Genomic DNA, 94,940 nt, shown 5'->3' on the forward strand with positions numbered 1-94,940 from the left:
GGTAATTTCAATGGCATTATCTCCGCTATCCTTTTGGTAAACGGAACTTTTGAGCAAAACTCCTATTCCGCCGCCGGTTGGGTGCGCATCACCAAGAAATTGTTCGACAGTTATGAAGTAGAACCCAGCAGTACTTTGGTAAATAAAGCTTCACTTGATACCAGGAGAGATTGGAACTGTCCGGATTATATCTGGACAACCAATGCATCAGCCGGAACCAGGGTAAAAACAGATCGTTCTGCGCCATGGCAAATGAATACCGGTAAATTTAGAAGAGAATATGCACCGGCAGAAATGCGAAATACGGGCACCTATAATGCCAACTGGCCGGTAATTAGATATGCAGATGTGTTGTTGATCAAGGCAGAAGCAGAAAATCAGGTCAATGGTCCAAATGCTGCGGCTTACGATGCCATTAACCAGGTTCGCAAGCGGGGTTATGGCACCATGTATGGCAATATTGTTAAGAATATCATGGTAGTAAATGGAGGCTCGGGTTATTCAGCCGCCAATCCACCGGTGGTAACCATTAGTGGCGGCGGAGGTACAGGTGCAACGGCTACAGCCGTGGTTTCAACGGCAGGTGTAGTCACCGGAGTTAAATTAACCAGTCGCGGAAACTTAACCCTAGCTGGTCCTTATTATACTTCCGTGCCTACAGTCACTATTGCTGCACCAACCACAGGCGTAACGGCTACCGCCACCGCCACCATTACCAACGGATCAGAACATTTGTTGACCCAGGGATTGAGTAAAGCAGATTTTCAACTGGCACTACGTGATGAACGCATGCGTGAAATGTGTTTTGAAGCATCAAGAAAATATGATCTGGTGAGATGGGGGAATTTCGCTGGCGATTTACAAGCTTTCGGCAATTATGCAGTTGCCAATGGTGTGACTGCCGGAAACGGCAACATCAACGGGTATCAAGGTTTAATAACCGTAACACCCCGATATAGCCTGATGCCGAAACCAACATACGAATTGAATTTAAATAAAGCACTAAAGCAAAATCCAGGTTATTAATCAATAAAATATTAAGAAATGAAAAACTCATGTTATATCATCTTAATTGCCTGTACCTGTTTTTGGGCATGCAAAAAAGAGCTTACTACTGAAACACCAACGGTTGATATTGCCTTAACCAATGCCCGTTCTACCATTGGCGATACTTTAGTTTTTAAACTTGGCGATACCTGTAAATTCAACTTTAGCGGTTATGCCGATAATGTTGTTTTCTGGGGAGGAACACCTGGTAATAAATATGAATTTAAAACCCGTTCATCCGCATTTGGAACGCCAACCTTATCGTTTACCAGTACAGCACAATTTGGCGCCCAAAATAATACCTTGCAGGTTTTGGCCACCAATAAATTGCCAGCTAAAGATTCGGCAAGTGTGGTAAATGCAGCGTGGACAGATATTACACCCCGAACACCCATTGCTACAAGTGCCACAGCAGTGAACACCGGACAGGTAAATTTATCTGATCTGGTGAGCGGTGCCAACGACAGCTTGTTTATTGCCTTTAAATATACAGGCCTTACCGGGTCCACGCAAAGAACCTGGACCATCACCAATTTTTTTGTTAATAATGTGCTGAGCGATTATACCTATAACCTAAGCTCTTTAGCAGCAGACAACGCATTTTGGACCAGATTTGGAAATGTGTGGTCGCCTGCAAGTTCGAGATGGGTAGCCACTACAACCGCACTAACCATTGTTGGCGGTGCAGCAACTGCGCCTTCCAATACCAGCTGGATCATTAGTAAACCATTGTTTGTTGGAAGAATTGCTCCCGATGTTCCAACAGCAACGGTAAAAAATATTACAGCATCGGCATTGTCAACCTACAATTATAAATACGCTGCCGTGGGCAGATACAAAATCACTTTTGCAAGTTACAATACCACACCAAATGACAGCCAGTTGGTGTTGAAAGAATTTAATGTGAAGGTTATCCTTTAATTGAGCGTAAGCGCAGCTACCTATGATCAAATTTATTCAATTCCTATTATCGATTAAGCCAATATCGCGAAGGTGGAAGTTTTGTTCATTGCTTTTATTGATGATCAACTTTTCAGCTTTTGCGCAGAAAGAGCCCTTTTCAACGATAGAAAAGCGCATCAGCGCTGATTTGCAAACCGGAGTTAACGATGCTTTTCTGGCGAAAAGGATCACAAGGGATTTATCAAAACTAAAAGCCGATGGAAGCTGGACAGATATTAATTATGCCGACGTACAATACGATCCTTTGAAAAGAATTAAAGAAATGGCTACTGCTTATATCCGTCCATCAAACAAACTTTACGGAAACCAGGAAATTTATGTTGCGATCATTAAAGCTTTGACCAATTGGCTCGATAAAAATCCCAAAAATAAAAACTGGTGGTACAACGATATTTTTTATCCGCAGGCTATTGGGCAAACGTTAATTTTAATGCGTAATGCCAAAACGCCCTTACCGCTTGAGTTGGAAAAAGCTTTAATCCAAAGGATGATCCGCAAATTAAAAGTTGGCGATGGCGCAAATACTTCGGATGAGGCTTTGCATTATTTGTACCGTGCCTGTTTAACCCAAAATAAAAACACATTGGATTCAGCAGCAAAATATCTTTTTGAGCCTATCGCAGTTGAAGATGGAAAAGAAGGGGTACAGGTGGATGGAAGTTATTACCAGCATGGCAAACAGCAGGCCATTGCCAGTTACGGACGGGTGTTTGCCGGTAATTCGGTTAATGCAGCTTATTATTTGAATGACACGGAATATGCATTGCCAAAAGCCCAGCTCGATATTTTGGTGAGTTACCTGAAGAATACTTTCTTGAAGACCATTCGAGGCTCGTTTTACGATTTTAATGTGAGGGGCCGGGGAATTAGTCGGCCAGATTCGCTAAATGCCTTTGTATCTGGAATGGTTAATAAAATTAAAATGTTCGACAAGGAAAATTCAGCTTACTGGGAAGCATCAGCGTTGAGAACATCCCATCAAAAACCTGCAAATTATCAGATTAAGCCATCCCATACAGTTTATTGGAAAAGTGGTTATACGCTCCATGTTCAACCACAGTATTCTTTTAGCATACAAACAGCCTCAACAAGAACCCTACGTACGGAAAGAGGAAATAACGAAAATGTGCTTGGTAAATTCCTGTCAGATGGTGCCACCAATATTCAGCGAAGCGGATCGGAATACGCCAACATTATGCCCATTTGGGAATGGGATAAAATTCCCGGAACGACCAGCAGGGATTATGCGGATGATCAGGGCGCAATCATTAAAAAAGAATGGGGAATACCTGGAACAACGAAGTTTGCAGGTGGCGTGAGCGATGGTACTTATGGCGTTTCGGCTTACGATTTAGATTATGATAGTGTTCAGGCAAAAAAGGCCTGGTTTTTCTTCGGTAAAGAAATTGTATGCCTGGGTGCCGGAATCAGCAGTTCTTCATCGGAGAACATTACCACAACCATCAACCAGTCATGGCTGCGGGGGAAAGTCATCGAAGATAAAAAATACCTGCTCCACGATAGTATTGGCTACTTTTTTCCTGATGGAGGAGATATGAAAGTTACCCAACAGAACGAATCGGGAAACTGGTACCGCATCAATCAATTTCAAAGCAAAAACAAGGTTTCGGGCAAGGTTTTTAAAACCTGGTTTAGCCATGGAATAAAACCTCAGGATGCCCATTATGCTTACGTGGTCGTTCCCGGGGTTGGCGATGCCGCAATGAAAAACTATCGTCCGGATGCGATTAAAATCATTAAAAACACCAAAACAATTCAGGCGGTAATGCACAACGGTTTGGCTATACTGCAAATTGTTTTTTATGCAGCCGGAGAATTTAATGATGATGGATTAATGATAAAAGTAGATAAGCCTTGTATCGTATCTGTAAACGAATTACAAAGTTCAAAACCAGTGATTTATATCGCCGATCCTACACAAGAAAATTCAAATGTTCAGCTCGAAATTAAAACTCAAAAGCTAAAAGTTAATAAAAAAATAACCTGTAATCTTCCGGTTGGTGCCCTTGCAGGCTCAACCATTAAATACAATATTTCCAATTAAATAAACACATCTAAAATCATGAATAAAAACAGTTTAATCATCGCCTTACTGGTTCTTTTGAATGCCGTTTCTTTTGCCCAAAATAATGTGCGAAAGCCAATGGCTCAACTTATTAACGATGAATTTAAGTTTGCTGCCGATCAGTATCAGTTTCTGGCAAAAGGCATTCCCGCAGGTAAAACACCGCAAACCTATCAAAATGGAAAACATGTAAACTACGATATTCAATGGTGGTGCAGCGGTTTCTACTCGGGCAGCTTATGGTATATTTATGAGCAAACAAAAAGTGAAACGATAAAAAAAGAAGCGGAAGATGCCCTGAAAGTAATTGAGGCCAACCAAACTTTTACCGGTAACCACGACCTGGGTTTTATGATGTATTGCAGCTTTGGGAATGCTTACCGCTTAACCGGAAAGCCCGAATATAAATCAACCATTCAGCGTTCAGCACAATCGCTTTCTACCCGTTATCACGATAACGTAAAGGCCATTCAATCATGGAATAAAGGAAAATACTGGAATTATCCGGTAATAATCGATAACATGATGAACCTGGAAATGTTGAACTGGGCTACAGATAATGGCGGCGATAAAAAGTTTAAGGAAATTGCCATCATCCATTCCAATACGACTTTGAAAAATCACTTCCGCCCTGATTTTAGTTCTTTCCATGTGATTGATTATAATCCGGAAACGGGGGCGGTAAAGAGAAAGGCAACCTGGCAGGGTGCTGCAGATTGTTCTGCCTGGAGCCGCGGACAAGCATGGGCGTTGTATGGCTACACCATGATGTATCGCTTTACCAAAGATGAAAAATACCTGAAACAAGCGAAAGGAATAGCACATTTTATTTTAAATCATCCGAATTTGCCTGCTGATAAAATTCCTTTCTGGGATTTCGACGCACAAGGTGTTCCTTTTGCCAAACGCGATGCTTCTGCAGGTGCTATTATGGCCTCTGCTTTATTGGAGTTGGCACAATTTACAACTGATCAGGAAAAAGCAGAATTTAAATCTTCGGCAGAAACCATGATTTATTCACTGGCAAGTAATGCTTATCGTGCTAAGTTGGGCGAAAATGGTGGCTTTTTATTGATGCACAGTACAGGTGCTTATCCATTAAATAGTGAAATAGATGTACCTTTAGTTTATGCGGATTATTATTATTTGGAAGCTTTGGCAAGGTACAAAAAGTGGTATTTGTAAAAAGCCAATCAATTTATCACTAATGAAATTTAAACTTTCTTTGTTTGCATTATTCATCATTGCGACAACTACCCACGCACAAACCAGAAAAGCTACAACCGGCGCTCAAGACCGGGCTTTTTGGGTAAAAACACTTTACCGGATTTCTTATCCTGTGGTACACGAGTTGGCAAATGAAACTTTAAAGAAAAATATGCCTTTAGAGAAAGGTCCGGGGTATGGCCTGAACGTGACCAAAGTTACGTATTTGGAAGCTTTGGGCAGAACCATGGCAGGGTTGGCGCCCTGGCTGGCCTTGCCAGATGATGAATCTGCCGAGGGAAAGCTCCGCAAAACCATGCGTACGGAATTGCTTAAAGGACTAGCAAATTCTGTAAATCCTGAAAGCCCGGATTATATGAATTACCGTACCGAAGGACAGCCGATTGTTGATGCCGCTTATGTGGCGCATGCCTTTCTTCGGGCACCTAAAGCACTTTGGGAACCCTTGGATGAGCTGACTAAAAAACGGTTCATCGAAGAATTTAAAGCTTTACGTACCCGAAGTGGTGCTTATAATAACTGGCTTTTATTTGCCGGGTTAACCGAAGGATTTTTATTAAGCATTGGTGAGCAATATGATCCTGCCAGGGTTCAGTTTTCAATTAATAAAATGAAAGAATGGTACGTGGGCGATAGCTGGTACAGCGATGGCGATAAATTCAGCATGGATTATTACAACTCTTATGTGATTCATCCCATGTTGGTTGATCTTTTAAAAGTTTTGTTGGAAAAGAAAAAAGCTTCGCAGGCAGATTATGATATGGCCGTAAAAAGAATGGCCAGGCATTCGGAGTTTCTGGAAAGGTTAATTTCTCCAGAAGGAACTTATCCGGCCTTTGGCAGATCGATTACTTACAGGATGGCTGCTTTTCAGGCATTGGCGCAAACGGCTTTGATGGAAAAACTGCCGGAACAGGTGAGCCCTGCACAGGTACGCTGCGGCTTAACCAAAATTATGCACAATATGTTCGATGGTAATCAGAATTTCGATGATAAAGGCTGGTTGGTTTTAGGTTTTAACGGGCATCAGCCGATGATTGCAGACACTTATACCTCTACCGGAAGTTTATACCTCACTACATTAGGTTTTCTGGATTTGGGTTTGCCTGCCAATCACAAATTCTGGACCGATGCGCCCGCACCCTGGACAAGCGTAAAAGCCTGGAAAGGAGAGGCCGTAAAAAAAGATTATAAAGTTGAGTATTAATTCCAATAATAAGTATCGTATAAATATATTTGCGAACAAGAATTGATTTCCGATTCTAAATCTTATCTCAAACTTTAACCAATGAATAAATTCGAAAGCCGTTACGCTCAAAGCCCAAAAGAAGTTAAACAAATGGATACCGCCTCACTGCGGGAAAATTTTTTAATCGAAAACGTTTTTGAAGCGAACCAGGTAAACTTAACCTTGTCTCATTTTGATCGGTACATTGTTGGTGGCGCAATGCCAGTAAACGGAAAATTAGTTTTGCCTAATCCTGATGATTTGAAAGCCACATATTTCTTAGAAAGAAGAGAGTTGGGGATGATCAATGTTGGCGGAAAGGTTATTGTAACTGCTGACGGCGAAACATTCGAGTTAGAATACAAAGAAGCCTTATATATCGGCAAAGGTACAAAAGAGGTTACTTTTGAGTCTGCTGATGCAGCCCAGCCAGCAAAATTATATTTAAATTCTGCACCGGCACACCATAGCTATCCAACAAAAAAAGTAAGCAAAGCTGATGCTGAAATCGTAGAATTGGGTACACCTGAAACCGCTAATCATAGGGTTATTAACAAACTTTTGGTAAACAGTGTATTGCCGACTTGCCAGTTGCAAATGGGAATGACCGAGTTAAAATCGGGAAGTGTTTGGAATACCATGCCAGCGCATACTCATGATAGAAGAATGGAAGCTTATTTCTATTTTGAAGTTCCGCAGGGGCAAAGTGTTTGTCATTTTATGGGGCAGCCGCAAGAAACCCGCCACATTTGGATGCAAAACGATCAGGCGGTAATTTCACCAAACTGGTCTATCCATTCCGGAGCAGGAACAAGCAACTATACTTTCATTTGGGGTATGGCAGGGGAAAATTTGGATTACGGCGATATGGATCATTGTGCGATCACTGAGTTGAAATAAATCTTCATTCCTCAATAATTCAGGCGAATAAATTTAAAAGATTTCTCCGTTTTCAGTCGAAATAACGACTAATGATAAACAAATCTTAATCTCAATAAGAAAAGAAAAAATGTCAAACATATTTGATTTAGCAGGTAAAACTGCGTTGGTTACCGGTTGTAAAAGAGGGATTGGCAAGGCCATGGCTTTAGCATTAGCAGAGGCTGGTGCCGATATTATCGGCGTTTCTGCAAGCCTGGAACTTGAAGGAAGTTCCATTGAAAAAGAAGTGATTGCCTTAGGCAGAAAATTTTATGCTTATCAGTGCGATTTTGGTAAACGCGAAAGCACATTGGAATTTGCTGCAAAGGTAAAATTGGAGCATCCGGTGATTGATATTTTAGTAAATAACGCTGGTACCATTTTACGTAAGCCAATTGCAGAACATCCGGATGAGATGTGGGATGAAGTTATTGCCGTAAATCAATCGGCTCCGTTTATTCTCACGAGAGAAATTGGCCGGGATATGGTTGCGAGAGGCAGCGGTAAAATAATTTTTACAGCTTCGTTATTAACTTTTCAAGGTGGGATTACAGTTCCTGGTTACGCCGCCAGTAAAGGTGCCATTGGTTCTTTAACTAAGGCTTTTGCGAACGAATGGGCATCAAAAGGGGTAAATGTTAACGCCATTGCGCCTGGTTACATTGCAACAGATAATACAACCGCGTTAAGGGAAGATGCGGATAGAAGTACCTCAATTTTAGCCCGTATTCCTGCAGGAAGGTGGGGAACTCCCGAAGATTTTAAAGGACCAACTTTGTTTCTGGCGTCAGCTGCAAGTAACTACGTTCATGGCACAGTTTTAACCGTTGATGGCGGCTGGATGGGCAGGTAAAATTTTTGAATTGCTAAATTGCTAAATTGTTAAATTGTTGAATGTTCGATTGGTGGATTCACCTCTCGTTTTTGCGAAGGAGCATTTCGCGACTGTGGTAATCTTCTCTTCTAGGGCGTAAAACTACTTTTAGCTTTCACCTTTCAACTTTTGGGAATGAGATTGCCACAGCCAATGAAAATTTGGCTTCGCAATGACGGACTTTTTTAGGGTTTAACATTTTAAAAAAAAAAGACATTTGGCGTTTTACTCCAAATGTCTTTTCAAAATTGTTTTTCTATTGGGAAATCAGGTGAGGTCACCCAAAACCTGCCTTTAAAAAAGGTTATAAATTTCTTTAATATCTTTCAATATTGTTTCGAAATCGATTTTTAAATCAATTAATCTACCAGTATGAATATCAAAAACCCATCCCTGAACCGTTAATCCTCTGAGTGTGATCGCTTCTTGTACAGCGGCTGTTTTTAGTAAGTTCACGCATTGCTCCTGAACGTTCAATTCCACTAATCTGTTGTAACGAACACCTTCATCTTCTATCGCATTTAATTCATCTTTATGTGTACGGTACACATCGCGGATATTACGTAACCAAGGGTTTAAAATGCCCATGTCTGCTGGTTGCATGGCTGCTTTTACGCCACCGCAATTGTAGTGACCACAAACGATTATATGTTTAACTTTTAAATGGCGGACAGCATAGTTTAATACCGTCATTACGCTTAAATCAACGTTGTTAACCAAATTGGCAATATTTCTATGAATAAAGGCCTGCCCAGGCTGTATGCCCATTAAATCTTCAGCAGTAACACGACTATCTGAACATCCGATGTATAAAAACTCTGGAGTCTGACCTTTTGCTAATTCAGTAAAATAATCTGGATTATTTGCTAGTTTTCGGCCAATCCACTCTTCGTTATTTTTAAAAACTTCTTCTACATTCATGTGTATTATTTTAAAATTTATTTATGATATTAAATGTTCTAAATGTCAATCTGATATAAAACTAAAGAAAGATTTTCTGATTTCTAGAAGTTACACATCAGATATTGTTCCACTATTTATTAACAATTAACAGTTTTTAATACCATTACATTCCTCAAATATTTCTAGTTGAAATAATATTAATGGCTAATGATTTAACAATTTAACAAATTAAATGTTCACTCGTATTTTTCAGCTACCTTAAATTTTCTAAAATTCGTGACAACTTTTCGTCTGTATTCTTAGATTTTAACTGTTTCAAAGTTCTGTTAAAACTGCGTACTGAAATGCCTAAGTAGGCCGCCATATCTTCCTTTGAAATGGAGAAATGTTCATCAAATTGAAGCTGCAACAATTTTAATAAACCGTATTCCAACGTGTAAAGCTGCTGAAATGAAGCTCTTGAGCTCGTTTGGATAATCCTTGTAGAAAGTTCCTGTAACAAAATTTGGGTAAATTTCTGGTTATTTTCTGTTAGCGATAAGAATACATGCTCGGGGATAGCATACGCCGTAACTTCACTAATGGCTTCTACATTGCAAAGGCAATTAATTTTTTTAATGGCTTCCAGCTCTCCAACAACCTCACCTTTGCCCAAAAATTCAATAATAAAATCTTTGCCGTTTTCTTCCGAGATGAAACATTTGGTAATGCCATCTTTAACGATATAGATATTTTTGATCTTCTCACCTTGCGCTATAAACCTAAAGCCTGGCATAAACGTTTTGAGGCGAATGCCCGCATCTAAATTTTCCTTATAAAAACCTTCAATGAAGGATAGAAAGTTGAGGTTTGTTCTTAACATATTTCAATAGGGGGACAAATGTCCTTTCCGCTATCGCCGGAGAGGTTTACATTTGCATTACGAAATTACAGCATAACAATGAACAATCAAATTACCGTTATCGCTTTTGATGCTGATGATACACTTTGGGTTAATGAGCCTTACTTCCGCGAAACAGAAGAAAAATTCGCAGGCTTGCTGGAAGATTTTATGCCCCATCATAGCATTGTGGCAGAATTACTTAAAACAGAAATTGACAATTTGCCGCTTTATGGCTATGGCATAAAAGGTTTTATGCTGAGTATGATTGAAACGGTACTAAGAATTACCGAAGGGAGAGTTAACCCTGAGGTGATTAGCAGAGCAATTGAACTGGGGCAGGAAATGCTCAACAAGCCTATCGAATTATTGGAAGGCGTAGAAGAAGTGCTAAAGGCGCTTCACGGGAAATATAGGTTAGTGGTAGCAACTAAAGGCGATTTATTAGACCAGCAGCGAAAGTTAACCAAATCAGGTCTAGATCATTATTTCCACCATATTGAAATTATGAGTGATAAGCAGGAGCGGGATTACCAAAAGCTGATTAAACACCTTGATTGCAGGCCTGATGAATTTCTAATGTTGGGCAATTCGCTTAAATCGGATGTTTTGCCAGTATTGGCCATCGGTGGTCACGCGGTGCACATTCCATATCATACTACATGGGTGCATGAGCGTATAGATCATACCATTGAGCATCCAAATTTTTACCAGGTAGAAAATCTTGCCGATGTTTTGCCCAAACTAATTAAATGAGAGAAAAAATAGATATAAACACCTGGATCAGAAAAGATCATTTTGAATTTTTTAACACATTTGAAGAGCCCTTCTTCGGTGTTACTGTTGATGTAGATTGTACCGCAACTTATCAAGAAGCAAAAGAGAAAAGCCTTTCCTTTTTCTTGCTTTACCTACACAAATCGCTGCTTGCAGCAAATAGAACGGAGGCCTTTAAGTATCGGATTATAGACGGGGAAGTTTGGAAATACGATGTTGTAAATGCGGCTTCAACCATAAACCGCCCGAACGGAACTTTTGGCTTCGGGTACATGGATTTTTTTAAACAGTTTGAAGATTTCAAAATCGCTGCACTTGAAGAAATTGAAAAGGTTCAGCAAAGCACCGGATTAATTCCTTCTTCATCGGGAGAAAATGTTATCCATTATTCAGCGTTACCGTGGTTAAATTTTTCATCAATGTCTCATGCCAGGAAGTTTTCGTTTAATGATAGCTGTCCGAAAATTTCTTTCGGAAAGTGCCGGGATGAAAACGGAAGAAAAATTATGCCGGTTTCCATTCATGTGAACCACGCTTTAATGGATGGTTTGCATGTGGCTCAGTTTGTTGATGAATACCAGGCTTTGCTTAACCAGAAAGCTGAAAGTTAATATCAGCTTAATAGATGTTTAACACTTGAAAATTAATTTCGACCAATGTTTCTGGCCGTAGTTATCATCCCAATTTACATCCTCGCAATTATTTCCATGTGTTTCATGGATTCAATGTATAAAGCACTAATGTTTTTTCTGATGTTGCTTATCGCAACCTTTGTGCTTTTTTTGTTTATTAATTACCCGTTGCAATCGGCAATAGGTGTCATTTGTATCATGGCGTTATTTGCTTTTAAGCTGAAAGATTAATTTTCATTTGCTTTAGAAAAAGTATTTGCTATTTTTGCTCCACAATTAATCATTAACACTTTTTTGGGGGATTAGCTCATTTGGCTAGAGCGCTTCGCTGGCAGTGAAGAGGTGATCGGTTCGAATCCGATATTCTCCACCAAGCCTTATCAGAAATGATGAGGCTTTTTTAATTTTATCAATATTTACTACCACAATTGGTGTTTCTTCGAAAAATGCACCGCAATCTTCAGCTATATAAGTTTCGAAGCCTTTGCTCAATCTCCTACCGAATTTATCAATAGACTTTTATGATATCAAAATTGATATTTATCAAAGAAATGAAAAAAAAAATTATAAAAAAAATCATAACGTGCAGATTTTTAAGTACTTTTATGTCTATCCTTATTGTACATGAATTCTTTAACAAAAACGCTTGGCGATCACAATTGTCCGAGGTGCCGTAATTTTGAAACTTATCGTATCCCAAGAAGTTTCTTGTTCAAACATATTTTAATTTTTATTCCAGTAAAACGATATAAGTGTGATCGATGTTTAAACACATTTCATTTGTTAAATTAAGCGTTTTCGAAGTATCATCGCAAGCTATCTTAACTATGCCTATCTTCTGAAACTTTCCATACAATTTAAAATGTATGTTTATCTAAGGAAAGGATCAAGCGAAAGTTTGTGATTTCCGCTTCAGCTTATATTACCTCCCTTCCAAATTCGCCATTTCAGGATAAGATAAGAATTCTCAGCAACAAAGTCTTAATCGAACGCTTATCTTTTTCGTACGTTTCAAGTATGGAGCCAAAAGTTTACTGATGAATATGCTAATTTTTTAATGCACCTAACAGTACTTTGATTTTACCCTGCAATCCATCCCTTTAACAATAAATAATTTAATCCCGTTAAGCAGTGATTCTGTTTTTTCCTTAACGCACCCAGGGCAATAATAGATTACAACCTCAGGTTGTGCAGTTGTAAAGTAGATTGTAAACTAAATTATACATATAACCAAAACTTTTGTGTTATTTTGATGTTTAATCATTGTATATGAAAAACATCTATTTTATCGCTCTGCTCTCCATTTTTTCCGTGAACCATCTTTTGGCGCAGGAAAGTTTGCTCAACTCCGAAAAGATTGATGGAAATAATTTGATTGAACAACTGCACAACGACCGCTATCAATTTAACAAGAAACTGATAAAGCATAAAGGTAACTTAACCCAGTTGCCAGCATCGCAATCCATTTTAAGATCTGGCAAATATACCGTTACTTTTGCCGGACGCGATTATATAATCTATAACAAGCAGGTTGTAGAAATTAGCGGTATTAAACTTTCTAAAACTGCATTGGCGGCGATTACGAATAAGCTATCATTATTAGATCATCTTCAGAAAAATTGTTCTGAAACCGTAAATGCAGAATACAAAAAGAATAAAAGAAATCTACAGTATATTAAAAATATCGATAGGCAATATTTTTCTTGCCTGAAACAAATCTCGTCTATCACAGGTGATATTTCTCGGGAGGTGCGTAAGCCAAACGCCTCTGTAACCATCGAACTGGCGATGGATAAAGTAAATGTTCCTCAGATGTTTACTAATTCTTTAGTGAATCAGGAAGTATTGCTTGCCGAGATTAAATAGCATGATTAAAATCCATAGGCGATCAGCAACAGTTAATTAAACACTACACAATAGTTCTTAAAAAATAAACTGCCCGACAGGGCTTTTTTAATTTCAAAGCGTTATTTTTACGCCAATTATGGAAAACGACAAAAAAGAAATATTCGATAGCGTTGCACAACGTTTAAAAATTGAAGGTTTTAATGTAGTAAATCGCGATGAGACACGCCCATGGGGAGGTTTCTTTGTTATTGATGAGGCACAGGCTCAGCAATTTGCAGATACTTACTTTGACGGATTAGATGTAGAAAGTTTAAAAATTGGCGGTAAGTTAAGTCCGAAAATATTAATTGTAGCACCAAATACACGTTTGTCGTGGCAATATCACCACCGTAGAGCTGAAATTTGGCAGGTAGTAACAGGTACCGTAGGTATCAAAACCAGCGAAACTGATGAAGAAGGTGAAGTAAAAACCTATGCACCAAAAGATCAGATAAAATTGCAACAAGGCGAACGCCACCGTTTAATTGGTTTAGATGATTGGGGTGTGGTTGCTGAGATCTGGCAACATACTGATGCATCAAATCCATCCGATGAAAGCGATATCGTTCGCGTTCAAGACGATTTCGGTAGATAAAAATATTCTATAGAATCCTGTTCTGACTGTTCAGCGCAGGATTCTCATTTATTCCAACACTTCTGCTTCTGGTTTCCAGCCATTAGAAAAACTAAACGTTAAAAAAATACGTTTATAAAGTATACACACCATACATGATTATCTTCATTTTTTTTGTTTGCCATTGGTTTTTATCCCTATTTAGTCAAACTTTTTTTCTCCACCGTTATTCTTCCCATAAGATGTTTAAAATGGAGCCTTTTTGGGAAAAATTCTTTTATCTCGTTTTACTGATTTCTCAAGGTTCATCTTTTTTAAATCCAAGAGCGTACGCCATTTTACACCGCATGCACCATGCATATAGCGATACAGAGAAAGATCCCCATTCTCCACATTTTTTTAAGGATGTATTTGGGATGATGATCGCAACAAAAAATATGTACATGAATTACCTGCATTTCAAAATCCAACCGGAACCTGCATTCCAGGGCAATTATCCTGAGTGGCCGCTGATTGATCGAATTGGTGATTCATGGATTTGGAGAATTGGTTGTGGCTTATTTTACATCGGTTTTTACATCATGTTTGCCAACCATTGGTGGCTATACTTTTTATTGCCCATTCACTTTTTAATGGGGCCATTACATGGTGCTATTGTAAACTGGTGCGGGCATAAATATGGTTATTCAAATCACGACAATGATGATCATAGCAAAAATTCATTACCATGGGATTTCCTGTTGATGGGTGAGTTATTCCAAAACAATCATCATAAAAAACCAAATAGTCCGAACTTTGCGACTAAATGGTGGGAATTTGATCCAACTTATCCGGTAATGAAGGTTTTGCATTGGATGAAGATAATTAAGATTAGAAAGGTATAAATTTATTTGTAGAGTTAGTTTCTGCAATTTGCATTCCCCTCTTCTAGAGGGGTGCACGCAGGGTGGGGTGTTTTATTTGCTTGAAAAAAATCCATTGGCTGAAACCAACGGCAATGAACTCAAGGCAGATGATAGGCATTTGTTATTTATTTTTTTGCACTGTTTTCTGTAAATTAAACCCGACAGTAGCGAGCACGGAGTGTAACGAAGTAAAGCAGATGGCGGGACTTTCGGAACCGATATACGCAGAAACATGCTTTTCAAACCAAATAAAATCTAACCCTATGATTAACTTCCTCAAAATTATTTTCTCAGCATTGCTGGTTTTTATGTGCTATAAAGTTGTGGCAACATCACTAGAAAGCAACCTCTTTAACGAATGGGATTTTCTGGGTTCCATCCCATGGATGCGTGCCACGCTTTGGGATTTTTACGCTAACATCTTCATTATCACGCTATGGATGTTTTACAAAGAAAAAAGCATTATTCTTAAAATCTCTATTACAATTTTGTTCGTATGTTTAGGTAGTATAGCAACTTTAGCCTATGTTTTAGTTCACTTATTTAAGCTAAAAGATGGTGAAGGTGTTAAAGAATTACTTAGTAAAACTTAGGGCGTAAAGTTAATGGTGTGGGGTGTTTTACTAAGCTTTAGTTATACTTAACTATGGCTTAAAGCCTTAAAACCATTACTGAAAACTTATGCCTTTTCAAATAGGACACCTGCTTTTTATTGCCCTTATATGTTTAATTTCTTGCTGTGCCATTATGGCTTTGGTGTGGTTATGGGCTAAAAGAATTAAAAACGCCGGTGTTGTAGATGTTTTCTGGGCACTGAATTTCCCGGTAATTACAGTGATCACTTTCTTTTTAGCTGAAGGTTATGAAACCCGCAAAATTTTAATTTGTGCTATTTTTTTGATCGCAGAATTGAGACTGGGTATTCATTTGTGGCAACGCGTAATTGGTCATTTAAGTGAGGAAGAAGGAAGGTATCAACAACTGCGCAAAGAATGGGGCGATAAAGCCGATCGGAATTTCTTTGTTTTCTTTCAGTTTCAGGCCATTTCAAACGTGCTTCTGGCCATTCCGTTTTTTATTATAACCGCTAATCCATCGCCACAAATTTCTATTCTGGAATATATCGGCCTTGCAATTTGGCTTGTAGCTTTTGTTGGTGAAATGATAGCCGATAGGCAGCTTGCCGCATTTAAGAAAGACCCCAAAAACAAAGGCAAGGTTTGCGATACAGGTTTATGGTATTACAGTCGCCACCCCAATTATTTTTTCGAATGGTTAACCTGGATGGCTTATTTCATCTTCGCATTAGCATCGCCATGGGGCACCGTGGCCATCATCAGTCCGGCAATTATTTTATATCTATTAACCCAGGTTACAGGTGTTCCAAACAATGAAGAGCAAAATTTAAGGAGCAAACCCGAAGCCTATAAAAAATACCAACAAACAACTTCTGCCTTTTTTCCGTGGAGGAAAATTAGTTAAAGGTTGCATGTTGCGGGTTACAAGTCTAAAACTTCATAGCCTGATTTTGCACCCAAACCGGTAACTTTTAACTTATAATTAACAACTCAAATGTGGTACGATAAACTTTTAGAAAACGACAAACTTCCTGATACCGCACTGCGTATGGGGATTAGAAAACTTTGCAAACAACGTTTAGATGACGAAACTTTAGGCGATGAAGCTTTGCAGCAAGAGAAATTTATGGATTTGGTTGCCGAATTAAAGCAGTCGCCAATTGCGGTAAATACTGCCGAGGCCAATGAGCAGCATTATGAATTGCCTACACAGTTTTTTCAATATTGCCTTGGTAAAAATTTGAAATACAGTAGTGGTTATTGGAAACCGGGCGTAAAAGATATTGATACTTCGGAAGATGATATGCTTGCTTTAACCTGCGAACGGGCGGATTTGCAAAGTGGGCAAAATGTGCTTGAACTGGGCTGTGGCTGGGGTTCGCTATCACTGTATATGTCGGCAAAATTTCCAGAAAGTAATTTTACAGTGGTTTCTAATTCTGCAACACAGAAAATTTTTATCGATGAAACTGCAAAACAACGAGGTATTCAAAATTTAACAGTTTTAACTGCCGATATGAATACTTTTACCATCGCCGATACTTTTGACAGGATGGTTTCTGTTGAGATGTTCGAACACATGCGTAATTATAAATTTTTGCTGAACAAGGTTGCCGGTTTCTTAAAGCCAAACGGAAAATTGTTTGTGCACATTTTTACGCATAAAACGCTGGCTTATAAATTTGAGGTAATTGATGAAACGGATTGGATGAGTAAATACTTTTTTACAGGTGGCATTATGCCTTCCAATCATTTATTTTTCTATTTCAATGATGATTTAAAAATTGATAAACATTGGGTAGTAAACGGAACCAATTATGGCAAAACTTCCGAAGCCTGGCTGAGTAATATGGATAAGCATAAAAAGGAAATCATGCCAATTTTAGAAAACACATACGGTAAAGATCAGGCTGTAAAATGGTGGGTTTACTGGCGTTTATTTTACATGAGTTGCGCCGAGCTATTTAACTATAATAAAGGAAACGAGTGGATGGTTTGTCATTATTTGTTTGAGAAAACAGCCTAGGGGAAAGCTGAAAAAATAAAGCCAAATATTAATTTAAGAAAATGCAAAAATTAGCCATTATTGGCTCCGGAATAGCAGGGATGGGTTGTGCCCATAAGCTGCAGCATCAATACGATATCACAGTTTTTGAGCAAGGTGATTATATTGGCGGTCATACCAATACCATTACGCTCGAAGAAGATGGTAAACCCATTTATCTGGATACTGGTTTCATGGTTTTTAACTACCAAACTTATCCAAATCTAACGGAAATGTTTGCTGAAATTAACGCACCAGTTATCAAAACGGATATGTCTTTTAGTGTTCAGTTTCTGCCAAAAAAGTTAGAGTACAGTGGTTCAAGTTTAAACCATTTATTCGCACAGCGGAAGAATATTCTTAATATATCTTACCTGAAAATGCTGATGCAGATAAACCGCTTCAATAAACAAAGCATCGAAATTTTAGATCAACCAGCCTACCAGAACTATTCCATTGGTAGGTTTTTCAAAGAATTTGGTTATAGTGAAGATATGCTTTGGCAATATCTGATTCCCATGAGTGCAGCGGTTTGGAGTGCACCAATGGAACAGATTTTAGACTTCCCGGCGGTAAGTTTAATCCGCTTTTTTAAAAATCACGGCTTTTTAGGATTAGATACTCAGCACCAATGGTACACCTTGCAAAATGGAAGTCAGGCTTACCGCGAAAAATTGATTGCACCATTCCGCGATCGAATTAAGATCAACAATAAAATTGTTTCCGTAAAACGATTGGAGAATGGAAAGGTAGCGGTTGTAAATTCAACAAACGAACGTTTTGAATTTGATAAGGTCATTATGGCCTGCCATGCGGACCAGACTTTTGAAATTGTAAAAGATAAAACGCCTTTAGAAACCGAATTGCTATCGAAGTTTAAATACCAGCTTAATAAAGCAGTGGTGCATACCGATGAAGATCAAATGCCAAAAGCCAAACTGGCCTGGAGCAGTTGGAATTATCGTGTAGAAAAACAAGGCGATAAATTGTTGCCGAGTACCATTTATTGGATGAATAACTTACAGGGTGTTTCTAAAAAAACGAATTACTTTGTTTCAATTAATCCTACGGCCACTTTAAATCCGGAAAAAGTTATAAAAGAAATTGATTACCACCATCCTTTATTTGATGTGCCGGCTATGCAGGCGCAAGAGCGATTACATGAGTTGAATGAAGATGGTCCGATTTATTACTGCGGAAGTTATTTTAAATATGGTTTCCATGAAGATGCGTATAAAAGTGCAGTGGATCTATGTTTGAAGATGTAAGGTTTTTTATATCATTCTGATGGTTAATATTTCATAAAACTAAACATGAGTAACGTTTGAGGGCGGTCGTCATTGCGAGGGAGTATTTCACGACCGCTGCAATCTATTCTTTTACGAATGAGATTGCTTCTCCCGATGAAGAATCGGGATCGCAATGACGACAAAACAAAATTGATGTGGAAGCAAAGTGTCTGAAAGCGATTTAAGTGCTGCCTTGGTTACCAAATTAAGTGTGAGAAGATATCCTAGTGTCAGTAAATATAAGCTGGAGATTTTTTGCTGCGCTCAGAATGACAAGATGCCTGCTTCATTGCTGTCTAACTTCAGCTATCGGATAAATTTTTATTTTTTGTAAATTGAATTAAATGCCTTTAAAATCCAACATATACACCGCCAAAGTCATGCACCATCGGCTGGCACCCAAAAAACACTCTTTTTGGTACAATGTGTATATGTTTTATATCGATTTGGATGAGATTGATGTACTGGAAAAAAAACTTCGGTGGTTCAGCCGCAACAGATTTAACCTGTTTTCATTTCGCGATTCGGAACATTTACAATTGCCAAAAAATAATCCGGATTCAACGAAAACCACTCGCCAGCATCTGGAAACGTATTTAAAGGGTTATGGTGTCGACGTAACAAAACTGAAAATTAAGTTGCTAACCAACCTCAATGTTTTAGGTTATAATTTCAATCCGGTTTCGTTCTATTTCTGTTTCGATGAAAATGAAAATCCGGTGTGCTGCGTGGCAGAAATTAGCAATACCTACCGCGAAATGAAACTTTTTTTCTTTGGGAAAGACGAACTAGACGGTGATAGCTTCAAAAAAATCACAACAAAATATTTTTACGTTTCGCCATTTATTGATCACGATGATTCTTTTGATTTTAATCTGAAAATCCCCGGAGAAAAACTTGAGATTAAAATAGATGATATTGATAAAAGTGGTAATAAGTTTTTTATCAGTACTTTATTTGGCAACAGGAGAGACTTAACCAATGCCAGCTTATTAAAATATTTTTTTTCAATTCCCTTAATTCCATTGCAGGTAATGGGCATGATTCATTGGCAGGCATTTAAACTATGGATGAAAAAATTACCATTTCACCCAAAAGCTGAAAACCCTGAACTGCAACGTAACGTATATAAACCTTATAAACCACAAACAAAATAGATTTAGATTATGAGTACGCTTGCCGCCACCAAAACACATATTGGTTTTTTTGAAAAAGTGGTTTTAAATTCGCTTTCCAAAATGACCCTGGGTAAGTTGGAGCTTTCCTTGCCAAATGGCGAAACACTCACTTTTGGTAACCATGAAGACAAAATTTCTGCAAATATACAGGTGAATCATCCTGATTTCTTCAAATCAATAGCATTATATGGCGACATCGGCTTCGGGGAAGGCTATACTTTGGGGCTTTGGGATACCTCGAATATTACAAACGTAATTAAATGGGTGCTCTTGAATATTGAAAATGCACCTTCGGTTACAGGAAGCAAAGCAAAATCAATTGCGCTTAACCTTTTTAAAATAGTAAACAAGCTTACCCATGTTCGCAGGGCCAATACGCTTGCAGGTTCACAGAAAAATATTTCAGCACATTACGATCTGAATAACGATTTCTTTGCAACATTTTTAGATAAAACCATGACCTATTCTAGCGGCTATTTTTTAAATGATCAAGTCAGTTTAGAAGAATCGCAATATGCCAAATATGATCGCCTTGCAAAACAATTGAAGGTTAAACCTACTGATCATGTTTTGGAAATTGGTAGTGGTTGGGGTGGGAATGCTATTTTCCTGGCTAAAAATTATGGATGTAAGGTAACTTCAGTAACCATCTCAAAAGAACAGCAAAAACTTGCTGTACAAAGAGTGAAAGAAGAGGGACTTGAAGATCTGGTTTCAATCATCATTCAGGATTACCGCAAAATTGAGGGTACTTTTGATAAGATCGTTTCCATTGAAATGTTAGAAGCGGTTGGTCATCAATATTTGGAAACTTATTTCGAGAAATGCCAATCGTTGCTAAAAAAAGACGGTATTTTCGCTTTTCAGGTTATCACTTCTCCAGATAGCCGCTATGATAAATTAAGAAATGGGGTAGATTGGATTCAAAAACACATCTTTCCAGGCTCACTATTGCCATCCGTTTCGGCAATCAACAAAGCCATTAACCATACCGGCGATTTAACCATGGTCGATTTGAAAGATATGGGTTTAGATTATGCAAAAACACTCCATCTTTGGTATCTGGAATTTAACAAACATTTGGATCAAGTGAAGGATTTGGGTTTTGATGAAAATTTCATCCGCAAATGGAACTATTACTTAAACTATTGTGAAGCCGCTTTCGCCATGCGCAACATCAATGTGATGCAACTGGTTTATACGCGTCCGAATAATACATCGAGATAAATGAGATTTGATGATGCGTTAATTTGATGAGTGGGATGGAAATGTAATGAGGTAAGGTGTAAGATGGATGATGGAATCGCATCATTCATGAAAATATTGGAATGGATAATGAACGGAGGCTTTTTCAATTATCAATTATCAATTATCAATTACCAATTACCAATTATCAATTACCAATTTCCAGTTTTCAATTTTCAGCTTCGATTTCCAGTTACCAATTTCCAGTTTTCAATTTCCAATTTGCACTTACCAATTATCAAATTCCAATTTCCAATTACCAATTTTCAATTACCAGCTTCGATTTCCAATTTGCACTTACCAATTATCAAATTCCAATTTCCACTTACCACTTACCAATTACCAAATTCTAATTCCAGTTACCAATTTTCAATTTCCGGTTTTCAATTTCCAATTTGCATCTTCCATTTCCACCCGTCAATTTCCACCTAGTTTATCTATTTTTCGATCAGCTATCTTTTTTTACCGATAAATTTGCACCTTTGCCGACTAAATTAACGTAGTCGCGTAAAAAGTATTCTACTCTGTTGTAACAAATTGCACGTTGCGCCGACTAATATCAAATACTAACAAATTATCATGAAAAGAATTTTACTCTTAATCCTCTCCCTGGGAATTTTTATGAACGCACAGGCACAGTTTCCTGCCGGTGGTTTTGGTGGAGGTGCTAAGAAACCAACTGTTTTTGGCCGTATCACGGCTACCATTTTAGATTCAGTAACAAAACAGCCTATTGATTATGCAACAGTTTCGCTGATTAATGTAAAGGATAACAAATCGGTAAATGGTGGTGTAACTGATCCGAAAGGAAAACTATCATTACAAAACGTTGCTCCAGATGCTTATAAACTAATGATCGGTTTCATGGGTTATAAAACCAAGTCTGTTTTAGTTACTACAACGCCAGCCAAGCCTGATCAAAATTTAGGAACGATTTATATTTCTTCATCAGAAAATACACTTGCCGATGTTCAGGTTCAGGGAACAAAAGCCGTTATCGAAAATAAAATCGATAGAATGGTTTATAATGCAGAAGCCGATGGTACAAATGCCGGTGGCGATGCTACAGACGTAATGCGTAAAGTGCCTATGCTTTCTGTTGATGTTGATGGAAACGTTCAGTTAAGAGGTGGCGCAGTTCGTGTGTTAATTAATGGCAAACCATCTGGAACCATGGCAAGCAGTGTTTCTGACGCCTTGAAAATGATTCCCGCAGAGCAAATTAAAAGTGTGGAAGTAATCACCAGTCCATCAGCAAAATATGACGCAGAGGGTTCAGGCGGTATCATCAATATCATCACTAAAAAATCAAATGCGCAAGGGGTAAGTGGAACCGTAAACTTATCTGCGGGAACCCGCCAGAATAATGGTGCGTTTAACCTAACAGCAAAAACTGGTCGCTTAAGTGTAAATACAAGTTTAGGAGCCAACCTGGCGTATGCTCAGGATTCGAGGGTTTTATTTGAAAACAATACCCGTACTGATTCCATCGGCAAAACCAATATCACTAATATTTTTCAAGATGGTGTTTCGAAATGGAGCCGCAATGGCTATAACGGTAGTTTTGGCGCTGATTATGATTTTAATGCCTATAACAACTTAAGTTCGACCATTAAGTATAATAACTTCTCCAATGGTGGGCCTGGAAGTGCCAATTATAATTTAAATGGCGTACAGTTTAGAAACATCAGTTCAATGGATATGGGCTTCAACAACTTCGATTGGAATGTAGATTATAAACATACTACGAAAAAAGAAGGAGAAGAATTTACAGTTGCGGGTCAATTATCTTCAGGCAGAAATACTACCGAATTTGAAAACGAAATTATTGGCAGTAATTTCCCGGCTGTAAATAACGATAATACTGGTAAAAATAAAGAGTATACTATTCAAACGGATTATACTTATCCATTCACAAAATCAACTATTCTGGAAGTTGGAGCTAAAGGAATTTTCCGCGACATCAGCAGTGCGTTTTCAAATAATGCAAACCAAAATTTCGATTATAACCAGGATGTAGCCTCTGCGTACGGCGTAATTAGTTTTAAGCTAAGTAAAAAGGTCAACTTTAAAGGAGGACTGAGATCTGAATATACCAGTATCGGATTTAACAACGCACAGGGTGGTGTTCAGAAGAACGATTATTTCAACCTATTCCCAAGCGCCATCATTTCTCAAACCTTAAAAGGAAATGCAACTTTAAAACTGAGTTATAACCGTAGGGTGCAAAGACCAAGTTTGGCTTACCTAAACCCTTTCCGTAATGAAAGTGATCAGTTTAACATCAGACAAGGTGAGCCAACTTTAGATCCTGAATTGAGTGATAATTTCGAATTAGGTTACTCTACTTTTGTAAAGGGATCTGTAATTAACGCATCAGTTTTTTATCGCAGAACCGGCAATGTAATTGAAAATTCGATTCTATCTATAAGGGAAAATGGCTTTGATAAAACGTTAACAACCTACATTAACGTAGGTACAGCACAAACATATGGTGCAAACGTTTTTGCATCATACAACCCTAAACCAAAATGGACTTTGATGACCAACTTAGGTGTGAATACTTACGAAGTTAGCAATACGCAAACAGGTATAAGTACCGGAACATTTTTAAATTATAATATTTTTGGTCGTTCGGCTTATGGATTCGGTAAAGGCTATAACTTTGAATTGTTTGGTGTTGTCAATTCGCCAAGAAGAACCTATCAAGGTAAAACCGATGCCATGGTGTTCTACGGTGCATCATTCAAGAAAGATATTTTAAATAAAAAAGGTTCAATTGGTATCAACACCTTAAATCCTTTCACTCGCGATTTACATATCAGAACAGTAAACAATTCGGTAACAACTGTTGGTAATAAGGTGAGTACGCTTTATCAAAGTACCAATGTATATTATCCGTTACGTTCTTTTGGTGTGAACTTTAGCTATAGCTTTGGTAAATTGAAATTTACAGAGAAAAAGAAAATCAAAAATGATGACATCAAACAAGACCAGCAGCAAGGTGGTGGTGGAATGGGTGGTGTTCAGCAATAAAAACCCAAATCAAATATAAATTTAAGTCCTCGAATTAAAAATCGAGGACTTTTTTGTTTTAGTGTGTACAATATACACTTAGTTTGGCTTGTTTTTAATCTCGTACATGCGATTTTGTATTTTTTTATGCTTGTTTTTGCAGTTTATTTTAAGCTCTATGGCCTTGTTTCGCTAAAATATGGCCTTATTGTTCATTTGTTTAGCAATGCTAATGTTTTTGCTTAGGTTTCATGCGGTATTTTACTTTTAAAAATTATATATTGCATATAACTAACAAACATTAACCTAAACAATAGAGATATGAGAAAAATCTTTACTTCACTGCTTTTCATGTGTATGTTACTTGTCGGCATTTCTTCTTTTGCGCAAGTAAAAACCATCACAGGGAAAGTTACTTCTTCCGATGATAACGGACCACTACCTGGAGCAAGTATTAAAGTTAAAGGAACAAACACCGGAGCCTCGACGGACGGAAACGGAAATTTTACGATTCAGGTTTCTTCCTCAGACGCGGTTTTAGTAATTAGCTTAATTGGATACAAAACACAGGAGGTCACCGTAGGGAACCGAACCACCGTAAACCTGGCGCTTGCTTCAGATTCGCAACAACTTGAAGAGGTAACGGTTTCTACAGGATTAGGGATTACCCGCCAGGCGAAATCGCTGGGTTATGCTGCACAGCAGGTTAACAACAAAGATTTAAACTTTAACCACCAACCTAACTTAATTAATGCCTTGCAGGGAAAAGTTGCTGGTGCAACCATTTCCAGTATGGGTGGTGGCCCTGGTCAGGGTGCGAATATTCGAATCAGAGGTGTTAACTCCATCGATCCAAGTATTCCAAGCGATCCGCTTTATGTTATCGATGGTGTGCAGATTGATAATTCTACCTCTACGTTGGGCGCAAATCCAGGTGGTACTGCTTATGGTGCCAGAGGGGTAAGCAACAGAGCTTCTGATATTAACCCGGAGGATATTGAAACGATCAATATCCTGAAAGGTGGTGCGGCAACTGCTTTATATGGTTTAAGAGGTGTAAATGGCGTAGTGGTTATCACGACTAAACGAGGTGCAGCAGGCGCCTTGAGCATTAATTTAAACAGTAGTTATGGCTTTGATGAGGTGTTGAAAAAACCTGCTGTTCAAACTGAATATACACAGGGGGTTTTAGGCGTTTATGCCAATCCACCAAGCGGTATTGGACCAGCCTGGGGACCAACAATAGCTGAAGCAAAACTACTTGATCCAACACACCCAGATCAACTTTTTAACAACTATGACCGGGCATTTGGAACTGGTCAACAGATTAAAAATTCAGTTTCAGTAGCTGGCGGAAGCGAAACGGTAAAGTTTTTCTCTTCGGTATCGCAATTGTATCAAAAAGGGATGATGCCAAACACTGATTATAAAAACCTTTCAGGAAGGTTAAATACCGATATTACCATCAGCCCTAAATTTAAAGCTTCAGTAAATATGAACTTTAGCAACGCAGGTGGTTATACTTACAGTGCCGATAGGTTTGGTGAAGGTTTGGCATACTGGTCGCCTCGCTACGATGTTGCAGATTACATCAATGAGAATGGCACACAAAAGTATATTGGAACAAATAACCCAATTTGGGGTACCGAAACCAACCAATTGAAAAGTGATGTGAATCGTTTTATTGGCGGGGCAGCATTAACTTATGAGCCAACTAAATGGTTGAACTTTTCATACCGTTTTGGATTAGATACCTATAACGATAACCGTGTAAGAACTGCACCAGGCCCGATGGGTATTACCGGTGAACAGGTGTATGATAATGATCAGGGGTTCTATGGCGAGTATAACTCAAAAGTTAGAACACTAAATGGTACCTTCTTAGCAACCTTAACTTCAAAAATAACAAGTGATATTAATGGTACATTAAGATTGGGACAGGAGATGTATGATAGCCGGTTAAAAAATATCGGTAGTTTAGGAAGTCAGCTAAGCATTTACAACTTCTTCAACCTTGCAAATGCAAAAGTGATTAGCGTTTCGCAATCCATTACGCAAAAAAGATTAATAGGTTATTTCGGTGAGGCTACTTTCGATTATAAAAACTACTTATTTTTAACTTTAACGGGTAGGAATGATATCACCTCTACCTTGTCTAAGGAAAACAGATCGTTCTTTTATCCGTCAGCAAGTATTAGTTACGTATTTTCTGACCAATTTAAACTTCCTTCGGCAATTAGCCAGGCCAAGTTAAGATTATCTTATGCTAAACTTGGAAAAGATGCGCCAATTTATGCCGGTGCATCATCAGGTTTCGCTACATATGGTAGTTTACCAACAGGAACCACAGGTTTAACGCTTGCATCTAATCTTGGAAATCCAAGCCTTCGCCCTGAATTTACAAATACTTTCGAAACCGGCTTAGAGATGTCTTTTTTTAAAGGTCGTTTAGGATTTGATTTCACTTATTATTATTCGCTGAGTAAGGACCAAATTATTCAGGCACAAATTACCTCAGCAACAGGTTATGTAACCACATCAATCAACGCTGGTAATATTCGTAACAGAGGAGTTGAATTGGTGATTAATGGAAAGCCAATTGATGGAAAAGATTTCAAATGGGGTGTTAACTTAAATGTATCAGCAAATAGAAACAAAATCCTTTACTTACCAACCGATATTATTTATGGTGCGGCAAGGGGTTATGGAAATGCTGGTGTAACGATGAAGTTGGTTGAAGGACAAGCTTTTGGTAACATTTATGGTTCGTATTTTAACAGGTATTCAGGTGGGCAACCTCAAGATCCTAACTTCTTGGATAAAAATTTGCCTTTGCTTATTGGCGCTGATGGCTTCCCAATCATTTCTGGCGGTACACAAAGAATTTTAGGTAATTCACAACCAGATTATGTAATTGGTATGGGAAATAACTTTAGCTACAAAAGATTTAGTTTGAATGTATTGTTTGATGCCCGTTTAGGCTTCGAAAAATATAACTGGTTGGAAGATTTTTATTCTGCTTTTGGTTTGCCAGATTATACTGCCGACAGAAGATCATTCAGGACGTTTGAAGGTGTACTTGCAAACGGAACGCCAAACACAAAACAAGTTTGGTTAGGTCAGCGTTTTGGCCCTGATAATGTAGATTATGGCGAGGGTTATTACCGTAGATTTTACAGAAACGTTTCTGAGCCATTTGTAACAGATGCATCGTGGGTTCGCCTTCGTTCTGCGAGTTTAAGTTATGCTTTGCCAACAAATTGGTTACCTAAAAAAGCAATCAGGTCTGCCTCAGTTTCAGTAACTGGAAATAACCTTTGGTTATGGACCAAATATTACGGTGTAGATCCGGAGTCAAGTTCGTATGATGCAGGTAGTAACAACGATGGTTCTGCTGGATTTACCTATCCAACTGCCCGTACAATTATGTTTTCTCTAAATGTTGGTTTTTAATTTGATCATGATGAAAAAGATTTTAAAATACACAGTATTATCAGTTTTGACGGCAAGTATTGCACTTCAGGGCTGTAAAGACAGCTATTTTGATGATGTTGCTAAAAACCCTAACCAAGTAACTACGCCAACTTTAGCATCTCTGTTGGCTACATCAACCAGTAAAGCTGGGGTGAATAACTATAACGTTGCAAGTGCCATCGTTCCATATGTTCAGTATACCGCTAATCCGGCTGCTGCAGGTGCGGGTGATACTTATCAGTCGATAGATTTTAGTGGAACCTGGGATGCACTTTATTTTGCAATAGCGGATGCCAATGAAATGAAGAAAATGGCTGTTGCTCAGGGATCGAGTGAGTACAAGGGTGTTGCAGATGTACTTATAGCCTATAACCTGATTATGGTTAATGATATGTGGGGCAGTGCGCCATTTTCTCAAGCGTTCGACATCACAAACTTTTTTCCGAAATACGATTCAGCTCAGGAAATCTACAATCAAAGCATGGCTTTAGTAGATGAAGCTATTGTAGAGTTGGCTAAAACCAATGCTACTGTGAAATTAGCCGCAACCAGCGATTTGATTTACGGCACAACAGGTGCTAATGAACGGGCTAACTGGTTAAAGTTTGCCTATGCGTTAAAAGCCCGATTATTAAATAAAGTGAGTAAAACGAGCACTTATAATCCTACAGCAGTACTATCAGCAGTAGGAAGTTCATTTGCTTCAAATGCAGAAGATGCTCAAATGGCAACCTTCAGTGTTCGGAACTTTTGGGCCGGTGTTGCCATCAGTAATGCATCGCAATCTTTAGGTGGATGGTTATCAGAGCAATTAATTGACCACTTAAATGGTACTACTTACGGTTTGTTTGATCCGCGTATTGCAAAAATTACAGATAGGACGGTTAATAACGTTTATATCGGAACCGTAAATGGTGCCGGAAACAGATTGCCGGGAGCGAACACTGTAAAAGATGAATGTTATATTTCTGTAAACTCTCCTTGGACCAGTCCAACCTCTCCAATTTTTATTGCCACCTATGCAGAGATGAAATTTATTGAAGCTGAAGCTGCGTTCACAACTGATAAGACACGTTCTTATAACGCATACCTAGCAGCAATTTCGGCCAATATGGATAAATTCCAGGTTGCAGCAGCCGATAAGGCAACATATTTGGCAGATCCACGTGTGGCAGTTGGTGCGGCGGCATTAACTAAAGATTTGATTTTTAAAGAAAAATATGTAGCTACATACCTCAATCCGGAAGCCTGGAATGATGCCCGCCGTTACGATTATAAATATAAAGACTTCACACTACCGGTGAACGTAACCCTTCCTGATTTCATCAGAAGAAATGATTATCCTCAAGGTGAGCGTAGTAAAAATGGTGCTAACGTTCCTGCAGAAGTGCCTAGAACAACTAAGTTATGGTGGGATCAGTAACAATATTATTGAAAAACTAAGTTTGAAGCCCTAATCGAGTGTCGGTTAGGGCTTTTTTTGTAATTTATCGTTAAATATTCAACATGAAAAAATCTTTGCTTTTTCTCTTGCTGCTCCTTTCTTCGGTTCAGCTATTTGCTCAGTCTTTCACCCTCAAATCAGCGCTAAGTTATCCATTCCCCAATCAACTAACAGCATCAGTGCAAGGCAATAAAATTGCCTGGGCTGCTAATGAACAAGGTTTAAGAAATATTTACACCGCAGAAGCCCCAGCTTTTAAAGCGAAGAAGGTTACCGATTTTAAGGAAGATGATGGTCAGGAATTAACCAGCGTTTCCATTTCAGCAGATGGGAAATGGATTGTGTTTGTAAGAGGTGGTGATCATGGAGGTAGAGATGGCGGTCCGGTGAATGCCAATTCATCAACTACTGCACCAAAAGTTCAGGTGTTTTCCATTCCATTTACTGGCGGAAATTTAATTGCATTAGGTGAGGGCGATTATCCCGTGTTATCTCCGACAGGCAACGAAGTTCTATTTGTAACGGCAGGCCAAATAAAAACTGTCCCTGTAGATGGAGCTACAGCAGCAAAAAATCTTTTTTATGCCAAGGGTGTGAACTCGAGTTACAAATGGTCGCCGGATGGCAAACAAGTCGCATTTGTAAGCAACCGAACAGATCATTCCTTTATCGGCATCTACAATAAAGAGAAAACATCAATACAGTGGTTGCAGCCATCTTTTTCTAAAGATAATGCACCGGTTTGGTCTCCTGATGGTAAACATTTAGCCTTTGTCAGAACGCCTGGATCTGGCGGAGAAACGGATTCGGTTTTAGCTAAAAAACATCAACCCTGGGCAATATGGACAGTCAACGTAAACGATGGAACAGGGAAACAAATCTGGAAAGCACTAGAAACCATCATGGGGTCTTATCCATCTATTGAAGGTGGAGCAAACTTAAACTGGGCTGCAAATAAAATCATTTTTTGTTCTTATGAAGATGGATGGCCACATTTATATTCAATGAATCCCGATGGGACGAATAAAATTTTATTAACGCAAGGAAATTTCACTGTTGAAAATATAAAGCTGAGTAATGATAAAAAAACAGTTGTTTTCGCTGCAAATAAAATTGTAGATGTTCATGATCTGGACAGAAGGCACATCTATAAGGTAGCAGTTGACAAGGCTAATATCCAGCCACTTACTTCTGGAAAAGGTATCGAAACCTATCCTGTAATAGCGGGAGATAACCAAACCGTATTTTGCTTAAGCTCAACAGCTGAAAGACCGTTGCTACCCGCTATAATTGGCAATGATAAAAGCATAAAACTGATAGGTGAGGAACTTATACCTGCTGAGTTTCCGATAAAGGAAATGGTTGAACCCAAGCATGTTCGCTTTAATGCTCCGGATGGCAAACCGGTTTATGGGCAGTTATTTTCGCCTAAAAAAGCCGTTAAAAGCCATCCGGCAATCATATATGTTCATGGTGGGCCACAGAGACAAATGTATTTGGGCTGGAGTCCAATGGATTACTATTCTATTGATTATGCCTTAAATCAGTACCTGGCGAATCTTGGTTTTACTGTTTTATCTGTTAATTATCGTTTAGGTTTAGGTTATGGTTACGACTTCCATAAGCCTGCCAATGCCGGTGCTCAGGGTGCCTCAGAATACCAGGATATTAAAGCAGCTGGCGAATGGCTGGCCAAACAACCTAACATTGATGGGCAGCGAATAGGTATTTACGGAGGTTCTTATGGAGGATATTTAACGGCTTTGGCGTTGGGAAAAGATTCGAAGTTATTTGCTGCGGGTGTAGACATTCATGGCGTAAATAATCGATTCAGCAATAACGCAGCGGAAGGCAAAGCACCAGCTCCGGATGCAGATCTGGCAGCTAAACTAGCAACGCAATCTTCGCCTGTAACTTATATCAATACCTGGACCTCACCAACGTTAATTATTCATGCTGATGATGACCGCAATGTTGCTTTTTCTCAAAGCGTAGACCTTGCCAAACGTTTTGAAGATAAAAAGTTCGGATTTGAGTATCTGGTTATTCCTGACGATACACATCACTGGATGAAATTTTCGAACGGAGTAAGGGTGAGCGAAGCTACAGCCGATTTTTTAAAGCGCAAACTGATGGATAAGAAGTAATACTTTCGCCTGTTAATTTTTGATGATTCTTTTCAGAATCATCAAACTTAAGGCGTTAAAACCATAACCGCTGATATTGTTTTGCAGCATGACAACAGACTGATCATAAAATAGCGGCACAACGGGTGAATTGTCCATCACCAGCTGGTCCATTTTACGGTACAGTGCAAAACGTTTTTCAGCATCTGCTTCATAATAACTTTGTTCAAATAGCTGATCAAACTCTTTATTGTAAAAAGCGAAATAATTGGGGCCGAATGGCACCTTGTTTTTGGAATAAAACATCGAGAGAAAATTTTCGCCATCGGCATAGTCTGCAAGCCATGAACCACGAAAGAAGTTTACACTGTTTTTCGACATTAAATCCCGTAAACTGGAACTCGGACTCACATCAATTTTCACTTTTATACCAACATTGGTGAGTTCGCCTTGAATAAATTCGATTAAATCTTTATAGGTTGTGGTGGTATTTAGCGTTATTTCTGGCATTCCCTTTCCTTCAGGGAAACCAGCCTCCTTTAATAATCTGGCAGCCAAGGCAGGGTTGTACGTGTAACCCTTAACAGCCAGGCTATCAAAACCAGGCATGCCTTTGGGGATGAAACCAGAAGTGGCTGCGATGCCGATCCCGTTACGCAAATACCTGATCAGCTTATCACGATCAATGGCGTGATTAATCGCCTGTCTGATTTTTTTGATCTTCAGCGGTGAATTCTTCACCAGTGCCAAATTGGTATCCACTAAAATTCCAACATATTCTGTACACAAATAGGGGCTTTTGGTTAAACTAAACTTACCCTTGTATTTAGCACTCATATTTCCACTTTTGGTTAAGATATCATCGCGATAGCTGCCATCCACGTTGTAATAGAAATCCAGGTCTTTTTTTAAAAAACTCATAAAGCCACTTTGCTTATCGGTAATGAATGTTGCTTTAACGGCATCTAAATAAGGTAACTGCTTTCCTGACAGATCTTTTTCAAAATAGTGATCGTTTTTAAGCAGCACCAAAATTTCTCCTTCTTTCCAGTATTTGAATTTGAAGGGTCCTGTTCCAACCGGGTGACTTCTAAAATCTTTTCCATAATGTTCTACTACCTCTTTTGGTACAACCGAACAGTATTGAGTAGTGAGCAGGTTCATGAAAGGAGGGAAGGGGCGTTGCAATTTAATTTGAAAGGTAGTATCGTTTATGGCGATAAAGCTATGTTGATCTTTCACCTTGTCGCTAAAAATCCAGCCGCCTGACGAAGCCACTTTCGGATCAATTAATCTGTAAAATGAATAAGCAAAATCGCTGGCAATTACTTTTCTCCCCTTGCCGTTTTTGAAAATAGGATCATCCTGGAAATAAACATCATCACGAAGATTAAAAGTATAAATCAAAGCATCTTTGGAAACCGTCCAGCTTTTTGCGATGCATGGAACAGTTTGCAACGAAGAATCAATCTGAACCAGGCCATTAAAAATCTGGTTGGTCATCCAAATGGCGTTTTGGTTGCGGGCAAAGGCTGGATCTAACGAGGTTAATCCCTGATCCAGATTAATGTTGAAGACTTTTTTGTCGCTATGATCGTCATTTTGCTTACATGAAGCAAAGATTATACAACCAAAAATCCAAAATATATAATGAAATGAACCTCGCATGCGATCAGGAATGTTATTTTTGCACAAATTAATAAATTTAATGCAGATGTCTTTTTTAAACGATTTATTTATTGGCCTGGATGCCGCACAGCAAGAAGATTTACAAGAACGTTTAGATATTGTGGAGCACAAAATTAAGTTTATGGATAAAATGCCTGTTGCTTTGTTAGATGTAAACAACAATTCCAGTTATTTCCTGTCGGAAGAAATTGCTTTGGCTGGCGGCATGATAGCGTCAGACCTCATGAGTGCGATTTTTATCATTTACTATCAACCTGGCAAAACGCTTACTGATTTGATGCGGGAAGTTCCGTCAGTTTTAAGTGCCGATTGGCAGGCCGTAACAAATAATAGAATTATTTTATTAAACGATGATGTTGATCGTGAGCGAAATGCTGAAAATGCGGTTTCACTAATTGAAGATATGGCCGAGATGCTGCATCCGGGATCTTTTATTTTTGGGCATGAGGGTGATAAGTGGATTAGATTTGGCGCCTAAATTAAATGGATGTTGTGAGGCATTCCGAGACAGCATTATTTAATTTCCACAAAACGCAATCATAATTTATTAATCAGGTTTACAATGAAGAGGTTCTTCGCTATCGCAACGTTTCTTTTTACCTATTTATTTGCGCACTCGCAGGTTATACCAACATTAACTGCCGATGTTGCTGAAAAACTTTCAAAAATGCCGATAGGCTGTATTGGCCAGGAGTTTCCGAATAAAACTTCGCATGTAGCAAATACCGCGGTTGATGGAAGGTTGCTACCAAGTGAACTACATCCGGCATTTTTCGGATGTTTAGACTGGCACAGCTCGGTTCACGGGCATTGGATGCTGTTGCGCTTACTCAAAACGGTTCCGAATCTGAAGAATAAGGCTGAGATCATCGCTATTTTAAACAAAACTTTTACGCCTGAAAAAATGCAGGCAGAGGCCGAATACTTCACTAAGTATCAGGTAGCCAATACCTATGAGCGTACTTATGGCTGGGCCTGGTTGTTAAAGCTCGATCAGGAATTATATACCTGGGATAACCCAGATGCCAAGAAATGGTATACTGCATTGCAACCACTAACACAGCAGATACTTAAACTTTGGAAAGCTTATCTGCCTAAACAAACTTACCCAAATAGAACTGGCGTTCATCCAAACACTGCATTTGGGTTAGTGTTTGCATTAGATTGGGCAAGAACTTTTAAAGATTCGGCTTTCGAAAAACAAATTGACGATAGAGCAAAAGCCTTTTATTTAGATAATACTGCAACTCCGGCTTATCTGGAGCCAGACGGTTCAGACTTCTTTTCACCAAGTTTAGAAATTGCTGATCTAATGAGAAGGGTACTTCCAAATAAGGACTTTGTGACCTGGCTGAATAAATTTTACGAGAAAAGAAGCATTGAGCGCATTAGTGATTTGCCTGTCATCAGCGACATTAATGATTACCAGGGTGTTCATTTAGTGGGTTTATCTTTTACCCGGGCCTGGTGTATGAAGGGCATTGCTAAAAAACTGCCTAACAATCATAAATGGAAAAAACACTTCGAACTTACCGCCGATAAATTTTTAGCCAATGCACTACCATTGGTGTTTGCCGGTAATTATGGCGGCGACCATTGGCTGGCATCTTTCGCTGTTTATGCTTTAGAACAGTAGGGTGGAGATTAAAATACAATAGAATCGTATAGCGATGATGCACTCGTTAGAAAGGAGCGCAAGCGTATCTAACATCATTAAAAATCCTGAAATAATTCGGATGAGGGTTGGCCGGTAATCCGTGTAAATCTGCGTATTTTATCTGCGTCCATCTGCGGGAAAACTTAACAACTCTCCAAATCAAAAAAATCCTACAAATCCTGCTTAAAACTTGATAAACTTATCAATCTGCTCATCCGTAAACTTAAGGGTATCTTCTTTAAACAGATTTCCATTTTCATCCAGTTCTTGCTTAATGTTTGGTATGTGTAAACGCAAAGGCAAAACATGCAGGTGAACATAGTGGCAAACGCCTGTAAAGTGATCTACGCCACGGATGTTGCCATACTTGCCAGATGAAACGCCCACTAACGCCGCTTTTTTATCATAAAAGCTATCCGGATAATTACAGGCATCAACCAATACCTTTAAAACTCCAGGATAACTGCCATTATATTCTGGCATGATGAAAATAAATTTCTCGGTAGAAGAAATCAAATCCTGTATTTTTTGGAACGCCACCGAACGTTTACCATACATATCAGTATTTAAAACATCGGCAGGTAAATGTTCAAGGCTGAACAACTTAGCATCCGAGCCTTTTAGTTTAAGTTGTTGCTGGTAATATTTAGCAACTTTTAACGTATTGCTATTGGGTCTGTTGGTGGCTGCTATAATTGTAATCATGGATGAATTGTTAATAAGATGTTTAAAACGCGAATGTCCTTATTGCTAAAATTGCCATATAGTTTGTATCTTAGCTGATTGAGAAAAAGGGCGTAAACAACGCAAAAATAGAACTTTTTGCCGATTAAAAGGCATGATTTAGCAACGCCCGTATAAGCTTTAAGTAAATTTCGGATAGATAGATGAGCAAAATTATTGCATTAGCAAATCAAAAAGGTGGCGTTGGTAAAACAACATCATCTATAAACCTGGCTGCGAGTTTAGCCGTATTAGAATATAAAACGTTATTGGTAGATGCTGATCCTCAAGCAAATTCAACTTCAGGCATTGGTTTTGATCCCCGGAATATAAAAGACAGTATTTACGAATGTATCATCAACGATATTGATCCTTTACAGGCAATTCAGAAAACTGATACACCAAATTTAGATTTACTCCCTGCGCACATCGACCTAGTTGGTGCTGAAATCGAGATGATTAATCTGAACAACCGTGAATACAAAATGAAAGCGGTTTTAGAGAAAATCAAAGATCAGTATGATTTCATCATTATAGATTGCTCTCCTTCATTGGGTTTAATTACAATTAATGCTTTAACAGCTGCAGATTCGGTAATTATTCCGGTTCAATGTGAGTATTTCGCTCTGGAAGGTTTGGGTAAATTGCTTAATACAATTAAAATCGTTCAAAACCGTTTAAATCCTCAGTTGGAGATAGAAGGGATTTTATTAACCATGTACGATGTTCGTTTACGTTTATCTAACCAGGTGGTAGAAGAAGTACGAACGCACTTTCATGAACTGGTTTTCGATACCATCATTCAACGAAATACCCGCTTAAGTGAGGCACCAAGTTATGGTGTGTCAGTAATCATGCATGATGCAAACTGCAAAGGTGCCATTAACTACCTGAATCTTGCCCGCGAAATCGTGAAGAAAAACGGATTATTAAAGGAAGAAGAAAACATAAATACAGCAACTTTATAAATTATAGATGACATCTTTTCAGCGAAAAACAGGTTTAGGAAGAGGGTTAAGTGCGCTTTTAGATGATAGCGAATCTTCTCATCCGCCGAAACAGCAGGTGAATGACGTTAGCGAAACTGAGCAGATTGGCAACATCAGTCATGTAAGTTTAACCGAAGTTGAAACCAACCCTTACCAGCCACGTACCGAATTTGACCAGGTAGCATTAAACGAGCTTGCTGATTCCATAAAAGTTCAGGGCTTAATCCAACCGATAACGGTAAGAAAAATAGCCGCCAATAAATACCAGTTAATATCTGGCGAACGTAGATTCAGGGCTTCAAAACTCGCAGGGTTAACCCAGGTTCCTGCGTATATTCGTAGTGCAAACGACCAGCAAATGCTGGAAATGGCATTGATCGAAAATATCCAGAGAGAGAATTTAAATGCCATTGAGGTAGCTTTAAGTTTCCAGCGGATGATTGATGAAGTGGGTTTAAAGCAAGAGCAATTGGGCGAACGGGTAGGTAAAAACCGTACAACAGTTACCAATTATTTGCGTTTGTTAAAACTTCCACCTGCTATTCAGGCTTCCATTCGCGATCAGCGCATTTCGATGGGGCATGCCCGGGCATTAATCAATGTTGATGGTGTGGATAAACAATTATTTATCCACCAGGAAATTTTAGAAAAAGGTTTGTCTGTTCGTAAGGTAGAAGAACTCGTTCGCAATCTGCAACATGCGCCGCTGAAAGTAGAAGATCAGCCGAAAACAAAAGCTGTTTCTTTTCAATATCAAAAACTGCAGGATGATTTAGCTTCAAAATTTGCCACAAGGGTAAAACTGAAAGTAAGCCAGAATGGTAAAGGTGCAATCGAAATTCCTTTTATGAGCGATGATGATTTAAACAGGATTTTAGAATTATTGGACTGGTAATGCAACTTCATAGGCTTTTAATACTGGTTTCCTTATTTACTTTTTTTCTTGTAAACCAAGCTTCGGCTCAGGTAGAAGATACTGTATCAAAAGCTACTGACACGTTAAAGAGTCGGAACTACAGGCCTATGAAGGTTGATTCTCCAAAGGTAATGACCAGAAGAGATTCAATGAAGGCTAAATATGTTAATCCGGGCAAGGTTGCTGGAAGAAAAGCTGTTATTAAATCGCTCATCCTACCTGGTTTAGGGCAAATTTACAACATGCAGTTGCTAAATGATGGATCGAGGGCAGGCAAAAACCTCACCTTTCAACGCATTTACACCATAAGCAAAATCACCGCCATTTATGGTGGTTTTACAGCGCTAACCTTGTCATATCTGGAAAGTAGTAAACAGTATAATCTTTATCTCAAAGAGTTGCAGTATCGTGATCTTAATAAGGGTCAGCCAGATCCTGCCGGACCTTTTGGTACCCGTTTTTCTACCGCCGGAATTACAACCGGTAAAGACACTTACCGAAGAAATAAGCAAATTGTACTCTTCTCTTATGGCTTAGTTTACTTCGCCAATGTGGTTGATGCATACGTGGCTGCCCGTTTACATTTCTTCAATATTGATGATACCTTATCTTTTAAGGTGCTTCCAACAATGATCAACTCCAACAGCATGTATAGTTTTAATGCTACACCTGCAATAAAACTCTCCCTAACATTTTAAATTCCAAGTAATGAAAATAGCGCTTTTAGGTTATGGCAAAATGGGACAAATTATCGAAAAATTTGCCCTTGAACGTGGTCACGAAATCGTTTTAAAAATATCAATAGATAATCAGGAAGATTTAACCAGGCAAAATTTAAAATCAGCAGATGTAGCCATCGATTTTAGTACGCCAGATTCGGTTTTAAATAACATTAGTGCATGTTTTGATGCGAATGTTCCGGTTGTGGTAGGTACTACCGGCTGGTATGGAAAGCTTCAGGAGGTTAAAAATGATTGTAACACCAGTAACAATACGTTGTTGTATGGGTCTAATTTCAGTATCGGCGTTAATTTGTTTTTTAAATTGAATCAAACTTTAGCAAAGCTGATGAATAACTATCCGGCTTACGAAGTTCAGGTTGAGGAAATTCATCATACACAAAAGCTTGATGCGCCAAGTGGAACAGCCATTACTTTAGCTGAAGGAATTGTGGATAATCTGGAGCGGAAAGCAGAATGGTTAAATGAAGTAATTGGAACTGATGTGGAAGTTTTTCCGAAAGCGGAACAATTGCTGATCGAATCGCACCGTATTGAAAATATACCCGGAACGCATACGGTAATTTACAGCAGTGAGGTAGATGATATTGAGATCAAACATACTGCACATAGCCGGGCAGGTTTTGCTTTAGGTGCTGTGGTAGCGGCAGAATGGGTAAAGGATAAAAAAGGATTTTTCAGCATTACCGATATTTTTGAGTAGGAGCAAAGAGCAAGGAGCAAAGAGCAAGCATTAAAATTGAATAAAAGAATCAGATAACAGTTAACCAGTTTAAATAGCTGTTAACCAATAAAAAATAATATGAATTATAAATTCTGGCAACGAAAAAAGGATGCCACAAAAAAGAAAAAAACAAAGACAAGGGAATGGGTTGACGCCATTGTTTTCGCTGTTGTAGCAGCTACCATCATCCGTGTTTTTTTTATTGAGGCTTATACCATTCCGTCAGGATCAATGGAGCGCTCTTTATTAATTGGCGATTTTCTTTTCGTGAGTAAAGTAAACTATGGTGCCCGCATCCCGATGACACCTGTGGCATTTCCATTTGCGCACCACACCATGCCACTGACTACATCAACAAAAGCTTACTGGGATGGCGTTCAGTGGAAATATCGTCGCCTGCCGGGTTTATCGGAAATTAAGCGAAATGATGTAGTGGTGTTTAACTTTCCTGAAGGCGATACCGTAGCGGTAGAAAATCAATCAGATAGCTATTACAACATGGTCCGCAATATGGGGCGTGAACAGGTTCGAAGTAACTTTACCATTGTCGATCGTCCGGTTGATAAGCGTGAAAACTTCATTAAACGGTGTATCGCGATTCCTGGAGATGTAATCTCTATGAGCAATGGACTGGCCTCGGTAAATGGTAAACAAGAGCCTTTGAAAAATACCGGCATGATGCCTTATCGGATTGTTTTTAAAACAATGGATTTTAATTATGCCGTGTTGGATGAATTTAAACTTGAATTGGGTAACAGTCCGGCCATTGCAGATAAAACCTACATTGTAAATGCCTCGCCTGAAATTGCAGAAAAACTGAAAGCATTTGATTTTGTGAGCTCGGTAACCTTAAGTCCTGATGCCCCAGGTCCTGAACAAGGCGGTGTTTTCCCGCACGATCCAAATCGGGTTTGGAATCGGGATAACTTTGGACCGATTAAAGTTCCTTCGAAAGGATGGACAGTAAAAATCGATAGCACTACAATGCCGCTTTATTACAGAGCAATCAGAACGTATGAAGGCAACAAGGTGGAGAAAAAAGATGGTGTGTGGTTCATCAATGATAAAATTGCAACCAACTATACATTTAAAATGGATTACTATTGGATGATGGGTGATAACCGCCACAATTCTGCCGATTCCCGCTACTGGGGATTTGTTCCGGAAGACCACATCGTAGGTAAAGCATTATTCATCTGGATGAGTATTGATAGTGATGCCTCGTTCTTCAGTAAAATACGTTGGAGCAGGCTATTCAAAGGAATTGATTAGTTTAACGACATAAATCCAAACAAAAAAAGGCTTAAAGAAATTTAAGCCTTTTTTTGTTTGGAAAAATACTTTTAAAAAAAATTATTAAGTTAGCTTATGTTTTAAATTTATTTATTAAGTTTGTTTATAAACCAAATAATCATGTCTATCATTATTGAGAAAGGTCAGCGCTTAAGGGCCGACATTATAAAGCATCTCTATTATAAAAAGGCTTTATCGCTAACCGATTTGAGTAAGCTTACTAAAAAAAGTTTGCCACTGGTTACCTCGATAGTGAATGGTTTAATTGCTGAAGGTTATATTCTTGAACAGGGTTTGGCGCCCTCAACGGGTGGCAGAAGGCCATCTATGTATTTGCTCAATGCCGATCATCAAAAATATATCGTTGCAGTAGCGATGGATCAGCTCATTACCAGGCTAACGATCTATAACCTTTCCAGAAATGCGGTAATTCCAATGCAATACCTGGAGTTTGACATGTCGGATGAGAACAGTGATGTTTCAGCACTGATCAATTTCATTAACAAAAGTATTGACGAATCAGGCATTAACAGAAAAAATATTGTAGGGGTTGGAATTGGTATGCCGGGTTTTGTTAACGCAGAATTAGGGGTAAACTTATCTTACCTACCCGTTAAACAAGGCGATACACTCCGCGAATACTTAAGCAAAAAAATAAAACTGCCCGTATTTATTGATAATGACTCGAGTTTGATTGCCTTGGCTGAATTAAATTTTGGAGAAGCGATTGATCTGAAGGATGCCATGGTAGTAAATATTGGCTGGGGTACAGGTTTGGGCATGATTATGAACGGCAAACTCTATCGCGGAAGCAGCGGGTATGCGGGTGAGTTTAGCCACATTCCTTTGTCAGACAGCAATAACCTGTGTTCATGCGGCCGGCGGGGTTGCCTTGAAGTAGATACATCTTTGCTGGTGATGGCAGAGAAGGCTGAGAAAGCACTCGCAGAAGGTAGTGAATCGAACATGAAGGAGCTTTTCAAAGATAAAAGCAAACATCCCAGAGATCATTTTTTGGATGCTGTGATTGCACAAGACCCTCTGGCCATTTCTATTTTGTCAAAAGCAGGTTTTCAGCTTGGCAAAGGCTTAGCTACATTAATTCATATTCTAAATCCTGAATGTATTGTGTTGAGTGGGAGAGGTGCCAAAGCTGGTCAAATGCTTTTGCCATCCATTCAGCAAGCCATTAATCAATTTTGTATTCCCCGTATTGCAGGGCAAACCACTATCAAATTATCTACGCTAACTGATGAAGCTGAATTGCTAGCTGCTGCCAGTTTAATTGTAGAAAACAGTCAATTCGAATAAGCATAAATTATTTAATTATGGATATATAAAAACCGAAACCAAATCCCTAAAACAACTAATCAAAACCCTAACTAAAAAAATATGAAAAGAGTGTACTTAAGGTGCTTGAGTATATTGTTGTTAACCATGTTAACAATAACATCCTACGCACAAAAAACAATCACCGGAACGGTGAGAGATGCATCTGGACCGCTTCCAGGTGTGAGCGTTTCCATCAAGGGAACAACAAAAGTTACCCAAACAGATGGAAGTGGAAAATTTTCTATTGCCGTATCTCCAAAAGAAACCCTGGTTTTTTCAGCAATTGGCTATTTAAGGCAGGAAGTTGCTTACAATGATCAAGCTACAGTTAGCATAACGCTAAAGGAAAGCACTAACCAGTTAGATGAGGTTAGTGTAGTAACAACTGCCTTAGGCATCAAAAGACAAGAAAAATCTTTAGGTTATGCAGTTAGTACTGTTACAGCGAAGCAGCTAACAGAGGCTGGTAATACAAATTTTGCATCAGCATTATATGGAAAGGCAGCAGGTGTGAAAATTACGACGGCGCCTGGTGGTGCAAGTAGTGCGGTGAACGTTCAGATTCGTGGTATTAATTCCATTAATTATAATCAGCAACCTTTATATGTTGTTGATGGTGTAATGATTAGAAATGATGGACAAAACGGTGCTGCAGGAGCTAATAATAATAACTATTGGGATGATCAGCGTGTTCGTGGAAATGGTATTTTAGATATTAACCCAGCAGATATTGAAAGTTTAACGGTATTAAAAGGCGCTAGTGCATCTGCTTTATATGGATCTGATGCAGCCAGTGGTGTGATCGTTATTACAACTAAAAAAGGCTCAAAAAGTCGTGGTTTAGGTATCGATTTTAATTATCAGGGATCGATTGATCAAGTTGCTTTCCTACCTAATTTTCAGAATACTTACGGTCCAGGATACGATAGAGAAACTAACGTAGCTAATGGTGCTACAGAAGAAGGTTGGATTGCTGATCCATTATCGCCAACTGGCTTAAGACCATATTTTAGGGCTTACGCCAATTTTGGCCCTAAAATGGAAGGCCAGCAAGTAAGATGGTGGGATGGTTCCATTCGCCCTTATTCACCTCAACCTAACAATTACCGCGATGTTTACCAGGATGGATATACCTCAAATGCGAATATTGCCATATCAAACCAAACTGATGCATTAAATTATCGCTTTTCTGCAACAAGGTTAGATTATAAAGGTACACAGCCTGGTAATACGGGTTCTAAAAACACCTTCAACTTAAACTCTACAATAAAAATAGCTCCAAAAGTTTCTGCTGATGTTATCGTAAGCTACGTTAACACGAAAACGATAAACAGACCATACCAGTTGGGTCAGGTTTTAGGTTCTTTCGCCGGTTTTTTTAGTCGTGCAGAAGATATGAGTTTGATGAAAGAAAAATACCAAACAAGTAACGGTTACAAATATTCTACTTTTGATCAAACTGCACGCCCTGAACCATTTGTTTATAATATCAGAGCAACAAATTTATTGGATTTTTACTGGCAACAATTAAAAAATAATTATCAGGAGAACGAAAATAGGTTATTATCCAGTTTCACGTTAAATTATGATTTTGCCAAGAACCTGAAATTTAGAGGTCGTATTGGTAATGACTACACAAGCATAAAAGCTGAGAACAGACAGTTTACTGAAATTCCTAGTGCATTAAATGGTAACACCAGTACAGGCTCTTACACTACTAATCAGGGGCAATATGCTATATTGTATGGCGATGCATTGGTAACTTATTCTAATAAAATAGGTGAAGATTTCGGGTTATCTCTAAGTGGAGGTTATCAGGGAAGAAAGGAAACATTTAAAGATTTAAGATCAAACACCAGAGATGGATTAGTTTCTGAAAATTTCTTTGCATTATCCAACTCATTTAATGTCGCAGAAACAGCAGAAACAAGAAAAGAACAGCTAAAATATGCTTATCTGGGCATCGCAAACTTTAGCTATAAAGATTTTCTGTTTTTAGAGGCCACTGGTAGGAGAGAATATGTTTCTACATTACCTCCTCAAAACAATCAATATTCTTATTTCTCTGTAAATACAGGTTTTGTATTTAGCGATATTGTTAAGTTGCCATCATTCTGGGATTATGGTAAATTAAGAGCATCATATGGCGTTGTGGGAAATGCTCCCCCAATTTATGAAGCTAACATTGCCTATACTCAAAACTCGCTTCAAAGTGTAAATGGTTCAGTTCCATCCATTATTACAGCCAGATCTTTTGGTAACTTAAATTTATTACCAGAGAAAAAACATGAAGCAGAATTTGGTTTAGAAACACGTTTCTTAAAGGGTAGATTAGGTTTTGATGTTAGTTATTATGATAACAAAATCAAAAACCAGATTTTACCGCTTGATGTAACTTCAACGAATGGCGCACAAAGTCAAATCATAAATGTGGGTGAAATTGGAAACAGAGGTTTTGAGGTGGCATTAAATGCTACTCCAATTGCTGGTAAATTTAGATGGGATACCCGTTTAAACTTCTCTACCAATAAATCTAAAGTTAACTCATTAAAAGATTCCAATTCAGAAATTAACTTTTATAGCTCAGATCAGGCTACTGCCAAAATTGTAGCAAAAGCAGGTGAAGAACTGGGTAACATCTACATTCGCCCAAGAAAAACTGATGCTAATGGAAATTATTTAATTAATGATGATGGTTTCTATGTAATGGATAATTCAGTGTATGTTAAAGCTGGAAATATTATGCCAAAAGCTGTCGGTGGTTTTTCTAACACATTAAGCTATAGTAATTTTGCCTTAGATTTCACTATTGATTATCGTTTTGGAGGCAAAATGATTGCTCCAAACTTAAAATACATGCGTGGCGCAGGTATGCTTGAAAATTCAATGGAATTTAGAGATGCTGAAAATGGTGGGTTGACCTACACAAGCAATGGTAAAACCTACAATGATGGGGTATTATTGCAAGGCGTTAATCAAACAACAGGCTTGCCAAATACCAAAATACTTTCTGCTGCTGACTACTATATCACCACTTATAACTGGGGTGAAGGTTCCTTAACTGAAGCAGAAATTTTCAACAATAACTACATTAAAATGAGAGAGATCACCCTGAGCTACAAAATACCTGCAACCTTTACTAAAAAGATAGGTATCACAAACCTTAGGTTTTCACTAATTGGACGTAACTTATTTTACATTCACCGTACCTTAAAAGATTTAGACCCTGAGGCACCTCTGGGAAATAAATGGTGGTCTCAAGGGGTCGATGTAGGTTCTACAGCAGCTTCAAGAAACTTTGGTTTCTCACTTAACGCTAATTTTTAACCAACGAATCAATAAAAATTATGAAAAAGTTATTTATAAAAGCAAGCTTTCTTTTAATTGCAATATCGACTGTAGTTGGTTGTAAAAAAGAACTTGATGAAAAATTTAATAATCCGGAAAAAGTTTTAGATCCCAGCTTAAATGGATTATTCACTGGTATGCTCAATAACGACCGTGTTGCGGCAAAGTATTGGAATGTACGTACGTTTTTAACTCAAATGCCTGGTGTTTATGCACAAACAAGCTACATCGCAAATGGCAATACCATTTATCAGCAAAGTGATGGCTATTCTCAACAATATTGGGATGATTTTTACAGCACTGGTGGAAATGGTAGTGGTGTATTGGCTCAATACAGAACGATGGAAGTTAAATATCAATCCTTATCGGCTGCTGAACAAGCCAATCAGAAAGCGATTATGCAAGCTGCCAAAGTTGTTTTGATTGAACAGGCGGCAAAAATGGTAGATTTATGGGGTGATATTCCATTTTCTGCAGCAGGTAGCTTAAACTTAAGCAGTACAATCAGTAATCCGAAATACGATGAGCAGAAGGCATTGTATACTTCTTTTATTGCCGATTTGGAGGCTTTGGCAACTTACTTCAACACCAATACTACAACATCAGCTTTTTCAAAATCTGACATTCTGTTAAAGGGAAGTATGAATATGTGGGCTCGCTATGCAAATTCATTGCGCCTACGTTTATTAATGCGTATTTCCAGAACGGATGAAGCAACCGCCAGAACAGCAGTTTTAGCTATGCTTGGCAATCAGTCAACCACGCCGTTAATAGATGGCGATAACACATCCGAATACAACCCTGCAACATCAGATGTTTTGTTGCAAACGCTAACAAACAGCACAAGTGATTTAAGAGATGCCTTTTTCGAAGGAAGCTGGTATGCCACAGATTATGCATTAAATACTTTGATGTTACCAGCCAATGATCCAAGGATTCCGGTTATTTATGATAAATTTGGTAGAATAGTGAAGGTCAACAATAGGGATGTGTTTGTTCAAAATGCAAACTATAGAGCAATGCCGATCACATTTACAACGGCTCAGCAAGAATCTAGCTTTGCGGACTACTCTGTATTGGATTCAGCAACATTTTTGTTTAACCAAAAGTTACCAGGCATATTAATCACCTCATCAGAAGTTAACTTTCTAAAAGCAGAAGCTTTTGAAAGATGGGGAAATACTGCTTCTGCAAAAACAGCATATGATAAGGCTTTAAGGCAATCAGTTACTTTCTATCATTACCTTAATAATTTAAATCAGGGAGGTGGTTACCGAAATGTAACAGCACCTTCTGCATCAGTTGTAGATGCATGGGTAAACTCCTCTACAGCGACTTATACAGGATCTTCTGCTGCTAAACTCACCTTGATTTACAACCAAAAGTGGCTTCATTACGGAGTTTTACAATCAACAGAAGCTTGGTCTGAGTATAGAAGAACGGGTTTCCCTCTTTTAACTTTTCCAACAGCAGGAAAGTTATCAGGTTTTGATACCCCGCCAACAAGATTGGTTTATCCTGCGAAGGAAAAAACACTCAATAGTGAAAACTATCAGGCCGTTGTAAGTAAAGACACCAGAAAAACAAAAATCTTTTGGATGCCTTAGTTGAATAATTCATTTAATCCCAGTCATTTGGCTGGGATTTTTATATTTTAAGATGTATAGAAAATTAATTATTGTTTCTGCGTTAGTATGTTGCTCTGTGTTTTCTTTTGCGCAAGAACGCAACGATATCATGCAGCAATCTGCAACATATGAATGGCCAAAAGATCAACTGGTTAAAGAAAAACTAGATCAATGGCAGGACAAGAAGTTTGGAATGATCATTCACTGGGGTTTATATGCCGTACCAGGAATTATCGAATCATGGTCAATCTGTTCAGAAGACTGGATTGAACGAGACTCTACGGTTTCTTATGAAAACTATAAAAAGTGGTATTGGGATTTCAGCAAACAATTCAATCCAACAAAATTTAATCCGGAGCAATGGTCGGCGGCAGGCAAGAAGGCAGGAATGAAATACCTCGTTTTTACCACGAAACACCACGACGGATTTGCCATGTTTGATACCAAACAAAGTGATTTTAGCATCGCCAAAGGTCCTTTTGCCAGTAACCCTAAAGCTGATGTTGCCAAATATGTTTTTGATGCTTTTAGAAAAGATGGTTTCATGATTGGAGCCTACTTTTCTAAACCCGATTGGCACTCACAATATTACTGGTGGCAAAAATACGCCACGGCAGATCGCAACAACAATTACGATATCCGGAAATATCCATGGCGCTGGAATAAATTTAAAGATTTTACCTTTAACCAGATCAGTGAACTTATGAATAACTACGGAAGTGTAGATATTTTATGGCTGGATGGTGGCTGGGTTCGTCCGTTAGAAACGGTAAACGAAGAAGTGCTTTCATGGGGCGCCAATATTCCGAAATGGAGCCAGGATATTGATATGCCGAAGATTGCAACAATGGCCAGAAAAGCACAACCCGGCTTATTAATGGTTGATCGGACAGTTCATGGCCCCTTTGAAAATTATCAAACACCCGAGCAAAGAATTCCGGAAAAGCAATTAGATTATCCATGGGAAAGCTGTATGACATTGGGTGGCGCATGGGGTTTTGTTCCCAAAGATCAATATAAATCATCAACCGAAGTAGTACATAAGCTGGTGGAGATTGTGGCCAAAGGCGGAAGTTTACTGCTTGGCGTTGGGCCGAAACCAGATGGAACCTTACCCGAGCCAGTTACCCATCAACTCCATGAAATCGGAAATTGGACGTCGAAAAACGGCAGAGCCATTTACGGTACCCGCATTACAAAGAATTACCATGATGGACAAACCTGGTTTACCCAAAGCAAGGATGCTAAAAAAATCTTCGCCATCTATTGTTTAAAACCAGGCGAAGCTGTCCCAGCGGTGCTGAGATGGAAGGGTAATGTGCCTAAAAAAGGGAGTGATCTTACATTCGTATCGACAGGCAAAAAAGTTAAATGGCAGAATATAAACGGCGAAATCATGGTTTCACTTCCGAAGGTTGAACAAACAGCGGCTTTAGCTTTCGAATTTACGCCTCAATAAATCCACTGAAAAATGAAAATAAAAAACATCATGCTTTCTGTTGGATTAGTCTTTTTCACCGTACTGGGTCAATCTGCTTCCGCTCAAAACAAAACAAAATTCATTTACAAAGATGCGAAGGCGAGTGTTGATGAGCGTGTAAAAGATTTGCTGGCGAGGATGACTCCTGAAGAAAAATTCTGGCAATTGTTTATGATTCCCGGAGATTTGGACGGTGTAGACAAAAAACGCTATCAAAATGGAATATTTGGCTTGCAGGTAAGTGCTGTAGCACAAGGTGGTGGTGGCGCTAACCAGATGTTAAGTTACAACACTACTGAAAATGCCTTTACACTCGCTAAAAAAATAAATGCCATTCAAAAATATTTTATTAACGAAACCCGCTTGGGTATTCCAATTATTGCTTTCGATGAAGCACTTCACGGTTTGGTTCGCCAGGGTGCAACCGCTTTTCCGCAGGCAATTGGTTTGGCGGCAAGTTTCGATACGGCAAATATGGCAAACGTAGCTGGTGCAATTGCCAAAGAAACTAAACTTCGCGGCATCAGAGATATTTTAACGCCGGTAGTTAATATCGCGTCAGATGTACGCTGGGGAAGGACCGAAGAAACTTATGGAGAAGATCCTTTTCTTTCTTCGCAAATGGGACTTGCCTTTGTCAGTGCATTTGAAAAACAAAATATCGTAACCACACCCAAACATTTTATAGCCAATTTTGGAGATGGTGGCCGTGATAGTTATCCGATTCATTTCAATGAAAGGTTAATGGAGGAGATTTATTTTCCACCATTTGAAACGGCTATTAAGCAAGGTAAAAGCCGATCATTAATGACTGCTTACAATTCAGTTGACGGTATTCCGGCTACATCCAACTATCAACTGCTTACTCAAAAGTTAAAAAAAGATTGGGGTTTCAGCGGTTTTGTAATTTCCGATGCCGGAGCTGTTGGCGGGGCAAGCGTGTTACATCATACCGCAACCGGATATTCGCAATCTACAGTGCAAGCAATGGAAGGCGGACTCGATGTGATTTTTCAGACTGAATTTGATCATTATAAATTGTTTATTCCACCTTTTTTAGATGGTTCGATTTCGCAACAGCGCATAGACGATGCCGTTTCAAGGGTGCTCAGGGCAAAGTTTGAACTGGGTTTATTCGAAAATCCTTATGTGTCGGAAAAGGACGCACAAAAGGCAGTTACAGACAAAAGCCATAAAATCATCGCCAAACAAACAGCACAGAAATCTTTTGTGCTACTTAAAAACAATTCATCCGTTTTGCCATTAAAAAACGTGAAAAACATTCTCGTTTTGGGTGAAGATGCCATCGATGCCCGTCTTGGTGGTTACAGCGGTTCTGGAAATGGAAAGGTGAATATTTTAGATGGCATAAAGAAACTGGTAGGAGCAAGCGCAAAGGTGGACTATGCAAAAGGCAGTAGCCGCGATCCACAATGGTATAAACCCATCCCGAAAGATTATTTGAGAACAGATACTTCAAGCGGATTAAAGGGAGAATATTTTAATAATTTAAATTTATCCGGCGTTCCTGCTGTCACAAGAATAGATGCGCAAATCAATTTCATGTGGACACTTTATGCTCCGGATCGAAAACTGACAAAAGATAATTATGCGGTTCGCTGGACTGGTAAATTAGTTGCTCCGAAAGCAGGAGAATTTAAGGTTGGTCTGGAAGGAAATGATGGCTTTCGTTTATTTATCAATGATCAACTGCTCATCGATCAGTGGGAAAAAACATCCTATCACACCCGATTGATTCCATTCAAATTCGAAAAAGGGATAGAATATAACATCCGGGTAGAATTTCAGGAGACAAAGGGCAATGCCTACATCAAATTAATTTCCAATTTCGATGTGGAGGACCGTAAGGAGGAAGAACTCGCTGAAGCAGTTTTATTGGCAAAACAGGCTGATGTGGTGATCATTGCTGCTGGGATTAAGGAAGGGGAGTTTCAGGATCGGGCCATGCTGAGTCTGCCAGGCAATCAGGAAAAACTAATTACCGAAATGGCTAAAACCGGCAAACCAGTGGTGGTTTTATTGGTGGGTGGAAGTGCCATCACCATGAATAACTGGATGGATCAGGTTCCGGCGATTTTAAATGTTTGGTATCCTGGTGAAGAAGGTGGAAACGCAGTAGCCGAAACGCTTTTTGGCATTCATAATCCTGCCGGAAGATTACCTATTACGTATCCAGTTCATGAATCGCAGTTGCCATTGGTGTATAACCACAAGCCAACGGGCAGGGGAGACGACTATAATAATTTGAGTGGTGAGCCATTATTTCCGTTTGGCTATGGCCTGAGTTATACCAGGTTTGAATACAGTGATCTCACCTTAAGTAAAAAAGAAATGAATGCGGATGAGAAAATCACTGCAACATTTAAACTAAAAAATGCTGGTGCACTGGCGGGAGAAGAAGTTGTTCAGCTATACATCAGAGATATGCTGGCAACGGTTGCCAGACCGGTTTTAGAACTTAAAGGATTTAAACGCATTTCGCTTAAGCCGGGTGAAACCAAAGAAATTAGTTTTGAAATAACACCTGATATGCTGAAAATGCTCAACGCTGAAATGAAAACGGTGATTGAGCCAGGCGATTTTAGAATCATGATCGGGGCTTCCAGTAAAGCCTTGTGGCTCAAAGAAACGCTTCGGGTGCGTTAAGATTTTGCCTTTTTATGGTAGGTTAACCATATGTACTTAGTTAGTTATCGCCGTGAGTGCTGGTTACACTCGCGGCTTTTTATTGTTAACTGAGTTTCTGAATGCCCAGTTTCGCCGCCAGTTCGTTTAAATCGTTCACCACCACATCGATTAAAGGGATTCCGCTTACTTTTCTTTCCTGCTCAAACTCATGCTCAGGTTCACCCGGGATCACTACTTTTTTATCAGGATCAATAGTTTTGGCATTTTTAAAACGTTCTACCCAATTATCGAGGTGGTTTTTAAAGTCTGCCGCAGGGCGGAAACCATCCACACGCATGGCACCTAAAAAATGACCTAAACCTTCGCCGACTGGATTTGCAGAAGGCTCTAGGAAAGCCACAAATGGCGGAACCCAGGGTCCGTAATTCGCACCGGATAATACAGCAGATAAAATATCGACTGTAGCACTCAATCCGTAACCTTTATGGCTGCCATGATCTTTGTCGCTACCGAGCGGTAAAAGTGAACCTCCGCTTTTTAGTTCGTTTGGATCAATTGAATTTTCGCCGTTTTTATCCTGAACCCAACCATCAGGAATGGGTTTATTGGCCCTTTGCGCAATCTCCAGTTTTCCATTGGCAGCGGCAGAAGTTGCCATGTCTACAATAACAGGTGGATATTTACCGGCCGGAAAAGCATAACACATCGGGTTTGTACCCAACAAACGTTCGTTCGCATAGGTAGGGGCAACCAGCGGACTAGCATTGGTCATGCTGATCCCAATCATATCTTTTTCAACCGCCATTAAAGCGTGATAACCTGCAATGCCGAAATGGTTTGAGTTTTTAACAGAAACCCAACCACTGCCATATTTTTCTGCTTTTTCAATGGCCACCTGCATGGCAAAGGGTGCAACAACCAACCCTAAACCTGCATCACCATCAATGGTTGCGGTAGTAGGCGTTTCATGTACGATTTTAATGTTTGGCGTGGCATTAATTCTGTTTTTCTCCCACAACCGAACATAACCACTCAACCGGGCAACACCATGCGAATCTATTCCACGTAAATCAGAACGAACCAATACATCTGTCGCCAGTGTAGCATGCTCATCAGAACAGCCCATTTCTTTAAAAACGTTGTAGGTAAAATTCCGAAGGTGTGATTCGGTAAAAGTAATGAAGTTCATATTGTTGATTTTGATTAAGGAATAAAGAACAAAGATTAAAGACTTCTTGCTTACACCAATGTCCTTTCATCGTTGAACTATTTTTATTTTTATATTCTTTATTCCTTGCGCTTTGTTCTTTGCTCTTTGTTCCTTGCTCTTTGTTCCTTGCGCTTTGTTCCTTGCTCCTTGCTCCTTGCTCTTTGTTCCTCGCTATTTGTTCCTTGCTCTTTGTTCTTGCTCTTTGCTCCTTGTTCCTTGCTCTTTACTCCTTAAGGCAAAAGCAACGTAAAATCGCCGCCCAAAGGTTCAAAATTTTCGATGCATGAGGAAAGAAAATCTTCACCATAGTTTACATACATGGGAGCCAGGTTCATGGTTCTTTCTTGCATGGTTCCATTCGGAAAAAGTCGCTTTTTTACATTTTCTATTTGAATCAAAGCCATTTCATGCTTGCGCTTTTCAGCCCTGAATAATTTCTTTTCCAAATTTTCAATTAAACGGTTGGTTTTTTGTTTTGCAGTATCGGTAGAAACTGAAAGTGTTTTATCAATTTTATAAGCGTTTAACTTAATCTGATCGAAAATGCTGTTGATTGCTCGGCTTTCATCGGCTAAACTGAGCTGCGCTGTAGAATTTTTCCTTACCCACAGATTTTTCAATTCTTCGGTAGGTAAGAAAACATCTTCCAGTGAAAATCCCAGATTGTACAAATTTTCCGCACTGCGTTTATCAATTAGTAATGCAGAATTACGCAACAACAACACCGGAAAATCAACTTTATAGAAATCGAAGTTTGCTTTTAGTTGCATCCAATAAGCCACTTCAGCACCTCCGCCAATGTAGGCAATATTCGGTAAAATCACTTCCTGATACATGGGGCGCATCACCACATTCGGACTAAATCGCTCCGGGTTTGATTCAATTTCAGCTTTCAATTCATCTTCCGTAAAACTGATGTCTGTATGATTCACCAGGTACTTACCTTTTTCGAAAACCAAACGTTCCCGCAAATCATCTTTCAGGTAAAAGAAATTGATATCCCGCCCATTTACCTGGGTTTTAAAACCTAAATCTTGTAGTTTTTTTGAGCTTTCTTCAATATTTTTTGAGCTGTTGTGTTCAATAACATCAGCGGTGATAATGTTAGCAAACAGTTTTTTTAAAGCTGGTTCATCAGCATTAACGATAACCAGGCCATATTTCTCAAAAAGTTTATTTACCAGATAGCGGGTGGCATCGGCTAAATTATCATGTTCGAGGTAAGCTTTTTCTACCAGTTTAGCGATGTGTTTGCCATTTTTTGAAATGCCCAGATAACCTTTGTAAGCCGTAACTGCCGCAGCAACGGTTTTAGTGCTTAATCTGCCTGTAGCGCCGTTGGTGGTTTGTATCCAGCTGATGTTCTTTTCATCTACACTCACATGATTGATTTCATCAAAATCATGATCTTCGGTAGCCATCCAATATACTGGCACAAAATTTTTATCCGGATGCGCCATTTTCAATTCAATAGCTAAATTGATGGCGGTTACAATTTTGTAAATAAAATAGAGCGGGCCTGTAAAAAGATTTAACTGGTGGCCAGTGGTTACCGTAAAGGTATTTTCTAATGCTAAAAGCTCTATGTTTTTGGTTACCGATTTATTGGTTTGAATGTGCTGATATTGCTGTTTAAGCACTTCAACCAGGATGTTTCTGTCTCCTAAGAAATTCCGTTTTTCAATGGCTTCGGCTAAACCTTTCCTGTCAGGGCGATAACTGTAAAAAGCCTTAAGCGCTTCTTCGTTATTGATATAATCCAAAACCAGTTTCGAAAATGAACCGGTTTCCTGATAGGAGATATATTTTGCCTGCATAATTAGCGAAAGTACTGCAAATTAAGAATATTCATCATGCTGAATTACTATTTTACAATTGTTAAATAATTATAGATTACTTTCAACAGCACCCACTTTTTCCCTGTGCAAATCAACCGGGCCATCTAAAAGCACTGCGATAACGGTTAACTCTTTGTCTAATTTATCCTTTGGAATATCGATGTACACAATTCCAGGAACCTTACTCCAGTACAATTTATTATAAACTTCATGGTTAAGCATGGTACCTTCGCCAACCACTCTTATTCTGCTGATGTTGTTTTTTAACCCTTTGATCGCAATTGGTCCGGTAGGTGTACCTTCTACAAAAAGATACAAAGTTTGCTTGTCTGCAGATAGCGCCGTGTTTCCAATATAATGGCCGGCAGGAATTCCTGCGGTAGTTTTGTGTAAAGCTTCTGCATGTTTAACCACCCAGGTATTGATGCTGTTCTTTGCATTTTTTACGCCTGATTTAAAACCTAAACCATCTGCCGCAAGGTTAGTATCATCAAAAATATTTAGCCCGCTATTGATATCACTGGCAAGGGTTCGCAAGTTTACATTAGAAAAATCCATTGCATGGGTGACTTCAAATAAGGTCTGCAAAGAAAGTGGCTGCTGCTTTTTCTGTGAAAACGTAATTTCTTGGTTGAAGGAAACTTTTAATACGGTAACATCCTGATCAAAATCATTTTCCTGAACATCAAAAATGTAATCCGTATCGTTAAATTTCGTGAATTTTACTTCAGATTTACTGCCCACAATTTCTACCTTTTTTATTGTTGATTTAATGCCTTTAAGCAAGATACCTTTCGTGGTTTTGAAATCAAGATAAATGTAGAGTTGTGTTTTATCTTTTGATAAGGCTGTTTTTGCATCTACATGTTCATCTGGAATTCCGGCTTGTGTTTCGTAAATGGCTTCGCTGTGTTTGTTTGTCCATCGGCCTAAATCTTTTAAAATTTTAACTTGTTCTGGAGCAATGGTTCCATCGGCTTTTGGGCCAATATCCAGCAATAAATTTCCACCCATGCTGATACAATCCACCAGGGTTCTGATAATCATGTTTGATGATTTGTAGTGCTTGTCGTATGGCTGATAACCCCATGAATCATTCATGGTATAACAAAGTTCCCAATATTTTGCCGAAGGTTTTATTACAGGAACGCCTTGCTCTGGTGTTTCATAATCACCATGTTGGTCTAATCTAGAATTGATGATGATGTTCGGGTTTTTTGCCTTTAACAAACGATGAACCTTGTCACTTTGCCATGCTTCCGGTGTATGTTCCCAATCGCCATCAAACCAAAGTAAATCAGGATTATATTTTGTAGAAAGTTCCTTTAATTGCGATTGATAGTAATTGACAAAAGTATCCCACCTTTTAGCTTCCTTGTTAATGTCGTATCGTTTTCGCTCCCGGGTAAAGATATCGTAATCTGGGTAACTCCAGTCTGGAAGTGAAAAATACAACCCTGTTTTTAATCCTGATTTTTGGAGCTCACTAACAAATGGCGTAATTAAATCTCTCTTTGCAGCACTGTGATTTAAGGTTGTGGTTGCGTTTACGGCTTTACTGTTCCAAAGTGCAACACCGTCATGGTGTTTGGTGGTAATTACGGCATATTTAGCACCACTTTCTTTTATTAAATTTACCCATTCCTGCGGATGATAATTTTCGGCACCAAATCCACCTAATTGTTTCATGTAGGCATCGTGGTTGATGTAATTGTTAAAAAATGACCACGATTCTGAAATACCATTTACAGAATAAATGCCCCAATGGATGAAAATCCCCAGTTTTGCGTTTGAAAACCATTCCATTTTACGTTCCTGATCCGTACGCTCCTGAGCTAAAAGATTTGTAGTTAGAAAAAGTGATAATGCAAAAATGCATTTTAGGATACGCATATATTTCTGTTGATAATTAATTAAAGATAACCGTTAATTTTGAAATATAAATAATGTTTACTCGGTTTGCATGAATCAACTTTATAGGCTTTTTTTTGAGAAAAATGCCCTAAATGTTAGCGCAGTTTAGGGATATTGATACGAAGAATAGTTTAGGTTATTCAAGTATTTATAGCTTGAAATATTTAGTCAGGTTTCTTTGCAGCTGCAATCAGATCAACATCAACAAGTTCCAAAGATTTTACCATATCCTTAACCGTGTCTTTATACTTTATGAAGTGGGCTGTATTAATATGCGCCTGGTAAGCAGCAGTATCAGCATAAATTTCGAGTATGGTAATGTGCGATGGGTTTCTTTTGTCTGAAACGGCGTAATAAGTTAATACACCTGCTTCAAGTCGGATTGCAGTAGTCATTTGTTCTTTTAGAGCACTGTTATATTTATCCAGTTGCAATGGGTCTACTGTAATTTTGGCCAATCGAACCATTTGTTTTTTTTCTTGCGACATTGCATTTTGGTTTAATGAAAAGGTTACTAAAGCCAAAATAAATGCAAACTTCAATAAACCAGATTGAGTTAGTGTTATTTTATAAATCGTTTGAAAGATCTTCATAGGTTAAGGTTCTTGTAAATTATCGATATGATTAAGTCATTGTAATATTAAGATTTTTAAATCAAGTCAGAAAAACCTAAGCAAAAAAAAACCGGTCTTGAATAAACAAGACCGGTGTAAAATATTTGGTTTATTGATTTACCATTTTTTTCTGCGTTCGCCACTTCCACCTTCTCTGCTTCCACCTTCTCTACGTCCGCTTCCACCTTTTTCATCACGGCTGCGTCCAGAGAAATCTCTGAAACCACCACCAGCGTTTCCGCCTTCACGGCTACCGCCTTCGCGTCGTCCGCTACCGCCAGATGATCTTCTGTCGCCGCCACGGAAACCACCGCCACCGCCGCCTCTGCGTTCACCGCCGAAACCACCGCTACGTCTTTCTCCGCCACCGCGTCTTTCGCCAGCACCTTCACCACGACCACCATCTCCACTCTTTTCAATACGAACCTGACGGCCATTGAATTCTACAGATTTAAATCCTTCGAAAACTTTATCAGCCACATCATCTTCTACTTCAAAGAAAGAGAAAACACCTTTTAAATCGATTTTACCAACGCTTTTGCCAGCAATTTTTCCGTTGTTACAGATAAATGATAACATATCGCCACGGGTAAACTCATCTACCGAACCTAAGTTGATAAACAAACGGGTGTAACCTTCGCTACCGCGTCCGCGTCTTTCACCACGCTCACCTCTTTCGCCACGGTCATCTCCAACAGCTGCATTTAAATCAGGTGCTTTAGAATAGTAATCTAAGAAACGGTTAAACTCTAATGAAGCGAAACGTTTAATCACGTCTTCTTTAGTTAAATCAGCAAATTCATCCATAATACGAGGAATGTACTGATCAATTTGTTCATTGTTAACTTCTACATTATGTACTTTGTGTACCAACGAGAATAATTGTTTCTCACAAACATCAAAACCTGTAGGAAGCTCAGCTTTGGTAAATTGTTTACCAATAATACGCTCCAACTGACGGATTTTACCCAGTTCTTTAGAGTTGATGATACAGATTGAAATACCAGTTTTACCTGCACGACCAGTACGGCCAGAACGGTGGGTATAACTTTCAATTTCATCAGGTAAAGAATAGTTGATTACGTGAGTTACGTTATTTACATCAATACCACGGGCAGCAACATCAGTAGCAATTAACAACTGCATGTTACGCTCACGGAAACGCTGCATTACCTTATCACGTTGTTGTTGCGATAAATCGCCGTGTAAAGCATCAGCATTGTAACCATCTTTAATTAAGTGCTCGGCAACATCTTGTGTATCCAATTTGGTTTTACAAAATACTACGGCAAAAATTTCAGGGTTAAAATCTACAATACGTTTTAAGGCAGCGTATTTATCACGGGCACGAACAATGTAATATTCGTGTTCGATGTTTACGTTACCCGTATTTTTTGTGCCCATGGTTAATTCAACAGGCTCATGCATGTATTTTTTAGCAATACGGCGAACTTCTGCCGGCATGGTTGCCGAGAATAACCAGGTTTTTTTGTCATCAGGAGTAGTTGATAAAATATCGTTGATGTCATCCTGGAAACCCATGTTTAACATCTCGTCTGCTTCATCAAGCACTACATATTTAACGTTTGAAAAATCAATGGCTTTACGGCCAATGATATCCAACATACGGCCGGGCGTGGCCACTACGATTTGAACGCCTTGGCGTATTTCGCGTAGTTGTTGCATAATGTTCGCACCACCGTAAACGGCAACAACGTGGGCATTAGCAACGTTTTTAGAAAAGTTTTTAAGGTCGTTAGCGATTTGCAAGCATAACTCACGGGTAGGGCATAAAATTAATGCCTGTGGTTTATTAACTTTAAAATCGATTAGTTCTAACAGCGGCAAACCAAATGCGGCTGTTTTTCCTGTTCCTGTTTGGGCCAAACCAACAAAATCATTAGTGCCTTCTAACAGTACAGGAATACTTTGCTCCTGAATAGGCGTTGGAGTTTCAAATCCAAGCTCTTTTACGGCATTAACGACGTCATCACTTATCCCCAATAATTGAAATGGGTTTGTCATTCGTCTTTTATTTTTAATTGAGCCGCAAAGGTACGGTTAATAATTGGTATTTTACTGGTAAACAAGTAAATAGTTTTTTAAGCTAAATATTTGAAAATAAGGAAGAAACGTATGTTGTAAAATGGATGATGGAAAATGGATGATGTATTGACCCTCTGTTGGGTGAAATTCTTAACTGCCTGTTAAAACATTTTTGATTTTTGTAAAGCAAAACCAGTGCTACGAGGTTTCAGGCAGCCCCGCTTTGCACTGCAATCTTTTTGTCTTCTTTGTCCGTTATTTCGAACGCATGTGAGAAAACTTTTTCAAGTCGCTCTTCACTCAACATGAAGCATCAAAAAGTATTTCCGTTTCAATCGGGTTTGGTTTACTTAGAGCATTAGCCTTTTTGTAAATTTCTTTAGCATGGTGAAAAAAATAATGAGCAGGTAGAATTACAAATCCTTTGAAAGGAGCGCCATAAGGCAAATGCCGAACATTGAGACTCTAATTAATTATTATCAAGACTTGAATAAGCTTGGTGTTAAACCAATCGCTCCAATTTTCCTTTTCGTTTCACAATGTTTTTATAATCCCATTGAATGGTTTTCGATTTTTGAAGCCAGCGATTTAAATCACCTGTATTAATTTCTGAAATGTCGATATAGAAAACTGACGCATCCTTAAATTTTGCGCCTTTCACATTCAATTTTTCTTCTTCAAAATCGGCACCGCTCCAAAACATTAACCTAATGCCTTTTTTTTGTTTGCTGTAGCCAACAATTGGGTTTTCATTTAAAAACCAAACAGGATGTGCATGCCAGATTTTACTTTCGGCTTCGCTCAGGCTATTGTCGATGGTGATTGCGAGCAGTTCGCAAATTTCTTGATCTGTTTTGTTTTGTATATCGTTATAATTTGCTATATCGGCATTCATGCTCACTAAATTACAAAATTAAGCAGCAAATTAATGTGTCTTAAGCATGGTTATTTTGGTTTTAAATTCCCTTGTTACCGGCTTAAAATAACTTAGGTTTCCAGGAGGTAAATAAGGCCAAATACTAAAAAATTACCTCAATCGTTCAGCCGAGCGGATTAATCTTTCATCGTTATTGATGCCGAAAATTGCAAGCACTAAAAATAAGATTGCCAGCGCAGGGAGGTAAGCGCCAATGCCGAAAGATGCACCTTCGATACCACCGGGAAGTTGTTTAAGATAAACACTACACCAAACGGCAAAACCAATAATTGCAATGATAGTAAAAATGATCACTTTCTTTTGCAGGCTTCTTTTTCTGAAATTGAAAATATTTACGAAGCAAATTACGATGATCAGTATTGCAGTGGATAACATTGGAATATTAGTTTTTACCAAGAAACCATCACCGCTTAAAGATTGCTGCATTCCTTTAATATAAATTGCGGAATCTTGACCGCCAATGTTTGTTGCAATGGGTAAAAACAACATTAAAATCAAAACAACGGTTGCCAGTAAAAGCCACACCGTTTGTATTCTTTGTATCATGAATTAAGTATTTGCAACAAATTTATACTTTTTATTAATATCACAAAGGAGTAAGTACGGCGGAGCAAAATGTCTGATGTATAAAATCTTTATTTCATGTGCTTTTATCCTTGCTCCTTATAACGTACTTTTGCATCGCTTTGAATAAAAAAAGGTATTTCATACAAATTGCTTATGATGGCAGCTTATACCACGGCTGGCAAATTCAACCCAATGCCATCACCGTTCAGGAGTTGTTAGATCAAGCAATGTCTACTTTTTATCGTCAGCCGATAGAAACTTTAGGTTGTGGCCGTACAGATTCCGGTGTGCATGCTACGGAGTTTTATGCACATTTTGATGTAGAAAATCTGGAAGAATCGAAGGTGTTGCAGGCAGTTGCTGGAATCAACGCCATGTTGCCCTACCAAATCGCTGCAAAGAGGATCATTCCTGTTCACGAAGAAGCCCATGCCCGGTTTGATGCCACGGCAAGAGCTTACAAATATTACCTCCATTTCGAAAAAGATCCTTTTAAATTAAACCGATCCTGGCTGGTTAAAGATAAGCTGGATGTAAATTTAATGAATCAGGCGGCTGCTTTGCTATTAGATTATACTGATTTTTCTTGCTTCAGTAAATCAAATACACAAACCTTTACCAATAACTGTAAAATTGTAAAAGCTGTTTTTGAGGAAAAAGATGGTGGTTTGGTATTCACCATTGAAGCCGATCGATTTTTACGTAACATGGTCAGGGCAATTATGGGCACTTTGGTTAGGGTAGGCAAATATGAAATTAACCTGGAAGAATTTAAAGCCGTTATTGAAAGTAAAAACCGAAGCAAAGCCGGGCAATCGGTACCTGCCTGTGGTTTGTATTTAGTGAAAGTAGAATACCCGTATATACAATGATTGAATTATTGAATCAGTGAATTATAGAATGAGTGGATGATTGAATTTTTACATCATGTAGAAATTCAATCATTCAAAAATCACTCATTCAAAATTAAAAAACAATGGCAGTAACAGGCGAAGTATATAACACAGGATTGCTGAAACGTATTTTTCAATACGTAAAGCCGTATCGTGCTGTTTTTGTTTGGTCGGTTATTTTGACCATTCTGCTTGCGGCAATTTCTCCGGTTCGTCCTTTCCTTATTAAATATACACTCGATCATTATATCTTACTGGGTAACTATTCAGGTTTGGTAAAGATGACCATGCTGATGATTTTTATGTTGATTTTGCAAACGCTGATTCAATATAATCACACCTTATTAACCAATACATTAGGGCAATCGGTCATCCGCGATTTAAGAATCAAAGTTTTTAACCATATTACCAGTTTACGTTTAAAGTATTTTGATAAAACCCCAATTGGCCAGTTAATTACCCGCACCGTTTCTGATTTAGAAACCATTGCTGATATTTTTTCTGAAGGGTTAATTTCGATGATTGGCGATTCGCTGCAGGTGGTAGTGATTGTGGGCGTAATGCTCTACACCGATTGGGAGCTGAGTTTGGTAGTGCTTTTGCCAATTCCATTATTAATTATCGCAACGCGAAAGTTTCAGAAAGCCATTAAAGTTGCATTCCAGGAAATCAGAAACGAAGTTTCTAACCTCAATACTTTTTTACAAGAGCATATCACCGGGGTTTCTATCGTTCAGTATTTTGCCAGAGAACGGCAGGAATACAAAAAGTTTTACGCCATTAATAAACGCTACCGCGATGCGAATATCCGTTCCAACTGGTATTATTCCATATTTTTTCCTGTTGTTGAGTTAATTTCGGCCATGTCTTTAGGTTTGTTGGTATGGTACGGTGCAAAAAGTATCCTAGAGAAACCATTGGATGTTACGCCCGGAACCATCACACAATTTATCATGTATCTGGGGATGGTTTTTACGCCAATCCGCCAGCTGGCTGATAAATTTAATACGCTGCAAATGGGTATGGTTGGTGCAGAACGGGTATTTAAAGTATTGGATACGGATGAGGTTACGGTAAATGCCGGAACGGAAAAGCCGGCCAAACTTGATGGAAACATTAAATTTGAAAAGGTTTGGTTTGCTTACAACAACGAAAACTACGTGTTAAAAGATTTGTCGTTCGATGTTAAGGCAGGAGAAACAGTGGCCTTGGTTGGAGCAACTGGTGCCGGGAAATCATCAACCATTAATATTCTGAATCGCTTTTATGAGGTGAAAAAAGGTGAAATCACCGTTGATGGAATTCGTATCGAAGATTTTGACCTCGACTATTTAAGAAGCAACATTGCAACAGTCCTTCAAGATGTATTTCTTTTTTCAGACACGATTCTAAATAACATCACTTTAAATAATGCAGATATTACTATCGAAGAAGTGGTTAATGCGGCGAAAAAAGTTGGTGCACACGAATTTATCGAACGCTTGCCTGGCGGATATCAATATAATGTGATGGAAAGAGGCGCAACGCTTTCTGCCGGACAAGCGCAGCTGATTTCTTTTATTCGTGCCCTGGTTCACAACCCTGCTATTTTGGTTTTAGATGAGGCGACTTCATCCGTTGATACTGAAACCGAATTGTTAATTCAAAAAGCCATTGATAATTTAATGGATGGCCGAACTTCGATTGTAATTGCACACCGTTTATCAACCATTCAAAAGGCAAATCAGATTATTGTATTGGATAAAGGTGAAATCAAGGAAAAAGGAACGCATCAACAATTACTGAAGCTAAATGGTTATTACAAAAAGCTTTACGATCTTCAGTTCTCATCAGGAGGAATAGCAAAAAGTTCTTAAAAATGATTATGTTTGGTTTTCCTAAACAAACCTGATCATTGAACGCCTCGAGAAATAGTGAGCACGATAGAGTACTTTTTGACTTATTAAAGCAAGGAGATGAGGCCGCATTTGGTGAAATTTATAAACTTTATTGGCTAGAACTTTACAACGCAGCTTACAAACGTTTACCCGAAAAGGAAAAATGTCAGGACGTCATTCAAAACGTTTTCACCGATCTTTGGAACAGGAAAACGGAGCTTGATTTAGAAAAACCACTCGCTTATTTACACACGGCCGTTCGCTTTCAAGTGCTGAAACACATTGCCAGGACACCAAAAAACAGCTTTTTTGCCTCTTCATTTGAGGATCAGCTAATTTCCCCGCTTCAGGCGGATGGAGCTTTACTCGATCGCGAAGCCAAAAGTGTATTGGAATTATTTATAAAAGCGTTACCCGAAAAACGAAGAAAAATTTTTTTACTGCACTATTTTGAAGGCTTATCCACAGCAAAAATTTCAGTTCAGCTTAATGTTTCTCAAAAAACGGTTCAAAACCAGCTAACCACTGCCACCCATGCCTTAAGGTTTCGCCTAACTCATCTTTTTTTATTCTTCTTGGTGATTTACATTGCTATTTTTAGGTAATTGCTAATCTTGAAATAGATTTCCATAAAATTTTCAAAATTATTTTGGGATATTTTTAAGTTTCTGGTACATGTATATATAAACACCAGAACTATGGGTCAATTTTCTCCTCAAAAAGATCTACAAATTATTCTTAAACGCTATTTGGCTGGCCATGCATCAGCCGAGGAAATACGTTTCATAGAGGAATATTATAAACTTTTGGGTGAAAAAGCGGATGAAATTAGTGAAGCCGATCAAAACACTGATCTCGAATTGCAAACTTTTAAAGCTATACAGGCTGAACTTACTGCTCAAAAAAGGCCACGCATCATCTCTTTCGATAAATATGCATCCGCCGCAGCAATATTAATTTTAATATCCGCCGGCTGGTATTTTTTCTTAAATAAGAAGGTTACTAAGGCAACAATTCCTTTAGCAAAAGTTAAAAATCTGGATGTTTTGCCAGGTACCAATAAAGCCACTTTAACATTGGCCAATGGATCACAGATTGTTCTGGATGATCAAACACCTGAAAACATCAGCGATACGCATGGTGTAAAAATTTCAAAAACCAAAGATGGTCAGCTGGTTTATACAGTTGTCAACCAGGGAGAGCTATCAAATGCTGCAGCTTACAATACCATACACACGCCGAAAGGCGGGCAATACCAGGTTATTCTGCCTGATGGATCTAAAGTTTGGTTAAATGCAGCTTCATCTTTAAAATATCCTGAAGTGTTTTCGGGTAAGCAACGCTCTGTTACGCTTACTGGCGAAGGTTATTTTGAGGTGGCGAAAGATAAATCAAAACCATTTTATGTACAAACCCAATATCAAAAAATCGAAGTATTGGGCACTCACTTTAATATCAATGCTTACATGGATGATCATACCATCAAAACTACTTTGTTAGAAGGTCTGGTGAAGGTGAGTAATCTGAAATCTTCCAAAATTTTAAAGCCAGGTGAACAAGCCATTGCTGGTTTGGAGAATAACGCATTGATCAATATATCATCGGATGTAGATACAAACGACGAAACCGCCTGGAAAAATGGTCTTTTTCAGTTTAATGATGCTGAGCTAAAAAATATCCTGAACCAACTGGAAAGGTGGTACAATATCAACATCGACTATTCTACGGTTCCCAATAAAAGATACAATGGTATGGTACCCAGAAAATCGAAATTATCTGAAGTGTTAAAAATGCTCGAGAAAACAGGCAATATCAAATTTGAACTTTTAGAAGGTCGGCAGTTAAAAGTAATTTCTGATCATAAATAAAAAATAATCGGCTTAACCGCCACCAAACAATAACTAATCAATTAACCTTAAACCCAACTGAATGTATGAATCTTTACACTCGAGGTAGTCAACCCATGGCCGAAAAACCAAAGGGCTTTACTACAAATTACTTAAACCAACAATTTATTAGGGCTATGAAAATTTTTATTTTTCTAATGACTGTTTTATGCATTCAGGTAAGTGCTGCTGCATTTTCTCAACGCATCAATATTAGCCAAAAAAATGTGCCACTGGTGCGTGTTTTAAAAGAAATCAAACGCCAAACGGGCTATTTCTTTTTGTATGATACCGATTTGGTTCAGCAAAAATCAAGGCCAGTAACCATCGATTTAAAAAATGCAGCGATTAATGATGTATTAACCCAGGCTTTAAAATCGCAGCCTTTTGGTTGGGAGATTAAAGAGAATACCATTTTAATTTTCCCAAAAGCAAATAGCGATGAAGCGGCAAAAGCCATTGATGTAACAGGTAAAATTGTTGATGAAAATGGAAATCCAATGCCGGGTGCTTCAGTACGTGTTAAGGGGCAGTCTGCAATTTCTGTAACCGATGCCAATGGAAATTTTATCATCAGAAATGTAGATGAAAATGCAACTTTAGTGATTTCTTATATCGGTTATACAGATAGGGAAGTAGCTGCAAAAGCACAATTGGGTTCGTTGAAGCTAACACCATCTGCCGGAACGCTAAGCGATGTAGTGGTAACAGGTTATACTAATTACACCAAAACACAATCTGCCGCGGCGAGTTCTTTAGTTAGCGCTGAAAAAATTAATACCGTTCCGGGCTTAACTGTTGATCAGATTTTACAAGGTCGCGTTCCGGGTATGAGCGTTATTTCTACTTCGGGACAGCCAGGCCAAAGTGCAGCAGTGGTAATTCGTGGTATTGGCAGTGTAAATGGTTCATCTACGCCACTGTTTGTTTTAGATGGTGTGCCAATTGAAGCAGGTTATTTTCAAACCATCAACCCTGACGACATTGAATCTGCAACGGTTTTGAAAGATGCATCAGCAAAAGCATTGTATGGTTCAAGAGGATCAAATGGTGTAATTGTGCTGACTACCAAAAAAGGTAAGGCCGGTAAAATTGCAGTAAATTACACTTCACAATATGGTTTTTCTAACCTAAGCAGACCAAATTTCGAAATGATGAACACTTCACAGCGTTTGCAGTTCGAAGAAGAAATTGGAGCAAGTTTTGGCCGTAACATTGGGCCAGGATGGACGTATTCTCCAAAAAACCCAACCTATGCAGCAGGAACGGCAGCATCTCGTGCCCGTGCTGATTATATTATCGACAGTTTAAAACAAATAAATACCGATTGGAGAGATATTTTCTTCCAACGCGGTAAATTCCAGGAACAGCAAGTGAGCATTAGTGGTGGAAATGAGAAATTACGTTTTTATAACTCATTGAACTATTATAGCCAGGAAGGTGTTGCAAAACGTACAGGATTAGACCGCTACTCATTGAGAAGTAATCTAGATTTCAATGATGGTAAATTCAGCGGTAGCACAAATTTATCCATCGGTTATTCGCAATCTAGTTTTACTGAAGGTGAGGGTGGTACGGGAGCAGGTACAGCTATGGCTTCTGTTTATTACGCATTGCCTTACGAAAATCCATATGCTTTTGATGGCACTTTGGTGCATCCGGGAAACAGATCTCAATATTTTATTTTAGATCAGCGTGAAGGTAGTCAGGCTTTAGAACGTTTGCTAAATTCATCAGATAAAACAGAACAGTTTAAATCAATCATCAGCACTAATTTTGCTTACCAGATTTTGCCAGAATTAAAGATTACAACCAGGGCAGGTATTGATTATCGTCAATCTACCGACCAGCAATTCGTTAATCCTGATTCTTATTATGGATCAAGAAGTGTGGCCAATACTTTAGGTGGCAAAGGACGTTTAACGGATGCAAGCAGAAGAAATTTCAATATCATTTCAACTACAGGTCTAACTTATGCGAAGAAGTTTAACGATGTGCATGATTTTGAGGCTTCTGCTTTCTATGAGTACGTTTACAACAATTACAACTCATTTGGTTTTAGCGCTTACGGCATCGATGGTCGTTTACCAGAAACACCAGCAGGTGCAACAAATGGTAGTGCAACATTTTTACCGAGCACCACTGGTGGCAAAACTAAAAATGCTTTGGCATCTATCATGGGTGTAGCCAGATATACTTATAACGATAAATATACCTTAACAGGAAGTTACCGTTACGATGGATCGACCAGAGTAGCACCAGAAAACAAATGGCATGGTTTCTATTCATTTGGTGCAAACTGGAATGTTAGAGGCGAAGAGTTCTTAAAGAACAATGAGTTGATTAACGATTTACGTTTAAGAGCAAGTTATGGTATTACGGCAAGTCCTTTCGGTGGCGATTTCTTGTATCTACCAACTTACGCCGTAAACACATCTTACGGCGGTGCGGCAGCATTAAGGGCAACTACGCCAGGGAATGATGCTTTCGACTGGGAATACGTAAAGGAATTTAATACTGGTTTTGATTTAGCAATGCTAAAAAACAGATTACGTGTAACGGTTGATTACTACAATAGAAAAACAACCAACATGTTCATCAATCAGCCGCTTTCGGCAACTTCTGGCTTTAGTGAGCTAAACTTAAGTGCCGGTGTAATGCAAAACAGAGGGGTTGAGTTTGATGTAAGTGGAGACGTGATCAAAAACCAGGATTTCATCTGGACGATTGGCGTAAATGCTGGTTACAACAAAAACAAAATTTTGCATGTTACTGATTTAGTAGATTCATATCCTGATGGTGATACCAGAATTTTGAAAGTTGGTTTGCCTTACGGAACTTATTATGCTCCAGATTGGGCAGGTGTTAATCCGCAAACAGGCGAGCCGCAGTATTACAACCTTGATGGTTCGATCACCACAGCTTACAATGTAAACACGCAAAGTAACACCAACAGTGGCAGTTTATACCCAACATTTACAGGAGGATTTAACACCTCATTAAGTTATAAAGGCATTACTGCATCTGCGTTATTTTCATTCGTATCTAACGTAACGCGTTGGAACAACGAAGATTTTTATAACGAAAATCAACGTTATGCAACCAGTAACCAAACTGTTAGAATGTTGGAAAACAGATGGCAGGTTCCTGGTGATACAGGAAATGATGCCATTTTACAAAAATTCGATCTTCCAAGAAACTTTACTTCAAAAGATATTCAGGATGCATCGTTTTTGAGGTTGAGAAATGTGAACATAGGTTATGCTTTACCAAAAAGTTTACTGGAGAAAACAAAAATCATTAAAGGTGTTAAAATCTTCGTTCAAGGTCAGAACCTATTTACCTGGACAAAATGGAGAGGTTTAGATCCGGAAAATAATGCAGTTTATGGCCGTTTCCAATATCCTAATACCAGAACTTATACAGCAGGCTTAAACGTTAACTTTTAATATTTACAGCAATGATTAATAAAATATATCAAAAATACGCACTTATATTTTCGTTGTTAGTTTTAACATCGTCTTGTGCAAAGTTGGATTTGGTTCCAACTGATACCATATCACCGGATAAAGCATACAGAAACATCAGTGATATCAATTTAGGTGTTTTGGGTGCTTATGCGCTTTTAGATGGTGGTACCATTGGCGTGGTTTCAACCGTTTCTGATGAGGCAACGTTCCCAACAGAAAATACGGTTGGAAATAGCGATGCTTTCAGATGGTTATACAATGCAGGAAGTGGCTCGGTCACTTCGCAATATTATACTTTTTATGTAGCAATAGACCGGATCAACAGAACATTGGCAGGTTTGGATGCACTGACTTTGACAGGAGCTGATGCCACAACAGGTTCTCGTTACCGTGGAGAATTATTGGCTTTACGTGCTTATTTTCATTTTGAACTTTTACGTAATTACGCATCTGCTTATCAAACGGGTGCCCTGGGTGTTCCTTACATGAAAGCCTCGGCAATTATTTATCCTGCAAGAGATAATTTCGAAGTGGTTGTGGCCAATGCAAAAGCAGATTTAGTGGCCGCCAAACCATTAATTCCGACAACCTTTACAGATAAGACCCGCATCACCAAAGCAGCTGTTTCTGCCATTCAGGCGAGGTTGGCTTTGTATGAAAAAAACTGGAGCGAAGCCATCACTTATGCGAATGAGGCAATTGCAGCTTTTCCACTGGCTACAAAAGCACAGTTTCCAGGAATTTGGACGGATGCAAATGATAGCGAGGTAATCTGGAAAGCAAAACGCGTTGGAACGACAGATTCACGTTTGGGCGATTTCTATTTCCGCCAAACCGGAGGAATTGTTTTATATGCGCCAGCCTTTAAATTAATCAATACCTTTGATAAGGTGAACGATTTGCGTTATACCGCATACATCAGATTTGATGCTACAAGAACCGGAACCAGATCTCAATATTTGGTGAATAAATACATTGGAGGAACTTCAACTGCACCTGGTTTAACTGATATTAAATTATTCCGTACCGGAGAAATGTATCTGATTAAAGCAGAAGCTGAAGCAGAATCTACCGGCGACGCGGCAGGTGATTTAAATGTTTTACGTAATGCCCGCATCAACGGTTATGTGAATGCTACATTCGCTGATAAACCAACTTTAATTGCGGCTATCTTAGAAGAGCGTTATAAAGAACTGGCTTTCGAAGGTCATCGCTTTTTCGATTTGAAAAGAAGAAGTTTACCTGTGGTGAGGTTAGCTGCTGATGCTGCAAATGCCTCTGGAGCGATCACTTTGCCAATTACTCAGGCACAGTATGCATTCCCAATTCCTGCAGCGGAAATTTCTGTAAATAAACAGACCGTTCAAAACCCTGGTTACTAGGCTAGTTATAATTAATTATTCTGAGCCTTGTCACGTTGAGCCTGTCGAAACGCAAAAAGATAATCTTTTAGCCTTCGACAGGCTCAGGTCGACAAAATAAATGATACAGTCTTTTAAATGTTAATGATGAAACAATCCTTATTTATCTTTTTGATGGCCATCTGTTTTTCAGTAATGGGCTGCGGAAAAACCACAGAAACCCCAAGTACGCCCTCAACAGGCGGCGGTACAGCAACACCAATTGCTAAACGCCGGCCAGCGTCTATTGGCATCGTTGGCGATAGCACCAACGTGGTAAAATCTACCACCGGTGGAATGGTTTTAATGGGCGGTGGAGCTGATGTTGATGCTGCTTTTAAATGGATGATTGAAAGAAGTGGAGGAGGTGATGTAGTTGTGTTACGTGCGACAGGAACCGATGCTTACAATCCATATATCAATGCTTTGGGCTCAGTAAATTCAGTAGAAACATTGTTAATCAATACCAAAGAACTGGCGAACAATGATACGGTGGCTTACATCATCCGCAATGCAGAAATGGTTTTTATTGCTGGAGGCGATCAGTCTGATTACATGCGAAACTGGAAAGGAACCAAAACCGAGCAAGCACTAAATTATTTGTTAAATGATAAAAAGGCGCCGGTTGGCGGAACCAGTGCCGGTTGTGCCATTCTCGGTGGTTTTTATTACAGTGGAGAAACGGGTGGCGTTACTTCTGCACAGGCTTTGGCAAATCCTTATGACGCCAACGTTACCCTTTATAATAACGACTTTCTAAAAGCACCGTATTTGCAAAATGTAATTACCGATCAGCATTATTTAACCCGCGATCGTGAAGGGAGATCTGTCATCTTTTTAGGGAGAATAAACAAAGACTGGAAAACACCGGCTAAATGCATTGCGGCCGATGAGCGTACTGCGGTTTGTATTGATAAAGATGGAATGGCTAAAGTTTTTGGAGATTATTCGGTGACCAGGCCATACAGCTACGCTTATTTTATCTCTTCTGAGTCAGGCAAACAACCCGAACAAATGGAAGCTTTTAAAAAGGCAATCTGGAACAATAGCGAGAAAGCATTATCCGTTTATGAAATTGCGGCCTCGGTTAATGGTGGCGGAAACTTTAATGTTGCTAACTTTAAGGCTAATGAAGCTACAGGTGGCAAATGGTACTGGTGGTGGATTGATAACGGCGTGTTAAATAAAAAAGATCAATAGATAAAAATGAGAGCATTAAAATTATTTGCAGTATTACTATTCGCTGTGTTGGCATTGAATGTTTCGGCACAGCAGAAAAAATATGTAATGGTTATTCACGGCGGTGCCGGAACCATTTTAAAGAAAAACATGACACCTGAAAAAGAGGCTGCTTATGTAGCGGCTTTAACACAGGCATTGCAGGCCGGTTATGCTAAAATCAAAGCTGGGAAATCCAGTTTAGATGCGGTGGAAGCCACCATTCATGTTTTAGAAAACGATCCGCATTTTAATGCAGGCAAAGGTGCGGTGTTTACGCATGATGGTAAAAACGAACTTGATGCCGCGATTATGGATGGAAAAACGCTGATGGCGGGAGCAGTTGCCGGTGTAACTACAGTGAAAAATCCAATTTCTGCAGCAAGAGCGGTGATGGAAAAATCTGAACATGTGATGATGGTGGGCGCCGGGGCTGATCAGTTTGCAAAAGAAGCAGGTTTAGAAATCGTTGATCCAAAATATTACTGGACCAAAGAACGCTGGGAGGGTTTGCAACAAGCCATTAAGGAAGATTCTACCAAAGCGGTTTTAGATCACGGGAGTAAAAAATCGGAATTATTAGGCACTAAAAATCACGATTATAAATTCGGAACCGTAGGTTGCGTGGCTTTGGATAAAGCTGGAAACCTTGCCGCAGGAACTTCAACAGGTGGGATGACCAATAAAAAATACGGTCGCGTAGGTGATGCGCCAATTATAGGTTCTGGAACTTACTGCAACAATGAAACAGCAGGTATTTCTTGCACGGGCTGGGGCGAATTTTATATCCGTAATGTGGTGGCAAAAACCATTTCCGATTTAATGGAATACAAAGGCTTATCCGTTGCCGAAGCATCAAAAATTGCATTGGATAAAGTAGGTAAAATGGGTGGCGATGGTGGCTTAATTGCATTGGATAAAAAAGGAAATATCTCGATGCCATTTAATACCGAAGGAATGTATCGTGGTGCAATTACTGCAGATGGTAAAATCGAAGTCAACATTTATAAATAATGAAGAACGCTTTTTTATTGGCTTTTTTACTCGGGGTTTCGTTATTCGCGAATGCGCAAAGTAAAACAGCAAAAGGAAATCTATTTATTATCGGCGGTGGTAATCGTTCTGATGAGTTGATGAAGCAGATGCTGCAAACGGCCGAACTGAAACCGAGTGATTACATCATCGTTTTACCGATGGCAAGCGAAGTTCCGGATGTCGGCTTTGGAACGCTTTCCACGCAGTTGCAAAAGCTGGATCCGCGTACCATTAAAAATTTCAATTTCGCCAGGCATGATGTAAATGACAAAAAATGGACCGATTCTTTGGCCAATGCAAAATTGATTTATATCCTGGGAGGTGATCAAAGCCGTTTTATGAAGGTAGTATTGAACACGCCAGTTTATGCAGCCATTCATAAAGCCTACCAAAATGGTGCAACCATTGCCGGTACAAGTGCAGGCGCTGCGGTAATGAGTAAATATATGATTACCGGAAAGCAATTGCTGGATACGGTTTATAAAGAGACTTTTAATAAACTTTGGGATAAAAACATTGAGTTTTCTCAGGGAATGGGCTTGTTGGAAAATACCATTATCGATCAGCATTTCCTCAAACGCAATCGCTACAACCGCCTGATCTCAGCTTTGGCTGCTTATCCTGATCTGGTATGTGTTGGCATTGATGAAAGTACGGCAATTATTGTTCATGGCACTAAAGCTACTGTTGCCGGCGAAAGCCAGGTTATTCGGTTAGCGAATCCAAAAAGTTTAAAAACAACTGATAAAGGCTTGCTAAAGTTTAATCAGGCAGAATTCGGAATATTTAGCGCTGGCGATGTGATTGACATTAAACCCTAACCTAAGCATTAAGGTTGGCCGCTACAGGTTATTAAAAATTTCGATACAAAAAAAATGCGCTGTCTTTTTGCAGCGCATTTTTTGTATCTATAAAATCAGCATGCTGATCAGTGCAGCAGATACCGGATAGAAAAGTAGCGCTTGAAAGAAATTGCAATTGCATCGGTAAATGCTGATGAGAAATGAAAAGGTTTTATACTTTTAGTAAACCATATTTATAAGCAAACGACACCAGCGATGCCGTGTTCTTCGTTCGGGTTTTGATAATTAAATTTTTCCTGATGTTTTCAACCTTATTTTCTTCTAATTTAAGTTTTTCACTTATCTCGGTGTAGGTCAAACCTTGCGCTATCAATTCTATCATTTTGAGTTCAAGGTCATCTATACCCATTATTTTTGGGGAATTATTAGTTTCTCTCATTTAATTAAATTGAACCATAAAAATATTCACTTTGTTTCGTGATTCTGATAGCTCAAAAGGGCTATAACATGTGAAGTAATTATGTAATAACTTTACACTTTAGTCTTTCCGGGACGATAGATTAATTAGTGGACGCTCTGCCGCTCAAGGTAGAGCGTTTTTTTTTCTAACCAAATATAAAATACTTAAAGCCTTCCAGAGATGGAAGGCTTTTTTGCGGGCCTGTAATTTAATCTCGTTCTCAAGCGGATCGAATAACATACGATTGTAAGGTGTTGAAAAAACAGACAAACGTTTGCGTAGCTTTTTTAGCGATCTTTTTAACATCTTACAGAAAATTATTTCCTGGTTTGACTTGCCTTCGCTTCCTTATTGATTTGATATGGCATTAAGTATTGATAATATTGATAATTTGAATGTGTGACCTTAAATATATCAGATAAAGGCATAATCCTGGCATTTCGAAACCTGATATAGCATTCTCCAACAGGAGTTTCAAATTTCCTGGGCTACATTGATTAATTTTGAAACAGCTTCAGATAACACTTAAGAATGACACCTATCCCTACACCATCTGACGATAAACGGTTCTTCGAAATTCTGGATTTATGTGGCAAGAAAATCGAAGAAAAAATGGGTTCAAAGCCTATTGCAGATTGGCGCTCTAGGGATTATAACCTTTTAAATAGTCAGTTAGGAAGGCAAACCAAAGTTTATCTAAGTGAAAATACATTAAAAAGGATTTTTGGAAGGCTGAAAACCCCCACCCGCTACTACCCTCAAAAGGCTACCCGCGATGCCCTAGCGCAATTTATTGGCTATAGGGACTGGCAGGAATTCGAGCTGATTAACCGTTTCGCACCTCAGGTAGCACCAGCGATTAAACCAGAAGTTGAACACGCCGATGTCGAGCATGTCATCTCCACCGAACAGAGTTCTAAAGCCCGCACTTCAAAACTGTTCATTTATTTAGCTCTATTTATACTGGCCATTGCAGTGGGTGGTTTTATACTCTTCAACAAAATTGATCAAGTTAAACCAGGTGAAGTAAAACTAATTTGCGAAAATCCAAATGGTGAGGTGCCGCATACGGCTATTTTCAAATTATCGCGGCTTGGTAACGTAAATGAAGATAAGCAGTTTACGATAAATTTTATGGATGAAGGACCGCTAAAAACGATCACCGCAAATCAGGAAGTGGTGCAGTTTTTTAAAAATCCTGGTGTAGTACATGTTCGGCTATTCTATAAAAATAAAGCTATAGATACAATAGCTGTGTCCATGCAAACCAAGGGTTGGGTAGCAAATTCCGGTCACGATTCGCTTAGCGCTTTTCCAATCGCCCGCCTAAAGCCGCTATCGAAACAAAAATTATTTGTTTCAGCCAAACAGCTGGATTCTGCTGGGATAAACCTTGCCAAACCGTTTATGATCGGCTTTAGTAACATCCATTCCAGCAACATTAGCGGCGATAATTTTTTATTTAGGTGTCAATTAAAAACTGAAGAAAGCAGACCCGGAATTGCCTGTATGCAAGCCAGCATTTTTATCCTCGGCAGCGAGGGTCGTCACCGTGTATTAATGGTAAAACCGAGTTGTTCTGCTTTTTCAGAGTATAACTTTTCTGAACTTCATGTAAATGGCACTTCCAAAAACCTAAGCAACATGAGTTATGATTTTAGTGCCGGAGGTAATGTGAAACTTCTGGTAAAAAATAAAAAGGTGTCATTATTTATCAACGATAAAAATTTGCTCAATACTACCTACACTAAATCTATTGGTAAAGTATTGGGGGTTAAAATTTTATTTAATGGAATAGGAACGGCTGCATCTCCCGAACTATCCGACCTCAATACAGGCGAATCTTATTAATTAGCTTCCATTTTCAAACTACTCCATTTTTATTACGCCTCTTTGTGCATGCTAATCCATAATTTTTATCATCCATCTGTGTAAAAAACTGACATTAAATAGCTGAAAATCAAAATTTTAATCATTCATTCTTTTGGCTGTTGTTTGGATGTTTCATTTGTCGTTTTTCGCTCCAATTGCCCCTAGTTTTATCTTAATCCGAAAGCGGAATACTTATAAAAACAAACAAATTAGGTAAACAATGGAGCGTAGAGAATTTATTAAAAACAGTACGTTGACAGCTGCCGGCCTGACGATTTTACCAGGCGGGGCACTATTTGCGAAATCAGATAACAGTAAGGTTAAGCTTGGTTATATCGGCGTGGGCGCCAGAGGAATGAGCCATATTTCTGAAGGCTTATTACGTGATGATGTAGATATCGTTGCAATCTGCGATACACAGGAAAGTTCACTTAAAATCTGCAGAGCGGCAATTGCGAAGGCTGGGCGTACGGCAGCAAAGGAATATACTGGTGGTACAGATGCTTACAAAAAACTTTTAGATCGTAAAGACATCGACGCAGTAATCATCGCTACGCCCTGGCAATTTCACAGAGACCAGGCGGTTGATGCAATGAAGGCTGGCAAATATGTGGGATGCGAAGTAATTGCAGGCCTAACGGTTCAAGATCATTGGGATATCGTAAAAACTTCAGAGAAAACCGGAATGCCATACATGACTTTAGAGAATGTGTGTTACCGAAGAGATGTGATGGCTGCTTTAAACATGGTCAGGCAAGGTGTTTTTGGGGAGTTGGTACACCTTGAGGGTGGCTATCAGCACAATCTCCGAAATGTGTTGTTCAATGATGGCAAAGCATATTATGGCAATGGAGTAGAATTTGGCCCCAATGCCAGAAGTGAGGCACAATGGAGAACACAATTCAACATCGACCAAGATGGTGATTTGTACCCAACTCATGGCGCTGGCCCGATTATGCAATACGCAAATATCAACCGCGGAAACCGCTTTACCAATCTCGTATCCTTCAGTTCAAAAGCAAGAGGTTTGGCAGCCTACGTGGAAGATCTGTCTCCAGGCCACCCCAATGCTAAAATCAATTATAAAAACGGCGATGTAACCACAACACTCATCAATTGCGCCAATGGCGAAACCGTAATGCTTAGTCATGATACACATTTGCCCCGCCCATATTCAATTGGTTTCAGGGTGCAGGGAACGGATGGCATTTGGATGGATGTCAACAAATCCATTTATATCGAAAAAGAATCAAAAGGCGATCACAAATGGCAACCTGTAAAAGAGTGGTTTGAGAAATATGATCATCCGCTATGGAAAAAATACGAAAAAGAAGCCGTGGGAGCTGGCCATGGTGGCATGGACTGGTTTGTATTTAATGGGTTTATTCAAGCTGTAAAACAGAAAAAACAGACCCCAATTGATGTTTACGACTCGGTAACCATGAGCGTGATCACTCCGCTATCTACACAATCATTAAAAGAAGGGAACATGCCGCAGAAGTTTCCTGATTTTACAAACGGGAAGTGGAAAGAACGTAAAAATATTTTCGCCCTTGATGATAGTGGCTTTTAATCGTCTGATACCGATCTTTTAATTTTCGATACAAAGCAGCCAGTAATTACGATATGATCTTAGAAGTTTTAAAAGGCTTTAATTTAGATGGGCCGGAAACAGCATACAGCCTTTTTGGCGGGGGATTAATTAACAATACCTGGAAGGTAAGCACCGTTAATGGTGATTTTATCCTTCAGCAAATCAATACCGATATTTTCACATCCCCGGAAGAGATTATCGAAAATATCGTCAGGTTAAAAAGCTACCTGAACCACACTGCACCAGAATATTTGTTTGTTGGCCCGATTCAAACCCGTTCGGGCCAATCTGTGCTTAATATAGGCGGATACACTTTTAGGATTTTTCCTTTCGTTCCGGAATCGATAACGATAGATAAAGTGGTGCATCCAGGCCAGGCTTTCCAGGCTGCAAAGCAATTCGGGCAGTTTAGCAAACTGCTCAAAGATTTCGATGTGAGCAAAATCAATTTTCCACTCCGAGATTTTCACAATTTAAGCCTGCGTGTGGCGCAATACAGGCAAGCACTCAAATTGGCAGATGAATCCAGGTTATCAGCTGCGGCCTGGGCCATTCAACAGTTGGCTAAACATATGGATGTTGCTCAAAAGTACGATGAAATCATAACAAGAAATCAACTTAAAGTGAGGATATTTCATCACGATACGAAAATCAGTAATGTACTGCTGCACCGGGTTACTGGACATGGAATATGCGTAATCGACCTCGACACGGTGATGCCGGGATATTTCATTAGTGATGTTGGGGATATGATGCGGACCTATCTTTCGCCAGCGACAGAGGAAGAAACAGACTTTAGCCTGATCGAGATTCGCGTGGAGATTTTTGAAGCAATTTATCGGGGTTATATGAGTGAAATGGATACGGTACTCACATCATCGGAACGTGAATTATTCATCTACGCAGGCCAGTTTATCATATTTATGCAGGCGCTACGGTTTTTAACCGACTTTTTAAACGGCGACATTTATTATGGCGCCACTTACCCTGAACACAACCTCAACCGGGCGAAAAACCAGATCCATCTCTTAAATAAGTACACAGAAAATGTTGCTGCATTCGAAAAATTTATAGCAAGAGAAGAAATTAAACAAGCCGACTAAATCTGAAGAATCCCAAACCCGGATGTGGCCTGTGGCAAGCCGGGAGCGAAGATGAATTTAATGATAAACCAAACTAAAGCGTATGCCAATAACCAACAAACCCTTAACAACTAACTAAAAAATTGATTAAAACCATTCAACAAACTTTAACTCAATGAAACAAATAACTAACCAAAAACAAAACAAAAAGCGATTTTTTGCGCCGGTAACCATGCTGATCCTGGCTCACCTGGGAATCTCCGTTGCGGCACATGCAGAAACGCCTCTTACTGCCACAGTAAAGCCGGTGAGTGGAACACGTCATCATCTGTTAAACAAAGCAGGCGAACGTGAATTTGCAAGTTCAACCGAAAATGCTTTTGATATCATCACCGGAACGGTGAAGGATGCAAAGGGCGGAGCCATCCCCGGAGCGAGCATTACGGTAAAAGGAACCAATCGCGTAACTTCATCAAATAATTTAGGTGCGTTCAGTATCGAAGCGCAGGCTGGTGAAACCCTCGTGATCAGCTCAATTGGTTTTACCACCAAAGAAGTAGCCATTACTGGTGCAGCAATGGGCGTAATTACTTTGTCCGAATCTGCAGAAACACTAAACGAACTCGTTGTAGTGGGTTATAGTGTACAAAAACGCCAGAGTTTAACCGGCGCTTTGAGTACCATCAGTGGAGATAAACTGAAAAACGTAACCTCACCGAACGTACAAAATCTATTGGCCGGAAAAGCGCCGGGATTATTTGTAGCACCAGGTTCAGGCAAACCTGGTGCGGCAGCTTCTGTCATCATTCGTGGTCAGGCTACTTTAAATGGGACAACCAACCCACTATGGGTTTTAGATGGCGTAATTGTAGGTTCAAGCCCCGGCGAACTGAACCCCGAGGATATCGAATCAATGACGGTGTTAAAAGATGCGGCCTCCACTGCGATTTATGGTTCGCAGGGTGCCAACGGGGTAATCGTAGTCACCACCAAAAGAGCCAAGTCTGGGCAAATGACGATTGATGTATCTTCACGGGTAGGGGTAAACCAGTTAACAAACGGCAATTTGCAGATGATGGACGGGGCGGAATTATATGATTACTTTTCATCCTTTGCTAACGCCAACACCATCAGCTTTCCACGCTGGAAACCAGAGTTACGGAACAGCAATTTCGATTGGTGGGATTTGGCAACCAAAACAGGATTTAACCAAAATCACAATATATCGCTCCAGGGTGGAACAGAAAAACTACAATCATTCTTATCGGTAGGGTATTATGATGAATCTGGAGCAGTGAGAGGGTATGATTACGAGCGCTATAATTTCAGGTTAAATACCACGTATATGCCATATTCATGGCTAACGATTAAGCCATCACTGGTAGGCTCCAGACGCAGCGTTTTCGATCAACAATATTCAGTTACTTCAATTTATTCAAACCTGCCCTGGGATAGTCCATATGATGCAAACGGAAATTTGGTGCCACACCGTTCATCCCTTTGGGTAAACACAGCAAGTACCAACTATTTGTACGATTTGCAATGGAACAAAGGTTCGAACGTGAATTATGAATTTATGGGGAACTTAGATTTTGATATCAAAATCACTAAAAACCTCACTTTTGCTTCCGTTAACAATTATCGTTATAACAGTTATGCAGCAGCAGGTTATACCGACCCACGTTCTAATGGCGGCTTAAGTGTAAACGGAAGGGTAACGGATTACCGTTCTGAATATACCCGTAGATATACCAACCAGATTTTACGTTACAGCAATAACTGGGCAAAGCATAATTTAAATGCACTGGTTGGTTATGAATTCAATGATTTTTCGAACAAAACACTTGATGCGTACGGAACGGGTATAGTTCCGGGCTTTGAAGTGTTGGATGTAACAGCAAAACCAGAAAGAACAAGAGGTGGAATTAGCCAGTGGGCGGTACAGTCAGTTTTGTTTAATTCCAATTATGATTATGATGGCCGGTATCTGGCTCAGGTATCACTTCGTAGAGATGGTGCTTCCAATTTTGGAAAGAAATACGGTAATTTCTTTTCTGTAAGTGGCGGCTGGAATATCAGTCGCGAGGAATGGTTCAAAGCGAAATATATCAATACATTAAAGCTTCGTGCAGCCTTCGGTTCTGTAGGTAACCGCCCGGCAAGTTTATATCCTCAATATGATTTATATGCGGTTAACCCGGCGGCAGGTTATAATGGTGTTCCTGGCTTGTTAATCAGTCAGTTGGGTAACCCGAATTTAACCTGGGAGCAAACTTATACCAGTGGCATTGGCCTGGATGTAAACGCCTTTAATAACAGGGCAAGGTTAACAGTAGATTATTACATCAAAAACACAGACAACATTTTATACAATGTACCCATTAGCGGCTTAACGGGCATCACCAGCATTTCGCAAAACATTGGTAAAATGAGCAACAAAGGTATTGAGGTTGCGCTGGGAGGTGATATTCTTAAAACGAAAGACTTGACCTGGAGTTTAGATGTAAATTTAGGTCACAATCGTAATAAATTGACTGATATTTATAAAACCAGAAACCTGGATGGAACTTATACCTCAAAACCACTGATTGTTGGTGATGGCACGGGTATTGCCGGTTCGGCCAACAGGGTAATCCAGATTGGCCTTCCTGTAGATACCTACTACATGAGAGAATGGGCAGGCGTAAACCCGGCAGATGGTAAACCCACCTGGTATACGGTAACAAGAGATGCTGAGGGTAATGAGATATCCAGAACAACAACTTCAGATTATTCAAAAGCTACAGAAGAAAAATTAGACAATGCTTCTCCTGATTTGTTTGGTGGCATTACCACTTATCTGAGGTATAAAGGATTCGATTTAAATGCAGTTTTTGGCTACTCTATTGGTGGAAAAATTTACAACTACTCCCGTCAGGAATATGATGCCGATGGTACATATACGGATCGAAATCAAATGCAACTGATGGAAGGCTGGTCGAGATGGCAAAAGCCAGGAGATATTGCCACCCATCCGGTAGCACGATACAATAATCAGGATAAAGGAAATTCAGTTTCTTCACGTTATATCGAAAGCAATGACTTTTTCAGAATGCGTTCACTGGCGCTAGGTTATAACTTCGACCTGAAAAAGTATAAAATCAGAAATCTGAGGGCCTTTATTTCTGGCGAAAACCTGTTTGTGATCACGAAATACTCAGGTGTTGATCCGGAGATTCCGGTGGCTGAAGATACCGGAAATGTTCTTTTCTCAGCAGGTCCGTCAGTTTATCCTATGACCAGAAAATTTATGTTCGGTCTTAATGTTTCATTCTAATTCATACAAAAATGAAAAAGATCTTAGTTATATTGTTTGCAGTGATCGCAATATCATCCTGCAAAATCGACAGAGAGCCATTCGGTTCACTACAGTCTGAAAAAATAAATAACAACCCGGAAGAATCTATTGATGCATTACTTAACGGAACTTATGCCCAGCTGAAAGCCTGGTCAGATCCTATGCACCGCTTGGGTGAATATGCCGGAGATAACATCATGATTAGAGGTTCTTCTACTGATGCTTTTTATGAGTTTATCTCTTTTGCAAGAACACCGAACAACTCCAGGTTATCAACCTTTTGGGATAGCGGTTACAAGGCCGTTGCCCAGGCATCCAATATCATTAGTATGATCCCGCAAGGTAAAAGCACCACACTAGACAGTAAATTAGGAGAGTGTTATTTTATCCGTGGATTAATTTATTTTTATCTGGTGAGGGCATACGGTCGTCCATATTATCAAAACCCAGAAACCAATCTGGGAGTGCCAATTGTAAACGGAACACCAGCCGATGTTATCAATTTGAATCTGCCAGATCGTGCCAGTGTGAAGGCAACTTATGAGCAGGTGATAGCCGACTTGAAAAAAGCCGAAGAACTGATTAACGTAAACAAGGGTTCTATTTTTGCCTCAAAAGAAGCTGCCCAGGCATTACTTTCAAGGGTTTATTTATACATGAGTGGAACTTACGAAAATCCTAATCAGGCATTTGCTCAACTATCGGTAGATTATGCCACAAAAGTAATTTCAGGCTCAACCCGTTACAGCCTACTTCCACGGGCAGATTTTATGAAGTATAACACCTTTTTACCTGAAAGCAATAAAGAAACAATTTTTGCCATCAAACGCGTTGCTTCTGAATTTTCAGGTTCAGATCACTACTATGGTATTGGCGGTATGTACGCAAACATTGGTGGCCAGGGTTGGGGTGAGATGTATGCCAGCGCAAAATATATCGATTTGTTAAATGAAACCGGCAGGAACGACTGGCGCCCCGCGAAATATAAAATTGTAGATGCCCGGGCTGCTTTTATTGAGCCAACTTATGCTACCAATGCTTCGGGTGGGTTTACGGAAGTGTTCCGGTTCATTAAAGATGATGGCGCCAATACCTTAAACTATGTGCAGGCCAATATTACCAGAAATGGAAATATAATAACCTGTACAGAAGGTACGGATGTATACACCCTGACACCGGTAGATGCCGCTCAGGAGATTTACAGCATCAATTACAAAAACGGGAAAACGTATACTGGAGTGATTGATAACTTCATTACCTTGAACCGGGTTTATCCGCAATTCTATATTGTAAAAGATTCTCGCGAAGGCGAAAACTCACACCTTCATTCACCGGTAATCAGCAGGCTCGGAGAAGTTTATTTGAACAGGGCAGAAGCTTATGCAAAATTGCAGTGGTATACGGAAGCACTTAGCGATTTAAATACCATCCGTACGCGTTCAATTGTTAATGGTGGCTACTCATCGCTTACTGCGGCAAATGCAGGCAATTTAATTGATAAGGAGCGTCAGCTGGAGTTGGCTTACCAGGCAGAAAGAAGTTTTGATGTATTCCGCAACGGAAAACCTTTGGTGCGCCGATATCCGGGGCCACAGAATCAAACTGCAGATATAAGCGCTAACGATTTTCGGGTGGTGTATTATATTCCGCAAAGTGCGATCAATTCTTATCCTGGAAAATTAACCCAAAACCCAACCCAATAATTACAACCTTAAACAGGATGCAGGTCACTGTATCCTGTTTAAATTGATATCAATACTGGCAATAGCAAATGCTACAGTGGCATCTGGAATATAAAGCTTGTTTCTTTGGTATCAGAACTGGCAGTTAAATGCCCACCGTGGGCTTTGGCGATTTGTGAGGCAATGTACAGCCCTAATCCTAAACCTTGTTTGCTTGGGGTGTTGGCTTCCCTGGTGAAGGGTTCAAACAACGTTTGGAGTACAACCGGTGGAATTGCTCTTCCGCCGTTTATTACTGTAATTTTCAGCACATCGTCCTGCGTATCAGCGATAAGTTTAATCGGAGTATCTACCGATCCATGAGTAAGCGCATTTGCCAGTAAGTTAGATAACATTTGCGATAAACGGTTGATGTCGCAGTGGACTGACTTGTGCACATCAAAATGGGTAATCACGCTCCGCTCCGGATAAGAGATCATTAATTCATCAATGATATGCGTAATAATGGGTTCAATCATTACATCGCTAAGCTCCAGCAAAATACCACCACCCAATCTCACCCTAGCAAAATCCATTACATTAGCAATTAGTTCTTCCATGCGAAGGCTGCTTTTAGCAATTGTAGATACAATGGATTTGTCACGATCGGACAATACGGAACGCCCAAGTAACGATGAGCCGGTTTTGATCGCACCAAGAGGGTTACGAAGGTCATGACCCAAAACAGCTATAAACTGCTCCCTTAAAATGGCCAGCTCCCGTTCAGTTTGAATGGTGTTTTGAGCATCACTGATGGCATGACGGAGATTATCTTCATAAACTTTTCTTTCTGTGGCACGATAAATATTTAGTCGCATCTCCTGCGGCTGCCCGTTTTCATCTTTTTTGGCATAGCCATTTACCAATACCTGCATTTTGCTGCCATCGCTTAATAAAAGTTCTGCCGCAACCTCTTCAAAAAAGCCTTTAAGCCTTAACATTGGACCCAGATGCGTTTCGTAAAATATCCTGCTGCCTACTGCCAAAATACTGGTCATTCGCTTACCGATGAGCTGTTCCTTCTCGAAGCCCAACCATGTGACTACTTTGGTATTGGCTTTAATGATTTCTCCTCGTAAATTAGTCGAAATATAGCCAGAGAGCGAATTTTCTAAAAACTCCTCCAGATGATTTTCGTATGATAAATTGCTCATCGGGTTAAATGGTAAAGCGATTATAAAAACTCCTTGATCGCAGAAATGGTTTCCGCCGGTGCACTCAAGTGTGGGCAATGACCCGTTGCTTCGAGAATAATAAGTTTGCTATTTTTCATTTGCTGATGGATGAACGCTCCAACTTCTACAGGTGCAATAATATCTTCAGAACACTGGAGAATAAGTGTAGGGGTGTGGCAAGTTTTTAAGATGCTCCTGCTATCGGTTAGGAAGGTTGCACGGGCAAACTGCCTGGCAATGGTTGGATCGGTACGACAAAAGCTATTGGTTAACTCCTCACTCAGCTCAGCCCTGTCGGCGTTTGCCATAATCATTGGTGCCATGGTCATCGACCAACCCAAATGATTTTGATCCAGTGAAGCCAATAATTCATCTATTTCTATTCTGCTAAAACCACCAATATAATCGCCATCGTTGATATAGGATGGTGAAGGTGAAACCAGAATTAATGCTTTAAAAAGTCCCGGAGATTGTGCTGCGGCCATAATGCCCATCATAGCGCTAACCGAATGACCTACAAAAATGATCTCTTTCAACTGAAGCGCTTCCGCAATCTCTACGATATCCTGAGCATAACCATCCAGTTCGTTATATTTTACAGGATCATACGCATTAAGGTCTGAAAGCCCTGCTCCAACATGGTCAAACAAAATGATTTTGTAATTTTCAGCGAAAGCTGGAACAATCAAGCGCCACATGTTCTGGTCACAGCCAAACCCATGGGCAAACATCATCGTAGTACTGCCATTACCCAGTTGATGTACATTATTTCTTTCCAGTACACTCATTTTTTTTCGATAATAGGATAAAAGACAACGATGTATTAATTTGAATGATTTGTTGGGCCAAGTTGGTAAAAATACACAATTTATTTCAAATCTGTTTATTGAAAACAGCAGTTCAGCATATACAATACCGTCTGCTAGTCTAATAAGAATATTTCCTGTTTGGTTCAGAAAAGTTTTTTAATATTGTGCTCATGAGGTACTGATGATCTCTCATTTCGGCCAGTTGAAAAATTACGCCCCAATAATTAAAAAAGCCCTTCATCATTTGACATTTGATAAAGGGCTTTTGTTTTTTTTTTGGCGGAGAGCGAGGGATTCGAACCCCCGGACCTGTTACAGTCAACAGTTTTCAAGACTGCCGCATTCGACCACTCTGCCAGCTCTCCGCTGCAAAAGTACGAACTTGGCGCTAATCTGCAAATGATTTTTACTTTAATATTTAAATCAAAATATTACCGCTTGTTTATCATTTAGTTAACTTGCCTTTTATTTTTCTTCGGCTTCAAAATACTAGGCTAACTCACTGCCTTTTGGCTTTCAACAGATAAAATTCCATTGCCTTCTACTATAAAACAAATTAATCCGGTTAATACCAATGAAGAAAGCCAGAATTCGGCATAAGGTTTGAAAATACCTCCAGACATATTGATGAAAAATACCGCCCCGATAAGAATAGGCAGATTTAAAAGACAAAATAATCGGGTATGAGTGCCCAACGTAATGGCTATTCCACCTAAAATATGTAATACGATAATTAAATGGGCAAGTAAACTGATACTAACCGCTGTACCTAACATGGCGCCACGCATCAAATGACTGAAGGCTTCCATATGGGTATAAAATGTAATCCCTTTCCATATCAGGATTACACCAAGTACTATTCTAAAATAATCAAGCCATTTTGGGTGATGCTGATCGCCCCAGTGTTGAATTTTTTTAAGCAAGTTCATAATCTTTATATTTTGGTTAAATCAATTTACGAAAATATTATGGCGAATCAAAAAAATCAACATTTCAGAATAAACCAGGACATCAACTTAATGACTTTAAAATGAGTGTCTTTGGACTTACAATACATGCGTTTCAGCTTTTCTCAATCAATACAATTTTCAATGAACATTTTGATAGATCAAATTTATATCGGATATTTGTATCGCAAACGATATAATCGCTTGCGATATAAATTAATTAAATTATTAAAATGAAAACATTATACCAAACTAGCGCATCAGTAAGTGGTGGCCGCAATGGAAAAGTATCCAGTGAAGACGGCGCATTATCGCTAGAAGTGAGAATGCCAAAAGAACTTGGAGGAAACGGGGCAGGATATACCAATCCGGAACAATTATTTGCTGCGGGCTACGCCGCCTGTTTCGATAGCGCATTAAATTTAGTAATGCATCAGGCAGGAGTAAAGGTTGCTGAACCGACAACTGTTAAGGCAAATATTTCACTACATCCGGATGGAAAAGGTGGCTTTGTATTAGGTGCAAGTCTACAGATAAGCTTACCAGGCATCGAAACTGTTCAAGCGCAGGAACTGTTAGAGACAGCACATAAAATTTGTCCTTACTCGAATGCAATTCGTGGAAATGTTGAAGTGGCATTAGAGTTAGTATAAGCCTTAATTAAAGCATAAAGTGACCATGCCGGCGCTTTATGCTTTACATTTTTTATCTTTGACGCTTTGGTTGATCATATCATCATCAATAAATAGATAAAGCCGTAAACATGGATACATATTTTAAACTGGAAGACCAGCTTTGCTTCCCTCTTTATGCCGCATCTCGCCTAATTACAAAATGTTATCAACCCGTATTGGATGATCTTGAAATTACCTATCCGCAATATATTGTCCTGATGGTTTTATGGGAAACTGACAATATCAACTTGAGTATTCTAGGCAATAAATTAAGATTGCAGTCGAATACACTGACTCCGCTAATAAAGCGCATGCAGGAGCTAGGCTTGGTAAAACGTGCCAGATCTGAAAAAGATGAACGCAGTATCATTATATCCTTAGCAAAAAAAGGGATGGACTTGCAACAGCAGGCGCATCGCCTGCATAGCCGAATAAAAGAGAATCTGGGTATTAATGCGCAGGAGGCGCATGATCTCAAAAACTTGCTTAACAAATTAATTCTCAATCTGTCGCCATAGCGTGCATATCTAGCGCAGTTTCATTATGATTTTTCATAACCAATATTTAAATAAACCATTAGCTTATTCTGCTATCGCAATAAGCATGCTTGAACTTAAAGGAGTTATATTCATGGGCAGATCTGATGGCGAAGCAGAGAGAAACAAAAGCTGAAATCGCTAGTATGGAATTTTAGTACATCAATACTACATAATATTTGGAAACAACGGGGTTGTGATTAATCTTGAAAATACTGAACAAGAAGCCTTGCAGTTCTTTTTTATTATATAGTGCTATTGTTCTAAACGTCTATTCTACATTGAAAAAATAACTAAAATACTGAATCAACATTTTGCTGTATTGAAAAAATAGCGGCATATTAATCTGTATTTCTAAAACAAACGCGAATATAAAAATCGGAAATATTAACATTTATCCTTAACGATCAGTACCTAAAATGGCATGGAAATGCGCGATTGTAACATGAGAAGAGCAAAAATTTATAAAGCAAATCCCTCAAGCAAAAGGGCGAGAGGGATTTATATCTTTCATCCGAAAGAACTAAAGGATCGTCATCCATTGATCCTTAAGACTGAATTGTCCGTGCAATAATAAAAATTTCATATTACGAGTAAAAGCAAGACTAAAAATAGGGTATTAATACGTTAAAATTGATTTCAGCTTATCTGGCTTTTTTATTTAGGTAAAGACTTTGATAGCCTTAGCAGTTACTCCCTACCGTTTCAAGGCTATGACATTCAACCGGCAAAATATTCCATATTGCCTGACGGATTATAGTTTTTTTACTCGTTGTAAATTTTGCACCCTGTAAGAGGTGTAACTTAGTTTAATTTTGAATATTTATCCTTACCTGGCATGGTTAGGGTAATTATCCGAGCGCATTAAATATGAAAAAAATCATAAACACCAGGTCAAATTGCTCAATGAGTTAAGTCTGGTGGCGAATAAATACCATATTGGATGTTGAGGGTAATCGATTGCACTAAAGGAAATTCCTAATTGGATAAAATTAGATCCACGACAACATTGAAATTTCTTCAATAAACAAATTTTATCTCCCTATGCATACGCTTAAATGCATTTACTAGGTACCAATTTTTAATTATTTTTTTTTGACTTTTTATGTGTTTATATGTTCAACTAAATTTTAGTTATTATATAAAATATTAGGAGTATGGAGTTCACCGGATACTATAGGTCTAAAACTTGTATGTTTAATTAGTCCAATAAGAAAAAAATGGCATAAATTTAGACATTGCATCCGCTATGAATCAAGCTAATGCCCCTATCCCTGATTTTATGGGAATCGATGAAACAGAAAGAAAGGTTATAGAATTAGTTGCTAAGGGCCTTACAAACCTGGAAATTAGTGAAGAGTTACAGACTAAGCCAGGTGTGGTGGAAAAACTACGCAAAAATCTCATCATTGAAACCCGAACAAAAAATTCCGCATCCCTGGTTTCATTTGCTTACAAATACGGGTTATTAAAAGCTTAACAAAAAGCCTTACATGACTGCAAGGCTTTCTGATTCAAACAAACACAAAAGCTTTAAAAAGCTTTTGCAATTAAAGTCATCCTATCCCATCCGGGCATAAGTTAATAAATGGTAATGTATATAGATTCGCATTACAAAAATACAGGTTTGGCTTATTAGCTAAATAGCCCTTTAGTATTATAAAAAAAAAGCCTTGCAATCCTGCAAGGCTCATACTTTTTAATTAAATCGTCTCGGATCTAATGAAGTACTCAACGTTAACATTTTGATTTAAAATCCATTGTATGATATTATTGACGTAGTGGACTTAACCAGTTACCTGCCTTGCTGTTATTACTTATAAAAAAAAATATTACTATTGATAGAGCTATCCAAAACTGCTGTCTGATCATTTTGTGATCATATTGTAATTCGTGGATTTACAAATACTGCCTTTGGAACTTTAATCATGAAATATTTTTTTTGGGAACGGTATGGCTCTCGGTAGTCTATATTTGCATCATAACGTTACTGATGCCGAATAAAGGGGAGAAGTTAATACTTGCGCCTTGAAAACACGAATATTGTAAAAATCAACTCATTTAGTTTTTATATGTATTAGCCTTCATCGATTCGAACATGAAATCTTCCGATCGTTTGAGATATCGGCCGTATAATTCGGAATCAAGCAATACTTTTGTTTCTAGGAATGTACTTTCCATGATGCAATTTAAAATGATTGGTCTTAAGACTCGAATTTTCATACTGAGCTGCGCTTTTCTATTTGCAAATACTTTGGCCATCTTCATCGAATTTATGATCGCATCGGGATAACTTGAAACTGATAGTTCCAAACAAATAGATTCCATGGATTTAGTTCTTTCTAAATAATCTATAAGCTTTTTGAAGAGGCATACAGTATGCTCATTCATATGATGTGGTGCTGAGAGAAGATTGTCAGCCTGATTGATTAATAACTTTAGAGTTGGGCTTAGGATTTCAGACTCAATTGCTTGGTAAATAAGCTCTTGTTTTAAAAGCTCAGTTTTTTCTTTTTTCTTCACTTACAGTAATATTTGGTTGAGAACAAACTATTGAAGATAGTTTAAAGGGAACTTACGAAAGTTACTGCAGTTTAGTTTTTTTCAGATATCAGAAATATTCGAATCCCTTGTCTGTAAGAACTCGGCAGTAGATCTAAATTGTGACAAATTGAAAAACTGCTTTGATTATAATTTGAATGTAAATGTGATTCCTGGGCACATTATTACTGCCGGAAAGAGAGGGGGGCTGAAATTGCAAGAATCTCTGAAGGATATGACTTTAGCTGAGGAAATAGCAAATGATAGGGCGATTTAAAGAACTTTTATTCAAGCAAAATCTATCTATCAACAGCCAAATTAGCTCATTTTATATACGTTTTGGCTGAAGATATTTTTTTATCCACAGCCAAAACACTATATTTGAATAATGTTTTGGCTGCGGATAAAATTATTTTAATCTCTTAGAAGAAGAAATATGGAAGTGCTCATCGGAAGAATAGCGGAAAAGAAAATATTATCTGAGGCGCTTGCTTCGTCCTCATCAGAACTCTTAGCAGTCTTTGGCAGGAGAAGAGTCGGAAAAACTTTCTTGATCCGATCGGTCTTCCACAAACAGCTCATTTTTGAACTGTCGGGAGTTCACGACGCGAATGCTAGCGTGCAATTACTCAATTTTAGCAAGGCTATCGCAGATGCATTAGGCTCAGGATTAACTCCTGCAGCTCCTAAGAACTGGACGGAAGCTTTCTGGCAACTTAGGGAATTTGCAGCCCCTATACTTAAAAAAAGAAAAGCTGTAATTTTCTTTGATGAATTCCCTTGGCTAAGTTCGCATAAATCTGGATTTCTTTCTGCATTTGAATATTTTTGGAACCAATGGGCCTCACAACAGCCAAACCTGATTGTTACGATCTGTGGATCTGCTGCCACTTGGATGATCAAAAAAGTTGTCAATAGCAAAGGAGGCCTGCACAATCGCTTAACACGTAAAATCCGCCTGTTACCTTTCACATTGTACGAGACAGAACAGTACCTAAAAAGTAATAATATCCATATTGACCGTTACCAGGTGCTAACCATTTTTATGGCAATGGGGGGTGTCCCCCATTACCTGAAAGAACTAAAAAAAGGGGAAAGTGCTACCCAGGTCATTGACAGGCTTTGCTTCACCAAGGATGGTCTCCTTTCAACAGAATTCGCAAACCTATACCGTTCTCTTTTCGAAAACGCAGACAGGCATATTTCCGTAGTTAAGGCACTCGCGGATAAACCCTCGGGATTGACAAGAAACGAAATCATACAGACATGCAACCTACAGAGTGGGGGGACTACCAGTGTTTTACTTGAGGAACTTGTGGAATCTGGCTTCATTACGCCGCACCTGCCTTTCCAGAAGAATGCCAATCAGAGCATTTACAAGCTTAGCGATGAATACAGCCTTTTCTACCTTAAATTTATTGAACATTCCCGAGCCACCGGTGCAGGTACATGGGTAAAAAAATCATCAACGTCTTCCTGGAGGAGTTGGAGTGGCTACGCTTTCGAAGCGATCTGCATGAAGCATACAGATAATATTAAACAAGCGCTTGGTATTTCTGGAGTGTTCACTGAAACATCAGCTTGGCGGCATTCTCCTAAAGATGGAAATGGTGCACAGATCGATCTTTTGCTGGACAGACAGGATAATGTGATAAGTATATGTGAAATGAAGTTCTCAAATGCTGAGTTTGCTATAGATAAAACCTATGCGACTGAGTTAAAGAACAAACTTGATATATTTCGTCGGGAGAGTAAAACTAAAAAAGCACTTTTTTTAGTCATGGTTACAACCTATGGCACCAAAGACAATATGTATTCTATTGGCCTGGTACAGAACGAAGTTACCATGGATGATTTGTTTGTGCCTTAGTATAAGGTATCAAAAGGGATTCAAAATGCTGTTTTTATTAGGTTGTTTTGTCCACTAAAAAACCAAAAATTTAGGTAACACCTGATGCATTTACCCTAATTCTGTTACAGGAATTGCAAATATTTACCCTAATTCTGTTACAGGAATTTCTAAACCTTTAAATTTAAAAGTCGCCATGCTTCGCCTCAAGGCATCAGCCTCAGCAGGAGTAAAGCCTGCCACCACGATCGCAATCTTCATCGCCTGCTCCTGGAATAAAGGCACGCCTAATGTTCTACCCAGAATCTCTTTCAATTCCGCCGAAGGATATTACACCGGCTCTTCTCCATTCCGCCGACGCAGATAAGGATGTACCATATCCCCCTGAATCAGTCCCGTCCGAACAATAGCCACTTCAATCACCAGATCATAAAAACAGTTGGGACGCAATCGGGGGAGGATCGACTGCTGCGCCCGGCTTTCAATCTGGAACACCGCAATCGTATCCGCGTGGGAAATAGCCTAATCCATAGAAAAATTATATTACCAAAAGAACGAATCCATTTTCCTGAGCTTGCTGCAATAACATGGCACAGGGAAAACATCTTTAAGAATTAATAGTAATATCTAAATAAGAATTTGTCTTACAAAAAAAAACCACCCATATGGGTAGCCGAAACTTATATGTTTGGTATTTTCTATCTTGCTAAAACCATTGCGCTTTGTTCCGCATCCATTATCGCTTGAGAAGCAAAAGAGGAAGATTTCAAAGCGGCAAAGTCAGCTAATTTTACATTTTTCATGTTAGCGATCATTGTACTTTCATTCGCAGTACCATTTAACTTTAATACCGCATCATCCTTAACGATAGTGTATAAACTGCCTGCTGTAGTTTTGATCTTTGCTGTAGCACTTTGTCCCAAAAATAACTGCAGGTATTTCACATCGAAATTATTGCTGGTCACCACAACCGATTGACCATAAGCTTCAATTCTCTCCAAATCTTTTACGGTAATATTTAGTGTTACCTGACTGGTTTCCATTGAATTGATAAATAAGGTTATTCCATCAGTTGATACGGAGGTTTTTGCAGCGTCATAATTACTCGCACCCTCTACATTTTGTTTGTCACCTTGGGTTAAGATGACTTTAACGTTCCCGCTTACCCAGATCCTGTTGAATTTTGATAATGAAGAGGTTTTTGTTTCTGCTTTAATTGGCTCAGCTGCAAAAGTTGCCACCATTGATGAAGTTAATACTACTGCTGTTAATGCTGCTGCGAATATTGTTTTTGCTAAAGTTTTCATATCGTTTATATTTTAGGTTTTTGCTATTGTTTGTTATTAAGACGCAGCTGTCCATCAAACGTTGCAGGCAAAAACCCCGTATTATACCAGCACTAGTAACTACTAGACCAATGCCTGTAATTTCTAGACGAACTTTTACCTGATTCCTAAATCTCAATGATCAAATCTTTCTCATAGCCATTATATTTCTCACTCAAATAGCCGTGTGGATTACAAATAATTTCAGTGTCACCAATAGTATATCTGGTAGGCGTATGGATATGGCCATGAATCCAATATAAGGGCTGATGCTCCAAAATCACATCTTCAAGGTTTGAAGCATAGGCAGATGACAGGACATCATCTCTATAAAGCTCGGGTATTGATTGCAGGCTAGGTGCATGATGGGTAATTACCACATTCTTATAACCGCGTGATTCTTTCAGACTTTCTTGCAGCCAAAATTTTGATTTCTGGTGAATCTGATAGGTATCTATTGTTCTTAACTTTGAATAAGCTGGATCTCTGCGTATCTGCACATAATCGTTCATTTTGGCTTGACAAATAATGCCAGACTCCACAGGATTTCCATATAAGGAAAAATCCGTCCACATAGTTGCACCGTGGAACCTTATGCCCTCAAACTCAACCATATTATTTTCAAGGACATTTACATTTGAGTTTTTAGATGCTTCAAGTATTTTGTTGAGTGTCTTCGGGTAAGATCCTTTATAATATTCGTGATTACCCAATAAATATATTACCGGTTTATCAGGGATGTTTTGCTTTACCCACTCTATTCCTTTTGTCCCCAAGTTTGTATCTCCAGCCAGGATAGTGAGATCAGCACTGCTAAAATCCAAATCTGAGATACCAAATTCCTGATGCAAGTCACTAATTATCTTTATTTTCATTTCATTAGTTGATAACAATCGAATATATCATATTATAGTTTATCAGACAGAAATTGTTGCTAACGTTTTCACAATTAAGGATGACTACATTCGATATATAATGATTGTTATTTCAAACTAAATAATTGTGAATGATTTAAATAACAATCATTTTACTAATAATTATTTATCCAAAAAATCAATAGCTGCCGCAAATGCAGGGCGCATCATCTCACGTTCTCCTTTACTAATCTCCGCTTCTTCTGCAACTGCCGACCATTCCCCAACTACTTCGGCAATCTGAGTTGCGATTTCCCTTGCATGTTTTTTATCAAGGCGAAAATAATCAGCCACATCAATCGCCAATTCGAGATCAAGAGAATTATCATCCTCAGATACATTTAGTGTGAGTCCTGAACCGCTAGGAACGGGATTAACATCGTAGGCGGGCGACAAAATCCATCCTTGATCGCTTAATAAGAAACCATGGTTCCTTAAATGATCATCAGTATTGGATATACATATATTGAAAACTATACGTCTCCATAGTTGCTCCAGATCCTGTTGAGGATTAGCACCGTGACGACTGATGAATTCTGCAAGATCGAGATAGCTGATGCCGCTGGCATGATCTGCTCCATCTTGCTGTCCCAATAATGTCATAGCTGAAGCAAAATGAATCCGTTTTTCAGCTGGTGCTCTATCGAATCTCTTTGTAATGAAGGTATAATGTTTACCGGAAAATTTCCGGTAAAAATGCTCCGGAACCTCAATTCTACATTGCCGGGCTAATTGAGCAGCAACCCATTCCCATGCCCCAAGGTTGTAATCATCGTTTCCACTTGGAAACTTGGCAATCCAAAGTGTCCCATCAGTATCAATCACTCCCGATTTGGGTCTTGCTCCTCCAAGCGATCCCCCGGGAGCGACAAGCATACTCAGCCATTTGCTGTAATTGGGATCATCTAGATTACCATCGTCCTCCAGTTTTTTGCTTGCTGCTTCAAGTGCACGTAAAGCAGTCATTGGTGGAGCAGGCATGTTTTGATCGTCATCTAAAAATGGACCATCTGGATCAAGCTTAAAACGTAGGGCACCCATGCGGTGCTGATCATAAACTCCAAGCAAAAAGTCACTATTTTGAAGTGTGCGCACTGGGCGACTACCTATCCTGGCATCAATAGCTTCACGACGGATCATGAGTTTGGTACCCCAGCGGTCGGGAGAAGAATCCATAAATATCCCAAAATTAGATTTGTCTTCCCGAAGGAACTGCTGCCCTGGAAAAAATTGCAAATCGGGATCGATCATGAACTTTTGTTTTGACAGAAGCCACTTTTGATCGTACTCAAAAGAAAATACTTCCTTACGCCTTGCAAGAGTACAACTAAGTATCCCCATCAATAGGGGTCCTTCAAGACCTAACCAATCTGCAAAAACCCAAATCTCTCGGTGATCATTCATATTTTGCTTCATTTCCTTTTTCTTAAAGGTCTACTAGATGTGCTCTGCAGAAGTTTGGCATCTTGTAATTTGTGCCCCAGTTCGTCATCTGCACCAAGTTTGGCGATATCTCTTTCCAATCCTAACACAAATAGTACTTGAACATAAATACCTATCGCAACGCTCGGAGAACCCCGTTCAACCAACCAAAGCGTGGAACGGGCAATATTTGCCCTCTGAGCCACCTGCTCCGAACTTAGCTTACGCCTTTTTCGGGCAAGCTTTAGATTCTCACCCATATCTTGCAATAATCGCTCAGATTTTGGGAATAAAATCACCCCTCTTTTTTCCATAAAGATTGCTATTTCAATCAAATTTAGTATATATGTTTGAAATAACAAACAATTTAGTTGAAAATGATTAGACTCCGGATTAATGATTTCTTCATATTGGCAATAAAACCCTGCAGCGGTTCCTCGTATGTGCCACGACTCAACAACTTTCTATAACCGCCAGTATTTTGCCGAGTTTACTTCTACTGCTTTTGT

At 39.0% G+C, this 94,940-nt stretch carries 72 protein-coding genes, 2 tRNA genes and 1 pseudogene (1 of these 75 running past the window's edge); 53 read left to right on the forward strand and 22 right to left on the reverse strand.

Annotated elements, in window-relative coordinates:
- From R2Q70_RS14390 to R2Q70_RS14420, 7 genes are all read left to right on the forward strand, one after another.
- A protein-coding gene (locus tag R2Q70_RS14390; protein ID WP_316808262.1) for a RagB/SusD family nutrient uptake outer membrane protein crosses the window boundary here: on the forward strand, positions 1-1,026 show its 3' portion. Its footprint begins 879 nt before the window's first position; 1,026 of the gene's 1,905 nt are visible here — the last part of the coding sequence; its start codon lies beyond the left edge, outside the window; its stop codon occupies positions 1,024-1,026.
- A gap of 18 nt (positions 1,027-1,044) precedes the next feature.
- Positions 1,045-1,968, forward strand: coding sequence for a DUF5017 domain-containing protein (locus tag R2Q70_RS14395; RefSeq protein WP_316808263.1), 924 nt, complete (start codon positions 1,045-1,047; stop codon positions 1,966-1,968).
- A gap of 100 nt (positions 1,969-2,068) precedes the next feature.
- On the forward strand, positions 2,069-4,075 hold the full coding sequence (locus R2Q70_RS14400; protein ID WP_316808264.1) for a polysaccharide lyase family 8 super-sandwich domain-containing protein: 2,007 nt from the start codon (positions 2,069-2,071) through the stop codon (positions 4,073-4,075).
- Between the two features lie 18 nt (positions 4,076-4,093).
- Positions 4,094-5,281, forward strand: coding sequence for a glycoside hydrolase family 88 protein (locus R2Q70_RS14405; RefSeq protein ID WP_316808265.1), 1,188 nt, complete (start codon positions 4,094-4,096; stop codon positions 5,279-5,281).
- Positions 5,282-5,303: 22 nt separating this feature from the next.
- The gene (locus tag R2Q70_RS14410; protein WP_316808266.1) at positions 5,304-6,530 is read left to right on the forward strand and encodes a DUF2264 domain-containing protein; all 1,227 of its coding nucleotides are present in this window, start codon (positions 5,304-5,306) and stop codon (positions 6,528-6,530) included.
- 81 nt (positions 6,531-6,611) lie between these two features.
- Positions 6,612-7,451, forward strand: a complete 840-nt coding sequence (gene kduI, locus R2Q70_RS14415; RefSeq protein WP_316808267.1) for a 5-dehydro-4-deoxy-D-glucuronate isomerase — start codon at positions 6,612-6,614, stop codon at positions 7,449-7,451.
- Between the two features lie 109 nt (positions 7,452-7,560).
- Positions 7,561-8,325: an SDR family NAD(P)-dependent oxidoreductase gene (locus R2Q70_RS14420; RefSeq protein ID WP_316808268.1), complete on the forward strand. Its 765-nt coding sequence runs from the start codon at positions 7,561-7,563 to the stop codon at positions 8,323-8,325.
- 315 nt (positions 8,326-8,640) lie between these two features.
- Here R2Q70_RS14420 and R2Q70_RS14425 read toward each other — a convergent pair whose 3' ends face one another.
- Both R2Q70_RS14425 and R2Q70_RS14430 read right to left on the reverse strand, forming a co-directional pair.
- Positions 8,641-9,267, reverse strand: coding sequence for a carbonic anhydrase (locus R2Q70_RS14425; RefSeq protein ID WP_316808269.1), 627 nt, complete (start codon positions 9,265-9,267; stop codon positions 8,641-8,643).
- Positions 9,268-9,502: 235 nt separating this feature from the next.
- Positions 9,503-10,111, reverse strand: coding sequence for a Crp/Fnr family transcriptional regulator (locus R2Q70_RS14430; RefSeq protein ID WP_316808270.1), 609 nt, complete (start codon positions 10,109-10,111; stop codon positions 9,503-9,505).
- 78 nt (positions 10,112-10,189) lie between these two features.
- Between R2Q70_RS14430 and R2Q70_RS14435 the strand changes: the two genes are divergently transcribed.
- From R2Q70_RS14435 to R2Q70_RS14510, 16 genes are all read left to right on the forward strand, one after another.
- A complete protein-coding gene (locus R2Q70_RS14435) occupies positions 10,190-10,885 on the forward strand; it encodes an HAD family hydrolase (protein ID WP_316808271.1) in 696 nt (231 codons plus the stop codon).
- Entirely contained in the window at positions 10,882-11,517 is a 636-nt protein-coding gene (locus R2Q70_RS14440; protein ID WP_316808272.1) for a chloramphenicol acetyltransferase, read from the forward strand. Before R2Q70_RS14435 ends, R2Q70_RS14440 begins: the two co-directional genes overlap by 4 nt.
- 317 nt (positions 11,518-11,834) lie before the next feature.
- Positions 11,835-11,911, forward strand: a tRNA-Ala gene (locus R2Q70_RS14445).
- 896 nt (positions 11,912-12,807) lie between these two features.
- Positions 12,808-13,404, forward strand: coding sequence for a hypothetical protein (locus R2Q70_RS14450; RefSeq protein WP_316808273.1), 597 nt, complete (start codon positions 12,808-12,810; stop codon positions 13,402-13,404).
- Between the two features lie 118 nt (positions 13,405-13,522).
- Positions 13,523-14,020 carry a phosphoheptose isomerase gene (locus tag R2Q70_RS14455; RefSeq protein WP_316808274.1) on the forward strand — a complete coding sequence of 166 codons (498 nt, stop codon included), beginning with the start codon at positions 13,523-13,525 and terminating at the stop codon, positions 14,018-14,020.
- Between the two features lie 134 nt (positions 14,021-14,154).
- Positions 14,155-14,883, forward strand: a complete 729-nt coding sequence (locus tag R2Q70_RS14460; protein WP_316808275.1) for an acyl-CoA desaturase — start codon at positions 14,155-14,157, stop codon at positions 14,881-14,883.
- 284 nt (positions 14,884-15,167) lie between these two features.
- Positions 15,168-15,497, forward strand: a complete 330-nt coding sequence (locus R2Q70_RS14465; protein ID WP_316808276.1) for a DUF1475 family protein — start codon at positions 15,168-15,170, stop codon at positions 15,495-15,497.
- A gap of 88 nt (positions 15,498-15,585) precedes the next feature.
- Positions 15,586-16,386 carry a DUF1295 domain-containing protein gene (locus R2Q70_RS14470; protein ID WP_316808277.1) on the forward strand — a complete coding sequence of 267 codons (801 nt, stop codon included), beginning with the start codon at positions 15,586-15,588 and terminating at the stop codon, positions 16,384-16,386.
- A gap of 90 nt (positions 16,387-16,476) precedes the next feature.
- Positions 16,477-17,508, forward strand: a complete 1,032-nt coding sequence (locus R2Q70_RS14475; RefSeq protein WP_316808278.1) for an SAM-dependent methyltransferase — start codon at positions 16,477-16,479, stop codon at positions 17,506-17,508.
- Between the two features lie 41 nt (positions 17,509-17,549).
- Positions 17,550-18,794 (forward strand): NAD(P)/FAD-dependent oxidoreductase, encoded by a 1,245-nt coding sequence (locus R2Q70_RS14480; RefSeq protein WP_316808279.1) that lies wholly within the window; start codon positions 17,550-17,552, stop codon positions 18,792-18,794.
- Between the two features lie 365 nt (positions 18,795-19,159).
- Entirely contained in the window at positions 19,160-19,972 is an 813-nt protein-coding gene (locus tag R2Q70_RS14485) for a DUF1365 domain-containing protein (RefSeq protein ID WP_316808280.1), read from the forward strand.
- A 9-nt stretch (positions 19,973-19,981) separates the two neighbouring features.
- The gene (locus tag R2Q70_RS14490) at positions 19,982-21,220 is read left to right on the forward strand and encodes a cyclopropane-fatty-acyl-phospholipid synthase family protein (RefSeq protein WP_316808281.1); all 1,239 of its coding nucleotides are present in this window, start codon (positions 19,982-19,984) and stop codon (positions 21,218-21,220) included.
- Positions 21,221-21,817: 597 nt separating this feature from the next.
- Positions 21,818-24,274 carry a TonB-dependent receptor domain-containing protein gene (locus R2Q70_RS14495; RefSeq protein ID WP_316808282.1) on the forward strand — a complete coding sequence of 819 codons (2,457 nt, stop codon included), beginning with the start codon at positions 21,818-21,820 and terminating at the stop codon, positions 24,272-24,274.
- 300 nt (positions 24,275-24,574) lie between these two features.
- Entirely contained in the window at positions 24,575-27,706 is a 3,132-nt protein-coding gene (locus R2Q70_RS14500; protein WP_316808283.1) for a SusC/RagA family TonB-linked outer membrane protein, read from the forward strand.
- Between the two features lie 7 nt (positions 27,707-27,713).
- Positions 27,714-29,150 carry a SusD/RagB family nutrient-binding outer membrane lipoprotein gene (locus R2Q70_RS14505; protein WP_316808284.1) on the forward strand — a complete coding sequence of 479 codons (1,437 nt, stop codon included), beginning with the start codon at positions 27,714-27,716 and terminating at the stop codon, positions 29,148-29,150.
- 83 nt (positions 29,151-29,233) lie between these two features.
- Complete coding sequence (locus R2Q70_RS14510) at positions 29,234-31,318, forward strand: S9 family peptidase (protein WP_316808285.1); 2,085 nt, start codon at positions 29,234-29,236, stop codon at positions 31,316-31,318.
- A 12-nt stretch (positions 31,319-31,330) separates the two neighbouring features.
- Here R2Q70_RS14510 and R2Q70_RS14515 read toward each other — a convergent pair whose 3' ends face one another.
- Positions 31,331-32,965 (reverse strand): ABC transporter substrate-binding protein, encoded by a 1,635-nt coding sequence (locus tag R2Q70_RS14515; protein WP_316808286.1) that lies wholly within the window; start codon positions 32,963-32,965, stop codon positions 31,331-31,333.
- 46 nt (positions 32,966-33,011) lie between these two features.
- Between R2Q70_RS14515 and R2Q70_RS14520 the strand changes: the two genes are divergently transcribed.
- Entirely contained in the window at positions 33,012-33,464 is a 453-nt protein-coding gene (locus R2Q70_RS14520) for a hypothetical protein (RefSeq protein WP_316808287.1), read from the forward strand.
- An 84-nt stretch (positions 33,465-33,548) separates the two neighbouring features.
- Positions 33,549-34,622, forward strand: a complete 1,074-nt coding sequence (locus R2Q70_RS14525) for a DUF2891 domain-containing protein (protein WP_316808288.1) — start codon at positions 33,549-33,551, stop codon at positions 34,620-34,622.
- 204 nt (positions 34,623-34,826) lie between these two features.
- On the opposite strand, the gene R2Q70_RS14530 is transcribed toward R2Q70_RS14525, so the two are convergent.
- The gene (locus tag R2Q70_RS14530) at positions 34,827-35,348 is read right to left on the reverse strand and encodes an NADPH-dependent FMN reductase (protein ID WP_316808289.1); all 522 of its coding nucleotides are present in this window, start codon (positions 35,346-35,348) and stop codon (positions 34,827-34,829) included.
- A 182-nt stretch (positions 35,349-35,530) separates the two neighbouring features.
- Between R2Q70_RS14530 and R2Q70_RS14535 the strand changes: the two genes are divergently transcribed.
- The 10 genes from R2Q70_RS14535 to R2Q70_RS14580 all read left to right on the forward strand — a co-directional run bounded on the left by R2Q70_RS14535 (position 35,531) and on the right by R2Q70_RS14580 (position 50,483).
- Positions 35,531-36,334 (forward strand): AAA family ATPase, encoded by an 804-nt coding sequence (locus R2Q70_RS14535; protein ID WP_316808290.1) that lies wholly within the window; start codon positions 35,531-35,533, stop codon positions 36,332-36,334.
- Positions 36,335-36,341: 7 nt separating this feature from the next.
- Positions 36,342-37,250: a ParB/RepB/Spo0J family partition protein gene (locus R2Q70_RS14540; RefSeq protein ID WP_316808291.1), complete on the forward strand. Its 909-nt coding sequence runs from the start codon at positions 36,342-36,344 to the stop codon at positions 37,248-37,250.
- Between the two features lie 128 nt (positions 37,251-37,378).
- A complete protein-coding gene (locus R2Q70_RS14545; RefSeq protein WP_316808292.1) occupies positions 37,379-37,969 on the forward strand; it encodes a DUF5683 domain-containing protein in 591 nt (196 codons plus the stop codon).
- A 10-nt stretch (positions 37,970-37,979) separates the two neighbouring features.
- Complete coding sequence (dapB, locus tag R2Q70_RS14550) at positions 37,980-38,714, forward strand: 4-hydroxy-tetrahydrodipicolinate reductase (protein WP_316808293.1); 735 nt, start codon at positions 37,980-37,982, stop codon at positions 38,712-38,714.
- 99 nt (positions 38,715-38,813) lie between these two features.
- Entirely contained in the window at positions 38,814-40,007 is a 1,194-nt protein-coding gene (lepB, locus tag R2Q70_RS14555) for a signal peptidase I (RefSeq protein WP_316808294.1), read from the forward strand.
- Between the two features lie 141 nt (positions 40,008-40,148).
- A complete protein-coding gene (locus R2Q70_RS14560) occupies positions 40,149-41,339 on the forward strand; it encodes an ROK family protein (protein ID WP_316808295.1) in 1,191 nt (396 codons plus the stop codon).
- A 126-nt stretch (positions 41,340-41,465) separates the two neighbouring features.
- Positions 41,466-44,687 (forward strand): SusC/RagA family TonB-linked outer membrane protein, encoded by a 3,222-nt coding sequence (locus tag R2Q70_RS14565; RefSeq protein WP_316808296.1) that lies wholly within the window; start codon positions 41,466-41,468, stop codon positions 44,685-44,687.
- A gap of 20 nt (positions 44,688-44,707) precedes the next feature.
- Complete coding sequence (locus R2Q70_RS14570) at positions 44,708-46,315, forward strand: SusD/RagB family nutrient-binding outer membrane lipoprotein (protein ID WP_316808297.1); 1,608 nt, start codon at positions 44,708-44,710, stop codon at positions 46,313-46,315.
- A gap of 52 nt (positions 46,316-46,367) precedes the next feature.
- Positions 46,368-47,795, forward strand: a complete 1,428-nt coding sequence (locus R2Q70_RS14575) for an alpha-L-fucosidase (RefSeq protein ID WP_316808298.1) — start codon at positions 46,368-46,370, stop codon at positions 47,793-47,795.
- A 12-nt stretch (positions 47,796-47,807) separates the two neighbouring features.
- A complete protein-coding gene (locus R2Q70_RS14580) occupies positions 47,808-50,483 on the forward strand; it encodes a glycoside hydrolase family 3 N-terminal domain-containing protein (protein WP_316808299.1) in 2,676 nt (891 codons plus the stop codon).
- An 85-nt stretch (positions 50,484-50,568) separates the two neighbouring features.
- On the opposite strand, the gene R2Q70_RS14585 is transcribed toward R2Q70_RS14580, so the two are convergent.
- From R2Q70_RS14585 to R2Q70_RS14615, 7 genes are all read right to left on the reverse strand, one after another.
- Positions 50,569-51,654 (reverse strand): Ldh family oxidoreductase, encoded by a 1,086-nt coding sequence (locus R2Q70_RS14585; RefSeq protein ID WP_316808300.1) that lies wholly within the window; start codon positions 51,652-51,654, stop codon positions 50,569-50,571.
- Positions 51,655-51,905: 251 nt separating this feature from the next.
- On the reverse strand, positions 51,906-53,492 hold the full coding sequence (gene bshC / locus R2Q70_RS14590; protein WP_316808301.1) for a bacillithiol biosynthesis cysteine-adding enzyme BshC: 1,587 nt from the start codon (positions 53,490-53,492) through the stop codon (positions 51,906-51,908).
- A gap of 69 nt (positions 53,493-53,561) precedes the next feature.
- The gene (locus R2Q70_RS14595; protein WP_316808302.1) at positions 53,562-55,406 is read right to left on the reverse strand and encodes an alpha-L-fucosidase; all 1,845 of its coding nucleotides are present in this window, start codon (positions 55,404-55,406) and stop codon (positions 53,562-53,564) included.
- Between the two features lie 185 nt (positions 55,407-55,591).
- On the reverse strand, positions 55,592-56,020 hold the full coding sequence (locus R2Q70_RS14600) for a putative quinol monooxygenase (RefSeq protein ID WP_316808303.1): 429 nt from the start codon (positions 56,018-56,020) through the stop codon (positions 55,592-55,594).
- 138 nt (positions 56,021-56,158) lie between these two features.
- Complete coding sequence (locus R2Q70_RS14605) at positions 56,159-58,066, reverse strand: DEAD/DEAH box helicase (protein ID WP_316808304.1); 1,908 nt, start codon at positions 58,064-58,066, stop codon at positions 56,159-56,161.
- Between the two features lie 523 nt (positions 58,067-58,589).
- Complete coding sequence (locus R2Q70_RS14610; RefSeq protein WP_316808305.1) at positions 58,590-58,982, reverse strand: DUF1801 domain-containing protein; 393 nt, start codon at positions 58,980-58,982, stop codon at positions 58,590-58,592.
- 132 nt (positions 58,983-59,114) lie between these two features.
- Positions 59,115-59,570 (reverse strand): DUF4293 domain-containing protein, encoded by a 456-nt coding sequence (locus R2Q70_RS14615; protein WP_316808306.1) that lies wholly within the window; start codon positions 59,568-59,570, stop codon positions 59,115-59,117.
- Between the two features lie 140 nt (positions 59,571-59,710).
- Here R2Q70_RS14615 and truA point away from each other — a divergent pair, with 140 nt between their 5' ends.
- From truA to R2Q70_RS14660, 9 genes are all read left to right on the forward strand, one after another.
- The gene (gene truA / locus R2Q70_RS14620) at positions 59,711-60,463 is read left to right on the forward strand and encodes a tRNA pseudouridine(38-40) synthase TruA (RefSeq protein WP_316808307.1); all 753 of its coding nucleotides are present in this window, start codon (positions 59,711-59,713) and stop codon (positions 60,461-60,463) included.
- Between the two features lie 104 nt (positions 60,464-60,567).
- The gene (locus R2Q70_RS14625; protein ID WP_316808308.1) at positions 60,568-62,340 is read left to right on the forward strand and encodes an ABC transporter ATP-binding protein; all 1,773 of its coding nucleotides are present in this window, start codon (positions 60,568-60,570) and stop codon (positions 62,338-62,340) included.
- 38 nt (positions 62,341-62,378) lie between these two features.
- A complete protein-coding gene (locus tag R2Q70_RS14630) occupies positions 62,379-62,966 on the forward strand; it encodes an RNA polymerase sigma factor (protein ID WP_316808309.1) in 588 nt (195 codons plus the stop codon).
- Positions 62,967-63,059: 93 nt separating this feature from the next.
- Positions 63,060-64,229, forward strand: a complete 1,170-nt coding sequence (locus R2Q70_RS14635; protein WP_316808310.1) for a FecR family protein — start codon at positions 63,060-63,062, stop codon at positions 64,227-64,229.
- Positions 64,230-64,384: 155 nt separating this feature from the next.
- Complete coding sequence (locus R2Q70_RS14640) at positions 64,385-67,696, forward strand: SusC/RagA family TonB-linked outer membrane protein (protein WP_316808311.1); 3,312 nt, start codon at positions 64,385-64,387, stop codon at positions 67,694-67,696.
- Positions 67,697-67,707: 11 nt separating this feature from the next.
- Positions 67,708-69,099: a RagB/SusD family nutrient uptake outer membrane protein gene (locus R2Q70_RS14645; protein WP_316808312.1), complete on the forward strand. Its 1,392-nt coding sequence runs from the start codon at positions 67,708-67,710 to the stop codon at positions 69,097-69,099.
- A 123-nt stretch (positions 69,100-69,222) separates the two neighbouring features.
- The gene (locus tag R2Q70_RS14650) at positions 69,223-70,317 is read left to right on the forward strand and encodes a cyanophycinase (protein ID WP_316808313.1); all 1,095 of its coding nucleotides are present in this window, start codon (positions 69,223-69,225) and stop codon (positions 70,315-70,317) included.
- Positions 70,318-70,323: 6 nt separating this feature from the next.
- Positions 70,324-71,349 (forward strand): isoaspartyl peptidase/L-asparaginase, encoded by a 1,026-nt coding sequence (locus R2Q70_RS14655; protein WP_316808314.1) that lies wholly within the window; start codon positions 70,324-70,326, stop codon positions 71,347-71,349.
- Positions 71,349-72,191, forward strand: a complete 843-nt coding sequence (locus R2Q70_RS14660) for a cyanophycinase (RefSeq protein ID WP_316808315.1) — start codon at positions 71,349-71,351, stop codon at positions 72,189-72,191. The genes R2Q70_RS14655 and R2Q70_RS14660 overlap by 1 nt, the downstream gene beginning before the upstream one ends.
- 193 nt (positions 72,192-72,384) lie before the next feature.
- On the opposite strand, the gene R2Q70_RS14665 is transcribed toward R2Q70_RS14660, so the two are convergent.
- Positions 72,385-72,612 carry a helix-turn-helix transcriptional regulator gene (locus tag R2Q70_RS14665; protein ID WP_029204370.1) on the reverse strand — a complete coding sequence of 76 codons (228 nt, stop codon included), beginning with the start codon at positions 72,610-72,612 and terminating at the stop codon, positions 72,385-72,387.
- Positions 72,613-73,164: 552 nt separating this feature from the next.
- On the opposite strand from R2Q70_RS14665, the gene R2Q70_RS14670 reads away from it, so the two are divergent.
- The 5 genes from R2Q70_RS14670 to R2Q70_RS14690 all read left to right on the forward strand — a co-directional run bounded on the left by R2Q70_RS14670 (position 73,165) and on the right by R2Q70_RS14690 (position 82,221).
- Positions 73,165-74,484, forward strand: a complete 1,320-nt coding sequence (locus tag R2Q70_RS14670; RefSeq protein WP_316808316.1) for a hypothetical protein — start codon at positions 73,165-73,167, stop codon at positions 74,482-74,484.
- Positions 74,485-74,725: 241 nt separating this feature from the next.
- Positions 74,726-76,078 carry a Gfo/Idh/MocA family protein gene (locus R2Q70_RS14675; protein WP_316808317.1) on the forward strand — a complete coding sequence of 451 codons (1,353 nt, stop codon included), beginning with the start codon at positions 74,726-74,728 and terminating at the stop codon, positions 76,076-76,078.
- Positions 76,079-76,131: 53 nt separating this feature from the next.
- Positions 76,132-77,202: an aminoglycoside phosphotransferase family protein gene (locus R2Q70_RS14680; protein WP_316808318.1), complete on the forward strand. Its 1,071-nt coding sequence runs from the start codon at positions 76,132-76,134 to the stop codon at positions 77,200-77,202.
- Positions 77,203-77,356: 154 nt separating this feature from the next.
- The gene (locus R2Q70_RS14685) at positions 77,357-80,497 is read left to right on the forward strand and encodes a TonB-dependent receptor (RefSeq protein ID WP_316808319.1); all 3,141 of its coding nucleotides are present in this window, start codon (positions 77,357-77,359) and stop codon (positions 80,495-80,497) included.
- Positions 80,498-80,508: 11 nt separating this feature from the next.
- Positions 80,509-82,221 (forward strand): RagB/SusD family nutrient uptake outer membrane protein, encoded by a 1,713-nt coding sequence (locus R2Q70_RS14690; RefSeq protein ID WP_316808320.1) that lies wholly within the window; start codon positions 80,509-80,511, stop codon positions 82,219-82,221.
- Positions 82,222-82,292: 71 nt separating this feature from the next.
- On the opposite strand, the gene R2Q70_RS14695 is transcribed toward R2Q70_RS14690, so the two are convergent.
- From R2Q70_RS14695 to R2Q70_RS14710, 4 genes are all read right to left on the reverse strand, one after another.
- On the reverse strand, positions 82,293-83,393 hold the full coding sequence (locus R2Q70_RS14695) for a PAS domain-containing sensor histidine kinase (RefSeq protein WP_316808321.1): 1,101 nt from the start codon (positions 83,391-83,393) through the stop codon (positions 82,293-82,295).
- 20 nt (positions 83,394-83,413) lie between these two features.
- Positions 83,414-84,202 carry an alpha/beta hydrolase gene (locus tag R2Q70_RS14700; RefSeq protein WP_316808322.1) on the reverse strand — a complete coding sequence of 263 codons (789 nt, stop codon included), beginning with the start codon at positions 84,200-84,202 and terminating at the stop codon, positions 83,414-83,416.
- 298 nt (positions 84,203-84,500) lie between these two features.
- Positions 84,501-84,588 (reverse strand) — tRNA-Ser (locus R2Q70_RS14705).
- 129 nt (positions 84,589-84,717) lie between these two features.
- Entirely contained in the window at positions 84,718-85,152 is a 435-nt protein-coding gene (locus R2Q70_RS14710) for a DoxX family protein (RefSeq protein WP_316808323.1), read from the reverse strand.
- A 251-nt stretch (positions 85,153-85,403) separates the two neighbouring features.
- On the opposite strand from R2Q70_RS14710, the gene R2Q70_RS14715 reads away from it, so the two are divergent.
- The 3 genes from R2Q70_RS14715 (at position 85,404) to R2Q70_RS14725 (ending at position 87,860) form a co-directional block, all read left to right on the forward strand.
- Positions 85,404-85,823: an organic hydroperoxide resistance protein gene (locus R2Q70_RS14715; RefSeq protein WP_316808324.1), complete on the forward strand. Its 420-nt coding sequence runs from the start codon at positions 85,404-85,406 to the stop codon at positions 85,821-85,823.
- 110 nt (positions 85,824-85,933) lie between these two features.
- Positions 85,934-86,362 (forward strand): MarR family transcriptional regulator, encoded by a 429-nt coding sequence (locus R2Q70_RS14720; protein ID WP_316808325.1) that lies wholly within the window; start codon positions 85,934-85,936, stop codon positions 86,360-86,362.
- A gap of 1,267 nt (positions 86,363-87,629) precedes the next feature.
- Positions 87,630-87,860, forward strand: a complete 231-nt coding sequence (locus tag R2Q70_RS14725) for a LuxR C-terminal-related transcriptional regulator (protein ID WP_316808326.1) — start codon at positions 87,630-87,632, stop codon at positions 87,858-87,860.
- Between the two features lie 581 nt (positions 87,861-88,441).
- Here R2Q70_RS14725 and R2Q70_RS14730 read toward each other — a convergent pair.
- Positions 88,442-88,903: a hypothetical protein gene (locus R2Q70_RS14730; protein ID WP_316808327.1), complete on the reverse strand. Its 462-nt coding sequence runs from the start codon at positions 88,901-88,903 to the stop codon at positions 88,442-88,444.
- Positions 88,904-89,357: 454 nt separating this feature from the next.
- Between R2Q70_RS14730 and R2Q70_RS14735 the strand changes: the two genes are divergently transcribed.
- Positions 89,358-90,791: an AAA family ATPase gene (locus tag R2Q70_RS14735; RefSeq protein WP_316808328.1), complete on the forward strand. Its 1,434-nt coding sequence runs from the start codon at positions 89,358-89,360 to the stop codon at positions 90,789-90,791.
- Positions 90,792-90,944: 153 nt separating this feature from the next.
- Here the strand turns inward: R2Q70_RS14735 and R2Q70_RS14740 are convergent.
- The 5 genes and pseudogenes from R2Q70_RS14740 to R2Q70_RS14760 form a co-directional block, all read right to left on the reverse strand.
- Positions 90,945-91,289: pseudogene (locus tag R2Q70_RS14740) on the reverse strand (error-prone DNA polymerase); the annotation flags it as partial.
- Positions 91,290-91,468: 179 nt separating this feature from the next.
- Entirely contained in the window at positions 91,469-92,077 is a 609-nt protein-coding gene (locus R2Q70_RS14745) for a GIN domain-containing protein (RefSeq protein ID WP_316808329.1), read from the reverse strand.
- A 146-nt stretch (positions 92,078-92,223) separates the two neighbouring features.
- Positions 92,224-92,970, reverse strand: coding sequence for a metallophosphoesterase (locus R2Q70_RS14750; protein ID WP_316808330.1), 747 nt, complete (start codon positions 92,968-92,970; stop codon positions 92,224-92,226).
- Between the two features lie 162 nt (positions 92,971-93,132).
- Positions 93,133-94,425 carry a HipA domain-containing protein gene (locus R2Q70_RS14755; protein WP_316808331.1) on the reverse strand — a complete coding sequence of 431 codons (1,293 nt, stop codon included), beginning with the start codon at positions 94,423-94,425 and terminating at the stop codon, positions 93,133-93,135.
- A complete protein-coding gene (locus tag R2Q70_RS14760) occupies positions 94,422-94,766 on the reverse strand; it encodes a helix-turn-helix transcriptional regulator (protein ID WP_316808332.1) in 345 nt (114 codons plus the stop codon). Before R2Q70_RS14760 ends, R2Q70_RS14755 begins: the two co-directional genes overlap by 4 nt.
- Positions 94,767-94,940 lie beyond the last annotated feature (174 nt).

The organism is Pedobacter agri (assembly GCF_032678665.1).
GTDB classification, from domain to species: Bacteria; Bacteroidota; Bacteroidia; order Sphingobacteriales; family Sphingobacteriaceae; genus Pedobacter; species Pedobacter agri_A.

What these genes read in the sequence shown, in the direction of transcription:
- R2Q70_RS14640 (WP_316808311.1), top strand. Translation starts at nt 64,385, where the DNA reads ATGAAAATTTTTATTTTTCTAATGACTGTTTTATGCATTCAGGTAAGT.
- R2Q70_RS14430 (WP_316808270.1), bottom strand. Translation starts at nt 10,111, where the DNA reads ATGTTAAGAACAAACCTCAACTTTCTATCCTTCATTGAAGGTTTTTAT.
- R2Q70_RS14425 (WP_316808269.1), bottom strand. Translation starts at nt 9,267, where the DNA reads ATGAATGTAGAAGAAGTTTTTAAAAATAACGAAGAGTGGATTGGCCGA.
- R2Q70_RS14745 (WP_316808329.1), bottom strand. Translation starts at nt 92,077, where the DNA reads ATGAAAACTTTAGCAAAAACAATATTCGCAGCAGCATTAACAGCAGTA.
- R2Q70_RS14600 (WP_316808303.1), bottom strand. Translation starts at nt 56,020, where the DNA reads ATGAAGATCTTTCAAACGATTTATAAAATAACACTAACTCAATCTGGT.
- R2Q70_RS14535 (WP_316808290.1), top strand. Translation starts at nt 35,531, where the DNA reads ATGAGCAAAATTATTGCATTAGCAAATCAAAAAGGTGGCGTTGGTAAA.
- R2Q70_RS14455 (WP_316808274.1), top strand. Translation starts at nt 13,523, where the DNA reads ATGGAAAACGACAAAAAAGAAATATTCGATAGCGTTGCACAACGTTTA.
- R2Q70_RS14625 (WP_316808308.1), top strand. Translation starts at nt 60,568, where the DNA reads ATGGCAGTAACAGGCGAAGTATATAACACAGGATTGCTGAAACGTATT.
- R2Q70_RS14530 (WP_316808289.1), bottom strand. Translation starts at nt 35,348, where the DNA reads ATGATTACAATTATAGCAGCCACCAACAGACCCAATAGCAATACGTTA.
- R2Q70_RS14465 (WP_316808276.1), top strand. Translation starts at nt 15,168, where the DNA reads ATGATTAACTTCCTCAAAATTATTTTCTCAGCATTGCTGGTTTTTATG.
- R2Q70_RS14700 (WP_316808322.1), bottom strand. Translation starts at nt 84,202, where the DNA reads ATGAGTGTACTGGAAAGAAATAATGTACATCAACTGGGTAATGGCAGT.
- R2Q70_RS14665 (WP_029204370.1), bottom strand. Translation starts at nt 72,612, where the DNA reads ATGAGAGAAACTAATAATTCCCCAAAAATAATGGGTATAGATGACCTT.
- R2Q70_RS14405 (WP_316808265.1), top strand. Translation starts at nt 4,094, where the DNA reads ATGAATAAAAACAGTTTAATCATCGCCTTACTGGTTCTTTTGAATGCC.
- R2Q70_RS14460 (WP_316808275.1), top strand. Translation starts at nt 14,155, where the DNA reads ATGATTATCTTCATTTTTTTTGTTTGCCATTGGTTTTTATCCCTATTT.
- R2Q70_RS14650 (WP_316808313.1), top strand. Translation starts at nt 69,223, where the DNA reads ATGATGAAACAATCCTTATTTATCTTTTTGATGGCCATCTGTTTTTCA.
- R2Q70_RS14755 (WP_316808331.1), bottom strand. Translation starts at nt 94,425, where the DNA reads ATGAAGCAAAATATGAATGATCACCGAGAGATTTGGGTTTTTGCAGAT.
- R2Q70_RS14540 (WP_316808291.1), top strand. Translation starts at nt 36,342, where the DNA reads ATGACATCTTTTCAGCGAAAAACAGGTTTAGGAAGAGGGTTAAGTGCG.
- R2Q70_RS14525 (WP_316808288.1), top strand. Translation starts at nt 33,549, where the DNA reads ATGAAGAGGTTCTTCGCTATCGCAACGTTTCTTTTTACCTATTTATTT.
- R2Q70_RS14485 (WP_316808280.1), top strand. Translation starts at nt 19,160, where the DNA reads ATGCCTTTAAAATCCAACATATACACCGCCAAAGTCATGCACCATCGG.
- R2Q70_RS14440 (WP_316808272.1), top strand. Translation starts at nt 10,882, where the DNA reads ATGAGAGAAAAAATAGATATAAACACCTGGATCAGAAAAGATCATTTT.
- R2Q70_RS14670 (WP_316808316.1), top strand. Translation starts at nt 73,165, where the DNA reads ATGACACCTATCCCTACACCATCTGACGATAAACGGTTCTTCGAAATT.
- R2Q70_RS14635 (WP_316808310.1), top strand. Translation starts at nt 63,060, where the DNA reads ATGGGTCAATTTTCTCCTCAAAAAGATCTACAAATTATTCTTAAACGC.
- R2Q70_RS14605 (WP_316808304.1), bottom strand. Translation starts at nt 58,066, where the DNA reads ATGACAAACCCATTTCAATTATTGGGGATAAGTGATGACGTCGTTAAT.
- dapB (WP_316808293.1), top strand. Translation starts at nt 37,980, where the DNA reads ATGAAAATAGCGCTTTTAGGTTATGGCAAAATGGGACAAATTATCGAA.
- R2Q70_RS14475 (WP_316808278.1), top strand. Translation starts at nt 16,477, where the DNA reads ATGTGGTACGATAAACTTTTAGAAAACGACAAACTTCCTGATACCGCA.
- R2Q70_RS14715 (WP_316808324.1), top strand. Translation starts at nt 85,404, where the DNA reads ATGAAAACATTATACCAAACTAGCGCATCAGTAAGTGGTGGCCGCAAT.
- R2Q70_RS14595 (WP_316808302.1), bottom strand. Translation starts at nt 55,406, where the DNA reads ATGCGTATCCTAAAATGCATTTTTGCATTATCACTTTTTCTAACTACA.
- R2Q70_RS14585 (WP_316808300.1), bottom strand. Translation starts at nt 51,654, where the DNA reads ATGAACTTCATTACTTTTACCGAATCACACCTTCGGAATTTTACCTAC.
- R2Q70_RS14395 (WP_316808263.1), top strand. Translation starts at nt 1,045, where the DNA reads ATGAAAAACTCATGTTATATCATCTTAATTGCCTGTACCTGTTTTTGG.
- R2Q70_RS14575 (WP_316808298.1), top strand. Translation starts at nt 46,368, where the DNA reads ATGTATAGAAAATTAATTATTGTTTCTGCGTTAGTATGTTGCTCTGTG.
- bshC (WP_316808301.1), bottom strand. Translation starts at nt 53,492, where the DNA reads ATGCAGGCAAAATATATCTCCTATCAGGAAACCGGTTCATTTTCGAAA.
- R2Q70_RS14610 (WP_316808305.1), bottom strand. Translation starts at nt 58,982, where the DNA reads ATGAATGCCGATATAGCAAATTATAACGATATACAAAACAAAACAGAT.
- R2Q70_RS14725 (WP_316808326.1), top strand. Translation starts at nt 87,630, where the DNA reads ATGAATCAAGCTAATGCCCCTATCCCTGATTTTATGGGAATCGATGAA.
- R2Q70_RS14565 (WP_316808296.1), top strand. Translation starts at nt 41,466, where the DNA reads ATGTTAACAATAACATCCTACGCACAAAAAACAATCACCGGAACGGTG.
- R2Q70_RS14470 (WP_316808277.1), top strand. Translation starts at nt 15,586, where the DNA reads ATGCCTTTTCAAATAGGACACCTGCTTTTTATTGCCCTTATATGTTTA.
- R2Q70_RS14675 (WP_316808317.1), top strand. Translation starts at nt 74,726, where the DNA reads ATGGAGCGTAGAGAATTTATTAAAAACAGTACGTTGACAGCTGCCGGC.
- R2Q70_RS14435 (WP_316808271.1), top strand. Translation starts at nt 10,190, where the DNA reads ATGAACAATCAAATTACCGTTATCGCTTTTGATGCTGATGATACACTT.
- R2Q70_RS14720 (WP_316808325.1), top strand. Translation starts at nt 85,934, where the DNA reads ATGGATACATATTTTAAACTGGAAGACCAGCTTTGCTTCCCTCTTTAT.
- R2Q70_RS14480 (WP_316808279.1), top strand. Translation starts at nt 17,550, where the DNA reads ATGCAAAAATTAGCCATTATTGGCTCCGGAATAGCAGGGATGGGTTGT.
- kduI (WP_316808267.1), top strand. Translation starts at nt 6,612, where the DNA reads ATGAATAAATTCGAAAGCCGTTACGCTCAAAGCCCAAAAGAAGTTAAA.
- R2Q70_RS14685 (WP_316808319.1), top strand. Translation starts at nt 77,357, where the DNA reads ATGAAACAAATAACTAACCAAAAACAAAACAAAAAGCGATTTTTTGCG.
- R2Q70_RS14735 (WP_316808328.1), top strand. Translation starts at nt 89,358, where the DNA reads ATGGAAGTGCTCATCGGAAGAATAGCGGAAAAGAAAATATTATCTGAG.
- R2Q70_RS14515 (WP_316808286.1), bottom strand. Translation starts at nt 32,965, where the DNA reads ATGCGAGGTTCATTTCATTATATATTTTGGATTTTTGGTTGTATAATC.
- R2Q70_RS14710 (WP_316808323.1), bottom strand. Translation starts at nt 85,152, where the DNA reads ATGAACTTGCTTAAAAAAATTCAACACTGGGGCGATCAGCATCACCCA.
- R2Q70_RS14495 (WP_316808282.1), top strand. Translation starts at nt 21,818, where the DNA reads ATGAAAAGAATTTTACTCTTAATCCTCTCCCTGGGAATTTTTATGAAC.
- R2Q70_RS14615 (WP_316808306.1), bottom strand. Translation starts at nt 59,570, where the DNA reads ATGATACAAAGAATACAAACGGTGTGGCTTTTACTGGCAACCGTTGTT.
- R2Q70_RS14660 (WP_316808315.1), top strand. Translation starts at nt 71,349, where the DNA reads ATGAAGAACGCTTTTTTATTGGCTTTTTTACTCGGGGTTTCGTTATTC.
- R2Q70_RS14545 (WP_316808292.1), top strand. Translation starts at nt 37,379, where the DNA reads ATGAAGGTTGATTCTCCAAAGGTAATGACCAGAAGAGATTCAATGAAG.
- R2Q70_RS14680 (WP_316808318.1), top strand. Translation starts at nt 76,132, where the DNA reads ATGATCTTAGAAGTTTTAAAAGGCTTTAATTTAGATGGGCCGGAAACA.
- R2Q70_RS14510 (WP_316808285.1), top strand. Translation starts at nt 29,234, where the DNA reads ATGAAAAAATCTTTGCTTTTTCTCTTGCTGCTCCTTTCTTCGGTTCAG.
- R2Q70_RS14580 (WP_316808299.1), top strand. Translation starts at nt 47,808, where the DNA reads ATGAAAATAAAAAACATCATGCTTTCTGTTGGATTAGTCTTTTTCACC.
- R2Q70_RS14655 (WP_316808314.1), top strand. Translation starts at nt 70,324, where the DNA reads ATGAGAGCATTAAAATTATTTGCAGTATTACTATTCGCTGTGTTGGCA.
- R2Q70_RS14520 (WP_316808287.1), top strand. Translation starts at nt 33,012, where the DNA reads ATGTCTTTTTTAAACGATTTATTTATTGGCCTGGATGCCGCACAGCAA.
- R2Q70_RS14645 (WP_316808312.1), top strand. Translation starts at nt 67,708, where the DNA reads ATGATTAATAAAATATATCAAAAATACGCACTTATATTTTCGTTGTTA.
- R2Q70_RS14490 (WP_316808281.1), top strand. Translation starts at nt 19,982, where the DNA reads ATGAGTACGCTTGCCGCCACCAAAACACATATTGGTTTTTTTGAAAAA.
- R2Q70_RS14410 (WP_316808266.1), top strand. Translation starts at nt 5,304, where the DNA reads ATGAAATTTAAACTTTCTTTGTTTGCATTATTCATCATTGCGACAACT.
- R2Q70_RS14505 (WP_316808284.1), top strand. Translation starts at nt 27,714, where the DNA reads ATGATGAAAAAGATTTTAAAATACACAGTATTATCAGTTTTGACGGCA.
- R2Q70_RS14450 (WP_316808273.1), top strand. Translation starts at nt 12,808, where the DNA reads ATGAAAAACATCTATTTTATCGCTCTGCTCTCCATTTTTTCCGTGAAC.
- lepB (WP_316808294.1), top strand. Translation starts at nt 38,814, where the DNA reads ATGAATTATAAATTCTGGCAACGAAAAAAGGATGCCACAAAAAAGAAA.
- R2Q70_RS14750 (WP_316808330.1), bottom strand. Translation starts at nt 92,970, where the DNA reads ATGAAAATAAAGATAATTAGTGACTTGCATCAGGAATTTGGTATCTCA.
- R2Q70_RS14570 (WP_316808297.1), top strand. Translation starts at nt 44,708, where the DNA reads ATGAAAAAGTTATTTATAAAAGCAAGCTTTCTTTTAATTGCAATATCG.
- R2Q70_RS14560 (WP_316808295.1), top strand. Translation starts at nt 40,149, where the DNA reads ATGTCTATCATTATTGAGAAAGGTCAGCGCTTAAGGGCCGACATTATA.
- R2Q70_RS14420 (WP_316808268.1), top strand. Translation starts at nt 7,561, where the DNA reads ATGTCAAACATATTTGATTTAGCAGGTAAAACTGCGTTGGTTACCGGT.
- R2Q70_RS14400 (WP_316808264.1), top strand. Translation starts at nt 2,069, where the DNA reads ATGATCAACTTTTCAGCTTTTGCGCAGAAAGAGCCCTTTTCAACGATA.
- R2Q70_RS14500 (WP_316808283.1), top strand. Translation starts at nt 24,575, where the DNA reads ATGAGAAAAATCTTTACTTCACTGCTTTTCATGTGTATGTTACTTGTC.
- R2Q70_RS14695 (WP_316808321.1), bottom strand. Translation starts at nt 83,393, where the DNA reads ATGAGCAATTTATCATACGAAAATCATCTGGAGGAGTTTTTAGAAAAT.
- R2Q70_RS14690 (WP_316808320.1), top strand. Translation starts at nt 80,509, where the DNA reads ATGAAAAAGATCTTAGTTATATTGTTTGCAGTGATCGCAATATCATCC.